We start from the raw sequence: 93,764 nt of genomic DNA, 5'->3' as shown, positions 1-93,764 counted from the left end.
TCCCCACGCTCGGCGAGGAAGTACACGCCCTGGTCCTTGACCAGGACGATGCGGCACTGATTGGCGATGGCTTCGGTCAGCACGGGGCGCAGGTCGGCGCCTTTGAATCGCAGTGACATGGATGAAATCTCCTGTGTAAAAAAAGAGAAAGGCCCTCCACCCGATGGGATGAAGGGCCTGTAGGGCACGCGGCAGGAATGGCTGGAACGCCGTGGCGGGTGCCTCGGGTCAGCCGAGGGGCGTCATGCCGGGACGGCTTGGCGCTTACGGGCCGCCTTCGCGTCGAGGATGCTCACGTCGATCTGGCGCCAACGTCCGTCGTCGATGAGTCGCTCCAGCACTTCGCCGAGCATGTCGAAATACACCTCGTCATGCCGATCGACCAATTCGCCGTCGCGATGCAGCTCCACCACGTAGGTGTCGCCGCCTCGGTCGTACAGCACCGTCACCCGGCCCTCGAACTTCGCGGTCGAGACCGTGAAGCTGATCGCCGGAGGCGTCTCGATGATCTTGGACGGCGTCGGATCGACCCAGGTGAAATCCCGGGCACCCGCATCGACCAGCATGTGGGTGATGCGCCGGAAGCCATCGGGCGCCGGCATTTCCTCCAACTGCTGGATGAGCTGACCCAGCTCCATGCACTGCGGCTCGGGAATGGGCAGCTTGGCCGGCGCGGAGCCGAGGATGTGCGTCTTGACGGTGTAGGGAATGCCGTCGGACGTCATCTCGGTGCGCTCTTCCGGCGTGTCCGCCCGCAGCCCATCGAAACGGCGCCGTGCGTAGGGTTGGACATGCACCTTGGCGCCTTCGTCGGGGACGGTGGTCACCAGCTTGGAATCGAGCACAGCGAACTCGCTCGGCTTGAGCTTGACGACGATGGCATCGTCGGTGATGGCGACTACCTTCCCGTCGAAGGGCTGGGGGTCGACGGCGAAGCCCAATGTCGAAGATTGCGGCTGATCGTCGAACACGCGGTACTTGAACGACCGCACGTTGCGGGGCACGTGGCCTGCGACTAGCGAAGGCATCATGGATTTGATGAGGGAACGGTCCATGGGAATCTCCTTGAGGAAGAAACAAGGGATTCCCCGCCCGCAAGGGAGAGGTCCCTTGTGGGTGGTGTGGATGGACGCGGTACGTCCGTGGAAAACATCGACCAGCACGGCTTCCCGTGCTTGCAGCCTTGAAGGTCTTGGCTGCCTGGGCATGTGTCGGCAACGCCGACGAACATGGGGCAAGAATGGCCCGGGAGTAAGCGGCCCGCTTGCAGGAAACGGCACCCCATCGCACCCGCTTTCCAGCGCTGCGGGCGAGAAAAAGCCCCTCGAAAGGGGCTTGGGGGTCAGGCTTCGTACACGAAGTAGTGTTCTCGCTGACGCGGGAAGAACACGTGCTTCCACGTGTCGCCGCTTGTGTTGCCACCGTCGAATACGACCATTTCGTAGTCGTCAATGTCGGTGTCCACCAGATCGGCGCTGTCGATATGGCGCATGTGCAGCGTACCGCTCATGCGCTCGAACACCAGGATCTGGCCGATGGCGTCGTCCTGGCTCATGGCGTTGACGCAGGCTCCAAGCTGATTCTCGAAGTCGGGCGTGGGCAAGATGAGATCGGGGAACATGAGATTGCTCCTATGGAATTGAACCAGCCCGGCTCCTGGTGGGAGGCGGGCTGGCATATGGGGGATAAAGGGGAAGGCTTGCGCGTCGCGTGTCTGCTAGGTCTCGGCCAGTGGCAAGCCCAGTAGCGCGGGTGCGTCGGCATCGAGGATGAGGATGCGCACATCTGCCTGGCCGGCCAGTTCAAGGATGTTCGCCAGGTCGTCAGGCATGCCCTTGTCGCGGTGCTCCTGTCGAAGCTGCTCAGCACTGATGCCCTCGGCATATTCCAGGTTCTTGTCTGTCCAGGGCGTGGAGATCAGCTTGACGCCAATCGCCGGGCTGTACGGAACCCGAAAGGCGATGAACAGAAAAGCCTCCGGCGTGGCGAGGTCTGCCAGGTTGGCGAGGTACTGGCCGGTTTCCTGGCAGATGTGCGCGCTGCTGACTTCCCAGCACCGGCTGTAATAGCCGGTCTCGAAACTCAACCGCTGCACCACGTCTCGCGCGGCTTCGGCCGAATAGGTATCACCGACATGGACCGGGCGGCCGTCGAGGTCGTCGCCATGGATGGCATAGACCACGGCGCCCACCACGCCTTCGCCGTTGATGCCTTCAACAGCATCACATTCAGCAATCAGCTCGTCGCTGATGGCGTCAGTGCCGCTTTTGATCAACGCGAAGTCGCTGGTGACGATGCAAGGCGATGAGATCAGGTCGTTGTCGGAAAGATGCGCTTGGCTCGTGTGGATGGATCGCCAGACATGCGGGCTTCCGTCCCCGTAGCAGATGCACAGCGTTCGGACGACTCTCAGATTCCAGTAGCCGCGTACAAAGGGATTGGGATTCTGGGTCATGGAATTTCTCCAGATTGAATAATGGAGCCAATTCCCGCCACCGGGAATTGAACCCCGGTGGGTTGAAAGTGGAAAAAGCGTCAGGCGGCACTGATCGAGGGCTTTGGGCCAATCGGCGCAGGCTGACGGAAGAAAAATCGAGGGACATGGCCGCGTGGACGCATGTCCCTCATGGGCAGTGAACAAAAAGACGGTGGTATGCCGCAGACCGGCTCACCAACCGCTGTAGTTCACCAACAGATCGGCGATGACCTTGCGGCGTTGCAGATCGAGACCATCGAAGTCCGACAGTCCTTGGAAGTGGCAGCGCTTGAGCATGGCACCGCCCTCGCGCGCGTTGTAGAAGCTGAACATGGCGGACAGGAACATGCGTTCCCCGCTGCTCAGGACGCCGAGTGCGTCGTTGGCACGCAGCATGTCGGGACGCAGATCCCACTTGCTCTTTGCCTGGTTCAGGCCTTCGCGCGTGCCGTCGCCAAACCATTGCGGGCCTGCGATCTCGACGCCGCGCTTCCAGACCTCGAAGAAGGCTTGGGGCGCGGCGGCGAAATGCTGCTCTTCCCGCATGATCTGATCGACGACTTCCTGGGGCAAAAGCTGGTTCATGACGTGGTTCCTCCAGTTGGATCAGGGTGTGGCGAGCTGGGACCAGCCGCCTCTTTCGAGGGCACGTTGAGCCGCGGCATAGCTGCGGAAGTACTGGCAGGATTCCCGCGAAACGGGACCTTCTGTATCGCGCGTGCCGATGTAGTGGCCGGCGGCGCTATGCAGGATTTCGAGCGGCAGGAACTTGCCGCAATGGATCAAGGCCAACTGGCCGAAAGAGGCTTGCTGGGACATGGACGGGCTCCTTGGAAAAAGCGGGGCCTCGTCCCTCACGGGATGGCAGCTCCCGCACGCGGTTGAGAAAAAAGCATCGGCGTCACGGGTGACGCGCGTCCGCAGACTCGATGCGATGGCGGACTGGCGGGTAGCGCGGAAAGAATCCGCGGCAGCCTGGAAACTCTGGCTGCTGGCATGGTGCTGACGAATCAGCGACACATGCGGGCAGCTTCATGCGCGAGGCGAGCCGCGTCAGCCGGAAATCGGCATTTGCAACAGCCCCGATTGGCGAACGCGGAAAAAAGAAAGCCCCGCAATAAGTGCGGGGCTGTCAGGAGGATGAGGCGAAACTGGGTCAGCGAGGCCTGTCGCCCAGTACATGCTGCTTCCACAGGGCGAATGCCTCGTCCGGTCCCAGCTCTGCGAGGATGACGATGGGCTGGCCCCGACGGGCACGCAGCGATGCGAAATACGCTGGCCGGTCGGCGATGGCGTTGAGCTTGATGCCCTTTAGGAACAGCAACTGGCGGGGGCGAACTTTGGTGGTAACGCAGGCATGATTGCGCTTGTTTGGGGCAAAAGGGCCAGCGAAGCGGGCGGACACGGCCAGAAAACCGCGACGAACTACTTGTACTTGCCAGGCGAGGCGAACGGGTGACATCAGCATATCGCTATGCGGTAAAGAAGACCGTCCTAAAGCTTGCAGGATCCCGGCATAGCTTCATCATCACCTCTCCGTGACGGCTCATTGGAACGAAAAAGGCCAGCATCGCCGTGATGGACTTTCATAATTGCCAGGTCAACTGGCTTGCGTGCTGTTTATTCACAGCAAGGCATTGCGACGTCGTTGCAGCAATCGCCGCCATCGCAACAGGGCGTTGCAGCAAAAGCGGCGGTGGGCGCTAGCATGAGGGCCAAGCCGCGGCCGCTCATGCTGGGGGCCGTTCTCTTCAGATTGGTGTCCTGCACCGTGTGCATTGCGAATTTCCGGATCGTCCCAATGTCACTGGGACTCCTTTGTGGCGGCCGGATTCTCCACGCTCATGAACGACTGGGCCACCAGCGCGATCGCCCCGCCCACGATGGCCATGTCAGCGATGTTGAAGGCGGGCCAGTGCCAGCCGTGCAGGTGAAAGTCGATGTAGTCGATAACGTGCCCGCGCGTGGCGCGGTCGAACGCGTTGCCCAATGCGCCGCCCAGAATGAGGCTGTACGAAAGGCCTTCCGTTTTGCGCAGCGGCCGGGAGAGCAGCCATGCGAGCCATGCCGATATTGCGAACGCGATCGCCAGAAAAAACCACCGCTGCCAGCCGCCCGCGCCAGCAAGGAAGCTGAACGCCGCGCCGGGATTGAGAGCGTGAACTAGGTTGAAGAATGACGCCACCTCGTGCGACCAACCCAAGGGAGTTGTCGCGTCAATGTAGCTCTTAGCTGCCTGATCGCCGGCGAATATAACGATCGCGAGTGAGTACCACTGCGTCTTGCGAAGAGATGGTTCATCCATTGTTCATGCCGCCTTGAACTTCAGGAGGCGCAGCCCATTGACGACAACCAAAAGACTTGCCCCCATGTCAGCGAACACAGCCATCCACATGGTGGCATGCCCTGTGAACGTCAACGCAAGGAACACCGCCTTGATGCCAAGGGCCAGAACGATGTTCTGCGTGAGGATCGCCGCAGTGCTACGCGACAGCCGGATGAAGGCGGGGATCTTGCGCAGGTCGTCGTCCATCAGGGCGACGTCGGCTGTTTCGATCGCGGTGTCGGTGCCGGCCGCGCCCATGGCGAAGCCGATGTCGGCACGGGCGAGCGCGGGCGAATCGTTGATGCCGTCGCCCACCATGCCCACCTGGCCCTCGCCGCCGACCAGGCTTTCGATGGTCTTGAGCTTGTCTTCGGGCAGTTGGTCACCACGGGCTTCAGAGATTCCGACCTGGGCAGCGATGGCCGCGGCCGTGTGCTGGTTGTCCCCCGTCAGCATCAGCGTGCGCACACCCAGCGCCTGCAGGTCGGCCACCGCCTCACGGCTGGTTTCCTTCACGGTGTCGGCCACTGCAAAAATGCCGAGCACGGTCGCATCGTCCATCAGCAGGATCGCTGTCTTGCCTTGGCGCTCCAGGGTCTCCAGCCGAGCCTGGAGCGTCGCTTCGCTCAGGCCCAGCTCCTGGGCGAGCCTGTGGTTGCCCATGTGCAACATGCGCCCGGCGACGCGGCCGCGCACGCCGCGGCCAGGCAGCGCCGCGAAGTCGTCGACCTCGTGCAGCGCGATGCCGTCACGGTTCGCCTTGCGGGCGATGGCCTGAGACACAGGATGGTCCGAGCGTGCCGCGAGGCTTGCGGCCCAGGCGGCAACTTCCTGCGCCTCGCCGATCAGCGGCACGAAGTCGGTCTGCTCGGGCTTGCCATGTGTGAGTGTGCCGGTCTTGTCCAGGGCCAACGCCTTGAGCTTGCGCCCGCCCTCCAGGTAGACGCCACCCTTGATCAGGATGCCGCGTCGGGCGGCAGCGGCCAAGCCGCTGACGATGGTGACCGGCGTGGAGATGACCAGAGCGCAGGGGCAGGCGATCACCAGCAGTACCAGGGCCTTGTAGACCCAGTCAAACCATGCGCCGCCGAAGGCGAGCGGCGGCACGACGGCAACCAGCACGGACACCGCGAACACCGCCGGCGTGTAGACGCGGGCGAACTGGTCGACGAAGCGCTGCGTGGGCGCACGGCTGCCCTGCGCGGACTCCACGGCATGGATGATGCGCGCGAGCGTCGAGTCGCTGGCGCCTGCGGTCACCTTGTATTCGAAAGAGCCGGTCTCATTGATGGTTCCGGCGAAGACCTGGTCACCTTCGGCCTTCTCGACGGGCAGGCTCTCGCCGGTGATGGGCGCCTGGTTGATGGCCGATCGACCCGAGGTGATCAGGCCGTCCAGTGCGATGCGCTCGCCAGGACGCACGCGGACCACCGCGCCCTTTGCGACCTCCTTGGCCGGCAGCTCTGTCCATGAGCCATCGGCCTGCCGCACGGTCGCGGTCTCGGGCGCCAAGTCCATCAGCCCCCGAATGGCGTTGCGGGCGCGGTCCAGCGACTTCGCCTCGATCACTTCCGCCAACGCGAACAGGAACATGACCATGGCGGCCTCCGGCCAGTGGCCGATCGCCATGCCGCCGGTGACCGCGATGGCCATCAGGGCGTTCATGTTCAGGTTGAGGTTCTTCAGCGCGATCCAGCCCTTCTTGTAGGTGCTGAGGCCGCCGGTGAAGATCGAAACCAGTGCCAGCACGATCACGGCCCAATGATTGCCGTCGTTGACCCAGTACACGCCTTCGGCGGCCACCGCCGCAACGCCCGAAACCGCCATCGGCCACCAATTGGTCTTGTGCGCGGCCACCGGGGCATCGCGCGGCTCATCAGTCCTCTGGACCTCGGCTTCCATGCCCAGCGATTCGATGGCTTCGACTGCCGGCTTGATCGCGTCGGGTGTGTGCCGAACCGTGAGCGTGCGCTGCATCAGGTTGAAATCCATTCCCTGCACGCCCGGCATGCCTTGCAGCTTGCCGCGGATCAGACTTTCCTCGGTCGGACAGTCCATCTTCGCGATGCGAAGTACCGTGGTGGCTGTCTGCATGTCCTGCCGCGCAGCCTGCATTCCAATGGAAGCAAGCGCCTTCTCGATCGGCGCTGAGGTCGCCAGCGTGTGCTGGACTCCCAGCACACGCTGCATCAGATTGAAGTCGAGCGCGGTCACACCCGGCAGCTTGCCCAGCCGGTCGCGGATCAGCGCTTCTTCCGTCGGGCAATCCATGTTCTCGATCCGGTACGTCACCCGCTCGCCGATCGGCGGCGCGGAAACGGCAGCGGTTGGTTGCTGCTGCAGGGCCGAGGATGGGATCACAGCCGCGGCTTCGATCGGCCCCGTGTGGCCGAAGGTCTGCTCCTTGGCGCGCATGCCGATCGAGGCCAGGACCTGCTCCATCTGCGCGCGTGCCTGAGCGAGGTGTTTCACCGACAGGGTGCGCTCAGCGAGGTCGAAGTCGAGGTCCTGAATTCCCTCGACTGCCCCGAGGTGCGAGCGGATGAGTTTCTCCTCGCTCGGGCAGTCCATGTTCTCGATGCGGTAGGTGGTCGACACGGCGGCGTCTCGGACAGCCTGAGCCTTCATGCCCACCGAATTCAGCGCTTGCTCCAAGGCATCGGCCGAGACTTCGCGGTGCGAAATGGTCAACAAACGCTGCGGAAGATCGAACAGGAGCCGCTCGACACCGGGCATGCCCTCCAGCGTTCGCCGCACCAGTGCTTCCTCATTGCGGCAATCCATGTTGCTCACGTGGAAAACGGTGGTTTCAGTGCTGGCCTGCTCACTGGCGCACGCCGTCTGTTGGCCATTGCCGCCGGAGCAGGCGCATGGGCTGGAAGGTTCTTTGTTCATAGATCGCTCTTCATTGACAAGGTTTTCCCCGGATGCCATCATTAGAAAACCTCTAGTAGATATAGAGTCAAGTTTTTTATAGGAAGCAACCATGATGCGGATCGGTGAACTGGGCAAGAAGGCAGATTGCTTGGTGCAGACCGTGCGCTTTTACGAGTCAGAAGGCTTGCTGCCCGAGCCTGCACGTAGCGAGGGCAACTTCAGGCTCTATGACGAAGTCCATTTGCAGCGCTTGCTGTTCATCCGCCGCTGCCGGGCGAAGGACATGACGCTGGATGAGATCCGTCAACTGCTGAACTTACGGGATCGGCCAGAGTTGGGCTGCGGCGAGGTGAACGCGCTGGTCGACGCTCATATCGCGCAAGTGCGGACCAAGATGAAGGAATTGCGCGCCTTGGAGCGCGAGTTAATGGATCTGCGACGCTCCTGCGATAGCGCCCGAACCTCGCGCGAGTGCGGCATTCTCAACAGCTTGGCCGAGCCCGCCTGAAGCTCGAGCGTGTCATCGGTGCTGGAAGTGATCGGGTCCAGTTCTGAGAGCCACGTGCCGCGCTCCATCATGCGAAAGCGCGCGGTTCTGACGTTTTGAGACGGCGTGCGACCGAGGGCGTGGCCCACAGGAGCCAGCGCGAGCCGGACGACCTGCGCGCCGCAATCTCCGCCACCTTACGGGTTCTCCAGGCCAGACCGAGCATCGCGGCGTGGCTGCGCAGGTGCAGGTGCAGGCCAAGGTAGCAGTGCGCCACGACGCGGCCCGACTCATGGGCACGCCACGCAACTCGCGATCGCTCCGCAAGAAGCCGCAAGGCCCGACTCGCGCAAGAATGCGACGTGGGCAAGATCGTATAGCCAGCAGCGCAAGCGTTTGCCGCTGCTGGCCGGCTCCGGAAGGGATAGACAAGCTGCGGGCCGTAGTCCATTGGAAAGTCCATCTTTCTTGAGTGTCACTCTTTGGCGCCCAGCGTGTGCTTTTGCGACCGGAAAGCGCTGAACAAGTGGCCCCCGGGCATCCAGAAATCGCCGTAGTTGACTTGGGCGTCTTCGTGCTCACGCTTGTGATGCCAGCGATGGGCTTCAGCCACCCCGATCAACAATCCCAACGGCCCGACCCGGTATCCCAGATTGGAGTGCTGGAAGGCCAGATGCACGACCAAGAAGCCGAGCCATGCGCCGACGGCCAACCACAGCTTGGAACGCCGCTACTGGCTCAACGGGGAGTGGAAAGGCCGCCCGCCCTCTAGCAAGGCGGCACAAGCGAGCGCGACGATCACTGTGAGTAGCTCCGTCGGAAAAGACGGCCGGCCGGTCGCGAGCTCGCCGAAGAGCACAACCGCAGTGGCGCCACGGATCAGTGGATAGCAGCCATACCGGATGACAGTCGCAATGAAGGGGGCGCATTGGTGCTCATCTGTTCTGTCCTAAAGCTCTGACTGGATTGGAAAACCTTCTAGCTACGGTAGAGTCAAGGGCGTCCGGGAAGACCCTGTGGCAAGTTCGTTGCATCTGCGCCTTGACTCTCCAGCCGCTACAGGCTTCAGCATCCATCGATTTGGAAGGAACAATGCATGGCTGAAAACCACAGAAATCACGAAAACGACGAGTTGGGCCGCCTAGATGCGAGCGATGCGAAGGACCGAAAGATTCTTCTGACTGTGTTGCTGATCAACCTGACGCAGTCCGCCGCCGGCATTGCCCTTGGCATCTGGGCTGGCTCTACGGCGCTGATGGGCGCCGGGTTGGACAACCTCGCCGATGCGTCGGTCTATGCGGTTAGCCTGTATGCCGTCGGTCGTGCGGCAACGGTCAAGGTGGGCGCGGCCCGCTTGTCGGGTTTCTTGCTAATCGGCCTGGCCGCGCTGCTGCTGTTGGAAGTCCTACGCCGCTTCGCTGGAGGGGAAGAGCCTGTCGGCCCAGCCATGATGGCCATGGCCGCGCTGAACGCGGCTTTGAACCTAGTGTGCCTCAGACTACTGCGCCGCCATCGCGGGGAAGATGTGAACTTCAAGGCGTCAGCGATCTTTACCAGCAACGACTCCATCGTCAATGGTGCGATTGTGCTGTCCGGGGTGCTGGTGATGGGGTTCGGGTCGAACATCCCGGATCTGGTGCTGGGCGTCATCGTGGCCGCAATCGCAGCGAATGGGGGGCGGGAAATCCTGCGCGAAGCATCGGAAACAGCTCGCCGTAAGGCGGGCACATAAGGCATGTTTTCGCCCAGTTCATCCCGAGGTTTACCTCTGCAAAAGAGGTAGTCCAGCCTTTGGGCTACGGCCTCGGCTGCAGCCGAGCGTACCATTGGCGATGGCCGCGCGATAGGCGGGCATGCCGTTCTCGACCTCCGTCTGCCGTACAGCAGCGGTGCGCAAGGTTGAGGGTGCATGTCGTCTCTCCTGTTCGTGTGGCCCAGGCCAATGGCCGGGCCGGGACGTTGATGGGCAGGAGAATGGCGCCGAAGGCCCAACGGCCTTCGGCTCGGGAGAAAAGAGGAACCACCCGTGGGCTGATTGGCAGGCCCGGTCGTCGCTAGAACCGTCTGCTCATCAAGCAATCACACCCGGCCCATGTCGTGGCTGGGGCCGGCATCGTCTGGCGCACATCCGCGCACAAAGGGAGCCCGTTTTTGCACCGGCGGGCACCGGCACCGATTACCGCTGACCACGAAGGGTCTCCCGGTGGCTCGTGCAGCCTGGCAAGCCACCGGGAGACCCTTCGCAGAGGGCGGAAGAAACGCAGATCAACAGAACGCGCGTGGTGCGGCTCGCAGAGAAGCTACCTTCAGGTCCCGCGGCCGGGGACGGCTGGGCGGGACGCGCACACGGATCAAGAAGGCGTTGCGCGCTGGGCGTCCCGCAGGGCATGCGGCGGAGTGCGGGACAGGGGCCACGCCGCCGAAGGCGGGCACGGCTCACGGGGAACGGGGGCGGTCAGGAGCCTTTGCGGCCGCTACGGCGCGGGCGCGAGGCGCCGCGCTTGGAGCTGCCGGATTCGACTGGCAGCGTGCCTTTGCAGTCCGGGTAGCGGCTGCACGACCAGAACGGGCCGCTCTTGCCGCTGCGCTGGCGCGTGGGTGCGCCGCACTGCGGGCATGCCGGCCCTTGGGGAACCTTGATGGACAGGGAGGCGCTGCCGTACTGCGCAATCAACTGCGAAATCCACGCGGCCTGCTTGCCGATGAACACGTCCAGGGTGAGCTGTCCGGCCTCGATCATGTCGAGCGCCTGTTCCCAGACGGCGGTGGTGCCAGGGTCGGCAATCGCCGCAGGCACGGCATCGATCAAAGTGAAAGCCGCATCCGAGGCGCGGATGGCGCGCCCCTTCTTCACGAGGTAGCCGCGAGCGATCAGGCCGCCGATGATGTTGGCCCGCGTCGCTTCGGTGCCGATGCCAACCGTATCCTTGAGCTTCTGCTTCAGGCGGGGATCGGACACCAGCTTGGCGACGCCTTTCATGGACTTGACCAACTCGCCTTGCGTGTACGGTTTGGGCGGCAGCGTCTTGAGTGCCTTGAGATCGACGTCGGCCACCTGGCATGCCAGGCCCTCATACAGTTTCGGCAGCGCGGGCAGCACCTGGGCGCGGACCGCAGTATCGCCCTCGCCATCACCGTCTTCGGCCTGCGGCTCGGCGAGCACCTGGCGCCAACCCGGGATGACAACCTGCTTGCCCGTGGCCGCCAGGTTCTGCCCCCCGCACGAAAACTTGGCCACAGTGCGGTCGAACTCGTGGTGAGGGAGGAACTGCGCCAGGTAATGCGACCGGATGAGCCTGTACACGGCCAGTTCCTTCTCGCTCATGGCGGAGAGCTTCGCCGGTTCGAGCGTCGGGATGATGCCGTGGTGCGCCGTGACCTTGCCATCGTTCCAGGCGCGCGAGCGCTGCGAGCGGTCGAGCTGGCCCATGATCGAGCGCAGCGAGGGATCGGTCTTGAGCAGGCTGTCGAGAACGGTGGGCACTTCGGCAAACATGCTCTCGGGCAGGTAGCCGGAGTCCGAGCGGGGGTACGTCGTGGCCTTGTGCGTCTCGTACAGGGCTTGGGCAATCTCCAAGGTTTCCTGCACGTCCAGCCCAAGCTGCTTGGAACACACTTCCTGCAAGGTGCCCAGGTCGAACGGCAGCGGCGGGCCTTCGCGGACACGCTCAGTCTCCACCGACACGACGTGGGCACTGCCCGCAGCGCGGATCTGCTGCATGGTCTGCTGTGCGACCGGCTGCCGCAGGCAGCGGCCTGCGTCGTCGGTGCACGCATCGGGTGGAACCCATTGCGCGGCGAAAGTCGAACCGCCTGCGAACAGGGACACGGCGATGGCCCAGTATGGTACGGACACGAAGCGCGCGATCTCGCGGTCGCGGTCCACAACGAGCTTGAGCGTCGGGGTCTGTACGCGGCCGACCGACAGCACGCCACCATAGCCCGCCTGCCGCCCCAGCACCGTGAACAGCCGGCTGAGGTTCATGCCCACGAGCCAGTCCGCACGGGAGCGCGCCAGTGCCGAGTGGTACATCGGCAGCGTCTCGGCGGAAGGCCGCAGCTTGCCGAGGGCGGCGCGGATCGACGCATCGTTGAGCGCCGACAGCCACAGGCGTTCGATGGGGCCGCGGTAGCCGCAAAGCTCCACGATCTCGCGGGCGATCAATTCGCCCTCGCGGTCGGCATCGGTGGCGATAACCAGGTGAGTCGCCTTCGCCAGGAGCGCCTTGACGACCTTGAATTGCGTGGCGGTCTTCGGTTTGACCTCGACCCGCCAATGCTGGGGAATGATGGGCAACTGCTCGATGGACCAGCGCTTGAGCTGCTCGTCGTAGGCTTCGGGCGCTGCCGCCTCTACGAGATGGCCGATGCACCACGTGACCGTGATGCCGGAACCGTTGAGGCAGCCTTCACCGCGTTGCGTGGCGCCGAGAATCCGGCCGATGTCTTTGCCCTGGGAGGGCTTCTCGCACAAGAACAGCCGCATGTCCGTCCATTCCGATTCCCGTGGTTCATGAGTTGCTGGGATCGAGGATGCCGAGCGCCACTGAGGGCAGCAGCAAACAAGCCGCATGCGGTGGCGACCGCTTTACGAGATGAAATGGCGTGTGCAGGGAGGGCGCATGGCCATAAGTGTGCGGGCCGGGAGCCGCGATTTCCGGGAGCGCGTGGAACTCGGTGGACGTTGGTGGAGCTATCCCCTGGGGATAGCTCGCAGCGCATGGAGGGCGGCGAAGCACTGCGGCAGCCGCCCTCCATGTTGGGTCACTTCCTGCGCTTCGCTTCCTTCGGTGCAGCCGGTTCCTGGTTGGCCTGGGGCTTCGGCTCTGCCTCCTGTGGCTTCGGGCTGAGGGCCACGGACTCGATGCGGTACGGCAGGATGCCGACACTGCGCGCGTTGACCTGCCAAGTCTCACGCGGCTGATCTTCGTTGTCCGTCCAGGGGTCGCGCTCCATGCGGCCGACGACCAGCACGCGCATGCCCTTCTGGTAGAGGTTCTGCCAGCGGTCGGCATCGTGGTGCCAGAGTTCCACCGGCGCCCAGAAGCCGCCGCGGTCCTCGAACTCTCCGCCTTTGGTGGGGACGGGGTTGTCGAAGTACACGTTCAGCCGGAGCAACCGGCGAGGATCGTCATTGCCGTTGGGGAATTCGCGGTACTCGGGAGGCGAGCCGATGTTGCCCTCGCCGATGAATTGTGTGCTCATGGTGCAATCTCCGTGGTGGTTGAAATACCCGTGCCTCGTTGGGCACGGGTGCGTGCTCGGATGGCAGGCGCAATCACCGATCGCGCACTGCGGCAGGAACGGACGCGAGCCGGCGCAGGTAGGCGTTGTCCGCCTGCGCGGCCTTGCTGGCGCATTCCTGTGCTTGCCTGCCCAGGGTGTGCAGCAGGCTGATCTGCATGTTCAGCGTGATGCGCTGCAGTTCGATCGCGTGCAGGTCGTGCAGCAGGTTGACCGGCGTGCTGGTGCTCGCCATCAGCGCCTGCCACAGGGCCACGCCCATGGCCGATCGATCGTGCTTGCGCCAGCGAAGAAAGGTCGTGCCTGCGCCAGTGGTCTGCTGGGCCAGCTCGACGGGAAGCAGGTGGAAGGGATGCCCGCACGCCTGTGGCAGCACCTGTCGCTGCGCCAGGGCAATCAACTCGTCGCGCATGGCGAAGCACTGGCTGGCCCAGGCCTCGAAGTCTCCTTTACCTTTAAAAGGCTTTAAAAGGCCTTTTAGAGAGGCCGCGTGTTCCAGCCGCATGAAGGCTGGCTGTTCCAGACGACGGAAGTAGCGCGGTTCGCGGTTCGGGTCGCTCATGCCTGTTCGTCCTCGCCGGCGGCTGTGGACCTGGCCTCGGCCGAATCGGCGGCAGCGCCTTCGTCGCTGGGAGGTGCGGCTGCGGCAGCGCTATCACCGCGCTGTTGCAGCCCGCGGCGTGCGATGGGCGGCGCAAACTTCGAGCGGCGCATGCCTTCGAGCACGTCCTGCGGCAGTTCGCCGAACTTCTCCAATGCTGCCCGAGCTGCGGCGTTCTTGGCCGCGAAGTCGTCGCGGGTGCAGCCCGAGTAGCGGTATTGCTGCGCCAGGCTGAACAGGCTGCGCAGCGCGTGGGCACCTTCATTGAGCCAGCGCTCCAATGTCGAGCGATCGATCAGCGCGGTGTGATGGGCGAGGATCAGCTTGCGGGCGATGTCGTCGTAGTCGGCCAGCAGATAGACGGCGGCAAAGCCGAGCTGCGCGTTCACGAACAAGGGGAGCTTCACCGGCTGCACGTTGAGGTTCTCGCCCAGGCTCAACGCCGCAGGCACGCCGGCCAGTGCCTGGTCAACCTGCCCGCGCAGCGATTGCAACGTGGCCTTGGTCTGGTCGAGCTTCTCCTCGATGCGCAACATCCACCAGTCGCTGTACGGATCGTCCTGCTCCGAGCCGCGCTTCATCTTGTTCATCACGGCGATGTAGCCGTTCAGGCCGACGATGCCGGGTCGCCCCTCGGCGGCGGCGCGGCCATGCCAGATGCGCGAGGCGTGGTGGGTGTGAAGCGTCAGCGACATCGCGCTGCGCAATGAGCCGAGATTGAGTTGCAGAGGTTCGTTGGTTGCCATGGTGTCCGCTCGCTTGGGGAAAGGAGCGGTCAGGATCGGCACGCAGCGGAAGGCAGTCAGTCAACAAACCGAAATGAACCAGTCCCCGGTTGTCGTGGCAGTGGCGGCCCGTATCGCGAGCTATCCCCAGGGGATAGCTCCATCAACCGCCATGGAGCGTTGCTCGCGCAGATGGTGCGGGCTGCTCATGAAACCGACGCCATTACGGCCCCGTGGACGGATGTACCAGGCCGCGCCGGTCGGCGTTACAGCTTGTAGCACATCTATCCCCTGGGGATAGCTCTACTGACGGCCATGGACGTCTGCTTCACGCCCTTGTCGCTCATCGCGCTCAGCTACTGCGCAGAAGGTCGCGCAGCCGGCTGATGTGCTGCCGGGCCACCTCGGGCGGAACCACATTGCGCGGTGGTTCAGGCGGTGCATCTCGTGCAGTGGCAGGTGGCGATGCTGACCCAGTTTGTTTGGCCCATGCGTTGAACTCGCCACGGATGGCGCGCTGGATGATGCCAAACAGGTAGCCTGCCGGGTTGCGGATGGTGCTGCCGCGACAGCGATCCGCCCATTCGTCCAGTACGGCCTGGCGTAGCGGGGCATCGACCTGCTGCAATGCCACCATGGCTCCGGCCTGCTGCTCTTCCTTCAAGCCGAGGAAGCGATCAGGCAGACGAACTCCCGGCATCGCGCGCACCTGCCCACGCTCACGCGCGGTAGTACGTACTTCATTAATACGACTACTACGTACAGTACGGTCCTGCTTCGGATTCCGAAGAGTGCCATCTGACGCGGGTTTCGGCCCTGCTTCGGAATCCGAAGAGGGGTCATCAGAATTCCGAAGAAGGCTCGGCGCCCCTTCTTCGGAATCGTGAACCGTGTCCTCCTGTGGATAACTCTCCTGCGCCCCAATGCCCTGGCTTGCGAGGCGTTCGGCAAGGACCTGCAGCCGCGAGGGCAGCATGCGGCCAGACAGCAACGGGTCTTCGGCGATCTCCTTGAGCGTGTGCAAGCCCACGACCTGAACGGCCCTGGCCGAATGGCCCAGGGCTTGGCTGACGAGCTGCAAGTAGTCCGGGTCGAGCTGCATCGCCTCGAACGGGGTCAGGGGCTCATCATGCAGGACGTAGAGGTTGCCGAGGATGCGCCCGGTCTTGGGGTCGCGCCTGCGACGCACGAGACTCAACCAGCGCGTCAGGCGCAACAGCGTCAGCGCCCGTGCCACGGTCTCGTGGGAGGCTTGTCCGGCGCAAGGCATTGACGCGAGCCACGGGCGAAGTTGCTCATACGTCGGAAACGCCGTGACGCCATCCTCGTTGAGCATCATCCGGAAGACTTGCCAGGCATTGCGTTCCAGCGGCGTCAGGCGTCGGTCCAGGAACAGCCGTCGCGGCACGCTCTCGTGCCGATTGCCACTGAACAGGAAACCGTCGCCGGTTGCAGACACAGGAGCCGTCGCGGATGCGGGAGCCGGCTCGGGCGCGGGCGGGTGAGGTTTCGGTGCAAGGTCTTTCAGCGCGCTGTCGAACAGATCAGCGAGGGCGACCGGGCCTTGGCGTGGTGCTCGTGGTGCAGCGTCGTCCACGGCCATGATTCAACCCAACCCCTGATCGATCCAGTTCTTGATCGCAGCCCAGACCACCGACAGCGGCAGTTCCATGCCTTCGGCGAGATCCATTGCCGCATCAAGAACCGAGGTCTCATCCTCCTGCTCGACAGTCCTGCTGCTGGTCACGGCCTTCCAGCGCCGCCACAGCTCGGTGTCCTGCTCCTCGTCCAGAACCGGATGGCGCCCCTTGCGTTTGGGCAGGCCGAGAACTTCACGCCGTAGCGCGACTTCCTGGTGCGTCAGTCCGTAGAAGCGGCTCACCATTTCGGTGCTGGCGCCCAGGCGCAGCATGCGATCGACGGTGGCGATCTCCTTCTCCACGTCCTGCGCCTGTTTGAGCAATCGCCGGAGCACTTCCCGGTTCACCGAGACAGAGCACCACGAGACGTTGGCATTGGCCAGCACGCTGATCAGCGCCGGATGCTTGAGCGCATCCAGTTCTTCCTCACCGAATCCCATCGCCTTGCAGCGGCGCAGTTGCCCGTTGCGCAGATCGTAGAGCGCCTGCGCGATGACGGCCTGGTTGAGTGGGTTCGGTGCGGACATGCTGGTCTCCCTCGCTCAGGTCCCAGAGCCGACAGCGCCGGCTTCCAGATCCAGCAGGCGCCGGGCCAGCCGCAGCAGCCGAAACAGCTTGACCAGCGTGTTGTCGCTCAATCGCCGGGCCCCGTCGTCATGACGTTGGCCCTGGCCATGCAACAGCGCTGGCAGGTCGGTGACGAAGTGCCCGACGTCCAAGCCGACGTCGGCCGGCTGCTGACCGGCCAGGGAAACCAGCAGCGCGAGCACGGCACGTGCGAGCGGCGACGAAACCTGGGCCGGGGCACGACACGCGAACCCGATGCCGTCAGAACGATCCTCGACACATGCGTCCAGGTCGGCCTCGCCCGCGATCTCGCGCGCGAACTGCGCGATGTGGATGCGCAGGCGGTCGGGTGTGTCGAGGCCAGGGTCGATATGCCAGATGTCCGAGATGGGATAGAGGCCCCCGGCCTGCACGGGAATCGACTGCAATACGTTGGCCGAGAAGTCGGGCGGCAGCACATCGCCCAACTGGTCGGCGACCATGCGCTGGATGGACTGGAGACGTTCCGTCGTGGGTGCCGGAGAGATGATGTGCTCGTCAAGCAGACCGCCAGCCGCTGCCGCAGGGCTGGCCGCGGATGCCTCGCTCGGGGCCGCATCGTCCTCGGGCCTCGTCGGCGCGGCCGCAGGGTGGCCTGCAGAAGGTGCTGCTGTAGCGGGGGATGGTGCTGGTTCGATCGGCGCCCGCGCAATGGCCCCAGGCTCAGGCAATGTCGGCGGCGCCGATGGCGGGGTTGGGTCGCTGACCAGGGCGCGGTGGCGGCTCTCGGATTCGGTCAGGTCCAGGGCGAGCACGTCGTAGTCGATGCCCAGCAGCTCGGACATCTGACCGATCAACTCGTCCTGCACACGCTGCGGCGAAAACTCGTCGGCCTGGATATCGAACTGCGACAGCACTTCTTGGAAGAAACTGTCGAAGTCCAGCGGCAGGGAGCGGCCCTTGGCATACTGCTCCCACGTGCGCTCACTGGCCTTGCGCATGACCGACAGCCGCTCGACCTGGTGGCGACCGAGGCCACCATAGAGCACGGTTGGGATCGCCGGCAGCAGGTAGCGCACCGCATCGGCCATGCGGCTGATGTGCGACTGCTGCACGGGGAAGCCGTCGGCGCCCAAGCGACGGGCCAGCTCGGACTGGCTCAAGGTCGTGCTGCTTTCCGCTTCATAGAACTCGCGCGCCTTCTCGACGCCCAAGGCGCGCTCGATGAACGTGAGGCCGCCGCGCAGTTCGTTCTCGGCGAGATGCCCAGTCAGGGCGACGATCTCCCCGCGCGCAGGCCAGGGCCGGAACAGGCACGATATGCGGAAAAAGCGCTCGTCCTTGGTCTCCGCCCAGAGTTCACGCAGGATCGCCAGCCTGGTGTTGCCGCCGTTGCGGATGATGTAGTGCGCCTCGCCAGGACGGCGTGTGATGGCGGGCGCCGCATCCAGGCCGCGCTCGCGGATGGAGGCCTTGATTTCATCGTAGGCCGAGTTGCGCTTTTTGCGGGGGTCGTGGTCGTAGGGCCGCAACTGGTCCAGCGTCACGACCATCGGTGTGTCGGCGATCGGGTCGCTCAAGGCCGTGGCCGATGGCCCACCGCGCTCGAACCCGGCAGCAAGCAGCTTGCCGGCCATGTCCTGGGAGGTCATCTCAGCCATGGCCGCATCCCTCGGCGTTGGCGGGCCGGGCCATGCGGGCCTCGCGCTCGGCTCGGCGAATCTGCGCACGGGCGTTGAGGTCTGCCCGGTAATCGCTCGCGGTCGAGCTGGTGTAGATGGCGGCGCAGCCGGTCTTGGTGAATTTGAGGTGTCCACCCCGGGTGCGTTTGACGTGCCAGCCTTCGCTCACCGCAAACTCGATCAGAGCGCGCAGCCGCTTGTGGCCACGGGCAAGCTCATGTGCGTTCGCCATGGGGCCTCCCGGTTTCAAAAGAACGTGGAGGACGGCCGGACACGAGGGCGAATCTGTCTTGCCACTGAGGGAACAATTCGCCAGCAAGCGCGCGCATGGTGTCGAGCGCGGCGGGCGCAACTCTGCCTGGTGGCTGTCGATACTCGACGCGATGCACCGGCAGGCCGCGGGTCGCAGCGCGCGGATAGGCTTCGATGGCCGGCACGTCGGTGCCCAGCACGCGGATGCCGGCATGGTCCTGGAACAGGTCGCGCAGCGCCTGCTGGATCATCCGTGCATTCGCGGACACGGGGTGGACGCGATTGATGAGCAGGTCCAGCGGTGGCGGTTCGATGCCGAGGTGCCGGTACGGCGCGATGTCCTCCAGCAATTGCATGGTGCCGCGCCGCAGTTCGCGGGCCGCGAGGATTTCCGGGGTCACGGGCGATAGCGCCAGGCCGGAGGCGAGTACCGCCATCTCCAGCAGCACCGAGCGCGCGCCCTGGGTGTCGATCAGCACCAGGTCATAGAGCGGCGCCAGCGCCGGCAGCAGGTGCCGCAGTCTCAGGCGTCCGTCTGGCGCGTGCAGTAGCAACGTGTTCAGTTCACCCCGGTGATCGTTCGAGAGCACCAGGTCCAGGCCCGCGACGATGGTGCGGGACACGAGCTGGTCGACGGCGCGCTCGTTGAATGCCAGCAGCTCGTAGATGCCGCCGGGCGCACGGTGGGCAAGCTCGTAGTAAGAGGACAAGGTGGGTTGCACGTCGAGATCGAGCAGCAGCACGCGCAGCCCCGCGTCCGCGGCGAGCCCGCCGAGGTTGGCGGCCGTCGTCGTCTTGCCGACGCCACCTTTCGTTGAAATGATGGATACGACCTGCATGGCGCTCTCCGTTTGGCGATGGGAAATCCGAGGGGGAGCGGGTCAGGTGCGGTTGTTGAGGCGTTCGGCGATCCACTGGTCGATCTCGACCGAATCCCAGCCCACGGCGCGCACACCCAGGCGCAGCGCCTGTGGAAACTGGCGCTTCTTCATCAGGTTGTAGATGTGGGCGCGTTTGAAGCCGGACTTCGCTTCAACTTCATCGAGCCGCAGGATGCGGCGCTCGTAAGGGGGCAGTACAGGTGCTTGCGACATGGCGGTCACTCCTGAACGCTCAGTGGCGTTTGTTGGCGTGACCTCTATTCAATAGACATGGCTGCGGAAAGACATTGCAAATGCAATCTCCGCGACTGCACATACAAGATGGAAGAATTCACGCGGCTGCGCTACGCACATTCTTCCTGGCATTGGCGAACTTGCCGTTCAAGGTTCGCTCCGTGATGCCCATGGTGCCGCCATAGTGGGCGAGCAATGCAGTGACGATGGCCTCCTGCGTCTTGAAGCTGGAGTACGGCACGCCCGATGGGGAATGGCCCAGCATCAGCGTCAGCATCCCGCCGATGATGTTCAGGTATGTGGTCTCTGCTCGATCACTGATCGTGCACTGCTGAGACGCCAGCAGGACCGCCGACTGCTTGAGCAAGGCTTCGTGCTGCGCTTGCAGTTCGCGTGTCTCACGCCGGCTATGGTCCAGCGCAGCCTGCAGAGCCAGCCGTTCCAGTAGAAGCGCCTGCCCTGTTTCCAAGGTGATGAAGGGATGCGCCATGCGCTCGCCACGGCTGAACAGGAATCCCGGCCGATGCTCGGGATAGTGGGTGCGCATCCAGCGCTTCAGATCGACATGGCGGACGGTCAGATCGGGTGAACTCACCAGTTCGGGGTCATTGATCGTGATCCCGTCCTTGCCGAATGTCAATGCCGATCTAAAACTGACACGCTTTTCCGGCAGTTGCCGATTTAAAACTGATACACCCCTATCTCATTGACATGTGCGACGGTGCGCCCCGAAGGGAGGGCCGAAGGCCCGACCGCAGGGGCGCACCGTCGCGCGGCTCTCAGCCGGCAGCGGCGAGCGCTTGCACCATCCCGGCCTTGCGCTGGTGTTTCAGCCGATAGCTCTCGCCGCTGATCGGCACGATGTGGGCGTGATGCAGCAATCGATCCAGTAGCGCCGCCGTGAGCGTCGCATCCTGGGCGAAGGTGCTGTCCCACTGCCCGAACGACAGATTGCTGGTCACGATCAGGCTGCCCCGCTCGTAGCGCGCCGCGATCACCTGGAAGAACAGGTTGGCCTGCTCGCGCGTCATCGGCAGGTAGCCGATCTCGTCGACGATCAACAGCCGGTAGGCGTTGATCGCCCGCTGCATTACGTTCTTGAGCTGGTTGCGCTCGTGCGCCAGGACCAGCGTCAGCAGCAGATCGGCGGCGGTGGTGAAGCGCGTCTTGATGCCGGCCTGCGTGGCGCGGTAGCCCAGTGCGATGGCCAAGTGCGTCTTGCCCACCCCGCTGGGGCCCACCAGCACGACGTTCTCGGCACGCTCGACGAAAGCGAGGCTGGCCAACTCCTCGATCTGGCTGCGCTTGAGCCCGCTGGCAAAGCCATAGTCGAAGTCCTCGAGCGTCTTGATCGCCGGGAAGCCCGCCAGGCGCGTGAGCATGCTTTGCTTGCGGCTCTGTCTCCCGGCCGCCTCGGCCCGCAGCAACTGCTCGAGGAAGTCGCTGTAGGCCAGTTGGTCGGTGGCCGCCTGCTGGGCCGCTGCGGCGTAGCCTTGGGCGGTCAGCGGCAGGCTCAGCGTCTGACACAGCGCCTGGATCCGTTCGTATTGCAGATTCATACGCCGACCCCCTGCGCCTGTTGCAGCGTCTGCAGCAACGCGTCATAGACGGCCAGCGGATGCTGGGCGGGTTGTTCCGTTTCGAGGTGCGCACGCACGGCGGGCGGGCGCGCAGGTCCCTCGTCGTGTGCCACTTCAGCCTGCGGCCGGGCGCCCTCGATGTCGCCCCGCCACGGCGGTGCCAGCGCCTGCAGCGCGGCCTGTTCAGCCGCCAACCGGGCCACGGGCGGCTCGCCGGTGGTGCCATGCACGCGCACGTTGGCGACTTCGTCGAGCCAGCGGCGCACCTGCACCGTGGCCGTGGCGGCGTCGAGCACCAGACCGGCCTGCTTGAACTGCGCCACCAACGGCACATAGAACGAGCGCCGCAGATAGCCGTTGAAGCGCTCCACCTTGCCCTTGGTGCGTGCCCGATAGGGGCGGCACAGCTTGATCACAAACCCGGCGTGACGGGCGTAGTCCAGAAAGCCGGCGTGGTAGCGGTGCGCGCCTTCGCCCTCGACATCGCGCTCGAGCACCACGGTCTTCATGTTGTCGTACAGCACCTGGCGCACCACGCCCCCGAACGCCGCGAAGCTGCGCTCGTGGCAGCCGATCAGCGTCGTCACCTTCATGTCGGTGACAAACTCGACGTAGCTCATGCGGCTGTAGCCGAGCGTGGCGCAGAACGCGTACAGCGGCTGCGCGCCCTTGCGAAACTCCACCCAGTCGACCTGCATCTGGTGGCCCGACGCCGTCTCGAAGCGCACCACCGGCTCCGATGGCTGCGCCGACTTGAGCATGTGCATGAACGCGCGCAGCTGGCTGGCGCCACCCTGATAGCCCTGCGCCACGATCTCACGCATCAGGACCGAGGCCGGAATCCAGTGCGGATGCGCCGCCGCCTGGCGTTCGCGCAAGTACGCCTCGAAGGGCGCCAGCTTCGTCACCCGCTGGACCTTGCGCGCGTAGCGCGGCAGCCCCGGCAACGCCAGGTGCGCCCGCACCGTGTTCACCGCGCACCCCACCTCGGCGGCGATCCGCCGAAGGCTCAGCCCGTGACGCCTCAACAGTTCGATTTCCACATACACCTCGTCTGTGATCACCCGGGCTCCAAATGGCCCGATCTTCTCAACTCGGTGTATCAACTTTCAATCGGCAGCCCGTATCAACTTACATCCGGCAGTGACACCGAAGGGCAGCTCCGAGTTGAGGATGCCGTCGTAGATGCGTTCCGAGTACAGCCGACACTCGTTCCATCGAGGGCAGTCCAACATCTGCGGCAGGCACCGCGGTGATGCGATCGACGCGAGAATCGAAGCCTTGTACCGCAGCAACCCAGCCCACCGTATGGCAGCTTCGATGGGACGATAGAACACCTTTGATAATGGTGGCTCCTTGTGCATGTTTTCGTCTCCTTTCGGAAGCGCTACATCACCGGCTCCTTTCTTGCCCTGCCAAGGGCTGTTGTGTCGTTATGCCTGTGGCGGATGCCTGGGACCATGCCCTGGAACGTGGGCGGAAGAAATCATGGCATCCGCACAGGTGGTCCTCTCTTGCTCGATGTGCAAGAATCGACCAGTTGCCGGCCCGTCGAGTAACAAGGAAGAAGCACGCTCGACAATGGCGCTCACGGTGCCAGCGTCATGGGGTGCGTCAAGCCCATCAAGACCGATTGGCTATGGTCTGATATCCCTACGGTTTCACAAGTCGCGCTGCGGTCGCCGTCGTTGCTCAACGTCCAGAGTGACGTAGAGAAAACCACGCGTGTGATGCTTGTTCCGGCATCCTGATATATCGACATAGCATCCAGCGATCATGGGCTGTGGCTAGTTTGAGGCTGTTGCGCGTCGCTCCCACACGGTCGCCAGCCGACCAGGCGATGTGAACATGCGCCCCATCTTTCTTCGCTCGCCGCATGACCTTCATCACGACCAGCCTTGGGCTGTGGTGCGCACTGCATCAACAAACCAAGCGCGGTCTCAACGCTCGATGCTGATGCCATTCCTGACGCAAGAAGACCTGGGCGTGCCAACGGCGTTGCAGCGGCGGGGCTCTGGCAGCGATGTGTTCTGCGTCCGGTGTCAGCGGATGGATGGCAGTCCTTGGACGCTGATGGAAGTTGTTGGATGAACTCTGTTGCCGAGGGCGAAAAACAAGGCTATAATTCAGGCCTTCGCTGCTCACGGCGGCGGAGAAAGTGATTGGGAAACAAGGATTTAGCGCCCTAGTGCCTGTCTCGTTTCCCGCTCCAAATTCGAATATAATCAAACAACTTTAATCATAACTAAGCATAAAGCATTGGGATGAACGTATGTTGTTTGATGTATCTAAAAATACGACCGATATAAAACATTCTCCGGCTCGTAAACCTGTCATTTTTATCTTTCTGTCTGCATTTATCTTCTTTCTGGTATTCAACTCTTATTTCACTGTTGATCAGGGCGAACGAGGGATTGTTTTGCGGTTTGGTGCGTTTCAGCGTATAGCCGAGCCGGGACTTAACTTTAAACTGCCATTTTTTGAATCTACACACACTATTAGTCTGCAAACACAGGTCTCTCATTTCCAGTTACCTGCTTATTCTCGCGATCAGCAACCCGCGAATCTGGCTGTATCTGTGAACTGGCATGCGCAGGAACCTGAGTTACAAAAAATTTACTCTGAATTTGGTTCTCTTGCTGCCTTAGAGGCACGCATTATCCAGCCACGTCTGCCTCAGGCTGTGAAAACGGTGTTTGGCAGTTATGTCGCAGCCAGCTCAATTCAAAATCGGGCAAAACTGAACACCGATATCTTTGATTCTGTATCTAAAGTTCTGCATGGCCCGATTGTGATTGAAAGCGTTCAGTTAGATAACATCGATTTTTCTGATGCTTATGAACAATCAGTTGAACAACGGATGCTGGCCGAAGTCGAAGTCGCCAAGTTACAGCAAAATGCTCTGCGTGAAAAAGTACAGGCTGAAATTACGGTTACCCGGGCAAAGGCTCAGGCTGAAAGTGTAAAAGCCCAGGCGGCTGCAGAAGCGGATGCAACCCGGATGAAAGGGGAGGCCGAAGCTGCGGCAATCAAAGCGAAAGGTGATGCGCTGAAGCAAAATCCTAATTTGGTGGAATTAATTAAAGCGGAACGCTGGAATGGTGAATTACCGCAAACCATGTTGCCAAATAGCGCGGTGCCATTTATTGATGTGAAAAATCAACCTGTACGCGAATAAATCAGGTACAGGTATCGAAGCCTCGTTTAAATCACGAGGCTTTTTCTTGCTTATTTAACTGGCTTTCAGCAAACAATGCAGCGCCGATGATACCAGCCTGATTCAGGCTTTGAGCCGCCAGTACCGGTGCTTTAGTCGTAATGAAGGATTTGAATTCATCCATCTGTTCAGCAATACCGCCACCAATGATGACGCGATCCGGATTAAAGATAAATTCCAGATGGTGCAGGTATTCATTAAAGCGGGTTCCCCATTCCGGCCAACTCAGGTTTCGGGTGACCCTGGTTGATTCTGCACAATAACGTTCGGCAATATCCCCGGCAAATTTCAGATGCCCCAGTTCCGTATTCGGGTGCAGTTCACCATTTACAAATACCGCAGAACCAATACCTGTTCCGATAGTCAGCAAAATCGTTACGCCACGCTGATTCTGACCTGCACCAAAGCACATCTCGGCCATACCGGCTGCATCTGCATCATTGACGACAAAACAGGACTGACCGGTTTTTTCTGAAAACAGGGTTTGAGCGTCGGTGTTGATCCAGCTTGGATCGATGTTACTGGCGCTGTAAGCCACCCCATGGTGAACGGTCGCCGGAAAACCGCAGCCTACTGGCCCGGACCAGGCTAATTTCCTGACCAGTTCGGATAAGCTGGCGGCGATATTTTCTGGTGTTGCCGGCTTAGGTGTCGGGATCCGTTGATGTTCGCTGATAAGTTTGCCCGTTTGTGTGTCTACGACCGCGGCCTTGATGCCGGTACCACCAATATCTACACCTAAAATGTGCATGATTTATCCTTAGGCATGCGCAGGTAATCCTTTGTAGATACAACGAATCAGCCGCGCCTGTTTTTTGTTGTCCGTAATTTGTCTGGTTTGTAACTGCTGTAATGCCCAGTCGATATGTTCCTGTACTAACACACTGGCTTGACCACGTCTTTCCTGTAATGCCTGAATGACGGCCTCGGATGCCGGGCCATTTCCCAAAGCAACGGCAATATTGCGCTGCCATTTCTCAAAACCGATCCGCCGGATGGCACTGCCTTCGGTTGTTTTCAGGAACATGTTTTCGTCCCATGACCAGAGTGTCAGTAAATCCGGGGTGTGTAATGCCTGGCGAGGCAGAAAATCAGTTTCCGAGGAGGAAACCGCATACCGGTTCCAGGGACAAATCAGCTGGCAATCATCACAGCCGTATATCCGGTTGCCTATCAGGGCCCGGAATTCTTCCGGAATGGATCCATTCAATTCAATGGTCAGATAAGAGATACAACGGCGGGCATCTAATTCATAAGGCGCGACAATAGCGCCAGTCGGACAAATTTGGATACAGGCGGTACAGTTACCGCAAGCAGCTTCAACTGGTTTATCTGCAGGTAAAGGCAAGTCGAGCAGCAATTCACCAAGAAAGAAGAACGAACCGGCCTGCTGATTGAGTAGCAGTGTATGCTTTCCTGTCCAGCCGAGGCCGGCTTTATCCGCTAATGGTCGTTCCATGATCGGTGCCGAATCAACAAATGGCCGGAATTGCAATTCGCTGCATGCCTGCTGAATTCGTTCCCCTAACTGTTTAAGGCGATTGCGCAGGAGCTTGTGATAATCCCGTCCTAGCGCATACCGGCTGATGTAACCCCGGGCAGGGTTATCCAGCGTTTCCGCAACTTTTGCCAGCGGCGGCAGATAATTCATGCGTACCGAAATGACGGAACGGGTTCCGGGTTGAAGTTCGGCCGGTCTGGCCCGCATTAGCCCGTAACGGGCCATGTATTCCATATCACCGTGGTAGCCATTAGCTAACCAGCGTTCCAGATGGCTTTCTTCGGTACTTAAATCGCAGTCTGTGATCCCGACCTGATCAAAGCCTAGCTCTAGCCCCCATAGCTTGATATCGTGGGCTAACTTTTGCAGATCGAGTGTGGACGTCATGAATCAGAGCGCACCGGTTATCACTAATATTTGCGATAGTTTACCACAGTACAGCTGGCGTACCGAACAGATCCGCCAGATGGAACAGCAGTTGATTTCTGCGCAAAATATCTCCATGTATCAGTTAATGCTCCGGGCCGGTGAGGCGCTGTTTAAGACGGTACAGCAGTGCTGGCCTCAAGCCCGGCATCTGTGGGTGTTCTGTGGCAAAGGTAATAATGGTGGGGATGGCTATGTTGTGGCCAGACTTGCCAGACAGGCCGGCTACCGGGTTGAAGTGATTGCATTTGATGAACCGGCACCGGATATTCCTGCTGAACAAGCGAAACGGGACTGGCTTAAGGCTGGCGGAACCTGCTGCGGGCTGTCGGCTGTCTATGGCAAACCGGATCTCATTATTGATGCCTTATTAGGTATTGGCCCCTCTACGCCGCTACGCGGGGAGTTGCTAGCCTGGATTCAGTTCATTAACCGGCAAAATGCGCCTGTATTATCTGTTGATATACCAAGTGGCTTGAATGCGGATACAGGTATGCCTCTCGGTGGCGCTGTTCATGCCACAGCGACTTTAACTTTGGTTGGTCTGAAATGCGGTTTACTGACCGGACAAGCGGCGGATTACACCGGTCATCTCTATTTGTCTGATTTAAAAGATGATGCAGCAAATTATTGTGATACTGGTGGCATACAGGTACTGAATTATGCCTGGGTATCATCATGGCTCTCTCCCCGTAAACGTACCGCTCATAAAGGCGATTGCGGAAAAGTGCTGCTTGTTGGCGGCGGCCCGGGGATGCCGGGTGCCATTCGTCTGGCCGGAGAAGCATCCTTGCGTACCGGTGCGGGGCTGGTCAAGGTTTTCTGTCATCCGGAAAACCGGCAACTGGTGCTGAGTGGCCGTCCCGAACTGATGTCATGTCAGGATTTAACGAAGCTGAATTTGCAATGGCCGGACGTATTGGTCGTGGGGCCGGGGCTGGGTATGGAAGAATGGGGCCGGGAACAATGGCAATCAGTTGCTGATTTTTCTGGCTATAGGGTGATCGATGCAGATGGACTGAACTGGCTGGCTTGCCATCCCGGAACACATAAAAACAGCGTGTTAACACCACATCCCGGCGAAGCGGCCCGCTTACTGCAATGTACCGTAGCAGATGTACAAACTGATCGTTTTGCCACCGTTCAGGAATTGCAGCATCGTTATGGTGGCGTGGTATTATTAAAGGGCGCCGGAACACTGATCTACGATGGCAGACAGATGGCTATCTGCACAGAAGGTAACCCCGGCATGGCTAGTGGTGGCATGGGGGATGTACTTTCTGGCATTATAGCGGCCCTTTTAGCTCAGGGCTTATCGCTGTTTGATGCAGCGTGTTGTGGCGCATTGCTTCATGGCAAAGCTGCCAGCGAAGTAGCTAAAGTACATGGTGAACGAGGCATGCTGGCTTCGGATTTATTTTTCTGGTTACAAAAACTGGCTAATCCTCAAAGGTATCAACATGGGAACAACGCTGATACGAACACTGAAAGATAGTGATGCTACGGTCGCGCTCGGGGCTGAGCTGGCTCATGCCTGCCAGCAGTCCACCACTATTTTTTTGCACGGAGATCTCGGCGCCGGTAAGACTACGTTATCACGGGGTTTTGTGGTTGCGCTTGGACATCAGGGAAAAGTGAAAAGTCCGACTTATACACTGGTTGAAGCGTATGAACTTCCGCAATGGCAGGTTTATCATTTTGATCTGTATCGTCTGGCTGATCCGGAAGAGCTGGAATTCATGGGGATCCGGGATTACTTTGCCCCTGATTGTTTATGTCTGATCGAATGGCCGGAAAAAGGCGCCGGATGGTTGCCTGATCCGGATCTGGAAGTCACATTACATTATGAGCATGGTTCCAGACGGGCTGAAATAACTCCTCGTTCTGACATTGGTGAAACGATTGTTGCCAGATTGAATTTATCGTGAAAATCAGATTTCTTCTTATGTTACTTGCTGTCCTGGCTTGGCCGGCAGCAGCCAATCAGATTGAAAAACTGCGCATTGCTCCGGCCGCTGACAAGGTCCGGATGGTTTTTGATCTGAATAGTCAGCCTGATTACAGTTTTACCGTTGATACCAGTACTAAACGCCTGATTATCGAATTTCGGGATGTAACCGGTCAGCTGTTTTCTGTGCCGCGCACTGCTGGCAGCGAAAAATTTCTGAGAAGCATTCATCGCAGTACTCTGCCCAATAATATGGTCAGGGTAGAGTTTCTCTTGGCTGATGGAGTGAAACCTCAGTTATTTTCTCTGGCGCCACAGGCCAATTACCGTCATCACCGTCTGGTCATTGATATCAAGCAGGGATCGTTAGTCGCGAAGAATGGCGCGTCGGGTAATGTGACCGGAAAACAACTGACAGCATCTCGTAATGATGAAGTGCCGGTAACTACCCTCAAAACAGAAACAATCCGAAAATCCGAGTCGGACTTGAATGGGTTGCAGACGGTATCACCAGAGAAAAAAATCGACAGGGCAGTTGCCGGTCGCATTATTCATATGAGCGATTTAATCTCAAAAGAGGAATTGGCCGCGCCGGATACCTCTTCTTCCGCTGATGAGTCTGATGATACACCGGGTATTGGCAAAGCCGTGCTGTCTGGTCATGGCGGACCATTCATCGTGGCTATTGACGCTGGACATGGCGGAAAAGATCCGGGTGCTATTGGTCCGGGTAATACCTATGAAAAAACAGTCACACTGGCGATAGCCCGTCAACTGGCGAGACTGATTAATGCACAGCTGGGGATGCAGGCGGTCATGACGCGTTCCCGGGATCATTTTGTCGAGCTGGATGAACGTTCTGCGATCGCGCGTCGTAAAAATGCGAGATTACTGATTTCCATTCATGCTGACAGTGGCCCCAGTAATACAGTTCAGGGGGCATCAGTCTGGATCCTTTCCGCAAAACGCGTTAACAAAGAGATGAACAAATTGCTGGATCAGCAATCCAAACATACCGAACTACTGGGTGGTGCAGGTAAGGTCATTGCGGAAACGGAGCCTAATCAATATCTGGCTCAGACTATTCTCGATCTTTCCTGGGATAATTCCCGCAGTGAAGGTTATGACATTGGAAAACGGGTATTACGCCGGATTGGTAATGTAGCCAGATTACATAAAAAACGCCCTGAACATGCCAGTCTCGCCGTGCTGAAAGCGCCGGATATTCCATCTTTGCTGATTGAGACCGGATTTATCTCCAATCCCGAAGAGGAGCGTTTACTGGCCTCTGCGCAATATCAGTCGCAATTGGCAAAAGCCATCTTTAACGGTGTTCTTGACTATTATGGGCATAGTCTACCTAAAGCCGGCGGTACGCTCGTAAAATCCACCGGTAAAACTCTTCCTGCAACCGCAAGTATCGATTCTCGTAAACATGTGGTTAAAACGGGTGAAAGTTTATCAGGATTGGCACAACAATATGGTGTGAGTCAAAGAGCTATCCGCGATAAAAACAAACTGAAGTCTGATAATTTACTGATCGGACAAGTGATCGTCATTCCAGCGAGCTGATATGCCTATTCAAATTTTGCCGCCGATCCTGGCTAACCAGATAGCGGCTGGTGAAGTTGTTGAACGGCCAGCTTCCGTGATTAAAGAGCTGGTGGAAAATAGTCTTGATGCCGGTGCCGACAGAATAGAGGTTGAACTGGAGAAAGGCGGCTGTCAGCTGATCCGGGTCAGAGATAATGGCTGTGGTATCCGTGGTGCTGAGCTGGTACTGGCTCTGGCCCGGCATGCAACGTCTAAAGTTGCGACGCTGGATGATCTGGAACATATTTCCAGTCTCGGTTTTCGCGGTGAGGCGTTAGCTTCTATCAGTTCGGTATCCCGACTGACCTTAACTTCCCGCACAGCCGATCAGAATGAAGCATGGCAGGCCTATGCCGAAGGCCGTGAAATGGAAGTCACGGTGAAACCTGCGGCACATCCGGTGGGTACGACAGTTGAAGTGCTGGATCTGTTTTTCAACACTCCGGCCAGACGGCGTTTTCTGCGTAGCGAGAAAACGGAATTCGCACATATCGATGAGTTATTACGGCGGCTGGCGCTGAGCCGTTTTGATGTTGCCATTAATCTCAAGCATAACGGTAAGCTACTGCGTCAATACCGCCCGGCCGGGACAGAAGCACAGCAGGAACAACGAGTCATTCAGGCTTGTAGTGCCGAATTTATGCAAGCTGCAGTGCGGGTGGATAGTGAACACGCCGGCCTGCGATTATATGGCTGGATGGCACCGAAACCACTTACCAACATCGGTGAAGTGCAGTACTGCTATGTCAACGGACGAATGATCCGGGACAAATTACTGACTCATGCAATCCGTCAGGCATACAGTGAATTCACCGGGATGTCTTTTCAGCCCGCCTATATTTTATATCTGGAACTGGATCCGCATCAGGTGGATGTGAATGTGCATCCGTCAAAACATGAAGTTCGTTTTCATGAGTCCCGTCTGGTACATGATTTTATCGTACAGGTGTTGGGGCAGGCACTCGGAACAGCATGCAGTGAACCGATATCTGAGCCTGTCTCCGGAGTAGAAGAGATTATACCTGCTTACCCGGTTACGCCGTTAAAAAGCAGAACCGCAGGCCAGCACCAATACAGCTCTCCGGCAGGTAGTTATTCGTCACCCACCGTGACGCAGCTACGCACCTATAGTCATCTGCTGGCTGCAGAACTGTCACCGGTTTCCACTGCTCACTCAGACGAATGTTCTTCCGAACCTGAACATTCCGACTGGCCGGTGTTACGTCTGTTCCGGCAGCGATATCTGTTATCTGCGCAGGGCGATACGCTATTGCTATCGGATGTTGCAGCTATACAGTATCAGCAATATCTGACGCAATGTGGTACAGCTTTCAGTGAAGGATTGATATCGCAGCCTTTGCTGATTCCTCAGCGTATTGAAGCGCCATACCCTACCGAATGGTTTTCCGGGTATGAGGTATGGTTGCAGAAATTGGGATTGCGATTTAACACGCATAAACATCAGCAATTGATTATTCAGGCTGTTCCGGCAATGTTACGCCAGACGGATATGGCTTCGACCATTCCGGCTATGCTGAATTTACTGGATGGTTATTCCGTTACGCCTTCACAGCAGGAGTGGTGTTCATTTATAGCGGACTGGCTTAAACAGCCTGGGCTTATTGCGCACAATTACTCAATAGAGTCAGCCCGTTCATTATGGCACTGGTTGCTGCATAATATTTCGGACTGGCAGACCAACCCTCATTTGACCCGGGTTGTTGATCTTACCAATATTTTCGAGGTTTTTTCCCGTGACTGATCCGCGTCACCCGCCTGTGATATTTCTTATGGGGCCAACCGCATCCGGCAAGACGGCACTGGCTATTGAATTAGTGAAGCGCTTACCGTGTGACATCATCAGTGTTGACTCTGCATTGATCTATCGTGGAATGGACATCGGTACCGCCAAACCTACTGCCGAAGAACTGGCTCAGGCTCCGCATCGCCTGCTGGATATCCGGGACCCATCCCAGGCTTATTCAGCCGCTGATTTCCGGCAGGACGCATTACGTGAAATAGAGACCATCGTTGCACAAGGTCGTATTCCGTTACTGGTTGGCGGAACCATGCTGTATTACAAAGCGTTGCTGGAGGGGTTATCACCATTGCCGGCGGCTGATCCGGTTATCCGGCAGGTAATCGAAGAAGAAGCCAGCCTGTCAGGTTGGGAGGCGTTGCATGCTCAATTACAACATATTGATCCTGTAGCAGCCGCGCGTATTCATCCTAATGATCCGCAACGCCTTTCCCGGGCGCTGGAGGTGTACCGGATCAGTGGTAAAACCCTAACCGAACTGACGCAAACCAAAGGTGAACAACTGCCTTACCGTACCCTGCAATTTGCCATTGCGCCTAGTGATCGTGAACTCTTACGGCAACGTATTGCAGAGCGCTTTCATCTGATGCTCGCACAGGGCTTTGAACAGGAGGTCAGGGCATTGTATCAGCGCGGTGATCTGAATGCTGATTTACCCTCCATCCGTTGTGTTGGTTACCGGCAAATGTGGGAATATATCGACGGGCAAATTAGCTATGACGAAATGGTTTACCGAGGCATCGTTGCAACCTGTCAGCTGGCGAAGCGTCAGATGACCTGGTTAAGAAGTTGGCAAAACGTGACCTGGCTTGAAACTGGCGCAATCAATAACGCAGATATTGTCTGTCACAGCGTCACAAGCGCATGACGTCCTCAATAATATCTGCTACTTTAATATTTGACGCCTTGCTCAATTAAAACAAAAGTATAAGGACAATAACATGGCTAAGGGGCAATCCTTACAAGATCCATTTTTGAACGCGTTACGTCGTGAACGTATTCCTGTATCTATCTATCTGGTCAATGGTATTAAACTGCAAGGGCAGGTCGAATCGTTCGATCAGTTTGTTATTCTGCTGAAAAACACTGTCAGTCAGATGGTTTATAAACACGCAATCTCTACCGTGGTTCCTGCTCGTCCGGTAGCGCATCATACTGCACCAGCTGCCGGTGAAAGTGATTCACAGTCTGAAGAGTAACCTGCTTTTCCCTGCTGTTCCGGCAGGGATTTCGTTGTTAGTTACTGAGGAGTTATCTCTTGTTTGAACGCTATCAAGGCGGAGAACAGGCTCTTCTGGTGCATGTTGATTTCAGAGACGAAACAGCCAGAGAAGATTTACGTGAGCTGGAAATGCTGGCCACGTCCGCAGGTGCTACCATTCTGGGCACTGTTACAACCCGTCGTGATTCCCCGCAGGCTAAATTTTTTATCGGTACAGGTAAAGCTGATGAAATAGCCCAGGAGGTTCGTCGTCTAGATGCTGATCTGGTGATCTTTAACCATGCCTTGACGCCAGCACAGGAACGTAATCTCGAACGTATTTTCGAATGTCGTGTTCTCGATCGAACGACTCTTATCCTTGATATCTTTGCTCAGCGGGCCCGGACTCATGAAGGTAAACTCCAGGTAGAGTTGGCCCAGTTACGCCATATTTCAAGTCGTCTGGTCCGGGGCTGGACCCACCTTGAGCGTCAGAAAGGGGGGATCGGTCTGAGAGGGCCGGGGGAAACGCAGCTTGAAACTGACCGACGCCTGATCAGAGAAAAAATCGCCAATATTCTGTTGCGGTTAGAAAAGGTCGAAAAACAACGTGAACAGGGACGGCGAGCCCGTGTTCGCAATGCGATACCGGTTGTATCACTGGTTGGATATACCAACGCCGGTAAATCAACGCTGTTTAACCGCATGACACAATCCAAGGTGTATGCGGCTGATCAGCTGTTTGCTACGCTTGACCCCACATTACGCCGTATTGAACTGGCAAAACTGGGGCCAGTTGTTTTAGCTGATACGGTTGGATTTATACGGCACTTACCGCATGATCTGGTTGCTGCATTTAAAGCAACACTTCAGGAAACCCGGGAAGCAGATTTACAGTTACATGTGATCGATTGTTCGGATGAACGAGTAAAAGATAACATGGCTCAGGTGAATGAAGTGCTGCATGAAATTGATGCGGATGAAGTCCCTCAATTGCTTGTATATAACAAAGTTGATCGTCTTCCCGAAGGAATGCCTCGGATTGAGCGAGATGACACAGGTAAGCCTGTTGCTGTATGGTTATCGGCACTGACGGGAGAAGGCACTGACCTGCTTTTAACTGTGCTGGATGAGTTGCTAAGTGTTCAGGTTGTTGAACACCAGCTTAAGCTCCCGGCATCTGCTGCTCGTTTACGCAGCCGGTTGTATGAGCTTAAATCGATACAGCGGGAAAGTTATGCGGAAGATGGTGACTGTATCGTGCAAATCCGTCTTTCTGAAGTGGAATGGCTGCGTCTTGTCAAACAGGAAGGGCCGCATATTCTTAACTTCATCGTTAAGCAATAATGTGTTAATTATTTGTATGTTTAAACACACTATGAGAATCAACGGAGACTCGAATGGCCTGGAATGAGCCTGGAAACAATAATGACAAAGATAAAGATCGAGACCCCTGGAAAAACACAGGAAAGAGTCAGATCCCGCCTGATGTGGATAAATTGCTGAAAAGTGTCCGGGAACGTTTGACCGGTACCTTTGGCGGTCAGAGCTCAGGTGGCAGTACTGGTCTTGTTATTTTTGCGTTACTGGCAGTTGTGATCTGGATTGGTAGTGGTTTTTACACTATCGAGGAAGCTGAACGTGGTGTCGTATTGCGTTTCGGTAAATATCACGAAACCGTTGATCCTGGTTTACGCTGGAAGTGGACTTTCATCGATAAAGTTATCCCGGTTGATGTTGAATCAGTGAAGTCCATACCGTCTTCAGGCTTTATGCTGACACAGGATGAAAACGTAGTTCGGGTTGAAATGGATGTGCAATACCGTGTTGTAAACCCACGGGAATATCTGTTCAGTGTCACTAATGCTGATGATAGTTTGCGGGAAGCAACAGACAGTGCGCTACGTTATGTGGTGGGTCATACCAGCATGGATGACTTGCTTACCCGTGGACGTGAGAAAGTTCGTCAAAATACCTGGCAGGTACTGGAAGGGATTATTAATCCTTACCGGATGGGGCTCGCTATTGTCGATGTGAACTTCCTGCCAGCCCGTCCACCGGAAGAAGTAAAAGATGCGTTTGATGACGCTATTTCTGCGCAAGAAGATGAGCAACGCTTCATCCGTGAAGCGGAAGCCTATGCGCGTGAAACCGAGCCAAAGGCTCGTGGTCAGGTCAAGCGACTGGAAGAGGAATCCCTGGCATATAAAGAACAGGTTGTGTTAAAGGCTACCGGTGAAGTTGCTCGTTTTAATCAACTGTTGCCAGAGTATACTGCAGCGCCGCAATTAACCCGTGAACGTTTGTATCTGGATACCATGGAAGAGTTATATCAGAAGACAAATAAAGTGCTGATTGATGTCCCGAAAGGGAACAACAACGTGATTTATCTGCCTCTGGATAAAATGAACACATCTCAGACAAACACAAATAATAGAAAAGATGGTATTCCAGCGACACTTTCTTCAGCAACCAATAGTAACTCTCAGGCTGGTTCATCAACAGAAAGTGATAGTGGCGTTGATAGCGTAACAGATACTCAGCCACTACGTGATAGCAGCCGTACAAGCGGGAGATACTAATGAAAAATTATATTCTGATTGGGTTGGCTGCAGTTGGTATGCTTGCGTCCTCGTCACTGTTTGTGATTGATGAGAGCCAACGTGGCATTGTCGTGCAATTTGGTAAAGTCATTCGTGAAGGTGATAGTGATATTCCTAAGGTATATGAGCCTGGTTTACACTGGAAATGGCCTTTTATTGATGATGTCCGTAAGCTGGACTCCCGTATTCAGACATTGGATGGACAGGCTGATCGCTTTGTTACCTCTGAGAAAAAAGATCTGATTATCGATTCTTATGTGAAATGGCGAATTGAAGATTTCTCCAAATTTTATCTGGCAACCGGTGGTGGTAGCCGTGTCCAAGCGGAATCTTTGCTGAAGCGTAAAATTAATAACGGATTACGTTCCGAAATTGGTGCCCGTACCATCACTGATATCGTGTCAGGGCAACGGACAGAGGTAATGGAAGATGCGCTGCGCCAGATGGCCCGTTCTTCGGAACTCGGTATCCGGGTTGTTGATGTGCGCATCAAACAGATCAATTTGCCGCTGGAAGTATCTAACTCTATTTATCAGCGTATGCGTGCAGAACGAAATGCGGTAGCGAGAGAACACCGTTCTCAGGGTAGAGAAAAAGCCGAGATTATACGGGCTAATATTGATCGTCGAGTCTCGGTCATGATTGCGGAGGCTGAGCGTAAGGCGCGTGAAGCGCGTGGTCAGGGTGATGCCGAAGCTGCTAAAATTTATGCTGAAACTTATCGCAAAAATCCGGAACTGTTTTCTTTCCTGCGTAGCCTGGACGCTTACAAGAACAGCTTTAAGAGCGGTAAAGATTTCATGGTGCTGAGCACCGAGAATGATTTCTTTAAATATCTTAAAAATGCTCAACCTGTGGCTACAAAATAATCTTTATATCGAATGGGGGCGAAAGCCCCCTTTTTTATGGCAAATTTCTTGGCTAAACTTCGCATAAGAGCGTTTCTGCTCTGCTCAAATTTTGTTAGAATCCTTTTTTAACCACACTTCAGACAGAAAAAAATGGGTCAAAGCGTCGTTATCTTGGGCACCCAATGGGGTGACGAAGGGAAGGGTAAAATTGTCGATCTGCTGACTGACAAAGCCCAATTCGTTGTACGTTATCAGGGAGGACACAACGCTGGCCATACCCTGGTTATCGATGGTAAAAAAACCGTTCTGCATCTGATTCCGTCAGGCATTCTGCGTGATAACTGCAAATGTATTATCGGTAATGGTGTTGTTCTGGCTCCGGATGCTCTGTTAAAAGAGATGGGTGAGCTGGAAAGCAGCGGTTATCCGGTTCGTGAACGCTTATTCTTAAGTGAAGCTTGTCCACTGATCCTGCCTTATCATGTTGCTTTGGACAAAGCGCGTGAACTGGCTCGTGGTAATAAAGCTATTGGTACTACAGGTCGTGGTATCGGTCCGGCCTATGAAGATAAAGTTGCCCGCCGCAGCCTGCGTGTCGGTGATTTATTCAACATGGATACCTTCGCTGAGAAACTGAAAGAGGTTATGGATTATCATAACTTCCAGCTGACACAGTTCTACGGTACAGAAGCTGTATCTTATGATGAAGTACTGACCGCTGTGAAAGGCTATGCCTCTCTGCTGACATCAATGGTTGTTGATGTCACCGAAATGCTGGATCAGGCTCGTAAGCGTGGTGACAAGATCATGTTCGAAGGTGCCCAGGGCACACTGCTGGACATCGATCATGGTACCTATCCTTATGTAACCTCATCAAATACCACCGCGGGTGGTGTTGCGACCGGTTCTGGTTATGGTCCTCGCTTTGTGGAATATGTGCTGGGTATTGCCAAGGCCTATACCACGCGTGTTGGCGCAGGTCCGTTCCCGACAGAGTTGTTCGACGATGTTGGCGAACGTCTGTGTGCGAAAGGTCATGAGTATGGTGCAACGACCGGACGTAAACGTCGTTGTGGCTGGTTTGATGCTGTAGCCATGAAACGTGCAATCCAGATCAACTCTATCTCTGGTTTCTGTCTGACAAAACTGGACGTACTGGATGGTTTGGACGAAGTTAAGGTTTGCGTTGGCTACAAAGGCGCAGACGGCATTGTTCGTGACGTACCGCCGATGGCAGCAGAAGGCTATGATCTGGTAACTCCAGTGTATGAATCAATGCCTGGCTGGCAGGAAAATACATTTGGCGTGAAGAGTCTGGCTGAACTGCCACAAGCAGCGATCAACTATATCAAGCGTATCGAAGCGATTACCGGTGTACCTATTGATATTATTTCAACCGGTCCGGATCGTGATGAAACGATGATTCTGCGTCATCCGTTTGCTGATTAATCAGTGACAGATCGCAATAAAAATGCCGGACATAATGTCCGGCATTTTTTTGTATTGTTTTATTGTTATGCCTGGCGGTGTACCGCTAAATTGGCCAGTGTCTGCAAGGCAGTTTTATATTCTGAGTCTGGCAGTACAGCCAACGCATCGATTGCTTTCTGCGCTTCCAGTTCGGCTCTGTTCACCGTATATTCCAGCGCGTGCGTTTGTTTAAGAATATCCAGTATTTCATCAAGATACTCCATGCCATTACGCTCAGTGATCGCTTGTTCAATTCGTCTTTTCTGCTCAGGCGTTCCCTGCGCAATCGCATGAATCAAGGGTAGTGTTGGTTTGCCCTCTGATAAATCATCACCAACATTTTTTCCCATGGTGTCACTGCTGGATGAATAATCCATGACGTCATCAATCAACTGGAATGCAGTACCCAGGTATTTACCGTAATCACGTAGCGCCTCTTCGATGTGTGCCGGCTGCTTAGCCAGAACCGCAGTGCAATGCGTGGCCGCTTCAAACAGTTTTGCTGTTTTACAGTAAATAACCTGCAGATAATTATCTTCGCTTGTGGTCGGGTCATTGCAATTCATTAATTGCATGACTTCGCCTTCAGCGATCAGATTGGTGGCATCGGAAAGCAGTTTCATGACCCGCATATCACCAATTTCAACCATCATCTGAAATGCTCTGGTATGCAGAAAATCACCAACCAGGACACTGGCGGCATTACCAAACAGCTGATTGGCAGTATCACGACCACGACGTAGTTCTGATTCATCAACAACATCATCGTGTAATAAGGTCGCAGTGTGAATAAATTCGATAACAGTGGCCAGGCTGATGTGTGCATCACCCTGATAACCAATGGCCCGGGCCGAGAGGACGGCCAGTAAAGGGCGAATGCGTTTACCACCACCATTAATGATGTAATAGGCGAGCTGATTAACCAGGGCGACATCCGATTGCAGACGTTGATAAATCAATTGATTCACCGCCTGCATATCATTATCGGCGAGAGTTCGGATAACTTGTTGATCCATGGGCGTTCTAATATGCTCTCGGGCTAGCGTGCGGGCTAAAGATTGTCACTAATTCTACATGAAACAAATCTCAAGTGCAGTGTCTGGCCTATACTCATCGCCAGTATGGCGCGAAATTACACAAGATAGTAATTTGCTTATTGCGTAATGAGCGCAACTTGCGTAGAATCCGCGTCCATTGTCATTAAGTTTAAGTGCATCAGCGTTTATAGAAATACATTACGACGCTGTATGCCGAATTCGGAGTTTTAAACATGTACGCGGTTATCCTAAGTGGTGGAAAACAGCATCGTGTAGCTGAAGGTCAGGTTCTGCGCCTGGAAAAACTGGAAGTAGCTACTGGTGCGGCCGTTGAGTTCGATAAAGTGTTAATGGTTGCTAATGGTGATGACGTTAAAGTCGGCGCGCCATACGTAGCTGGTGGTAAAGTTGTTGCTGAAGTGGTTGCACACGGCCGTGGCGAGAAAGTTCACATTGTGAAATTCCGCCGTCGTAAGCATCACCGCAAACAAGCTGGTCACCGTCAGTGGTTCACTGAAGTGAAAATCACTGGTATCAACGCGTAATTCAGGAGAGTTTTTAAATGGCACATAAGAAAGCTGGCGGTTCCTCCCGTAACGGCCGTGATTCTGAAAGCAAACGCCTGGGTGTAAAACGTTTCGGTGGTGAAAGTGTACTGGCAGGTAACATCATCATCCGTCAACGTGGCACCAAGTTCCACGCTGGTGCGAACGTAGGTTGTGGTAAAGACCACACCCTGTTTGCTACCGCTTCTGGTACTGTTAAGTTTGAAGTTAAAGGTCCTAACAACCGTAAATATGTCAGCATCGTAGCTGAATAATTTCTGAGTTGTCAGACACAAAAGCCCTGCCGTAATGGCGGGGCTTTGTTATTTTTGGCATTTAACACAGCGTAATATCAATTTCTGCATAAGCCTGACCTCTCCTGTTCCCTGCGGATACAATTGTGGAGTGGGGGTTTATTCTTAAGAGAATGACGGTAATCTAGCCAATCATAGTTGGTTATTCTCTATAATGTAGCAGGATACAAACAGGGGAGCCTGACGTCATGAAATTTGTTGATGAAGTCCTGATCCGGGTCGAAGCCGGTGATGGTGGTAATGGGTGCGTTAGCTTCCGTCGTGAAAAATATATCCCTAACGGTGGACCGGACGGTGGTGATGGCGGCGATGGCGGCGATGTCTATCTGCAGGCTGACGAAAACCTGAATACCCTGATTGATTATCGTTTTGAACGCTTCCATATGGCTCAGCGTGGCGAAAATGGCCGCGGTGCAAATTGTACTGGTGCCCGGGGTAAAGATTTAGTTCTGACTGTGCCTGTTGGTACCCGTGCGACGGATGAAGATACCGGTGAAGTGCTGGGTGATCTGACCAAGCACGGTGATCGCATGATGATCGCCAAAGGTGGCTTCCATGGGTTAGGCAACACCCGTTTTAAGAGTTCGGTAAACCGGGCTCCGCGCCAGAAAACGATGGGTACCAAAGGCGAACAGCGTAACCTGAAAATGGAGCTGTTGCTGCTGGCGGATGTCGGCATGCTGGGCTTACCGAATGCCGGCAAATCAACCTTCATTCGCGCTGTTTCTGCAGCAAAACCGAAAGTAGCTGATTATCCATTTACCACACTGGTTCCTAATCTGGGTGTAGTCCGTGTCGGTACCCAGCGCTCTTTCGTGGTGGCTGATATTCCTGGTCTGATTGAAGGTGCTGCTGAAGGTGCTGGTCTGGGGATTCGCTTCCTGAAGCATCTGGAACGTTGCCGGGTTCTGTTACATTTGGTGGATATTTGCCCTGTTGATGGCTCTGACCCTGCTGAAAATGCAAAAGTTATTATCCATGAACTGGAAAAATACAGCCCTAAACTGGCTTCCAAGCCGCGCTGGCTGGTATTTAACAAAATGGATCTGATGCTGGAAGAAGAAGCCGAAGAGGTAATTCAGCATGTCATTTCCGAGCTGAACTGGGAAGGCGAAGTATTCCGTATTTCTGCATTTAATAAAGACGGTACGGATCCTATCTGTTACAAACTGGCTGAATTTATTGAATCGCTGCCTAAAGAAGTCGAGCAGGAAAAAGCTGCACCAGACACAGTTGAGTTTATGTGGGATGATTACCACAAGAAACAGCTTTCTCAGGCTGTCGTTGAAGATGACGATGACTGGGATGATGATTGGGACGACGACGATGATGATGGCGTTGAAATAATCTATACCCGGGAATGATAAAAATCCCTCACATTGTGAGGGATTTTTTTTGGCAAACAGTATCTGTGGTCAGATGAATATCTGCTTAACCGGACCTGATTGCAGATAGCGTACCTTGATAGTTTGATCCGGCGCATTTCTGTGGTGACTGATATGAGAATGTGCAAAAAACTGGTTCGTGGTGATATGTGGAAATGATATAAACTAAGCAAGTATTATTTAGTTACGTAATATAAAAAACAGGAATCAGGGTATGCATAAGCAAGGAGCGCTGTTATCCCGGGAAGAGCAGACCAAAATTACCCGGGTGCTGGTGAAAACGGCACAAATGCTGGCACAATGCGGGGCATAAAGCCGTTTGATTGAGCAAACCACATGCCGGGTGGGTGCTGCCCTGGGGGTAGAAAGTGTTGAGATGGCAATCTCTCCCAGTGCCATTGTTTTAACAACCCTGAACCATGGTTCCTGCATTACGACCACGCGTCGGGTACACGAACTGGGTATTAATATGCATGTCCTGTGCGCTATCCAGCGGGTGTGCATTTTATGTGAAAAACGCCTGTTGACCACGGTGGATGACGTCGATAAGCATTTAAAAGAGATCAAAACGTTCCGTTATAACCGCTGGCTGGTTGTTCTGATGGTTGGGCTCTCTTGTGGCGCGTTCAGTTTATTGTTTGGCGGTGACTGGCCGGTTTTCTTTACTACCTGTGTGGCTTCGGCTGTTGGCATGTTTGTCCGGCAGGAGATAGCGCACCGTCATTTCAGTCCGTTAATCAACTTTGCGGCTACCGCGTTTATAGCGACGTCTATTGCCAGTATGGCCACTGTATATCAATGGGGTGATCAACCTTATTTGGCCATGGCTGCCTGCGTGTTGCTGCTGGTTCCTGGTTTTCCTCTGGTGAATGCCGTCTTTGATATGGTGAAAGGCTATTTCAATATGGGATTGGCCCGCTGGGGAACGGCGACATTATTAACTGTGAGCGCGACAGCGGGTATTGTGCTGGCGATGAAATTAACCGGTGTCTGGGGATGGAACCCATAATGCAATTGTTACAGGCGATCGTATTTGACGCATTCTGGTCAGCAATTCCTGCTGTCGGTTTTGCAATGATATTTGCTGTCCCACCCCGAATGCTGAAATATTGTGCGGCGGGTGGTGCTTTTGCGCATAGTTTCCGTATGTTGCTGATTCATTTTGGTATTCCGATTGAATGGGCAACGTTTATTACAACTACGCTGATCGGTTTGATCTTTGTTTATATCTGCCGGCGCCTGGTGGCTCCCCGCCCGGTATTTACCGTGGCATGTATTATCCCGATGATTCCGGGAAAATTCGCGTTTAATACCATTATTGCGATACTGACTATGAACAGCAGTGGAGTGACTGAGAAACTTCTCCAAGCGGGTATTGAAAATGGTTTAAAAACCTTGTTCATCCTTTTTGCACTGTGTTTCGGACTTGCTGTACCATCTTTGTTTATTTACCGTAACCGACCAATTGTATAACTGTATGTTGATTTCATTGATTGTTGCGATGGCTCAGAACCGGGTCATCGGACGTGGTAACCAGATGCCCTGGCATCTGCCGGCGGATTTGCGTCATTTTAAGAATGTTACATTAGGCAAACCCGTGATCATGGGGCGCAAGACTTTTGAGTCAATTGGGCGTCCGCTACCGGGGCGGCGTAATCTGGTGATTAGCCGTAATCATGAATGGCAGGCTGATGGTGTGGAATCTGTCAGTAGTCTGGATGCTGCGCTGGCATTAGTCAGTCATGAAGCAGAAGTGATGATCATCGGTGGCGGGCAATTATACCGTGAAGCGCTACCACTGGCTCAGCGGTTGTATCTGACGCATATTGCGCTGACCGTTAATGATGCTGATACTTGGTTTCCGGATTATTCTTCATATCAATGGCAGAAAATTGATGAAGAGTTGCACTGCGCCGATGAAAAGAATCCCTATGATTACCGTTTTGAAACGCTGGAGCGTTGTTCATAATCAAATGACCCGGGATCATCCCGGGTCGATTCTTTTTACTCCCCGCCACTGGCATAAGCCGGGCAATTAAGGCTGAACATCGCATTATCCTCCCAGCGCCACAGTGTGAGCTGATTACCCCAGACACAGCCGGTATCGAGCGCTTTTATCGTTGGTAACGGACATTTGCCCATCAAGGCGGCCCAGTGGCCGAAAACCAGATGTGGCTCATCAGGTGCGGCCTGGCGCACTTCAAACCAGGGGGCCAACTGTGCCGGTTTATCCTCCGGCGATTCCTTGCATTTAAACTCCAGGCTGCCATCAGTGCGACAAAACCGCATACGGGTAAAGCTGTTGATGATATAGCGCCAGCGGGGCAGGCCTGTTAATCGGTGATCCCAGTGAGAAGGTTCTTCACCATACATATGCCCCAGCAGCCAGTTACCCTGATCACTGCTGAGTAACATTTCTACTTCCCGGGCACAATGACGGGCTGTCGCCAGATCCCACTGAGGGGATAGGCCGGCATGCGTCATCATGACGGGTAAAACAGGATGTTCAGCCATAATAGGCCGGGTACGTAACCAGCTCATGAGTTCATCACAATCCGGTGCAGTCAGAATATTCTCGGTTTTGTCTTTTTTCTTGGGGTGTGCATGACCGGCTGCAACGGCTAATAAATTCAGATCATGATTACCAAGGACTGTAGTGGCTCTGTCGCCTAATCCATGGACAAAACGCAGTACATCCAGTGATTTCGGTCCGCGGGCAACCAGATCGCCTGTCAGCCAGAGCTCATCATTTAGGGGGTTAAATTGTGCCAGTGCCAGTAGTTGCTGTAATTCATCATTACATCCCTGGACGTCGCCAACAAAATAGGTTGCCATACATCAACGCTCTAAATAGCAGAATAACGCGTGAGATCTCAGTTGATCAGATGGGGGACGGCCAAAGCAAAAGGTGCAATGGTGACCTCAAACAACTGATCGTTATATTTATTCAGGAAGGTATAACTACCCCGCATACAGCCAAACGGTGTTTTCAGTAGTACACCACTTTGATACGTGTAGGACTGGCCGGCCGCGATCACTGGTTGCTGACCGATAACGCCTTGTCCCTGCACCTCGGTGTGCTGCTCGTTGGCATCACTAATCAGCCAGTGACGATCCATCAGTTGTACATCGTCATCTGTCTGATTATGGATAGTTATTTCATAACCAAAGGCATACTGAGCATCGTCGGGTGCAGACTGTTCAGCAATATAGAACGGGCGCGGTGTGATCTGTATGCCTGGCATGGTTCATCCTTTAGCGGTGAGTAGTCAGCCAGTTAGCAATACTGACAAATTGAGCCAGCGTCAAGTTTTCAGGACGCAGATTCGGATCAATATTCAGCTCTTCCAGCTGTTCTGCAGTGATAAAATTGCGGAAACTGTTGCGGATGGTTTTTCTGCGCTGACCAAACCCTTCCTGACAAACCCGGTGTAAATCTGCCACGTTTAACGCTTCGTATGGCCGTGTCTGATAAGGCACCAGCCGTACCACAGCCGAGTCTACTTTCGGTGCCGGCTTGAATGCATGCGGGCCAACTTCCAGCACGGGTACAACCTGGCAGTAATATTGTGTCATTACCGTCAGACGGCCATAGTCTTTACTGTTCGGGCCAGCAGCCAGACGTTCCACAACCTCTTTCTGCAGCATGAAGTACATGTCGGTAATATGCTGCGATTTTTCCAGCAAATGGAAAATCAGGGGGGTTGAGATGTTATATGGCAGATTACCGAAGATACGCAGCGGACGCCCTGGTTGAGCCAGTTCATCAAAATTGAATTTCATCGCATCGGCTTCATGCACGATCAGCTTGTCTTTCAGGCGAGGGTGCTCACGCAAGCGGGCTGCCAGATCGCGGTCGAGCTCAACGACATGCAGTTTATCTATCTGATCACAGACCGGTTCGGTTAGTGCACCGAGTCCGGGACCGATTTCCACCATCACATCACTCTGACGGGGCGCGATGGCGGATACGATAGAATCGATCGTGTATTGATCATGCAGAAAGTTTTGGCCAAAACGTTTACGGGCGTGGTGGCCGAGGTGAACCTTGTCGTTAATCATTGTTTATGAGATACCATTGAAATCGCTTGTTGTAATGCTGTCAGCAGGCTGCCGTTATTGCTCTTGCCGCTGCCAGCCAATTCGAGTGCCGTGCCATGATCCACCGAGGTCCGGATAAACGGTAACCCCAATGTGATATTTACCGCGCGGCCAAATCCTTTGTATTTTAATACAGGTAATCCCTGATCATGATACATCGCCAGAACGGCATCAGCCCGCTGCAGATATTTGTCCTGGAACAGGGTATCGGCGGGCAGAGGGCCTTCTAATGAATAGCCTTGGGTGCGCAATTCATTCAGTACAGGCTCAATGACCTCGATTTCCTCCCTGCCCATATGACCACCTTCACCAGCATGCGGGTTCAGTCCGCAAACCAGAATATGTGGCGTGGCGATACCGAACTGGTGTTGCAGGTCATGTTGCAGAATATCGATAGTCCGGCGAAGGCTTTCCGCGGTAATGGCATCGGCGACATCACGCAGTGGCAGATGGGTGGTGGCCAATGCCACTCGCAGCCCCTCTGTGGCCAGCATCATGACGACCTGATCAACACCGGCCTGCTCGGCAAAAAACTCGGTATGTCCACTAAACGGGACACCAGCGTCATTGATCACGCCTTTATGTACCGGGCCGGTCACCAGGGCTGCAAATTCACCACTGAGACAACCTTCTGCGGCCCGCTGTAATGTTGCCAGTACATATTTGCCGTTGCGTTTGTCCAGCTTGCCGGCAGAGACCGGCACCAGCAAAGGCACTGAACAGACCGTTAAAACACCGGCTTGCTGTGCTTGTGCCGGCTGGCTGGCATCATAAAAGCGGATAGCAATCTCTTTGCCCAGCATGGTTGCCCGTTGCTGCAATAAAGCAGGATCCGCCATGATCACCAGTTCGACCGGCCATGCCTGTTCCGCCAGTGTCAGAATCAGATCCGGGCCGATCCCGGCTGGCTCACCCGGTGTAATTACAATACGGGGGATAGTGGTCATTGTTTGTCACTCTCGTCCATGAACTGGATAAAAGCCTCATCACGCAGTTCGTCAATCCAGGTCTGAGCTTCTTCTGCAAAACGACGATTGTAAATCAGCTGATAGGCGCGGTTTTCCAGAGCTTCCGGTGTGTTGGCCTGATTCCGGCGACCTTCTACCTGGACAATATGCCAGCCATGCATGGTTTTGAATGGCTGACTGAATTCGCCAACCGGTAATTTTTTCACCATGTCCCGGAACTCCGGCACATACATCTCCGGATTCGCCCAGCCGAGCTCTCCGCCTTTGGTGGCCGAACCGGTATCGTCAGAATATTTCTCTGCCAGCTTGGCAAAGGTTGCTTTGCCTGACTGAATGTCCCGCAGGAAACTTTTCAGCATTTGTTCCGCTTTTTCGTCACTGAGGATAACGGATGTTTTCAGCAGGATATGACGAGCATTGACTTCCTGCAGTTCAATCGCCTGTTGTCCCTGGATATCTTTTACATGGATGATATGCAGACCCGCTCCGGAACGTAAGGGTCCGATAAACTGGTTTTTATAGGCCCCGCTGACTGCTTCCGCCATCAGGGAAGGCATTTCCTCCTGCGTCATCCAGCCCCAGTCACCGCCATTCAGCGCCTTATTATCTGCACTTTCAGCGACAGCCATCTGGTGGAAATCAGCACCTTTTTTCAGTTGTTGCAGCAGTTGTTTGGCTTTTTCTGCGACACGCTGCTGTTCTGTCCGATCCGCATCCGCTGGCAGGCTCAGCAAAATATGCTCAATGTGGAAACGCTGCCCTTTACTGCCTTGTTCACTGATCAGTTTTGCTAACTGCTTCACTTCCTGGTCAGTAATATTGATCCGCTGACGCAACTGGTTACGGCGCACTTCAGAGATCAGCATCTCTTTGCGGACTGTTTCCCGGAACTCGGCGGGGCTTAAGCCTTCACGTTCTGCCTTTGCCTGCATGTCTGCCGCGCTCAGCCCTTTTTCTGCGGCGAGGGAGGCCAGCGTCTGATCCAGCTGGCTGTCGCTGATCCGCAAACCCTGGCGTTGAGCCAGTTGCAGAATCAGACTGTCTTCAATCAGACGATCCAGTATTTGTCTATGCAGCTGATGATAGGGCGGCAGGCTCTGATTTTGCGCGGCGGCGTCAGCCTGCACTTTATGCATCAGACGATCGACTTCGCTTTGCAACACAACGTCTTTGTTTACGATGGCAATGACATTATCCAGCGATTGCTGAGCAGCCTGACTGCATAATGGCAACGCGAATAACACGCCAGCCAGTAACCATTTCGGTAAAAAGTGTTTTAACTGCATGAAAAAATACCTTACTTAGTCGTTAAGGTTAAATGGTCGGGAGTAGGGCAGCAACCGGGTATTCAGGTTGTACTTCGGTCCGTTACCAACACTACCCAGTCCCTTGAATTCAAACTGTAAACCATATGAGGTTTCAATTTCTCTGGTTTCTGAGGTTGAGTAGTTATCCCGTTTATTATTGCGTTCAAAGGTAAAATTCACAGCCCAGCAACAGGAATCGTAACGGGCACCCAGCAGGCTATCAACACTTTGTCCGGTCTGGACATCCCGGTAATGCGCCCCGATCAATTGCCAGTCACGTGTAATTGGGAATTTAACGACAGCACCGAGCTGACTGATATCTTCCCGATCGTCATAGGTATCTACGACATAGTTCTCTTTGCTGACAAAGCGGTAGTTTAACTGCGTAATATATTTTTCCTGCTGATATTCGACCGCACCGTTACCGGAAGACACTTTTTTGCTTTCGGTATCATATTCAATACCGGTATGGGTGTACCAGTCATCGGTCGGATGTGTATCCGCCCGCAGTGACAATAATGAGCGGGAATTGGTTTGTACCTCATCATTCGGCAGCAGCGTCACTTTCGGTGCAACCAGGTCATACGCCTGACCAACGGTAAAACGCATCCGCTCGGTGTTTTCACTGTCAAACAGACGGGTGGTGACACCATAACTGACACGGTTGGCATCACTGATACGATCCAGTCCGGCAAAACGGCGATCACTGAACAGATTGTAATAATCGGACTGCATGTTGGTGGTGTCATACAGACCAATATTGTTCTGGTTTTCGTACGGAATATAGAGGTACTGGATTTCCGGTTCCAGAGTCTGGGTAAAGGCTTGATCATTAAACGATGTTTTACGATCGAAACTCATTCCGCCATGAACCCGGGCTTCCGGCAACGTACGGCTTACGCTGGATTCCAGACTGTCCATGCCCAGATAACTGCTGTAAAAGGATGACATATCATCAGGGATATCCTGCTGATAGTAGGTTGCCATCAGTTTACCTTCCACCTCCAGAGAATAGCCCGGTGCCTGTACTATCGGTACCAGCATGGCAGGTTCGGCATGCAGACGCTGGCCGGTATAGGCTTTATATGTTTCTGAACGATTGCCGAAGTTTGCGGCTTCAGAGTTAAAACTGAAACTGTATTTATCGGCGGTGTGATACTGGTTATAGGTGACCTGTGGCAGCAATTGATGCGGTGCCGGTGTATTGGGCAGCAGGATCTGATAATCCCGGACTTCTGTTTTCAGGTTCCAGTCCTGCTGATAGTAACCCACACTGGTGGATTGCAGCAGCTGGTTGTCAACAATCTGGCCGACCGGCGGATGTAAATCGTTAAAATAGTTGTAATCGTTTTCAGCAACCCGGGTGTAATCCAGATTCCAGCGCAGATCACCGTTTTTAAAACCGGAGTTATGATTGATATTGGCCAGCCAGCGCGGGTTTAGTTCCTGATCGCTGATTTTCCGGTCGTTCGCCATATATTCGGTATAAATGGTACCGCTGTGTCCGGCTGCAGGCAGATAGCGGAATTCGATTTGCTCCATGGTGCCGCGGTTTGACATCACCCGGGGGGTCAGGGTCATATCGTAGTTCGGGGCAATGTTCCAGTAATAGGGTGTACTGACATCGAAACCATTCGTACTGTTATAGGTGAAGTTCGGGTAGAGCAGCCCTGACTTGCGTTCATCTTTGACCGGGAAGGTAATATACGGCGTGTAAAATACCGGGATGCTTTTCAGCCATAAGGTGGCATTCCAGGCTTCGCCAAAGACTTCTTCCTGATTCACGTTCACTTCACTGGCACTGAGCCACCAGCTTTCCTGCCCGACCGGACAAGTTGTGAACCGGGCTTTACTCAGCGTCAGTGCTTTTTTCTCGTTATCAAGATGAATTTTTTCAGCTTCGCCACGCGCAGGAGAGCCGTGCAACTGATAGGTTGCATTGTCAATCTGTGATTCTTTGGTATCCAGGTTTGTGGTCAGCTGATCATTACTTTTCAGGGTGACCTGACCATCACGGTAAAAAATATTACCGTGCGCCAGGACATTACGGCTGACCTGATCCAGTTCGGTATAATCTGAGCTGAAATATTTATTACCCTGGCTAACCTCAACACCACCTTCATAAACGGCTTTTCCGTCACGGATGGCATTCAACTGATCGGCGGATACTTCGACAGGCGTTGTCCGGCTATACTCGGTGGCTGTTGCCGGCGGAACATCGCTGTAGCAACGTTCATCAAATGCGCCCGCCCGGAGATTGGGGGGTACTTTTACGCCGTTATCCGCTGCCTGCCCTGTGTGTGGTATGAATGCGAATCCGGCAGAAACAGAGAGAAGCGCCGCAGTAATAGCGTTGATACGAAACACCATTGGTTAATTCATCCCCTGGCAACTGAAGCACATACCCTTTCTGCGGTTGTGCTTTCACGGTCATTCTTTTATGGTAGCAGGCTATGATAAAGCATTATTCCGATAACGGCTAACACCGAGTAAGAGCCTGCCTGCATGATGAGCCAACGTCACGCCCTGTTACAACAATGGGCACAACAAATCGAACAGAATTCTGACTTAACTTTACAACTAATCTCCGGCGATGCCAGCTTTCGCAGGTATTATCGTGCCGCTGGCTGTATCTGGGTGGATGCGCCCCCCGCAACGGAAAAAAACCGTGAGTTCATCGCCAATTCAGCCGCTTTGCTCAATGCGCAGATCAAGGCACCTCAAGTGCTACATGCGGATTTGGACAATGGTTTTCTCTGTGTTTCCGATTTAGGTGACCGATCACTATTATCCTGTCTGTCAGAAGCTTCGGTGACAGTATGGTATGCCAGAGCATTGCAGTTATTGCCGAAATTCACTCAGGTTGATCTAGCGTTGCCAGAATTTGATGCTGAATTCATGGCAAGGGAAAATGCTATTTTCCCGGAATGGTTACTGGAAACGCATTTGCAGCTTGTTTTGTCGGCGGAAGAGAAAGCGCTCCTGGCGGACACGTTTGCATTGCTGACAGAAAATAACCTGTCGCAGCCCCAGGTGGTGATGCACCGTGATTTTCATAGCCGTAACCTAATGGTGACGGATGACGATGCGTTGGCGGTGATTGATTTTCAGGACATGGTGCTGGGGCCTCTGACTTATGATGCGGTTTCTCTGCTGAAGGATTGCTATTGCCGCTGGCCGGATGAAGTCATTGCCCATGGTACTCAGCATGTCTGGCAGTTGTATGCCGATAGCGGGATACTGGATGGCAATACCGATCCGGCGCAATTCAGACAATGGCTGGATTTGACTGGTATGCAGCGTCATCTCAAGGCGGCAGGCATCTTTGCCCGCTTACATCATCGTGATGGTAAATCAGGTTATCTGAACGATATTCCACGTACACTGGGTTATGTCCGTGATGTCGCGGCCAGTTATCCGCAGTTGTCAGTTTTTTCCGACTGGTTACAGCAACGTGTTCTACCGGCATTCAAGATGGATGTCTCTGTATGAAAGCGATGATTTTAGCTGCTGGCCGTGGTGAACGGATGCGGCCATTGACCGATCATTTACCCAAGCCTTTATTGGCGGTGGGTGGTAAACCACTGATCCAGCATCATATCGAAAAATTAAAGACAGCAGGTATCACAGAGCTGGTGATCAATCATGCCTGGCTGGGTCATAAGTTGGTGGCGTATCTGGGCAATGGCTCGGCATTCGGTGTGACGATCAGATGGTCAGCGGAAGGGGACTCAGGGCTGGAAACGGCCGGCGGTATTCGTCAGGCGCTGACGTTGCTGGGACATGAACCTTTTCTGGTCGTGAATGGTGATATCTGGATTGATACGGATTACCGGCAGTTCAGTACCTTCCGGCTGGCAGAGCAGGATCACGCGCATGTCTGGCTGGTGGATAATCCGCCGCAGCATCCGCAAGGTGATTTCAGTTTATCCGGCGATCGGGTTGAAGATCGTCCCGGGCTGACGTTTAGTGGTGTCGGTATCTATCGTCCGCACAGTTTTCTTGTGTTGCAACCGGGCGTACATAAGCTGGCGCCGTTGCTGCGGCAATGGATGCAGGAACAACGGGTTGCCGGTTCACACCTGAAAGCAGACTGGCGGGATATTGGTACGCCGCAGCGGTTACACGAGTTAGATCAGGAATTACAGCGAGGTTAGCATGCCGATGAAAGGCAAGATTATCGGATTTCTGATCGGGTTATGGATCCTCAATATTCCCGGTGCATTACTGGGGCTGTGGATTGGTCATATCTACGATCAGGGGCTGCAGGCCCGGCGCAGCGGATTCGGCCGCTGGCGGACGCCGACCCGGGAAGAGCAGGCGTTGTTCCTGCATACGGCATTTGCGGTGATGGGGAATATCGCCAAAGCGTCCGGACGGGTCAGCGAGCAGCAGATCCAGGTTGCCATGTTGTTCATGGACCGGATGGGGCTGAGCGGTGAGCTGCGCCGGGGTGCTCAGGATTCATTCCGGCAGGGGAAGGAACCGGATTACAACCTGGAAGAAGCCCTGGCTTTGTTTCGTAGTTCCTGCCGGGGTCGTCCGGATTTGTTACGGGTGTTTCTTGATATGCAATTGCAGGCGGCGTTTGCAGACGGATCTTTGCATCCGGCCTCCCGGCAGCGCCTGCTGGAAGTTGCCGAGCTGCTCGGTTTCTCCCGTTGGGAGCTGGAACAGTTACTGGCGATGACCGAAGCCGGGTTTAACTTTTCCCATCAGGGATACCGGCAGCAAAGTTATTCCTCCGGCGGTGCGCAGCAGCAAGCAACCCCCCCCCGGGATCGTTTACGGGATGCCTATGCCATTTTAGGCGTTTCTGCCGAGGCTTCTGACGGTGACGTCAAGAAAGCGTATCGCAAGCAGATGTCGCAGCATCATCCGGACAAATTGGCTGCCAAAGGCCTGCCGCCGGAAATGATGAATATGGCCAAGGAAAAAGCGCAGGAAATTCAGCAGGCATGGGAGCTGATAAAGCAAGCTCGGGGAATGCGCTGACAATGCATGCCGGTAGCGGCAGAGTATCAGCGCATTCGTGACGGACTGTTTAAAGCGGGAATGGCGCCGGGGCTTCAAAACGCATCTGCTCGCCGGTGACCGGATGATAAAAACTGAGCATGGCGGCATGCAGCTGTAAATGCGGCACCAGATCCTGTGCTTCTTTCGGTGCGTACAGGTGATCACCGAGGATTGGGTGTCCCAGTTGCTGCATATGCACGCGCAGCTGATGAGAACGGCCAGTGTAGGGCGTCAGTTTCATCAGTGTGCGATCAGCTTCCACCCGAACACGGTGCCAGTGGGTTTGCGCCGGGCGGCCATGTTCATAATTGACATGCTGCAGCGGACGATTTTCCCAATCCACACATAAAGGCAGGTCAATTGTGCCTTCAGTTCCTTCTACCTGTCCCCAGACCCAGGCGTAATAAAACTTTTCGGTTTTACGTTCCTGAAACTGTTTACCCAGAATACCGGTCGCTTTGGCATATTTCGCCATCAGGATCACACCGGATGTACTCATGTCCAGCCGATGAACACTGCCTGCCTCAGGGCAACGCTGCCGCACCCGCCAGGCAATGCTGTCGGCATGCTCGGCCGCTTTTCCCGGAACACTGAGTAACCCGCTGGGTTTGTTCATCACAATGATGTGCTCATCCTCATACAGGATGTCGAGATAAGGCTCCATTGGTGGATTGTAAACAAAGGTACTCATGTGTTTTCCGCGTATTCAGAGGGTAAAAAGGGTGCCGGGATAAGGCACCCTGAGTTGGGCTATTTTGCCGCAGATCACTGGTTGGTGACTACTACAAAACGGATCGCATCCAGCTTAAGTTGCGTCTGATTCAGTAAATGGTTCAGTTCCTGCTGCAACGATTGCAGGTGTTCCAGTTCACTGTCACGTACCGATGGATTGATCGCTTTCAGTTGTTCCAGACGGCTCAGTTCCGCATTCAGCGTATGTTGCATGGTATGACGGGCTTCAGCGACGATCTGTTCCATGCGCGGATGGGCAATCTGCTCAGCTCTCCCGATCAGCTCGTGGATCACAGATTGAGAGGTTGCTACCAGCTTGCTGGCCAGCTGACGGTTAATTGGCATCAGCTGACGGTGGAACTGTTCAAAACCAACCTGTTCACCGACATTGCTACCGTTTTTATCCAGCAGCAGCCGGATTGGTGTCGGCGGCATGAAACGGTACAACTGAGGATGGCTGGCTGATTCCGCCACATAGATCAGTTCAAGGAAAATGGTGCCGGCAGGCATCTTGCTGTTTTTCAGCAATGACACTGCGGAGGAACCAATTTCTGACGCCAGTACCAGATCGATACCGCCACGGATCATCGGATGATCCCAGGTCAGGAAACTCAGATCTTCACGGCTCAGCGCGACATCTCGCTCAAAGGTCACGGTGACGCCATCTTCCGGCAGCCCAGGGAAACTCGGGATCAGCATATGATCGGTCGGGGTCAGCACTACCGCCTGTTCACCACGATCATCCTGGGCGATACCGATGTCATCAAACAGATGCAGGGCAAAGGCCACCAGGCTGGTGTCGTCATCCTCTTCCGCCAGCTGTTCAACCAGTTGGTGAGCATGAGCACCACCACTGGACTGAATTTCCAGTAGACGATCCCGGCCCTGTTCCAGCTTGGCTTTCAGTTCATGGTGCATCGTCCGGGTTTTTTCCAGCAGAGGAGACATGGCATCATCACTGCTCTGGTTTTCGGCCAGCAGTGTGAACAGCTGTTCCTGCACTTCATCAAACACCACACGGCCGGTCGGGCAGGTGTGTTCAAAAGCATCCAGACCTTCGTGATACCAGCGGATCAGCGTGCGCTGCGGGGTTTCTTCCAGATAAGGCACATGGATCTGCACCACGTTTTTCTGACCGATACGATCCAGACGACCGATACGCTGCTCCAGCAGATCCGGGTTCAGTGGCAGGTCGAACAGTACCAGATGACGGGCAAACTGGAAGTTACGGCCTTCAGAACCGATTTCGGAGCAGAGCATCACCTGAGCGCCACCATCCGGATCAGCAAAGTAGGCGGCGGATTTATCGCGTTCCAGCAGGCTCATGCCTTCGTGGAACACGGTACAACGCACCCCTTCACGGGTACGCAGGGTGTTTTCCAGTGTCAGGGCTGATGCCGCTTCGGAACAGATCACCAGAATCTTTTCATGGCGTTCGGTTTTGATCAGGTTCAGTAACCAGTCAACGCGCGGATCAAACTGTGTCCAGGACGCGTTATCACCTTCAAACTGACCGAAGATTTTTTCCGGATAGAGATAACGTTTGGCTTTCGCCAGCGCATCCCCGGTATTGCCACCCATCATGCCCATTACGCGGATGGCAGTTTTGTACTGCTCCGGCAGTGGCATGGCATATGAATTCAGTTTGCGCACCGGGAAACCGGCACTGGCGGCCCGGGTGTTACGGAACAGGATTCGACCGGTGCCGTGACGATCCAGCAGGTCTTTCAGGACTTCATCGCGATATTCTTCATTCTGCAGCTGAGCGGCATCCAGCTCCGGCAGCAGGTTTTTCAGTATGGCAACCTGATCGGCATTCAGGGCATCGCCACTCAGCAGCGGCTGGGCAGCATCCGCCACCTGACCATAGGCCTGTTCTTCGGCCACGAAAGCGTCGTAGTCATAAAAACGCTCCGGATCGAGCAGGCGCAGACGGGCAAAATGGCTGGCATGACCCAGTTGATCCGGGGTTGCGGTCAGCAGCAATACGCCCGGGATCTGTTCGGCCAGCGATTCCACGATCTGATATTCACGGCTTGGCGCATCTTCGCTCCAGACCAGATGGTGCGCTTCATCGACGACCAGCAGGTCCCACTCGCATTCCTGAACCTGTTCAAAACGGGCTTTTTTCTTGCGCAGCCAGTCAAGACTGCAGATCACCAGCTGTTCGGTATCAAAAGGATTTACCGCATCGTGTTCGGATTCGACGCAACGCTCTTCATCGAACAGCGAGAACATCAGATTGAAGCGGCGCAGCATTTCAACCAGCCACTGATACTGCAGCGATTCCGGCACCAGAATCAGTACCCGGTGTGCCCGGCCGGACAGCAGTTGCTGATGAATGATCATGCCGGCTTCGATGGTTTTACCTAAACCCACTTCGTCAGCCAGCAATACGCGCGGCGCATGCCGATGGCCGACTTCACGGGCAATATGCAACTGATGCGGGATCAGGCTGACACGGCCACTGGCCAGTCCGCGGGTCGGGCTACGGCGACGGGCATGCTGATGGACCAGCGCTTCATAACGCAGGGCAAAACGGGAATGACGATCAATCTGACCGGCAAACAGGCGATCCTGCGGTTTGTTGAATTTGATGAAGTTATTCAGCATCACCTCACGTAGTGATACTTCGGCACCGGTATCAACGCGGGTACCGTGATAAGTTACCAGACCGTCGGCTTCTTCCACCGCGCGAACGTCCATCTGCCACTCTTCGTGACTGGTGATGCGATCGCCTTCGTTAAAACGAACACGGGTCACGGGCGCACTGTCTCGGGCATATAAACGCTGTTCACCGTTAGCAGGAAACAATAGGGTAACCATACGTCCCTCTATTGCTACTACGGTACCTAATCCAAGATCAGTTTCGGTATCACTGATCCAGCGTTGGCCTAGTGCAAACGACATCTATAACTCCACATGTATCAATAAAATAAAAACGAAAGCAACTGTCTGACAGTTTCGGCGACGGGTCGGTATAGCAGCTGGACGCCTGACCCGAAAAGGGGCGCTATATTACCCGAAGCTTATCCAAGGGTCATCCGTAATCAGGTAAAGTTTTTTACTGTGATACAGATGAGTCAGAGATGAAAGGATAGTTCAAAAAACGCTCAACCGCTTGATCATATTAGCAGAATTTGATGTCAGAGGTTGCCAGACAGGGCAGGTTTGGTTAATCTGTCAAGGCACCTCAGTGCGGGCGTCGTATAATGGTAATACCTAAGCTTCCCAAGCTTATGCCGTGGGTTCGATTCCCATCGCCCGCTCCAAATTCATTCGAATCTGATTTATTTATTCCTTCATCCTCCTATTTTGTTTATAGTTCTCAACCAGCTCTCATTGGGCAACTTTTTGCATCTGTTCATCACCCATTAACCTCTGAAAATCAGTGGAGTGGTTATGCCATTATTGCTGGGCAGCCTGCGCGGGAAATTTGTTTTCTGGATGTCCGCAGTTTTTATTATTGCTTTGTTACTGGCCTTCGGCGCGTTTCGCAGTGTCAGTGACACGATCATTGTCGCACTGGGTGATCGCTTTGCCGAAAAGCAGGCGTTATATGATAAATCCCGTATCCGTTCGCCGTTGCAGAAAGAAATCACGCTGGCACGGAAAATGGCGGATTCTGCTGTGTTGCAGGCATGGGCTAAAAATGAAAACAATCCTCAGTTAAAAGCGGATGCATTAAAGGAATTTGATAATTACCGCCAATATTTTTCTGATGGTAGTGTTTCTTTTATTGTTGATAAATCAGGGCATTATTATTTCAATAATCTGAGGAATGATTTTTCCGGGCAGGAACTGCGTTACACGCTGAACCCTGCTGTTGCGGCGGATCACTGGTATTACCAAATCCGGCAACAGGCTTTTCCGTATACCCTGCAGGTCACGCCAGATAATAACCTGCAGATCACGAAGATATGGGTCGATGTCCCGCTCAGGACAGCGTCCGGCGAATTTATCGGCCTGATCAGAGCCGGGATCCCGCTGCAGAACTTTATTCATGATTTTCTCCGGAATAACGAGGAGGCGATCACCAATATCCTGATTGATGAAAATGGCGCGATACAGGCACATCCGGATGCATCACTGATCGAAATGAGTGGTGATAACAGCGCAGAGGCTGCCCGTTTTACTGTTTTCAATCTGCTGGATCTTGAAGATGACCGTATCGAGCTGCAGGCTGCGCTGGATGCGCTGCGCATGGTCCCTACCCAGGTGCAGACACTTTATCTGACGTTTCGGGGCGAACGCAAACTGGTCGGTATCGCCTATATGCCGGATCTGCACTGGTTCAATATTACCGTGATGGATATTGATACTTTGTTGGGTACACATACCTTTACGCCGATGTTTATTGTGCTGATCGCGGCGTTGCTGATGGCCTTGCTGGCCGTGGCCGGTGTGCTGCAATTCTTTGTTTTGCGCCGGATTGCAGTACTGGATAGTGCGGCCCGTAAAGTTGCTGCCGGTCATTATGATGTTCAGCTGTCCAGCCGGGAAAATGATGAGTTAGGGCGGCTGGCCGCCGGATTCAATCATATGGCGGTGATGATCCGGGATAACACTGCCAAACTGGAACTGCGTGTCGCTGAACGAACCGCAGAATTACAGCAGGCCAATGAGCTGCTGGCTCAGAAGAACAAACAGATCCTGGATTCGATTCGTTACGCCAAACTGATTCAGACTGCGATTCTGCCACGTTCCGATCTGCTGTCGCGCTATCTGCGGGATCACTTGGTCATCTGGGTACCGCGGGATGTGGTGGGCGGTGATTTCTACTTCTTACATCCGGCGCAGGACGGATCCTGTTTTCTCGGCCTGGCTGACTGTACCGGGCATGGCATTCCCGGTGCGTTTATGACCATGACGGCACATGCTGTCTTGCGTCAGGTGCTCAGCGAGTCGGATGGATTGCCACTGTCTTCGATTCTGACGCTGATTGATGAACGTCTGCGCCAGACGCTGCAGCATACCGGGGATATGGACGCGCTGAATTACGGGATGGATATCGCCCTGTGCAGACTGGATGCGGGAACGCTGGAATATGCCGGATGCGGAATTGATTTGTGTCTGGTGAATGAAGGTGTGCCGTCGGTCATTAAGGCGACGCACCGCGGATTAGGCTATCGCCTGAATCCGAAAAAAATGAAGCCGATTACCGTCCATCATATTAACTCCGCTGAACAGGCCAGTTTTTATCTGGTCAGTGATGGTTTGCTGGATCAGGATGGGGGTGACGAGGGATTTGGTTTTGGACGTGAGCGTTTCCTGAATCAGATTACCGGCTGGGCTGATTTACCGATGAGTCAGCAGCAAACATTATTAGTTGAATTACTGGAAAGTTACCGGGGACAACGCGCACAACGGGATGATATTACGGTCTTCGGTTTTTCAGTAAATACGCTGTCTCCGGATGAGGGAATCTAAATGCAGAAAATCAGTCTGTTATCGTTACATCAGCAATTTGAAAATGCCAATATTCAGATCTGTTTTAACGGGCCGTTATCGCACAGTATTATTGAAGAGCTGGGGCTGGCTGTCCGCCGTTATCTGGAAAGTGAAACGACGGGCAGTGAAAAAATGATGGATGTCTTTTCGGTTTATATCGAACAAACGCAAAATGTGCGGAATTATGCCCGTTGCCAGCAAGCCGAATCAGAAAGCGATGCGGTTTATAATGCGATTACCTTAATGATCGGACGTGAAGATAATAATTACGTGGTGATGTCCGGTAATGTGGTGAATAAAAATGATCTGACCAAGCTGACCGGGAAAATAGATCATCTGCGGTCGTTGGATATGGCGGGTCTGAAAGTTTTATATAAAGAGCAACGTCGTAAACCTGTTATGGATAATGCCTCCGGTGCCGGATTGGGTTTAATCGATATGGCACGGAAAGCTAGTCAGCCACTGGCCTATGAAGTACAGGAAATAGATAACAACACTGCATTCTTCACATTAAAAGCAGTGGTATAGGGGTAAAAAATGGAATTACTGAGCCGGGTTGCCAGCATATCATCACCAGCCGTTTATTTTGATCCGGATAATGGTCAATTAACCATGTCGGGTGAGAGTTATCCTGAAAATACGTTTGAGTTTTATGCGCCCATCATTAGCTGGTTAAAAACCTTTATTGCCGAAAAGGATCTGGCAATAACGCTGAATCTTGAACTGGCTTATCTCAATACCGGAAGCGTTAAATGTCTGATGGATATTTTTGATCTGCTGGAAGACGCTTTTCAGGAAGGGCGGAAAATATCGGTCATCTGGCGATATCATCAGAAAAATAGTCGTGCGCTGGAAACGGCGGAGGAGTTCAGCGAGGATTTGACGCTGCCTTTCCAGATCGAGGCGTTATAACCATGAATGCGCAGGATGAAACATCACAACCCGTTGTTCCGGCGGAGCGTTATCACCATCTGGAAACACAATACGCCGGACATCCGCTATTAACCGAGCTGACCGCATTGCACCTCCAATATCAGCGGCTGGAACGACGACTGAATAAAATAGCCCGGATTGGTGATCTCATGCAGGCGCAGATCATGGATCTGAATTCCGAACTGAATAAGCGGGCTGAAACGGATCCGTTAACCGGTTTGTATAACCGGGGTGGTCTATATCCGCAGATGTCGGCCTTGATGGAACAGCTGGCGCTTGGACAGTCGCGCTTCGGACTGCTGTTGCTGGATCTGGATTATTTCAAGGAAGTGAATGACCAGTTTGGCCATCTGCATGGTGATCAGTTGCTGATCGCGGTGGCGGATATTCTGCGGGCGGTCTGTCCGGCTTCGCATATCTGTGCCCGTTGGGGCGGGGAAGAGTTTCTGGTGCTGATGCCGGATTGTTGCGACGACTCGCTATTCGCGCTGGCCGGAAATCTTATGCAGGCTATCCGGCGTATCCGTCTGCCGGGTGACGATAACCGGTACCTCACCGCCAGCCTCGGTGCCTATTTATGCCGTGAAACCGAGACGATCGACGAGAGTATCCGCAAAGCCGATCTGGCTATGTATAAGGCAAAAGCGCAAGGTCGGAATCAACTGGTGGTTTATTCGCCGGAATTGGATGAAACAAGGGTTGTTCTTTGATCCTGACTTTGATAGATTAGCCGTCGCCTTATCAACCGGTATGTAACGCTCTGATGTTACTGTATTTTATTTAACCGGTCATGCCTTGCGGGCATCGTATAATGGCTATTACCTCAGCCTTCCAAGCTGATGATGCGGGTTCGATTCCCGCTGCCCGCTCCAATATCTTATTCCCAGCTGTATAGCCCCATAATCTCGCCGTATCAAGATAGTTCTTAACTTCAGTTGAACCTCTTATCATTGAAAAGACGCTTAAAAAAAAGGCATAGCAAAATTGCCATGCCTGAATATATTACGCACGAGGCCACATTGGCGCAGAAACCGGGCCCCAGCCGAGGAAGAATCCAAAGTGAATATTCATCTCGCCAATCGGCTCAATGAAACGGCTGTTGCTTAACGGGCCGGCATCGACTGCATCAAAACCCAGTGATGCCACTAATGCAGAAACCTCTGCTTTGACACTGGCATCATCAGCGGCAACGAAAACCTGTAGCGTTTTGCCTGCGCGTGCTTCGGTTGGCAATAATTGAGCAAAAATCGTATTAAACGCTTTAACGACTTTAGCCTGTGGCGCCAGTTTCTGAATTTCTTCTGCCGCCGAAGTGGTGTGACCCACGGTCAACCCCTGAAAATCAGGCGTGATCGGGTTCGAGATATCAATGATGATTTTCTTTGACAGATCACCAGCGGCTTTCAGTGTTTCTTCTGCGAAAGGGAACGGGATCGCCAGGATCACGACATCCGCCATTTTTACCGCAGCTTCAACATCACCGCCTACTGCACCATGACCAATTTGTGCGGCCAGTGCAGCGGCTTTTGCCATATCGCGGCTGCCGATGATCACTTCATGTTTCGCCTGAGCAAGAACCGATGCCAGACCTGAACCCATATTACCTGTGCCAATCACTGCTACTTGCATTGTTTTTCTCCTCTGTGAATATGCAATTACTATAAAAAGACTGGCAGGGCTGGATAAATGACCGTCTTGATTCAACACTTGTAATGAATCATTTCAAATCTGATTGGAAACATCCTGTTGTTAATGTGTAAACATTTTGGCTATTTATCCCAATAGACAGTTCCGTTATGGTGAGACGATTTTCGTCAGAAATCGCCTGTAAACGGTGCTGTTTCATGAGCTTGCACCCGATGTGACGTGGAGAAAGCAATGGATCGTTTGTTCAGCATGACGGTATTTGTCAAAGCGGTAGAGCTGGGGTCGTTCTCAGCAGCTGCTGATGCCCTGCAGATGTCACCGCAACTCGTTGGTAAAAATGTCCGGATGCTGGAACAACATCTGGGTGTGCGGTTGCTGAACCGGACTACGCGCAGCCAGCATCTGACCGAGATCGGCGCTACTTTTTATGAACGGGCCCGGAATATTCTGGCCGAAATGGAGATTGCAGAGGGGCTGGCTGCAGAGACGCGCGTCGTTCCCAAAGGAAAGCTTCGCATCAATGCATCTGTGACCTTCGGTATTCACGCGCTGACACCCAAAATCGCGGAGTATATGCAGTTATATCCCGAAGTGTCGGTCGAGCTCAGTTTATCGAATCGCTATGTAGATCTCATCGATGGGGGATTCGATGCCATTTTCCGTATCGGTGAACTTTCAGATAGTGGCTTGATCGCGCGACAGCTGCGACCATATCGCCTGATTTTATGTGCATCCCCCCGGTATCTGGAAACTCACGAAGCCATATTATCACCCAGTGATTTACCTCAGCATGAATGCCTTGGCTTTTCACATACGGAACTGCGGACAACCTGGACATTCGATGGCCCTGCCGGGCGCGAATCCGTACAGGTAAAAGGGCGTTTGATGTCGGACAGCGGTGAAGCCATCGTCGGAGCTGGTTTGTGCGGGGCGGGGGTCATGCTGCAACCGGCTGAACTGGTCACGCCTTATTTGCAATCGGGTCAGCTCGTGGAAATTCTGCCTGACTACAAAGCGCCGACTCGTCCCATGCATCTGGTGCATACACCGGATCGACGAATGACCCCGAAATTGCGCAGTTTCGTCGATTTCATCATCGCCAATTTTGGTATCAATTCGTATGAATAGGTATCTGTTCTCATGTTGAGCCGGTGCGGCCTGTCGATTGCGTATTTTTAAATGTTCTTCCTTGCAAATAACCAGGTCAGAAACGTCAGCACCGTGCTGATAAACATGATGAATCCGGTCGATACAAAAGAATCACCAATACCAACCAACGGAGAAACTAACGCTCCCATCAAGAATGGAAAGAACCCTGCAACCGCAGAGGCGCTACCGGCATATTTCCGTTCCATCGCGATGGCAAGACTCGATGCGCCGGGTGCCAGTACACCGTAATTAAAGCCATAAGCGAACAGACAAATTTCTACCAGCCAGAGACTGCCATTGGTCATGACCAGGATATAAAGCGCAACCCCGACAATGACCGAACTGATGATCCCGAACTTAACACCAGCTTTTTGAGAGAGCTTACTCGCGATATATGCACCAAGCGCAAAACCTGCCGCATTGAAAGAAAAGATGAGGCTAAACGCCATTGAGCTTAACTGATAATGTTCCTGAAAAATAAAGGGTGATGCAGCAATATAAGCTACTAATCCGGCAGTCATGAAGCTCAAGACGCCTGTTAACAGCATAAATGGCCCATTTTTCATAATGGCTAAGTAGTTCATATAAGAAGACACTATTTCACCATCATGGCGTTTATTAATGCTCAGTGATTCCTGAAAGCGCAGGCAAGCCATAAACAGCAATATACCCAGCCCAGCCTGAAATACAAAAACACCTCGCCAATCAGTTATTTCGAGCAGCAGAGAACCAATTACAGGCGCGATAATCGGGGCAACACCGTTCACGCTCATTAATAAAGCAAAGAAGCGCGCCATCTCCGGGCCTTCATATAAATCAGCCGCCGCAGCCCGGGCAATCACCACACCACCGGCAGAAGATATGCCTTGTAAAAAGCGGAAAGAAATCAGTGACTGCATATTTTCAGCCATGACAATGCCGATACCGCTCAGGGCAAAAATACCGATACAGATCAGCAGGGGCATTTTACGGCCATATTTGTCGCTCAACGGTCCGATGATCAGTTGGCCCACAGCCAGACCGACCATGCATGAGGTCAGGCTCAACTGAACGGTTGGCATGCTGGTATCAAAGTAAGTCACGACACTAGGCAGGGCTGGCAGGTACAAGTCCATGACAAAAGGACCAATGGCTGCAAGCACACCAAGAAACAAAACCAGAAAAAGACGGCTGTTATTTACCGTGATGTTTGGGGGGGTATCAATGGCTTCACTGGATATGTTCATCTTACTTACTCTTTCAAATTTGCATTTATTACAGCGCACTGTATGTGTCGTTAATTCGTCAATAAAGTGTGTTTTTGTTTCAATATTCCAAACATTTTGTTTCTAATAGTCATGTGAATATTTTTTGTGGCTGAAAAAAGGGTTAACAACTTGAAGTGGTCGGTTTCCGCTGATTTTCCCCTATCTCCCAGCTGTGATGATTCTTCAAATGCTGCCGAAGGTTTTTCTCCGGCAATGCCAGTGTTAGAATGTGATCTGTCCTAAAATCCTGAAAATTATTCCAGTCACAAGGAAGCCCATGAAAGTCAAAACCCGTTTTGCGCCGAGCCCGACTGGCTTGCTGCACATTGGTGGTGCCCGTACTGCACTCTATTCCTGGTTATACGCTAAAAATCAGGGTGGCGAGTTTGTTCTGCGTATCGAAGATACTGACACTGAGCGTTCTACTCAGGCCGCTATTGATGCCATCATGGAAGGGATGACCTGGTTAGGTTTTGACTGGGATGAAGGCCCGTATTATCAGACCAAACGTTTTGACCGTTACAACCAGCTGATCGATCAACTGCTGGCGGAAGGCAAGGCGTATAAATGCTACTGCTCGAAAGAGCGCCTGGAAGCGCTGCGTGAACAGCAGATGGCGAACGGTGAAAAACCGCGTTACGACGGTCGTTGCCGTGACAGCGATGAACAACATGCGGATGATGAGCCGTATGTGGTGCGTTTCCGCAACCCGCAGGAAGGCGTTGTGGCGTTTGATGACCATGTGCGTGGCCGTATCGAATTTGCCAACACTGAGCTGGATGACCTGATCATTCGTCGTTCTGACGGCGTGCCGACTTACAACTTCTGTGTGGTGGTGGATGACTGGGATATGCAGATCACCCACGTGGTGCGTGGTGAAGACCATATCAACAACACGCCGCGTCAGATCAACATCTATAAAGCACTGGGTGCGCCGGAGCCGGAATTTGCTCACGTTTCCATGATTCTGGGCGATGACGGTGCCAAGCTGTCCAAGCGTCACGGTGCAGTTGGTGTGATGCAATACCGCGATGACGGCTATCTGCCGGAAGCAGTGCTGAACTATTTGGTACGTCTGGGCTGGTCTCACGGCGATCAGGAAATCTTCACCCGTGAAGAGATGATCAAGCTGTTCAGCCTCGACAACATCAGCAAATCAGCGTCGGCATTCAACACCGAAAAACTGAAATGGCTGAACAACCATTACATCCGTACCATGGATCCGGCCTATGTCGCTTCACATCTGGAATGGCAGATGAATGACCTGGGTATCGATTATAAGAATGGTCCGGCGCTGACCGAAATCATTACTCTGCTGGCGGAACGCTGCCAGACCCTGCGTGAATTAGCAACGCAGAGCCGTTATTTCTACGAAGAATATGAAGCCATTGATGAAGCGGCGGCGAAGAAACATCTGAAAGCCGCGGCGCGTGAACCGTTGGCCCTGATCCGCACCAAACTGGCGGCGCTGGAAAGCTGGGAAACTGAACCGCTGCACCATGTGATTCAGGATACCGCGACCGAGCTGAATCTGGGCATGGGTAAAGTGGGCATGCCATTGCGTGTTGCTGTTACCGGTCTGGGTCAGTCACCGTCGATTGATGCGGTGATGAAACTGGTAGGTAAAGAGCGCGTACTGGCTCGTCTGGACAAAGTCCTGGCCATGTTGCCGGCGGCAGAATAAATTTTGATAACCAGAAGCGGATAACCCAGAAGGTGTCCGCTTCTTTGTTAATAATAATGGGAGCTCCAACATGAAAAAATACAGTCTAAGTCTGCTGGCAGCGTCTGTACTGGTTGCTGGTGCCGCACAGGCTGCTGATGATTTCAGCATCGGTGCCGGTCTGGACTACATGTATTCCGACATGGATGGTACTGCAGAAGGCAAGGATCGTAATTATTCTTCTAACAGCCTGTGGACGACATATGTTGATTTCCGTCATCCACTGCTGATGGTGCCGAATGTGAACTTTCAGGCAACAGACGTCTCTTCTGATGCATCTGACTTTGATAACAAGCTGAAAACCTACGATTTCGCGCTGTATTACTCTCCACTGGAGCTGGACACGCTGACCCTGAACGCCGGTCTGAACCTGCGCAGCTATGATGGTACGCTGAATCATCACCATGATTATTCCAACGACACCATCATGCTGTACGGTGCTGCAGAAACATTGATCCCAGGTACCGATCTGGGTGCGTTTGCTGATATGCGTGTTTCACATTGGGATGGCGACCATTCTCACGACTGGAAAATGGGTGTGAGCTATGTGGTCTTCCCGGACGATATTCTGAAACTGAAGCTGCGTGCCGGTTACCGGAATATGCGTGTGAATTACACCGAAGACGGCGTGCAACTGGATCAGCATCTGGACAACTGGTTCCTGGGTGCAGAACTGCGTTATTAATTTTTTCGATAAAGAAAAAATATAAAACCGGTAAAAGAAAAGAGGATGTCTATAACGGCATCCTCTTTTTTATTGTTTTTTTTCATAATGTTACTCTGTTTTTACCGGATTTGGGTTGTTAAAGCCCATTTTGACGGGGGAAAACACCTATCTATATCCATAAACTGACTATAGATATGACATTTCTATATTAAGAAATTCGATTAATTCTTTGTGAAGCACCAGTTTTGCTTGTAAGCTAACCTCATTCTTAATGCAGGAATTGGCATATGAGCGAGAAATCTTCTTTAGGTCCATTGAACGGACCGCATCTGACGAAACTGGCAGAAGCCGTTGCAAACTTATCTCAGTCTGAGCTGATCTGGGCCAGTGGTTATCTGTTCGGTCTGGCGCAGGGTCAGGGTGGCGCTGCAGGTGTCACGACTTCGGGCACTGTCGCTGCAACGGCTCCGGCAGCAGCACAGCCGAGTGGCAGCCTGACCATTCTGTTCGGTTCCCAGACCGGCAATGCCAAAGGCGTGGCGGAAAGCGTGAAAGCGCAGGCTGAAGCACGCGGTATTCCGGTTTCGCTGGTGGCGATGAATGATTACAAGCCGAAGCAACTGAAGAAAGAAACCCATGTGCTGATTGTGACCAGTACCTACGGGGAAGGTGAACCGCCGGAAGCGGCTGCTGATCTGCATGCACAACTGAAAGGCGGCAAAATCGGCAAGCTGTTTGGTCTGCAATACGCGGTACTGGGCCTGGGCGATTCCTCGTATGAATTCTTCTGCCAGACTGCGAAAGATTTCGATGCTTTCTTTGAGAAAGCGGAAGCGACCCGTCTGCAGGATGCGGCCATTCTGGATGTTGATTACCGTGATGCCGCTGCTTCCTGGGCAACAGCCTTCCTGGATAAACTGGCTTCTGCGCTGACTGCTGCTCCTGCGGCAGCCGCTGCGGTTGGGGGTAGTGCTGCCGTTGCAGGTCACAGTGCCTACGACAAATTCAATCCGTTCACGGCGACTCTGAGCACCAACCAGAAAATCACTGGTCGTGATTCCACCAAAGACATCCGCCATTTTGAGATCAATCTGGAAGGCTCCGGTATTACCTACCAGCCGGGTGATGCACTGGGTATCTGGTTTGATAATGACGCGGTTGTGGTGGCAGAGATCCTGTCTCTGACTGGCCTGACTGGCGACGAACAGGTCACCGTATCAGGTAAAGCTGCGGCACTGAGTGATGCATTGACCAGTCAGTTTGAACTGACCCGTCTGCATGCTGGTTTTATCACAGGTTTAGCGGAAATCTCAGCTGATGAACAGCTGAAAGCCCTGGCAGCTGACAAAGACGAAACCCGCAAACTGGCGGCAAACGCACAGATTGTCGACGTGCTGAAACGCTTCCCGACCAAACTGACCGCTGAACAGCTGGTGGGTTTACTGCGTGCGCTGAGTCCGCGTCTGTATTCCATCGCTTCTGCACAATCAGAAGTGGAAGAAGAAGTGCATCTGACCGTTGGTGTCGTGCGTTATCCGCAGGAAGACGGTTCTGTTCGCTCTGGTGGCGCGTCTTCTTTCCTGGCCGATCGTGTGCCGGAAGGTGGCGACGTGCGCGTGTTCATCGAGCATAACGACAACTTCCGTCTGCCTGCGAATCCTGAGACCCCGGTGATCATGGTGGGACCAGGTACGGGTATCGCGCCGTTCCGTTCATTCATTCAGGAACGTGACGCGCAGGGCGCAGAAGGCAAAAACTGGTTGTTCTTCGGCAACCCGCATTTCACGCAGGATTTCCTGTATCAGGTGGAATGGCAGAAATACGTGAAGAGCGGCCTGCTGACCAAGATCGATTTGGCATTCAGCCGTGATCAGGACAAGAAAATCTACGTACAAGATAAATTGAAAGCCAAAGGCGCAGAAGTGTGGCAATGGCTGCAAGACGGTGCACATTTCTATGTCTGCGGTGATGCCAACCGTATGGCGAAAGATGTTCACGAAGCACTGGTGAATATCGTGGCGGAACACGGTGGCAAGAGCGCCGAACAAGCCGAAGAATATGTGAATGAACTGCGTCGTGCCAAGCGTTACCAGAGGGATGTCTACTGATGAGCGAACAAAAACTGTCTGACAACGAACGTCTGAAAGCGGAAAGTAACTTCCTGCGTGGGACGATTGCACTGGATCTGCAAAACGATCTGACCGGCGGCTTTACCGGTGACAACTTTCAGCTGATCCGTTTGCATGGCATGTACCAGCAGGACGACCGCGATATTCGTGCTGAACGTGCCCAGCAGAAACTGGAACCGCTGCACAATGTGATGTTACGTGCCCGTATGCCGGGCGGTATCATCACGCCGGAACAGTGGTTAGGGATTGATGCATTCGCGCATGACCATACCATGTATGGCAGTATTCGTCTGACCACGCGCCAGACTTTCCAGTTCCACGGTGTGCTGAAGCCAAAAATCAAACTGATGCATCAGACGCTGAACAAATACGGAATGGACTCCATCGCAACTGCGGGTGACGTGAACCGTAACGTGCTGTGTACCTCGAACCCGGTGGAGTCAGAACTGCATCAGGAAGCCTACGAATGGGCGAAGAAGATCTCTGAGCATCTGCTGCCGAAAACCCGTGCCTATGCCGAAATCTGGCTGGATGGCGAGAAGTTAGGCCCGGATGAAGAGCCAATTCTGGGTTCGACTTATCTGCCGCGTAAGTTCAAAACCACGGTGGTGATCCCGCCGCACAATGACATCGACGTGCACGCCAATGATCTGAACTTCGTGGCGATTGCCGAAGACGGCAAGCTGGTTGGTTTCAACGTGCTGGTCGGTGGTGGTTTGGCCATGACCCACGGCAATAAAGAAACCTTCCCGCGTAAGGCGGACGATTTTGGCTTTATCAAAAAAGAAGACACACTGAAATTTGCCGAAGCTGTTGTCACCACTCAACGTGACTGGGGTAACCGTTCAAATCGTCTGAATGCCAAAACCAAATACACGCTGGAACGTGTCGGTGTCGATGCGTTTAAAGCAGAAGTGGAAAAACGTACTGGTATCAAGTTTGAAGAAAGCCGCCCGTATGTGTTCACCAGCCGTGGCGATCGTTTTGGCTGGGTGGAAGGTATCGATGGTAAATATCATCTGACGCTGTTCATCGAAAACGGCCGTATTCTGGATTTCCCGGGCAAACCGCTGAAAACCGGTCTGGCTGAGATCGCGAAGATCCACAAAGGGGATTTCCGCATGACCGCGAACCAGAACCTGATCATCGCCGGTGTGCCGAAAAAAGAGAAAGCCAAGATCGAGAAGCTGGCGCGTGCGCATGGCCTGATTGATGATGGCATCACCGAACAGCGTAAGAACTCGATGGCGTGTGTGGCGCTGCCAACCTGCCCGCTGGCGATGGCCGAAGCAGAGCGTTTCCTGCCTGCGTTCACCACGCAAATCGAAGAAGTGATGGCGAAACACGGTTTGGCTGATGATCATGTGATCTTCCGTGTCACGGGCTGCCCGAACGGTTGTGGCCGTGCGATGCTGGCGGAAATTGGTCTGGTTGGTAAAGCGCTGGATCGTTACAACTTCTATATCGGCGGTAACCGCGAAGGTACGCGTATCCCTCGTCAGTACCGTGAAAACATCAGCTCTGCCGAGATCCTGAAAGAGATCGATGTGCTGCTGGGTCGTTGGGCGAAAGAGCGTAATGAAAACGAAGGCTTTGGTGATTTCGTCATTCGCACTGGTATCGTGAAACCGGTCGTTAACTCAGCTAAGGATTTCTATGCCGCATAACTTTTTGTCGCTGAGCGCACTGACTGCGCTCTCTAAAGAAGAACAGACAGTTCAGCTGGCTGAAATTAATCAGCAGCTGGAGGCGCTCAGCGCACAAGAGCGTGTGCAATGGGCCTTCGCTAATCTGGAAGGGGAGTTCATTCTCTCCTCCAGCTTCGGTATCCAGGCAGCATTGATGCTGCATCTGGTGACACAGGTGCGACCGGATGTACCGGTGGTGCTGACTGATACCGGTTATCTGTTTCCGGAAACCTATCAGTTTATCGATCAGCTGACGGATCGTCTGAAACTGAATCTGAAAGTGTATCAGGCACCGATCACGCCGGCCTGGCAGGAAGCCCGTTACGGCAAACTGTGGGAGCAGGGTGTTGAGGGGATTGAAAAATACAATCAGATCAACAAAGTGGAACCGATGGCGCGCGCGCTGAAAGAGCTGAACGTCAAGACCTGGTTCTCCGGCCTGCGCCGTGAACAGTCATCGACTCGCGGCAATCTGCCGGTACTGGCGGTACAACGCGGTATCTTCAAATTCCTGCCGGTGATCGACTGGACCAACAAAGACGTGTTCTATTACTTCAAAGAACACGATCTGCCATATCACCCATTGTGGGAGCAAGGCTACCTGTCGGTCGGCGATGTGCAGACCACCGCGAAGTGGGAACCGGGGATGACGGAAGAACAAACCCGTTTCTTTGGCCTGAAGCGCGAGTGCGGATTGCACGAAGAAAAATAAATTAAACACAAGGGCGCATCAAGCGCCCTTTGTTTTATCTTCTGTGACCATTTACGGATTAGGGGGAAGGATAAGGTTCAAGTCTTCTAATGTTACACCCGTGACATTAGTCAATATTGCTATGTCCTGAGCAGATGCCACACCGCCAGCATCAGCATCTACAGAGACAATGGTATTGCCGTTATATTCCCTGATACTAACGTAATCGGCCAATGTCCCGGTACTAACCCCGCTATCACTCAAGACGGAACTGATATCCAGGCTGTCACCACCTGCACCGGTGGTGAAGTCGCTGATGGTATCAACGCTGGCGGCATCGCCTTTCAGGAAGACAAAGCTGTCACTACCGCTGCCACCTTCCAGCGTATCAGCGCCGGCACCACCAATCAGGGTATCGTTGCCAGCACCACCATGGAGCGTGTCATTGCCGGCACCGCCCATCAAAACATCGTTCAGAGAAGAGCCCGTGATCGTGTCATCAAAGTTGGTACCGACCACGCCTTCCATGTTCATGTATCCATCACCGGTGCCTAATCCGCCTGTTCCGTCCGCGATAGAATGATAACCACCACCCGCTGCGGTGCCCTGCTGCAGAGTAAAATTGATGGCGACCGAGCTGTCGGAAAAGTCCAGCAGGTCAGTGCCGGTGCCGCCGTCCATCTTGTCGTCGTTGCCAGGGCCGCCCCGGAGAATGTCGTCGCCGCCAAGTCCGTTCAGTGTATCCGTGCCGTTGCCGCCGATGAGGATGTTATTGAAATCATTACCGGTCAGGGTATTGTTGCCACTGCCGCCTATAACGCCTTCTATGCCTGAGTAGGAGTCTCTTCCCTGAGCTGTTGCGGTACCACTTCCATCAGCGCCAAGTATAAAACTGAAATCACTGGTTACCGCCGAGTAATCCAGCAGATCCATGCCGGCACCACCGTTCAGGACATCGTCGTTTGCTCCACCCCGCAGGATGTCATTGCCGTCTCCGCCGTTCAGAACGTCATCGCCGGCACCGCCAATTAAGACATCTCCCGTAGCCGCGCCTGTCAGTGTGTCCGCGCCACTTGCGCTATCAATATAGGAACCCTGATAACTTTGGTTAGAGAGATCTATCGAGTCAGAACTGGAGTTGGTGACATCCACTATCTTGAGGGTAACTGTACCGGTCGAGGTTAATGCCGGAGTGGCATTGTCAGAAATTGTATAAGTAAATGTTGCGGTACCAGGTGTATCGACGGTCCAGAGAGGGTTACTCGGATTTACTGTGTGATTCGCGATCTCCAAAGTAAGTACTTGTGTTGCGCTATTGAATTCTACAGAGGTGATTTTTGAATCATTCCAGGCCACAGATTGAAACGTGATCGTTTTGCCATCAATGTCAGTGTCATTTCCGAGCAGCACACTGACAGGTAACGTGACGATTGTCGATTCAGATACCCATAGGGTGTCATCCACTGCTATAGGTGCATCGTTGACCGGGTTGACAGTCATGTTGATGATAGCCACCGTTGTTGCTGGTGTGGCTAAACCATCCGTCGAAATGGCAGTTACCGTCAGGGCAAAGTTTCCATAGAAATTTTCTGGCGGCGTGATAGCCAGGCCTTCCAGCTGATCTGGTGTCAAGGTGATGCTGCCGCTACTGATGGTAAGGGTATCGAGGGCAGTATTACTCAGGGTCGCCCCGGTTGGGATGTTACTGATGGTAATGGACAGGGTTTCCGAGCCGTCGGTGTCGGTCAGTGCCGGGGTGATGGACAGGGCGATCGGCATGTCTTCATCACCGGTAGCGGGGGCGACGGTCAGTGTCGGGGCATCTGATACCGGGTCGACGGTCACACTGGCAGTCGCGGTGGCAGAGTCTGCACCATCGTTGTCGGTGACAAAATAATTGAAACTGGCGTCTCCGCTCCAGTTTTCAGTTGGTACAAAGTAAACCGTATCACTGGTAATCTCGTCGCCGGCTACGATCTGGGTAGTCAGTGCCGCATCGCTGTATAGCGTTCCCTGCTCCTGAGAAGGTAGGGACGTGATGGTGTAGGAAACGACAGAGCCATCGCTGTCAGAACCCGACAGAGTAACAGCAATAGCTGGATCATCTTCGGCGCCGCTGGCAGAGACCGCGTTAGCCGTCGGTGCCTGATTGGCTAGAACCTGACTGGTATCAACTTCAGGTTCTGTGTCCACCCATTTGAAGCCATCACTGGTGCCATTAACATTGGTCGAACGGACGCCGAGCACAAAATCATCCGGATTGCTCAGATTAGAGATGAAGCTTTCAAGTTGTATTTGATCATCACCAGACAACGTCATACTGACAGTACTGCCTTCAGTAATAGTCGTTGGATAGACGGGCTTTGCATAGTCGTCCCAGACGATCTTTTCCTGAGTGGCAGAACCGTCATCGGCCCAGACCGTGCTGGTACCGTTCATGTTAAGACTGTTATCGGATTTAGTCAGCGTAGTCAGTGCGGTACCAAAGTCTTTTGTTGTATCGCCGTCTGAAAACCAGAGTGCACCGAGGTCGAATGAACCTTTATCGCAAAAAACGGTGAACGATTTTGTTGCGGAATCATAAGTAACGGTGAAATGAACAACTGCGTCCAGAGAGCCAAATTCCCAGTTATATGTTGTCATGATCAAGTCCCTTTCATTTGAACAAGTTCAATGGAGCTTCCTTCCGGAAGCTCTCGTTTAGCAAATAAAAATGATTAAACTATTTTCAACCAGAACTGGTCATCTGAACTTCGAAGCAGCGCAACCAGTACAAGCTGTGATGTTTCGTTTTCTTGGGCTTTTTTAAATCTAGTTTAAATTGGTATTTCCGGTAGTTCTTTACATCGGCGATGACAGATATGTGATCAGATACAATGTAAGGCAGTCGGACTATGACTGCTTTGCCAGCACCAGTTCAATAAACGCATCCCGGATGGGATTGCTGTAGCGCGGATTCCAGGCCATCCCGATATCCCATTCGGTATATTCCCCGGTCAGATGAATGATGTTCACCTCCGGCGGTGCAATCGACACTGCGCTTTCCGGCACAAAGGCCACCCCGATCCCGGCACCGACCAATCCCAATAATGTTGGACTGTCACCGGCATATTGTGCCACCACCGGGTAGCGGTTATGGAAGGCGAGGAACTGATCGATCTGACGATTCAGCCGTTGCCCTTGAGTCGGCATCAGGCGTAGTACGGGTAACTGGTCGAGTTGTGACAGATAATCCGCCTCGCTGGTACCGGGGAAATGAAGCGGATTGACGGCCAGGACCAGCCGGTCGGAGGAGAGCTTATAAGACATTAAGGGCGGCTCGACCGGCAGACGCAAAAAACCGAGTTGAGTCTGATCGGCCAGCAACTGCGCGATCAGCGGAATGGATGACGTATCGTGCATGGTGATGGTGACACCGGGATAAAGCGTCCGGAACTGCGCGGTAAACGACGAAGCCAGTCGCAGACTAGACAAGCCGATACCGATGGCAAGCTTGCCGGATTCCCCCTGCAGCACCCTACGGGCATGGCGTCTGAACTGATCAGCCTGTAATACCAGCGCCCGGGCCTGTTCATGCAACTCTTTGCCCAATGACGTGAGCTCGGCACCGCGCCGGTTTCTGATAAATAACTCACCACCAAGACTTTCTTCCAGCGACGCGATCTGTTTCGACAGGGCTGGTTGGGTAATAAACAGTTTTTCTGCCGCTTCCGTGAAGTTCAGGCAATCGGCCAGCGTCACAAAGGCGCGTAACTGACGTAGTTCCATTCCGTTTGGTTATCACTGATGGAGAATTATTCATTTTTAAGAATAACAAACCTTTGCTGTAATCACTACATCGGTGCAGCGCAATAAATACCCAGAGCTGACACCCGTTAAGTGACACAGGAGGTTGTATGACAATGAAATACATTTTTCTGATCAAAAACCGGGTTGTCACCCAGATTTGTCAGGATGAGCCTTATAGTGAAGAAATTACACGGCAGTTGCTGAAGCAGGGTTTTTATATTTTCCATCATCATGTCTATGCCGACGATGACAAAAAAGCGATGGCGAAATACCATGAGCTGCAACAGAATTAATCTATTCACTTTATTTCCTGCCGGAGTGCAGGAAACACTAATTAATTGGAATTATCTGAATGAAATGTAAAGGTTTTTTGTTTGATCTGGATGGTACGCTGGTCGATTCCTTACCGGCGGTAGAACGCGCCTGGTCTGACTGGGCGAAAAGCCGCGGCCTAGATTCGGAAGAGGTTCTGGGTTTTATTCACGGCAAACAGGCGATCACTTCATTGCGTCATTTTATGCCGGGGGAGAGCGAAGAAGCGATCCAGGAGCAGTTCCGCCTGCTGGAAAAAACCGAAGCGGAAGATACAGTCGGTATTTCAGCCTTACCTGGTGCGGCGGAACTGCTGCATCGTCTGAACGAATTATCGGTACCGTGGGCGATTGTGACCTCCGGTTCGGTACCGGTTGCTCATGCGCGGCACGCTGCCGGTGAGCTGGCCCGCCCGGAAATCTTCATCACGGCAGAGTTGGTGATGCGTGGCAAACCGAATCCGGATCCATACCTGCTGGGCGCAGAAAAGCTGGGACTGAAACCGGAAGAGTGCGTGGTAGTAGAAGATGCGCCTGCAGGAGTGCTATCCGGACTGGCTGCCGGCTGCAAAGTGATTGCGGTCAATGCGCCGGCGGATACGCCGAAACTGGATCAGGTCGATCTGGTACTGTCGTCACTGGCCGGTTTGCAGATCACCGCTGTATCGGCGCAGGAATTTCAGGTTACTTCGTCCTGACCGTCAGCTTCTCATCATCGCCAGCGTGGTATCCAGCATACGGTTGGCAAAACCCCATTCGTTATCGCACCAGACCAGCGTTTTGATCAGGTGTTTACCACTGACGCGGGTCTGTGTGCCGTCGACGATGGCACTGTGCGGATCATGATTGAAATCGATGGAGACCAGCGGCAGTTCGGTGTAATCGACGATACTGCGGAAGCTGTCTTTGGCTGCGCGTTGCAGCACATTATTGACATCCAGTACGCTGACCGGGTTGGTGACGGTCACGCTCAAATCAATCGCCGTTACGTTGATGGTAGGTACGCGCACGGAAATCGCTTCAAAACGATCACAGAATTTCGGGAAGATACGGGTGATGCCGGCGGCAAGCTTGGTGTCCACCGGAATGATCGATTGACTGGCGGCGCGGGTACGGCGCAGGTCAGGATGATAGGCATCGATCACCTGCTGATCGTTCATTGACGCATGAATGGTAGTCACGGTGCCGGATTCAATCCCGAAGGCATCATCAAGCAGTTTGATGATCGGAATAATGCAGTTGGTGGTACAGGAACCATTAGAGACGATGCGATGTTCCGGTTTTAACACCTGGTGATTTACCCCATAAATGACGGTTGCATCCAGATCACTGCCGCCGGGATGAGAAAACAGCACTTTTTTCGCGCCGGCCGCCAGATGCAATTCGCCATCAGTGCGTTTGCCATAAACCCCGCTGCAATCCAGCACGATATCAATGCCCAGCTCACCCCACGGCAACTGGCCGATCTCTTTCTGATGCAGCAAGCGGATGGCGTCATCCCCGACATACAGCACATCCCGTTCCTGACGGACATCCCAGTCAAACCGGCCATGTGTCGAGTCATATTTCAGTAGGTGCGCCATACCTGCCGCATCCGCCGGTTCGTTAATGGCAACAACCTTGATTTCGGCACGGCGGCCAGATTCATAGAGCGCGCGTAATACATTACGACCAATGCGGCCAAAACCATTGATGGCGATACGGATTGTCATGCTATTTCCTGATTAATCATCTCCGGAAGAGCTGGTGAAGTTCGCATAACCATTGCCGTTTGTCTACCCTGTAGAGAGGACATAACTATCTGATGAGCTAGTGATACATAGCAAAACAGTAAGGATCCAGCATGGGTATTTTTGAACGTTATCTCACCGTATGGGTAGGCTTATGCATCATAGCCGGCGTGGTGCTCGGCAATCTGGTACCGGAGATATTTGGTGTGATTGCCAGTCTGGAGTGGGCTCACGTTAATCTGGTGGTGGCGCTGTTAATCTGGGTCATGATTTACCCGATGATGGTACAGATTGATTTCTCCGCTATCAAAGATGTGGGGAAACGGCCAAGAGGACTGATGCTCACGTTGACGGTCAACTGGCTGATTAAACCTTTTACCATGGCGTTTCTGGCATGGTTGTTTTTCCGGATTATTTTTGCAGATTGGGTGAACCCACAATCGGCTGGTGAGTACATAGCCGGTATGATCCTGCTGGGCGTTGCGCCCTGTACTGCGATGGTGTTTGTGTGGAGCCAGCTGACCCGGGGTGATCCGAATTATACGCTGGTGCAGGTAGCGATAAATGATCTCATCATGGTCTTTGCATTTGCACCGATCGCAGCATTTTTGCTGGGCGTCAGTGATATCGAGGTGCCCTGGGAAACGCTGTTATTTTCTGTGGTGCTGTATGTGTTGCTGCCACTTTTTGCTGGTGTGCTTACTCGTCATCATCTGGAAAGAAAAGGGGGGGACGTTAGCCTGTATGCGTTTCTTGGCCGCATTAAACCCTGGTCGATAGTTGGTTTGCTGGCAACCGTGGTCTTGTTGTTTGGTTTTCAGGCTGAAACCATCATGCTGCAACCGCAAACTATATTGCTGATTGCTATTCCGCTGTTATTACAATCATACGGTATTTATGCCATTTCGTATGCAGGAGCCCGGATCTTACGGCTGCCATTTAACATTGCGGCACCAGCCTGCATGATTGGCACATCAAACTTCTTTGAGCTGGCGGTTGCCGTTGCCATCTCGTTGTTCGGACTTCATTCTGGCGCTGCGTTGGCAACAGTGGTCGGCGTTTTGGTCGAAGTACCGGTCATGCTGTCATTGGTCGCTATTTCCAACAAAACACAGCACCGGTTTGACTGATATCTGCTTTGTGCTGACAGAGGGCGTGATGACAACTGAACTCACGCCTTTATTGTTTGCATTGTTTTCCGGGATTAACCGGCGAAGGCGACTTCCGGTAAGCCGGCAATATCCATCGAAATGGCCAGGACCGCGCCTTCCATCGGATGCGCGGCCAGATGTTCTTCGGTCATTTTCTGACTGGCGCTGGTGACATACAGCGTTTTCAGCGCCGGGCCGCCGAAGCAGGGCATGGTCGGGTTGGTGACCGGCAGCTCGATATTACGCAACAACTCACCTTGCGGGCTGATGCACAATACCCGTCCGCCGGCATACTGGGCTGACCAGTAGTTGCCTTCACTATCGACGGTGGCACCGTCCGGGCGGCCCATGCCTGCCGGCACGACAAAAAATACCTGCTGATTGCTGACATTGCCGGTGGCCACATCATAATCACAGCGGTAAATGGTAAGGTTAGGCGTATCTGACCAATACAGTGTCTTTCCGTCCGGGCTGAAGGCCAGGCCGTTACAGGTCCAGCTTTTGCCAACCAGTTGACGTAAATTCAGTGCAGCATCCAGCTGGTAAAACGTACCGTAGGAATCGTCTTTGCGGCCGTTCATGGTACCGGCGATAAAACGGCCGGCCGGGTCACAGCGGCCATCGTTAAAACGCTGCCAGGGTTTATCCGCTTCCGGATCGGCAATCGGTGTCAGCACCGGATTTTCCACATCATCAATAAAAGCCAGTCCGGATTGCAGACCGACGATCAGGCCACCGGTTTTACGCCAGATAAAACAGCCGATTTCTTCATTCAGCTGAATGACACGATGCGCACCGCTGGCCGGATGATGGCGGTGGATCTGGTGTTTTAGAATATCCACCCACCACAATGTTTGTGTTTCTGCATGCCAGCGGGGACATTCGCCCAGTTGATCGCGTTGTGCTGATAATGCCTGCATGATGACCTCTCCCTGAATACTGCCATCAGACTAGCAGAGTGTTTCCGGTAACATAAACTGAAACCGGTTTTATTGTGATCCATATCAAGGTCATCGTTTGGGTGCGATCATGATGGTTACGCGGGTGGGCCATACCGCAGCAGTTCCAGTTGACAAACTAAAATTATCCGCCTTATGGCGCTTTCAGCTGATCATTCCGGTTTTGTTTATAAATACTCTGCTTTCAGTCTGATTGTGAGCAAAAAGCGCTCACGACATACTGTCCAGCCTTGGTGGTTCAGGGTATTCTAGCGCCGGTTTTTATCATTGCAGGTACACTAGTTCAATTCGCTGACTGAACTGAGAAGTCGGCATTAAATTCGTGACAGAGGTTTTCATGGAAGTTCAAACTGAGGGTGAACTGAAGCGTGGGTTGAAAAACCGGCATATTCAGTTGATCGCATTAGGTGGTGCTATTGGTACCGGGCTGTTTCTAGGTATCGCGCAGACCATCAAGATGGCGGGACCGGCTGTATTGCTCGGTTATGCGCTGGGCGGTCTGATCGCGTTCCTGATCATGCGTCAGCTGGGGGAAATGGTAGCGGAAGAGCCGGTATCCGGTTCATTCAGTCATTTTGCCTATAAATACTGGGGTGATTTTCCGGGCTTCCTGTCTGGCTGGAACTACTGGGTGCTGTATGTGCTGGTCGGCATGGCGGAACTGTCTGCGGTCGGTATTTATGTGCAGTACTGGCTGCCGGATTTGCCAACCTGGGTTTCTGCGCTGGTGTTCTTTGTCATTATTAATGCCGTCAATCTGACCAACGTGAAAATGTTCGGTGAGATGGAATTCTGGTTTGCCATTATCAAGGTTGTCGCGATTGTCGGCATGATCCTGTTTGGTGGCTGGCTGCTGCTGAGCGGTCAGGGCGGGGAACAGGCCAAGGTCAGCAACCTGTGGGCGCTGGGCGGTTTTATGCCGAATGGCTGGCACGGTGTGATCATGTCGCTGGCGATCATCATGTTCTCCTTCGGTGGACTGGAGCTGGTAGGGATCACCGCGGCAGAAGCGGATAATCCGCGCAAGAGCATTCCGCAGGCGGTGAATCAGGTGATCTACCGTATTCTGATTTTCTACATTGGTGCACTGGCGGTACTGCTGTCACTGTTCCCGTGGAGTCAGCTGGCCGAAGGTGGCAGCCCGTTTGTCATGATTTTCTCCGCGCTTGGTGAAAATTCGACTGCCAACATCCTGAACGTGGTGGTATTGACGGCGGCACTGTCGGTTTACAACAGTGGTGTGTACTGCAACAGCCGTATGCTGCATGGTCTGGCACAGCAGGGCAATGCGCCACGCATTCTGGGTAAAGTCGACAAACGCGGGGTGCCGGTACCGGCCATCATGCTGTCCGCGTTAGTGACCTTCCTGTGTGTGGTGATCAACTATCTGCTGCCGGGCAAAGCGTTTGCACTGCTGATGTCGCTGGTAGTGGCGGCGCTGGTGATTAACTGGGGCATGATCAGTCTGGCGCATTTGAAATTCCGTGCGGCCAAAGATCGCGAAGGTGTCACGCCGGTGTTCCGGGCATTCTGGAGTCCGCTGACCAACTACCTGTGTCTGGCGTTCATGGGGCTGTTACTGGTGCTGCTGTACATGAGCGGCGAAACCATTGCCGTGGAGCTGGTGCCGGTCTGGCTGGTGCTGAACTGGGTGGGTTACCGTTATAAATGCCGTGTTTTAGGCAATAGCTCAGGCGATCACGTCGTTATTAATCAGTGATCTGTCACTGTGAAGATGAAGGGATGTCCGGTGACATCCCTTTTTTGTCGCATCTGCAACAATCCCGTCAGTATGTTTCAATATTGACGCGCCATTCCATTAAATATTCTATAAAAATCAATGGTTTGTTTTGGGAACAAGAATTGCTGAATCCTGTTACGCAGGAGGTGCATTATGGCCCGGAAAACCACATTTCAGAAACCCTCGCTGATCATCAATGATACGACGTTACGCGATGGCGAACAGTCAGCCGGTGTGGCATTCACTCAGGATGAGAAAATTGCGATTGCCCGGCAGCTGTGGGAGATCGGTGTTCCTGAGCTGGAAGTGGGTATTCCTGCCATGGGACTGGATGAATGCCGTCGCATTGGTGCGCTGCGGCAGGCGTTACCGGATGCCACGCTGATGGTCTGGTGCCGTATGCATGCCACGGATATCCGGCAGGCGGCGGCACTGGGCATGAACTGGGTAGATGTCTCGATTCCGATCTCTGAACAGATGATGGAGCACAAACTGGCCCGCAGCCGGGAGCAGGTACTGACTGAACTGGCAGAGCATGTCTCGCTGGCAAAATCGCTGGGACTGAAAGTCTGTATCGGCTGTGAGGATGCCTCGCGTGCGGCACTGGCCGATTTGCGGGTGGTGGCTGATCTGGCGTTGCGTACCGGTGCGGAGCGTCTGCGCTATGCCGATACGGTTGGTATTCTCGACCCATTTACCACCTATGACCGTATCCGGGCATTGCGCCAGTACTGGCCGCTGCAACTGGAAATGCACGCGCATGACGATCTGGGACTGGCGACCGCCAATACGCTGGCAGCCTACCGGGCGGGGGCCACACATGCCAATACCACAGTGATTGGACTTGGGGAACGCGCTGGCAATGCGCCGCTGGAAGAAGTAGTCATGGCACTGAAACAGTGTTTTGCGACCGATTTGCAGATCCAGAGCCATCGTTTGCCGGCATTGTGCGATTTTGTGTCCAAAGCCTCCGGCCGCCGTATCGCGCAGCAAAAACCGCTGGTGGGCGAGTATGTGTTTACGCATGAATCCGGTGTGCATGTCGATGGTTTGCTCAAGGATAAGAATAACTATCAGGGCGTGGATCCGGCCAGTTTAGGGCGTGAGCACAAACTGGTGCTGGGCAAACATTCCGGCCGCAATGCCGTCCGTTCCGTTTTTGCTTCGCTCGGCTATCAACTGGCGAACGAACAAATTGATTTGGTATTGGAGCAGATCCGTCATTTTGCGGAGCGTGCGAAACGTAACCCGACTGAATCAGAATTACGCTGGGTGTACCAGCATTTATTTAAATCCCCTCAACGTGTTGCCTTGTAATGCAGGCCAAGGAGTCAGTATGGATTGGTTTACCTCACTGGAAGGTGTTGATGAGTTAGAGACTGCCGAAGCCTTTCTGGATTTTTTCGGTATTCCGTATGAAGCCGCGCAGGTACGCAGTAAACGACTGCATATCATGCACCACTTCAATCAACAGATTAAAAAGGCCCAAGCGGATCGCTGCCTGACCGAGCAGGGTCGCTTTTTACTGGCCAGAACCTTGCTGGCGGACAGCTATCAGGCGTTCCATCATCATGAAGTGAAAGAGCATTCCACGCTGGGAGTCTATAGTCGCTTGACCCCGAGCTTTGTCGGCTTTGCCCAGTTACAGGAGGTGTGCCTGTGAAACCTGAATATGACTATGGTGAAGTAGTGCGGGTGGTCCGCAATATTCGTGATGACGGCACCTTCCCGGGAAAACAGCGCGGTGATCTGATCGTGCGGAAGGGCAGCACCGGTTATGTCCGCGATGTGGGTGTGTTCCTGCAGGATCAGTTGATCTATCAGGTGCATTTTATCGACGAGGATCTGATCGTCGGCTGTCGCAGTCAGGAGCTGATCCCCGCCGATGAACCCTGGATTGAAAGTGAATTCGAATTTGGTGACTGGATCCGTGCGGCCAATCATCTGGCGATTAAAGGGGAAGTCATTGCCGAGGCCGGCAGTGAAGGGCAGGTGATGTCGGTGCGCCGCGACCTGGATCCTATCCTGTATGAAGTCCTGTTTCGTGATCGGATGCTGCTGGTGCCGGCGTCGGCCATCTGCTGGCCACCGGAAACGGAACCGGCTGAGGAGGTGGCATGCTGAACTGGCAGGCGTATCCCCGGTTAAAATTGGCTACCCAGCATTTCGGGAAAGTGCCCTCTGATTTGTCGGCCGATGAGTCAGCCCGGCTGGAAACGATGCTGACGCATCAGTTGGCGATTGAAACCCGTATTTTGGACTATGCCACCCAGGCAGCACTGTCGGTTTCTGCCGCAGATCTGAACGCCGCGCTGGAAGAGGTGAAAAAAGCCTATCCGGACGAGGAGGCCTGGAAAGCGTCGATGGCAACCGTGAAGCTGGATTTACCCAGTCTGAAAGAGGCATTGCGACGCGAACTGCTGGTGTCGCAGGTCATGGATAAGGTGGTGGAAAATATCAAACCCCTGACCGAAGAGGCAGCTAAAGCCTGGTATCTGGATCATCCGCGGCAATTCCTGCAACCGGAACGTCGCATGGCGCGGCATATTCTGATCACCATTGATGAGGCGAATCCGGATAACCATGAGGAAACGGCCTATAGCCGGTTACAGAATATCCGCAGTCAGCTGATCAAGTCGCCGGGCAAATTTGCCGATCTGGCAATACGCTATTCGGAATGTCCGACCGCGGTCAATGAAGGCAAGATCGGTCTGGTGAAACAAGGGCAATTGTATCCGGAGCTGGATACGGCGTTGTTCCAGCTGCCGGAACGGGGCTTCAGCAATATCCTGCGCAGTCCGATGGGGTTCCATCTGTTGTGGTGTGAAAAAATCCATCCGGCTGCCCCCATGCCTCTGGATGAAGCTGTACCGAAAATCATTGCGGCACAGCTGGATCATGCCAGAAAAAAACTGCAGAAACAGTGGCTGAGCTGGTTAATGCAACAGGAGGCGTGATGCCTCCCGTTTTTACTTTTTGGCATGCAGGGTAAACGTGACAATCTCTGTGGGTACCCCCAGACGATAAGGCCAGACATGGCCCATGCCGGTCGAGACATACAGCTGGCTTTGCTGTCGCTGAAACCAGCCTTTGATGTATTTAGACCAGAGTGTGCCGACGGTATAGCCCAGTGGTATGACTTGTCCGCCATGGGTATGACCCGCCAGGCTCAGATTAGTGTTACGGGCCGTGGCCAGATCAAAAAAGTCGGGATGGTGCGTCAGGCACAGGAGCCATTCATCTGGCGTGACATGGCGGAAGGCTTTCTCCGCCGAACGTTGCATGTAATCCATCTGCGCGGTTTCTGCCAGCTTGCGGCGGGAGTCGGGTAAGATCGGGTAATCCACCCCGACAATCTGAAATGCCGTACCGCGATAGCTCAGGTTCATTTTCTCATCCACCAGCAGACGGATTTGACTACTGGCTGCGGCACTTTGATATTTCTGCAGGATGGCCGTTAATCCCTGATATTTCTCATGATTACCAAGGATAGCCACCACACCGAGCGGTGCATTCGCTTGGGCCAGCGCCGCAAAGGCGCTAGTCAGCTGTCGTTCATCATCCAGCAGATCGCCGGTCATCACCAGCAGATCCGGTTTCTCCGCATTCAGTCTGTCTACCGCCGAAGCTAGCTCTGCGCTACTGACAAAATCGCCGACATGACTGTCGGTGATCTGGGCAATCTTCATTCCATCCAGCGCCGAGGGTAACTGATCAGGATAAACATCAAAATGGCGCAGCACCGGCGGGGTCATTGCCTCATAGACACCGGCCACCGACAAGATGCAGACAAGCGGTATCAGCAGGCGGTTTGGTTTTCGCCAGAACAGGCTATGCAATTTGCGGCGGAAGATTTTCAGCAGCAGCGACAGGAGCAGAAAACCCATGCCGGCGGCGGCATACGCCATATTGGCATTCAGCCAGAGCGCGACTATCCAACGCAGTGGGGCAGAGGCAACCAGCCAGTTCTGTGCAGAGAATTGCGACACATACCAGGTTCCCATCACCAGCAGGTTCATCAGCCAGTAAAGCTGCAAGGCTCGCTTGTGTAACCGGAAATGCGGGAGCGCCGTCATTAACAGACCGCTGATCCCGCAGTAAATCATGCCGCGGTAAACAAACCAGAGAGTGGTGCTGATGGTCATAGGCTGTGTGATTGTCTGAAGTTCGGAAAGGCGCTGATTATGCGACAAACGGTGCATGAGCGCAAAAATGACAGAAGATGAAAAAAGGAGCCGCAGGTGCAGGAGTCTGCGGCTCAAAATTGACGAGCCCCTAAGTTAGCGGGAATGGAACAGTAGTATCAAAGCGCAAATTCAGATTTCAGCGATGCCACCCAGGTTTTGACGCGTTCTGGGGTGAGGCTGGCCTGGTTATCCTGATCGATCACCAGACCCACAAAGTCATCACCGTCCAGTGCATTCGAGCTGTTAAATTCGTAACCTTCGTTTGGCCAGAAACCCACCACTGACGCACCCGCTTCAGAAACGATGTCATACAACTCACCCAGTGCATCCACGAACGCATCGCCATAGCTGGCTTGATCACCCAAACCAAACAGGGCGACTTTCTTGCCGGTCAGATCGGCGGCTTCCAGTTCAGGAACGAATTCGGCCCAGCTTTCGGCCTGACAATCACAGTCCAGACCCGGCAAGGCGCCATCGCCCAGCGTTGGTGTACCCAGAATCAGATACTCATAGGCCAGCAGATCATCAATACTGGCTTTATTGATATTTACCGGCGCAGCAACTTCATCACTGGCGAAGGTATCCTGGATCAGTTTTGCGACTTTACGGGTCTTACCGGTGTCACTGCCGAAGAAAATGCCGACTTTAGCCATGGTGTCTCTCCTTGAATACGGTGTTTTTCTTTATAGTGCAGGAACGATGCCGATCTTCTTTTTTGTGTAAGATATTGAAAATTAAGATTTTTATTTTTGATTGACTGAGGCTGGCTTGTGATAAACCTCACAATCTGCGACAAAAGAGCAAAAAAAGACCACCATAACAGGTGGTCTTGGTCGGTGAGGTTGTCCTCAGGCTTTGGACGGAGTCACAACTTTCTGCTGGACAACGTTTTCCTGCATGACCTTGTGCGGTGCATGAGGCGCCCAGCCGGACAGTGCCAGCAGAACAAAGAAGCCGAACACATAGGAAACAGCGACATGCCAGCCGTGACGTAACCAGTTCACGGCCGAACGGGCTTCTGGGTACATGTTGGATAGTGCCACACCGGCAGATGAGCCAAACCACAGCATGGAACCACCGAAACCCACGGCATAAGCCAGAATTCCCCAGTCATAGCCGCCTTGTTCCAGACACAGCTTCGTCAGCGGGATGTTGTCAAAGACGGCAGAAATAAAGCCAAGGAAGAAGGTCGTCACCCATGAAGCTGGTGGCAATTCATCGACCGGCATCAATGATGCGCAGGTGACCAGCCCCATCAGGAAGATAGTGCCGCTGGTCGCGTTTTTAAGTTCATTCCACGGTGTTTTAACAAACAAGGCACCGAGCAGCAACGCGATCCAGACACCGAGTGCCGGGAAATCAAGGGCATAGTTGGTGATAATGGCGCATACCAGAATCAGCGCAACCACGCCCAGTTTCCGCCATTCGACCACTACATCCACCGGCGCGTCTTTGATGATACGCTGATATTTGTCCTGCTGCAGGGAAGCGATGACGCCAAACAAGACCAAGGCGGTACTTGCGGCAATATAGGCATGAATCACGTTCAGTGGACTGACGCCGTCAATCCACATCAGTGTGGTGGTCGTATCACCAACCACAGAGCCTGAGCCACCGGCATTACTGGCTGCGACGATCGCGGCGAGATAGCCGATATGCACACGTTTTCTGAAGACAACAAACGCGATCGCACCACCAATCATGGCGGCGGCGATGTTATCAAGAAACGCGCTGATGACAAAAATCATGACCAGCAGGGTAAATCCGCCTTTCCAGTCGTCCGGCAGATATTTCGGCAGGATTTTCGGCAGCTCGGACTCTTCGAAATGTTTGGCCAGCACAGCGAAACCAAACAGGAGACCGAGCAGATTGAGCAGAATTCGCCATTCGCCTTCGTGACCGTTGCCACCCACTATATGATGAACAAACGAGAAATCACTCAGAAACAGATACTTACTGGCAAGAATCGAAGCAAGACCCGTTAAAGCGACCCACATGGTGTAATGATGGAATAATGCAACACCGAGCAAGGTGGCTGCGAACAGGATGAATTCGAGTCTTATCCCGGCAACTGTGAGCATCGAACCGCTATCGGCGGCCACTGCCAGTGCAGGGCAGAGGAGTACGGTTAGCAAAAATAGCCAGGAGCCGGCATTTTTACCAGTGTTCAATTTTTTCATTTAAAGGTCATCCTTGTATTCTACAACCGGAAAACAAGCAGGCTGCCTGAGCTGCTGATTGCTGATTGCTCATTGCAACAGGCTGTAATCTGCTTATTTATCTGAACACACATTTATATAGCAGCAAATCTCAGAGGACAGCATGATCACCGACAAAACTATGCATCTTCGTCCTCATCTTCATCGGCCTGACGCTGTACCGGCAGATATATTTCAACACGATCCCCTTCTTTCAAAATTGTATCAATCGCACAGAATTTGCCAAAAATACCGATGCGGTGCGTCGCCAGATCCAGATCCGGATAATGCTGAAAGACAGGGGACGCCTGTAGTGCCTCCTGTGCGGTAACAGGCTCAGGCAAGTCAAGCTGGTACCAGTTACCTTTTGCTCCGCGAGCGTGCGCTACACTGATTTTCATGGATGGCAACCTCCGTCTGTCGCTGGTGTCGTTGTCGCTGGAACCGCTTTTCCGGCGAACAGGCGTTTGCTTAGCCGGATGGCACACAATAAAAGTCCCAACATAATGAATCCGCCGGGAGGTAATAACATCAGTAAAAAGCCGTGATAATCCGGTAAGACATGCAACTCCATAAATTTAAAGTGCGGGCCTAACAGCAGCGATGCGCCGGAAAACAGGGTGCCGCTACCGAGAATTTCCCGACAACCACCCATAATAGTCATGGCCAATGTAAAACCCAGGCCGGTACCCAGTCCGTCAAGCATGGCGGGAACGGGTGGATTTTTTGTGGCGAATGCTTCAGCCCTGCCGAGAATGGCACAGTTCACCACAATCAGTGCGATGAACAACCCCAGCACTTTATGCAAATCGTGCATCCAGGCATTCATACCTAAATCAACCAGAGTCACCAGTGCGGCGATCAGCAACGTAAAGATAGGGATGCGGATCTGATTGGGCACAATGGCACGGATCAGTGAAACCAGCAGATTCGAGGCAACCAGCACCAGCGTGGTAACCGCGCCCATTCCTAATCCATTCGTGGCTGTTGTGGTCACGGCCATCAACGGACACAGCGCCAGCAACTGCGTAAAAATGGCGTTGTTCTTCCATAATCCATCGGTAAATATGCTTCTGTTACTCATAACTAACTCCCTTTCCGATCCAGAAATTCATTCTGATGCTGCCGGAACAGCTGCAGGGCCTCATGCACACCTTTCACTACGGCACGCGGAGTGATCGTGGCGCCGGTAAAGGAATCGAACTGGCCGCCATCCTTTTTGACATGCCAGCCTTTTTCGTCAGGCTGCTGCAACGATTTGCCGTTAAAACTTAAGATCCACTCGCTTTTACTGAGATCGATGGCATCACCAAGGCCGGGTGTTTCGGTATGACTCAACACACGGACGCCGGTCAGTGTGCCGTTAGCATCAATACCGAGCAGCAGGCGGATCACACCGGAATAACCACTGGTTTGGGCAAACAGGGCGATCCCGGAACCCATTCCACCCTTGCGTGCCCGGAAAAAATGTACCGGCTGACCATCCAGTGTCAGCGTGATTTCCTCCTGGCTGGGCATGTTGTCATACAGGTTTTGTGGCAACACCTGTACCAGCTGGCGCTGCGTGTCTTCAATCCCCCGGGCGATGATGGATTCTTTCGTTATGGCTGAAAACGCAGCCACTGCACCACAAACAAATAAGGCAAACAGACTGAGCAGAAAGGCCTGGTAATAAGGCTGTTCTTTCATCGGTAAAACAACGGACTGATTCATTATTTTTCCTCCGTTTTCAAGTCATAACCATACATGCGTGGGCGGGTGTACTGGTCAATCAGCGGGGTAAAGGCATTCATGATCAGAATGGAGAAGGCAACCCCTTCCGGGAAATTACCAAAGGTCCGGATCACGAAGATCAGAAAGCCGGTGCCGGCACCGAAAATCAGCTTGCCGCGGTTACTGGTCGGCGTGGTGACCGGATCCGTGGCAATAAAGAAGGCGCACATCAGCAAACCACCACTGGTTAACTGGGCCAGTGGCTCGGGTACGGCGGCAGGATCGGCCAGCCACATGGCTGTTCCCGGCAGCAGACAACCGGCCAACGTGGCGACCGGCACGTGCCAGGTAAATACCTGTTGCTGGATCAGCCATAACCCGCCTGCCAGCATCAGGATGGCAGAGGTTTCACCCAGACTGCCGGTGCTGGTTCCCAGTACATGCGCCAGCCAGTGAAAGCTGGATTCAGTTCCTTCCTTGCTCAGACCGAGTGTGGTTGCGCCAGAGACACCATCTACGCCCATCTTGTACCAGACACCGTCATAAAAGGCGCTTGGGTTGATCCATTTGGTCATTTCAACCGGGAAGGAGATCAGCAGTACAACCCGCGCCAGCATGGCCGGGTTAAACAGATTCTGACCCAGACCACCGTAAACCTGTTTACCGAAGAAAATGGCGAATACTGCACCCAATGCACCCAGCCAGAGCGGGGCATGGGGTGGCAGGCTCATGGCGAGGATCAGGGCGGTCAGGATGGCGGCGCCATCATTGATTTCCCCCTGAGTCTGCGGATTCAGTTTCATCGCGATCACTTCACAGGTCAGAGCACTGATAACCGTGGCGACCACCAGAAACAGCGCCGGCATACCAAACTGCAGGATGCCGAGCAGCAAAGCCGGAGCCAGCGCCATGTTCACTTTGAACATGACCTTTTTAATTGAAATACCCTCGTGGGCATGGGGGGCACGTAAGATCATCATGCGGACTCCTCTGTCACTGATGCACTATTGCGGCGTGACGGCCGGCGGCTGGCTTTTGCGGCTTTCGCCGCTTCTTTCTCTGCGGCTTCACGTTCCAGCCGTTCACGGCGCGCGGCGCTGTTCAGGCAAGTACGGGCTGTTTTTTGTTCCGAAAGCCGAATCTTGCCGATCTCCTGTTTGCCCCAGTCAAAATACTGGGTCAGTGGAATGGCGGCCGGACAGACATAGGCACAGGAGCCACATAACAGACAATCCATTACCCCCATGTCGGCAGCTTTGGCAAAATTATCGACTTTCAGTTCGGCGACCATATCCAGCGGTGTCAGACTCATCGGACAGGCACCGATACAGCGACCGCAGCGGACACAGGCGCTGGCTTTCGGATTCGGCAATTCATCTTCGGTCAGCAGCAGCACACCACTGGTCCCTTTGGTGACCGGCGCATGAATATCATTAATGGCGCGACCCATCATCGGACCACCCAGTACAATGCGGGCCGGCGTCGATTTCAGACCACCGCACTGCGCCACAATTTCGGAGATTGGCATACCGACAGGGGCCATCACGTTACTGGGCACTTCCACCGCATCACCGGAAATCGTGATCACGCGATGTGTCAGCGGCCGACCAAAACGCAGCGCTTCAAAGATGGCAATGCTGGTAGCCACGTTTTGTACCAGTACCCCTACATCGGCAGATAATTTACCGCTGGGCACCTGACGACCGGTAACGGCTTCAATCAGCTGTTTTTCGGAACCCATCGGGTAAAGCGCCGGGAGGCCGACAACTTGCATGTTTTCTTCTGTGGCACACAAGGCTTCCATCGCCGCGATGGCTTCCGGTTTATTCTCTTCAATCCCGATGAAGACCTTGTCGGCGAGGGTAATTTGCTGCAGATAGCGGATCCCGCCCATAATGCGTTCCCCCTGTTCCTGCATCAGACGATCATCACAAGTCAGATAGGGTTCGCATTCACTGCCGTTGATAATGAGGGTATCGATCAGATAACTCATACTGAGGCGCAATTTATCGGCGGTAGGAAACATCGCACCGCCCATACCGACAATGCCGGCTTCCTCAATCAGATGGATCATCTCTTCACGCGACAGAGTGTTATTCGCTCTGGCGATATTGCCTGCACTGCTCCGTGGATTTTGCGTGTCCACTTTGATGGTAATGTTGCCGTGATCCACGGCGCTGATCACTCCTGCCAGCGGGGCGTGGATGGGCATAGAGAACCGGCCATTGCCTTTCGCAATCAGCTGATCGGCTTTGACGGTGTCACCCACGGCAACAACCGGTAACGCTGGGGCACCGGCATGTTGTTTGAGTGGTAACACCAGACGCCATGGTGCCTGCATGGTGATCACCGGGCTGTGGCTGGTCAGTTGTTTATGGCTGTCCGGATGAATACCACCATGCGGACGAATTCTGGCCTTAAGCATTTTTCACCTCCAGCGTAGCGATGGGTATTAGTCCGGGCTTGGCAACCCGGCTCATAAATGCAGGATCGGGATACAAAGAAATACCTTTATGTGGGCAAACGGAAACACAGGCACCACAACCGGTACAGGCATCCGCGATGACGCCATGTAACTGGCGGGTGGCGCCGATAATGGCGTCATAACTGCATTGTTTGATGCAACGGCCGCAGCCATCGCAGCCTTCCATATCAATGGCAGCTACCTGTGGTCCCTTGGCGCCACTGCTGTCCAGTGTCACCCCCAGGACAGCGGCAATTTTCTGGGCTAAGGCATCACCACCGGGAGGACAGGCATCCGGCGCTGCTTCGCCGCAGGCCATTGCCTTGGCCGCCTGAGCACAACCGGGATAACCACATTGTCCGCACTGACCGTTTGGCAATAAGGCACTGATGTCATCCACCAGCGGATCACCTTCCACCTTCAGATGAATCGCCGCATATCCCAGTGCATACCCAATACCCGCCGCGATGAGCGGAATGGCCAATAAATAAAGTAATGTCAGCATCTCGTTCTCCTTAACCGGCCAGTCCGCCGAATCCGGCAAACGCCATGGCCAGAATGCCTGCGGTAATAAAACTGATAGGGGTACCATTGAAGAGATCGGGTAAAACCGATTTTTCCAGACGCTGACGCAAACCGGCAAAAAGAATGATGACAAGCGAGAAGCCTAATGCTGAGCTGAGGCCGTAAACCAGCGCTTGTATGAAGTTCAGGTTTTCCTGAATGGTCAGCAGCGAAACGCCAAGCACGGCACAGTTCGTGGTGATCAGTGGCAGAAAGATGCCCAGCGTACGGTGTAATTCCGGGCTTTGTTTGGCAATAAACAATTCCGTCAGCTGCACCAGAGAAGCAATCACCATAATGAAACTCAGCAGACGCAGATATTCCAGCCCCAGTGGCACCAGCACGGCGTGTTCAATAATCCAGCCGACACCGGTTGCCATGGTCAGCACAAAGGTGGTCGCCATCGCCATACCAATTGCCGACGACACTTTGTTCGAAACCCCCATAAAGGAGCACAGTCCGAGAAACCGGGACAGCACCACATTATTCACCAGCCCGTTGGCCAGTATGATTAGCAGCAGATCACGCATTCCGTTTGCCTCTTTCAAACCCAGATGAGGGTGAAAATGCGAAACCTGTGCCAAAAAGTGTGTGCTACATCACAGTGAACGGCTGCCCCATTAAGGTGCGGATAGTGTTTTCTTCAGATGAAATCCGATTGCAGGAGATCGGACAAGAACGCGCTATTTTTGTCGCAATAAGCCTGCTTTTTGTATGGTTTTGTGCTGGTTATGACAATCGTATCAGACGATTCCCATGAAATTTTCTTTCCGGAACAACTCTTGCTTTTCTTATGTCGGACTGGCGACAAGCCATGCACAGATTCACCAAGATCGACAAATTGTCTGATTGCTCACAGCAGCGGATTTAGCGCATGAAGGAGAGGATATGACTATCCTGCAAAACTACACACCCGAGACTACCGGTGCGGTGTGCATCAACAGTGCCAGTTTGCAGCAAATGGTATCGCTGCTGCCGATGGAGTTGTTTTATGGTGTAGTGGAACAATCATCAGTGGGTATCTCTATTACGGATCCGAAAGCCAACATTCTCTACTGCAATACCGCTTTTTGCCGTCTGACCGGCTACAAACGGGGTGAACTGCAATATCGGAACCACAATATTCTGGCCAGCAAGCAGACGCCGAAATCCCGTTATCAGGCAATGTGGCATCAGCTGACACAACATCAACCATGGACTGGCCGGTTGATCAACAAACGTAAAGACGGCTCCTTATATCTTGCCGAAGTCACGGTGACACCGGTATTGAATACCGACAGCCAGATCACCCATTTCCTGGGAATGCACCGGGATATCAGCGATCAGTTTGCGCTGGAGCAACGGGTGCATAATCAGAAAGCAATGATCGAGGCGGTACTGGATGCCGCGCCAACCGCGATCGCGGTGCTCAATGAATTTAATCAGGTGGTACTGGATAACCTGACGTACAAAACACTTCGAACCGATTTGCGTGGCATTGAGCCGTTTCTGGCACTCGAATTTACGCCTGGCCAGCAACGCCCGGATCGCGACCTGCTATGGCCGCTGACCATTCGTGGACGCCAGCGCTGGTTCAGCATCAACATCCAGCCGCTGTTTGAATTGAATGAAGAGGCCGGGCTTTATTTCGGGGAAGGCAAACGGCCTTGCTCATTGCTGATGATCACTGATCAGACCGAACGCCGTCAGCAGATGGAACAATCCCGTCTGGAACAACTCCGGGTCCAGGTGGAAGAACAGACCCTGTTCTCCGCCATCCGGGAAACGCTGGATGTTGCCATGATCCAGACACAGGCTCCGCTCAATATGCTGCAGGCCGCACTGCGTCTGGAGTCCGACACCGACAGCCGGGCGGCAATAGCGATTAACACCGCACTGCAGGTCGGACGCGAAGCGATGAAACGTCTGGAGCAGTACCGCCCGGCGATGAAAACAGAAGCGCCTTCCCATTTTGGTTTGGTCCGCCTGTTCGGTGATTTGCATGATATGCAGGTTCTGCGACTAGAACATCTGGATGTGCTGATGCAGATCGATATCGCCACCGATT

The 93,764-nt window shown here is 54.1% G+C and carries 92 protein-coding genes and 2 tRNA genes (1 of these 94 cut by a window edge); 43 read left to right on the top strand and 51 right to left on the bottom strand.

Translation table 11 applies throughout. From position 1 onward, the window contains the following. Positions 1-242: 242 nt before the first annotated feature. The 8 genes from HNR75_RS07690 to HNR75_RS07655 all read right to left on the bottom strand — a co-directional run bounded on the left by HNR75_RS07690 (position 243) and on the right by HNR75_RS07655 (position 7,697). A complete protein-coding gene (locus HNR75_RS07690) occupies positions 243-1,055 on the bottom strand; it encodes a GTPase (protein WP_188026388.1) in 813 nt (270 codons plus the stop codon). A gap of 287 nt (positions 1,056-1,342) precedes the next feature. After that, on the bottom strand, positions 1,343-1,621 hold the full coding sequence (locus HNR75_RS07685; RefSeq protein ID WP_003108989.1) for a hypothetical protein: 279 nt from the start codon (positions 1,619-1,621) through the stop codon (positions 1,343-1,345). Between the two features lie 96 nt (positions 1,622-1,717). Next, positions 1,718-2,455 (bottom strand): DUF5983 family protein, encoded by a 738-nt coding sequence (locus HNR75_RS07680; RefSeq protein WP_003098947.1) that lies wholly within the window; start codon positions 2,453-2,455, stop codon positions 1,718-1,720. 213 nt (positions 2,456-2,668) lie between these two features. Continuing rightward, positions 2,669-3,061 (bottom strand): hypothetical protein, encoded by a 393-nt coding sequence (locus HNR75_RS07675; protein WP_003098949.1) that lies wholly within the window; start codon positions 3,059-3,061, stop codon positions 2,669-2,671. Between the two features lie 21 nt (positions 3,062-3,082). Continuing rightward, the gene (locus tag HNR75_RS07670; RefSeq protein WP_003116833.1) at positions 3,083-3,295 is read right to left on the bottom strand and encodes a hypothetical protein; all 213 of its coding nucleotides are present in this window, start codon (positions 3,293-3,295) and stop codon (positions 3,083-3,085) included. Positions 3,296-3,632: 337 nt separating this feature from the next. After that, complete coding sequence (locus HNR75_RS07665) at positions 3,633-3,944, bottom strand: hypothetical protein (protein ID WP_003108988.1); 312 nt, start codon at positions 3,942-3,944, stop codon at positions 3,633-3,635. Between the two features lie 336 nt (positions 3,945-4,280). Then, positions 4,281-4,781 carry a signal peptidase II gene (gene lspA / locus HNR75_RS07660; RefSeq protein WP_003098955.1) on the bottom strand — a complete coding sequence of 167 codons (501 nt, stop codon included), beginning with the start codon at positions 4,779-4,781 and terminating at the stop codon, positions 4,281-4,283. A gap of 3 nt (positions 4,782-4,784) precedes the next feature. Next, positions 4,785-7,697, bottom strand: coding sequence for a heavy metal translocating P-type ATPase (locus tag HNR75_RS07655; RefSeq protein WP_003098961.1), 2,913 nt, complete (start codon positions 7,695-7,697; stop codon positions 4,785-4,787). 91 nt (positions 7,698-7,788) lie between these two features. Here HNR75_RS07655 and cadR point away from each other — a divergent pair, with 91 nt between their 5' ends. After that, complete coding sequence (gene cadR / locus HNR75_RS07650) at positions 7,789-8,187, top strand: Cd(II)/Pb(II)-responsive transcriptional regulator (protein ID WP_003098965.1); 399 nt, start codon at positions 7,789-7,791, stop codon at positions 8,185-8,187. Positions 8,188-8,254: 67 nt separating this feature from the next. Here cadR and HNR75_RS15655 read toward each other — a convergent pair whose 3' ends face one another. Further along, entirely contained in the window at positions 8,255-8,617 is a 363-nt protein-coding gene (locus HNR75_RS15655) for a DUF3703 domain-containing protein (RefSeq protein WP_223157813.1), read from the bottom strand. Positions 8,618-8,641: 24 nt separating this feature from the next. Further along, a complete protein-coding gene (locus tag HNR75_RS15460; RefSeq protein ID WP_003098970.1) occupies positions 8,642-8,878 on the bottom strand; it encodes a sterol desaturase family protein in 237 nt (78 codons plus the stop codon). A 384-nt stretch (positions 8,879-9,262) separates the two neighbouring features. On the opposite strand from HNR75_RS15460, the gene HNR75_RS07640 reads away from it, so the two are divergent. Beyond that, complete coding sequence (locus HNR75_RS07640; RefSeq protein ID WP_003098972.1) at positions 9,263-9,898, top strand: cation efflux transmembrane domain-containing protein; 636 nt, start codon at positions 9,263-9,265, stop codon at positions 9,896-9,898. Between the two features lie 723 nt (positions 9,899-10,621). Here HNR75_RS07640 and HNR75_RS07635 read toward each other — a convergent pair. From HNR75_RS07635 to istA, 14 genes are all read right to left on the bottom strand, one after another. Further along, positions 10,622-12,652 carry a DNA topoisomerase III gene (locus tag HNR75_RS07635; protein ID WP_066699202.1) on the bottom strand — a complete coding sequence of 677 codons (2,031 nt, stop codon included), beginning with the start codon at positions 12,650-12,652 and terminating at the stop codon, positions 10,622-10,624. A 278-nt stretch (positions 12,653-12,930) separates the two neighbouring features. Next, positions 12,931-13,371, bottom strand: coding sequence for a single-stranded DNA-binding protein (locus tag HNR75_RS07630; protein ID WP_066699204.1), 441 nt, complete (start codon positions 13,369-13,371; stop codon positions 12,931-12,933). A gap of 73 nt (positions 13,372-13,444) precedes the next feature. Continuing rightward, positions 13,445-13,972 carry a DUF3158 family protein gene (locus HNR75_RS07625; RefSeq protein ID WP_066699205.1) on the bottom strand — a complete coding sequence of 176 codons (528 nt, stop codon included), beginning with the start codon at positions 13,970-13,972 and terminating at the stop codon, positions 13,445-13,447. Then, the gene (locus HNR75_RS07620; protein WP_013391786.1) at positions 13,969-14,757 is read right to left on the bottom strand and encodes a PFL_4669 family integrating conjugative element protein; all 789 of its coding nucleotides are present in this window, start codon (positions 14,755-14,757) and stop codon (positions 13,969-13,971) included. Before HNR75_RS07620 ends, HNR75_RS07625 begins: the two co-directional genes overlap by 4 nt. Positions 14,758-14,877: 120 nt before the next feature. Beyond that, the gene (locus tag HNR75_RS07615) at positions 14,878-15,018 is read right to left on the bottom strand and encodes a hypothetical protein (protein ID WP_188026387.1); all 141 of its coding nucleotides are present in this window, start codon (positions 15,016-15,018) and stop codon (positions 14,878-14,880) included. A gap of 70 nt (positions 15,019-15,088) precedes the next feature. Then, positions 15,089-16,339: an STY4528 family pathogenicity island replication protein gene (locus tag HNR75_RS07610; RefSeq protein ID WP_013391785.1), complete on the bottom strand. Its 1,251-nt coding sequence runs from the start codon at positions 16,337-16,339 to the stop codon at positions 15,089-15,091. 3 nt (positions 16,340-16,342) lie between these two features. After that, entirely contained in the window at positions 16,343-16,903 is a 561-nt protein-coding gene (locus HNR75_RS07605; RefSeq protein ID WP_013391784.1) for a DUF2857 domain-containing protein, read from the bottom strand. Between the two features lie 15 nt (positions 16,904-16,918). Further along, positions 16,919-18,583, bottom strand: a complete 1,665-nt coding sequence (locus tag HNR75_RS07600) for a ParB family protein (RefSeq protein ID WP_013391783.1) — start codon at positions 18,581-18,583, stop codon at positions 16,919-16,921. Further along, positions 18,576-18,836 carry a hypothetical protein gene (locus HNR75_RS07595; protein ID WP_013391782.1) on the bottom strand — a complete coding sequence of 87 codons (261 nt, stop codon included), beginning with the start codon at positions 18,834-18,836 and terminating at the stop codon, positions 18,576-18,578. The genes HNR75_RS07600 and HNR75_RS07595 overlap by 8 nt, the downstream gene beginning before the upstream one ends. Then, a complete protein-coding gene (locus tag HNR75_RS07590) occupies positions 18,820-19,695 on the bottom strand; it encodes a ParA family protein (protein ID WP_013391781.1) in 876 nt (291 codons plus the stop codon). Before HNR75_RS07590 ends, HNR75_RS07595 begins: the two co-directional genes overlap by 17 nt. A 42-nt stretch (positions 19,696-19,737) precedes the next feature. Then, positions 19,738-19,950 (bottom strand): AlpA family transcriptional regulator, encoded by a 213-nt coding sequence (locus tag HNR75_RS07585; protein WP_013391780.1) that lies wholly within the window; start codon positions 19,948-19,950, stop codon positions 19,738-19,740. A 118-nt stretch (positions 19,951-20,068) separates the two neighbouring features. After that, entirely contained in the window at positions 20,069-20,611 is a 543-nt protein-coding gene (locus tag HNR75_RS07580; protein ID WP_425506768.1) for a hypothetical protein, read from the bottom strand. A 139-nt stretch (positions 20,612-20,750) separates the two neighbouring features. Continuing rightward, positions 20,751-21,530 (bottom strand): IS21-like element ISAzo17 family helper ATPase IstB, encoded by a 780-nt coding sequence (gene istB, locus HNR75_RS07575; protein ID WP_188026386.1) that lies wholly within the window; start codon positions 21,528-21,530, stop codon positions 20,751-20,753. Further along, positions 21,527-22,615, bottom strand: coding sequence for an IS21 family transposase (istA, locus tag HNR75_RS07570; RefSeq protein WP_188026385.1), 1,089 nt, complete (start codon positions 22,613-22,615; stop codon positions 21,527-21,529). The genes istB and istA overlap by 4 nt, the downstream gene beginning before the upstream one ends. Before the next feature lie 1,208 nt (positions 22,616-23,823). Here istA and HNR75_RS07560 point away from each other — a divergent pair. After that, positions 23,824-24,729, top strand: coding sequence for a prohibitin family protein (locus HNR75_RS07560; RefSeq protein ID WP_188026384.1), 906 nt, complete (start codon positions 23,824-23,826; stop codon positions 24,727-24,729). Between the two features lie 31 nt (positions 24,730-24,760). On the opposite strand, the gene ppgK is transcribed toward HNR75_RS07560, so the two are convergent. Together ppgK and queG are read right to left on the bottom strand one after the other, a co-directional pair. After that, positions 24,761-25,519 (bottom strand): polyphosphate--glucose phosphotransferase, encoded by a 759-nt coding sequence (gene ppgK, locus HNR75_RS07555; RefSeq protein ID WP_188026383.1) that lies wholly within the window; start codon positions 25,517-25,519, stop codon positions 24,761-24,763. Positions 25,520-25,528: 9 nt separating this feature from the next. Next, positions 25,529-26,656 carry a tRNA epoxyqueuosine(34) reductase QueG gene (gene queG, locus HNR75_RS07550; protein ID WP_188026382.1) on the bottom strand — a complete coding sequence of 376 codons (1,128 nt, stop codon included), beginning with the start codon at positions 26,654-26,656 and terminating at the stop codon, positions 25,529-25,531. On the opposite strand from queG, the gene HNR75_RS07545 reads away from it, so the two are divergent. The 10 genes from HNR75_RS07545 (at position 26,655) to HNR75_RS07500 (ending at position 38,159) form a co-directional block, all read left to right on the top strand. Further along, entirely contained in the window at positions 26,655-28,190 is a 1,536-nt protein-coding gene (locus HNR75_RS07545) for an NAD(P)H-hydrate dehydratase (RefSeq protein WP_188026381.1), read from the top strand. The genes queG and HNR75_RS07545 overlap by 2 nt on opposite strands. Further along, positions 28,156-28,623, top strand: a complete 468-nt coding sequence (gene tsaE, locus HNR75_RS07540) for a tRNA (adenosine(37)-N6)-threonylcarbamoyltransferase complex ATPase subunit type 1 TsaE (RefSeq protein WP_188026380.1) — start codon at positions 28,156-28,158, stop codon at positions 28,621-28,623. The genes HNR75_RS07545 and tsaE overlap by 35 nt, the downstream gene beginning before the upstream one ends. Positions 28,624-28,640: 17 nt before the next feature. Further along, complete coding sequence (locus HNR75_RS07535; protein ID WP_188026379.1) at positions 28,641-30,215, top strand: N-acetylmuramoyl-L-alanine amidase; 1,575 nt, start codon at positions 28,641-28,643, stop codon at positions 30,213-30,215. Position 30,216: 1 nt separating this feature from the next. Continuing rightward, positions 30,217-31,998: a DNA mismatch repair endonuclease MutL gene (gene mutL, locus HNR75_RS07530; protein ID WP_188026378.1), complete on the top strand. Its 1,782-nt coding sequence runs from the start codon at positions 30,217-30,219 to the stop codon at positions 31,996-31,998. A gap of 28 nt (positions 31,999-32,026) precedes the next feature. Continuing rightward, positions 32,027-32,923, top strand: coding sequence for a tRNA (adenosine(37)-N6)-dimethylallyltransferase MiaA (miaA, locus tag HNR75_RS07525; RefSeq protein WP_223157823.1), 897 nt, complete (start codon positions 32,027-32,029; stop codon positions 32,921-32,923). Between the two features lie 73 nt (positions 32,924-32,996). After that, entirely contained in the window at positions 32,997-33,254 is a 258-nt protein-coding gene (gene hfq / locus HNR75_RS07520) for an RNA chaperone Hfq (RefSeq protein WP_188026376.1), read from the top strand. Positions 33,255-33,313: 59 nt separating this feature from the next. After that, the gene (gene hflX, locus HNR75_RS07515) at positions 33,314-34,603 is read left to right on the top strand and encodes a ribosome rescue GTPase HflX (RefSeq protein ID WP_188026375.1); all 1,290 of its coding nucleotides are present in this window, start codon (positions 33,314-33,316) and stop codon (positions 34,601-34,603) included. Between the two features lie 53 nt (positions 34,604-34,656). Next, positions 34,657-35,838 carry an FtsH protease activity modulator HflK gene (hflK, locus tag HNR75_RS07510; protein ID WP_188026374.1) on the top strand — a complete coding sequence of 394 codons (1,182 nt, stop codon included), beginning with the start codon at positions 34,657-34,659 and terminating at the stop codon, positions 35,836-35,838. Further along, positions 35,838-36,728, top strand: a complete 891-nt coding sequence (gene hflC / locus HNR75_RS07505; RefSeq protein WP_188026373.1) for a protease modulator HflC — start codon at positions 35,838-35,840, stop codon at positions 36,726-36,728. Before hflK ends, hflC begins: the two co-directional genes overlap by 1 nt. Positions 36,729-36,860: 132 nt before the next feature. After that, positions 36,861-38,159 carry an adenylosuccinate synthase gene (locus HNR75_RS07500; protein ID WP_188026372.1) on the top strand — a complete coding sequence of 433 codons (1,299 nt, stop codon included), beginning with the start codon at positions 36,861-36,863 and terminating at the stop codon, positions 38,157-38,159. 65 nt (positions 38,160-38,224) lie between these two features. On the opposite strand, the gene ispB is transcribed toward HNR75_RS07500, so the two are convergent. Beyond that, positions 38,225-39,196 (bottom strand): octaprenyl diphosphate synthase, encoded by a 972-nt coding sequence (gene ispB, locus HNR75_RS07495; protein ID WP_188026371.1) that lies wholly within the window; start codon positions 39,194-39,196, stop codon positions 38,225-38,227. Between the two features lie 254 nt (positions 39,197-39,450). Here ispB and rplU point away from each other — a divergent pair, with 254 nt between their 5' ends. From rplU to folA, 6 genes are all read left to right on the top strand, one after another. Further along, complete coding sequence (rplU, locus tag HNR75_RS07490) at positions 39,451-39,762, top strand: 50S ribosomal protein L21 (protein ID WP_188026370.1); 312 nt, start codon at positions 39,451-39,453, stop codon at positions 39,760-39,762. A gap of 17 nt (positions 39,763-39,779) precedes the next feature. Beyond that, positions 39,780-40,037, top strand: coding sequence for a 50S ribosomal protein L27 (rpmA, locus tag HNR75_RS07485; protein WP_188026369.1), 258 nt, complete (start codon positions 39,780-39,782; stop codon positions 40,035-40,037). A gap of 227 nt (positions 40,038-40,264) precedes the next feature. Continuing rightward, the gene (cgtA, locus tag HNR75_RS07480) at positions 40,265-41,440 is read left to right on the top strand and encodes an Obg family GTPase CgtA (protein ID WP_188026368.1); all 1,176 of its coding nucleotides are present in this window, start codon (positions 40,265-40,267) and stop codon (positions 41,438-41,440) included. A 340-nt stretch (positions 41,441-41,780) separates the two neighbouring features. Beyond that, positions 41,781-42,470: a threonine/serine exporter family protein gene (locus HNR75_RS07475; RefSeq protein WP_281364932.1), complete on the top strand. Its 690-nt coding sequence runs from the start codon at positions 41,781-41,783 to the stop codon at positions 42,468-42,470. Next, positions 42,467-42,934 (top strand): threonine/serine exporter family protein, encoded by a 468-nt coding sequence (locus HNR75_RS07470; protein ID WP_188026401.1) that lies wholly within the window; start codon positions 42,467-42,469, stop codon positions 42,932-42,934. The genes HNR75_RS07475 and HNR75_RS07470 overlap by 4 nt, the downstream gene beginning before the upstream one ends. Positions 42,935-42,938: 4 nt before the next feature. After that, complete coding sequence (gene folA / locus HNR75_RS07465; protein WP_188026367.1) at positions 42,939-43,430, top strand: type 3 dihydrofolate reductase; 492 nt, start codon at positions 42,939-42,941, stop codon at positions 43,428-43,430. Between the two features lie 35 nt (positions 43,431-43,465). Here the strand turns inward: folA and HNR75_RS07460 are convergent, their stop codons facing one another. Genes HNR75_RS07460 through lptD form a run of 6 tightly spaced genes read right to left on the bottom strand, consistent with a single transcriptional unit; the run spans position 43,466 to position 50,207 of the window. Then, positions 43,466-44,296, bottom strand: a complete 831-nt coding sequence (locus tag HNR75_RS07460; protein ID WP_188026366.1) for a symmetrical bis(5'-nucleosyl)-tetraphosphatase — start codon at positions 44,294-44,296, stop codon at positions 43,466-43,468. Positions 44,297-44,334: 38 nt separating this feature from the next. After that, positions 44,335-44,706 (bottom strand): Co2+/Mg2+ efflux protein ApaG, encoded by a 372-nt coding sequence (gene apaG / locus HNR75_RS07455; RefSeq protein ID WP_188026365.1) that lies wholly within the window; start codon positions 44,704-44,706, stop codon positions 44,335-44,337. A gap of 10 nt (positions 44,707-44,716) precedes the next feature. Beyond that, complete coding sequence (gene rsmA / locus HNR75_RS07450) at positions 44,717-45,523, bottom strand: 16S rRNA (adenine(1518)-N(6)/adenine(1519)-N(6))-dimethyltransferase RsmA (RefSeq protein ID WP_188026364.1); 807 nt, start codon at positions 45,521-45,523, stop codon at positions 44,717-44,719. After that, positions 45,520-46,509: a 4-hydroxythreonine-4-phosphate dehydrogenase PdxA gene (pdxA, locus tag HNR75_RS07445; RefSeq protein ID WP_188026363.1), complete on the bottom strand. Its 990-nt coding sequence runs from the start codon at positions 46,507-46,509 to the stop codon at positions 45,520-45,522. Before pdxA ends, rsmA begins: the two co-directional genes overlap by 4 nt. After that, positions 46,506-47,816 carry a peptidylprolyl isomerase SurA gene (gene surA / locus HNR75_RS07440; protein ID WP_188026362.1) on the bottom strand — a complete coding sequence of 437 codons (1,311 nt, stop codon included), beginning with the start codon at positions 47,814-47,816 and terminating at the stop codon, positions 46,506-46,508. The genes pdxA and surA overlap by 4 nt, the downstream gene beginning before the upstream one ends. Positions 47,817-47,831: 15 nt before the next feature. Further along, positions 47,832-50,207: an LPS assembly protein LptD gene (gene lptD / locus HNR75_RS07435; protein ID WP_188026361.1), complete on the bottom strand. Its 2,376-nt coding sequence runs from the start codon at positions 50,205-50,207 to the stop codon at positions 47,832-47,834. Positions 50,208-50,345: 138 nt separating this feature from the next. Here lptD and HNR75_RS07430 point away from each other — a divergent pair, with 138 nt between their 5' ends. From HNR75_RS07430 to djlA, 3 genes are read left to right on the top strand one after another with little or no spacing between them, the layout of a single operon-like run. Further along, a complete protein-coding gene (locus HNR75_RS07430) occupies positions 50,346-51,329 on the top strand; it encodes an aminoglycoside phosphotransferase family protein (protein ID WP_188026400.1) in 984 nt (327 codons plus the stop codon). Beyond that, positions 51,326-51,994 carry an N-acetylmuramate alpha-1-phosphate uridylyltransferase MurU gene (murU, locus tag HNR75_RS07425; protein ID WP_188026360.1) on the top strand — a complete coding sequence of 223 codons (669 nt, stop codon included), beginning with the start codon at positions 51,326-51,328 and terminating at the stop codon, positions 51,992-51,994. The genes HNR75_RS07430 and murU overlap by 4 nt, the downstream gene beginning before the upstream one ends. Position 51,995: 1 nt before the next feature. Beyond that, a complete protein-coding gene (djlA, locus tag HNR75_RS07420) occupies positions 51,996-52,832 on the top strand; it encodes a co-chaperone DjlA (protein ID WP_188026359.1) in 837 nt (278 codons plus the stop codon). Positions 52,833-52,881: 49 nt separating this feature from the next. Here djlA and HNR75_RS07415 read toward each other — a convergent pair whose 3' ends face one another. Further along, entirely contained in the window at positions 52,882-53,544 is a 663-nt protein-coding gene (locus tag HNR75_RS07415) for an RluA family pseudouridine synthase (RefSeq protein WP_188026358.1), read from the bottom strand. A gap of 74 nt (positions 53,545-53,618) precedes the next feature. Beyond that, a complete protein-coding gene (gene rapA / locus HNR75_RS07410; RefSeq protein ID WP_188026357.1) occupies positions 53,619-56,495 on the bottom strand; it encodes an RNA polymerase-associated protein RapA in 2,877 nt (958 codons plus the stop codon). A 288-nt stretch (positions 56,496-56,783) separates the two neighbouring features. On the opposite strand from rapA, the gene HNR75_RS07405 reads away from it, so the two are divergent. The 6 genes from HNR75_RS07405 to HNR75_RS07380 all read left to right on the top strand — a co-directional run bounded on the left by HNR75_RS07405 (position 56,784) and on the right by HNR75_RS07380 (position 60,841). Further along, positions 56,784-56,857: transfer RNA gene (locus HNR75_RS07405), tRNA-Gly, on the top strand. A gap of 130 nt (positions 56,858-56,987) precedes the next feature. Beyond that, the gene (locus HNR75_RS07400; RefSeq protein ID WP_188026356.1) at positions 56,988-59,015 is read left to right on the top strand and encodes a SpoIIE family protein phosphatase; all 2,028 of its coding nucleotides are present in this window, start codon (positions 56,988-56,990) and stop codon (positions 59,013-59,015) included. Continuing rightward, a complete protein-coding gene (locus tag HNR75_RS07395; protein WP_188026355.1) occupies positions 59,016-59,564 on the top strand; it encodes a SiaB family protein kinase in 549 nt (182 codons plus the stop codon). It begins immediately after the preceding gene. Between the two features lie 9 nt (positions 59,565-59,573). Next, positions 59,574-59,948 carry a biofilm regulation phosphoprotein SiaC gene (siaC, locus tag HNR75_RS07390; protein WP_188026354.1) on the top strand — a complete coding sequence of 125 codons (375 nt, stop codon included), beginning with the start codon at positions 59,574-59,576 and terminating at the stop codon, positions 59,946-59,948. Between the two features lie 2 nt (positions 59,949-59,950). Further along, positions 59,951-60,679, top strand: coding sequence for a GGDEF domain-containing protein (locus tag HNR75_RS07385; protein ID WP_188026353.1), 729 nt, complete (start codon positions 59,951-59,953; stop codon positions 60,677-60,679). Between the two features lie 87 nt (positions 60,680-60,766). Then, positions 60,767-60,841, top strand: a tRNA-Gly gene (locus HNR75_RS07380). Between the two features lie 130 nt (positions 60,842-60,971). Here the strand turns inward: HNR75_RS07380 and HNR75_RS07375 are convergent. After that, positions 60,972-61,598 carry an NADPH-dependent F420 reductase gene (locus tag HNR75_RS07375; protein WP_188026352.1) on the bottom strand — a complete coding sequence of 209 codons (627 nt, stop codon included), beginning with the start codon at positions 61,596-61,598 and terminating at the stop codon, positions 60,972-60,974. A 249-nt stretch (positions 61,599-61,847) separates the two neighbouring features. On the opposite strand from HNR75_RS07375, the gene HNR75_RS07370 reads away from it, so the two are divergent. Further along, a complete protein-coding gene (locus HNR75_RS07370; RefSeq protein WP_188026351.1) occupies positions 61,848-62,744 on the top strand; it encodes a LysR family transcriptional regulator in 897 nt (298 codons plus the stop codon). A 47-nt stretch (positions 62,745-62,791) separates the two neighbouring features. On the opposite strand, the gene HNR75_RS07365 is transcribed toward HNR75_RS07370, so the two are convergent. Beyond that, positions 62,792-63,991 (bottom strand): multidrug effflux MFS transporter, encoded by a 1,200-nt coding sequence (locus HNR75_RS07365; RefSeq protein WP_188026350.1) that lies wholly within the window; start codon positions 63,989-63,991, stop codon positions 62,792-62,794. Positions 63,992-64,289: 298 nt separating this feature from the next. Here HNR75_RS07365 and gltX point away from each other — a divergent pair, with 298 nt between their 5' ends. The 5 genes from gltX to HNR75_RS07340 all read left to right on the top strand — a co-directional run bounded on the left by gltX (position 64,290) and on the right by HNR75_RS07340 (position 70,931). Continuing rightward, on the top strand, positions 64,290-65,696 hold the full coding sequence (gene gltX, locus HNR75_RS07360) for a glutamate--tRNA ligase (RefSeq protein WP_188026349.1): 1,407 nt from the start codon (positions 64,290-64,292) through the stop codon (positions 65,694-65,696). A gap of 70 nt (positions 65,697-65,766) precedes the next feature. Beyond that, positions 65,767-66,420 carry a TIGR04219 family outer membrane beta-barrel protein gene (locus tag HNR75_RS07355; RefSeq protein WP_188026348.1) on the top strand — a complete coding sequence of 218 codons (654 nt, stop codon included), beginning with the start codon at positions 65,767-65,769 and terminating at the stop codon, positions 66,418-66,420. A gap of 269 nt (positions 66,421-66,689) precedes the next feature. Beyond that, positions 66,690-68,510, top strand: a complete 1,821-nt coding sequence (locus tag HNR75_RS07350) for an assimilatory sulfite reductase (NADPH) flavoprotein subunit (RefSeq protein WP_188026347.1) — start codon at positions 66,690-66,692, stop codon at positions 68,508-68,510. Beyond that, entirely contained in the window at positions 68,510-70,198 is a 1,689-nt protein-coding gene (gene cysI / locus HNR75_RS07345; RefSeq protein ID WP_188026346.1) for an assimilatory sulfite reductase (NADPH) hemoprotein subunit, read from the top strand. The genes HNR75_RS07350 and cysI overlap by 1 nt, the downstream gene beginning before the upstream one ends. Continuing rightward, positions 70,188-70,931 (top strand): phosphoadenylyl-sulfate reductase, encoded by a 744-nt coding sequence (locus HNR75_RS07340; RefSeq protein ID WP_188026345.1) that lies wholly within the window; start codon positions 70,188-70,190, stop codon positions 70,929-70,931. Before cysI ends, HNR75_RS07340 begins: the two co-directional genes overlap by 11 nt. A gap of 51 nt (positions 70,932-70,982) precedes the next feature. Here HNR75_RS07340 and HNR75_RS07335 read toward each other — a convergent pair whose 3' ends face one another. Together HNR75_RS07335 and HNR75_RS07330 are read right to left on the bottom strand one after the other, a co-directional pair. Beyond that, positions 70,983-73,553 (bottom strand): calcium-binding protein, encoded by a 2,571-nt coding sequence (locus HNR75_RS07335; protein WP_188026344.1) that lies wholly within the window; start codon positions 73,551-73,553, stop codon positions 70,983-70,985. 249 nt (positions 73,554-73,802) lie between these two features. Next, entirely contained in the window at positions 73,803-74,678 is an 876-nt protein-coding gene (locus HNR75_RS07330; RefSeq protein ID WP_188026343.1) for a LysR family transcriptional regulator, read from the bottom strand. A gap of 128 nt (positions 74,679-74,806) precedes the next feature. On the opposite strand from HNR75_RS07330, the gene HNR75_RS07325 reads away from it, so the two are divergent. Continuing rightward, the gene (locus HNR75_RS07325) at positions 74,807-74,992 is read left to right on the top strand and encodes a hypothetical protein (protein WP_188026342.1); all 186 of its coding nucleotides are present in this window, start codon (positions 74,807-74,809) and stop codon (positions 74,990-74,992) included. A gap of 59 nt (positions 74,993-75,051) precedes the next feature. Next, positions 75,052-75,708, top strand: coding sequence for a sugar phosphatase (locus HNR75_RS07320; protein ID WP_188026341.1), 657 nt, complete (start codon positions 75,052-75,054; stop codon positions 75,706-75,708). 3 nt (positions 75,709-75,711) lie between these two features. On the opposite strand, the gene epd is transcribed toward HNR75_RS07320, so the two are convergent. Then, positions 75,712-76,722 (bottom strand): erythrose-4-phosphate dehydrogenase, encoded by a 1,011-nt coding sequence (gene epd, locus HNR75_RS07315; protein ID WP_188026340.1) that lies wholly within the window; start codon positions 76,720-76,722, stop codon positions 75,712-75,714. A gap of 131 nt (positions 76,723-76,853) precedes the next feature. Here epd and arsB point away from each other — a divergent pair, with 131 nt between their 5' ends. Then, positions 76,854-77,870 (top strand): ACR3 family arsenite efflux transporter, encoded by a 1,017-nt coding sequence (arsB, locus tag HNR75_RS07310; RefSeq protein ID WP_188026339.1) that lies wholly within the window; start codon positions 76,854-76,856, stop codon positions 77,868-77,870. 74 nt (positions 77,871-77,944) lie between these two features. Here the strand turns inward: arsB and HNR75_RS07305 are convergent, their stop codons facing one another. Continuing rightward, positions 77,945-78,811: an SMP-30/gluconolactonase/LRE family protein gene (locus HNR75_RS07305; protein WP_188026338.1), complete on the bottom strand. Its 867-nt coding sequence runs from the start codon at positions 78,809-78,811 to the stop codon at positions 77,945-77,947. Between the two features lie 376 nt (positions 78,812-79,187). On the opposite strand from HNR75_RS07305, the gene HNR75_RS07300 reads away from it, so the two are divergent. The 5 genes from HNR75_RS07300 (at position 79,188) to nifM (ending at position 83,548) form a co-directional block, all read left to right on the top strand. Next, positions 79,188-80,570 (top strand): amino acid permease, encoded by a 1,383-nt coding sequence (locus HNR75_RS07300; RefSeq protein ID WP_188026337.1) that lies wholly within the window; start codon positions 79,188-79,190, stop codon positions 80,568-80,570. Positions 80,571-80,744: 174 nt separating this feature from the next. Beyond that, positions 80,745-81,908 (top strand): homocitrate synthase, encoded by a 1,164-nt coding sequence (nifV, locus tag HNR75_RS07295; protein ID WP_188026336.1) that lies wholly within the window; start codon positions 80,745-80,747, stop codon positions 81,906-81,908. A 19-nt stretch (positions 81,909-81,927) separates the two neighbouring features. Next, entirely contained in the window at positions 81,928-82,254 is a 327-nt protein-coding gene (gene nifW / locus HNR75_RS07290) for a nitrogenase-stabilizing/protective protein NifW (RefSeq protein WP_188026335.1), read from the top strand. Next, positions 82,251-82,715 carry a nitrogen fixation protein NifZ gene (locus tag HNR75_RS07285; RefSeq protein ID WP_188026334.1) on the top strand — a complete coding sequence of 155 codons (465 nt, stop codon included), beginning with the start codon at positions 82,251-82,253 and terminating at the stop codon, positions 82,713-82,715. The genes nifW and HNR75_RS07285 overlap by 4 nt, the downstream gene beginning before the upstream one ends. Beyond that, positions 82,709-83,548 carry a nitrogen fixation protein NifM gene (nifM, locus tag HNR75_RS07280; protein ID WP_188026333.1) on the top strand — a complete coding sequence of 280 codons (840 nt, stop codon included), beginning with the start codon at positions 82,709-82,711 and terminating at the stop codon, positions 83,546-83,548. Before HNR75_RS07285 ends, nifM begins: the two co-directional genes overlap by 7 nt. A gap of 12 nt (positions 83,549-83,560) precedes the next feature. Here the strand turns inward: nifM and HNR75_RS07275 are convergent, their stop codons facing one another. From HNR75_RS07275 to rsxA, 10 genes are all read right to left on the bottom strand, one after another. Then, positions 83,561-84,736: a metallophosphoesterase gene (locus HNR75_RS07275; protein ID WP_188026332.1), complete on the bottom strand. Its 1,176-nt coding sequence runs from the start codon at positions 84,734-84,736 to the stop codon at positions 83,561-83,563. Between the two features lie 158 nt (positions 84,737-84,894). Next, positions 84,895-85,431: a flavodoxin gene (locus HNR75_RS07270; RefSeq protein WP_188026331.1), complete on the bottom strand. Its 537-nt coding sequence runs from the start codon at positions 85,429-85,431 to the stop codon at positions 84,895-84,897. Positions 85,432-85,626: 195 nt separating this feature from the next. After that, positions 85,627-86,958 carry a citrate transporter gene (locus HNR75_RS07265; protein ID WP_188026330.1) on the bottom strand — a complete coding sequence of 444 codons (1,332 nt, stop codon included), beginning with the start codon at positions 86,956-86,958 and terminating at the stop codon, positions 85,627-85,629. A 158-nt stretch (positions 86,959-87,116) separates the two neighbouring features. Then, positions 87,117-87,377 (bottom strand): RnfH family protein, encoded by a 261-nt coding sequence (locus HNR75_RS07260; protein WP_188026329.1) that lies wholly within the window; start codon positions 87,375-87,377, stop codon positions 87,117-87,119. Next, the gene (locus HNR75_RS07255) at positions 87,374-88,060 is read right to left on the bottom strand and encodes an electron transport complex subunit E (RefSeq protein ID WP_188026328.1); all 687 of its coding nucleotides are present in this window, start codon (positions 88,058-88,060) and stop codon (positions 87,374-87,376) included. Before HNR75_RS07255 ends, HNR75_RS07260 begins: the two co-directional genes overlap by 4 nt. 2 nt (positions 88,061-88,062) lie before the next feature. Then, positions 88,063-88,689, bottom strand: coding sequence for an electron transport complex subunit RsxG (gene rsxG, locus HNR75_RS07250; RefSeq protein WP_188026327.1), 627 nt, complete (start codon positions 88,687-88,689; stop codon positions 88,063-88,065). Then, complete coding sequence (locus HNR75_RS07245; RefSeq protein WP_188026326.1) at positions 88,689-89,669, bottom strand: RnfABCDGE type electron transport complex subunit D; 981 nt, start codon at positions 89,667-89,669, stop codon at positions 88,689-88,691. Before HNR75_RS07245 ends, rsxG begins: the two co-directional genes overlap by 1 nt. Then, the gene (gene rsxC / locus HNR75_RS07240; RefSeq protein ID WP_188026325.1) at positions 89,666-91,114 is read right to left on the bottom strand and encodes an electron transport complex subunit RsxC; all 1,449 of its coding nucleotides are present in this window, start codon (positions 91,112-91,114) and stop codon (positions 89,666-89,668) included. The genes HNR75_RS07245 and rsxC overlap by 4 nt, the downstream gene beginning before the upstream one ends. Continuing rightward, positions 91,107-91,658: an RnfABCDGE type electron transport complex subunit B gene (locus HNR75_RS07235; RefSeq protein WP_188026324.1), complete on the bottom strand. Its 552-nt coding sequence runs from the start codon at positions 91,656-91,658 to the stop codon at positions 91,107-91,109. Before HNR75_RS07235 ends, rsxC begins: the two co-directional genes overlap by 8 nt. A gap of 10 nt (positions 91,659-91,668) precedes the next feature. After that, a complete protein-coding gene (rsxA, locus tag HNR75_RS07230) occupies positions 91,669-92,247 on the bottom strand; it encodes an electron transport complex subunit RsxA (RefSeq protein WP_188026323.1) in 579 nt (192 codons plus the stop codon). Positions 92,248-92,605: 358 nt separating this feature from the next. On the opposite strand from rsxA, the gene nifL reads away from it, so the two are divergent. Next, on the top strand, positions 92,606-93,764 hold the 5' portion of the coding sequence (gene nifL / locus HNR75_RS07225) for a nitrogen fixation negative regulator NifL (protein ID WP_188026322.1). It continues 371 nt past the right edge of the window; only the first 1,159 of its 1,530 coding nucleotides appear in the window; it begins with the start codon at positions 92,606-92,608; its stop codon lies beyond the right edge, outside the window.

It is taken from the genome of Tolumonas osonensis, assembly GCF_014202415.1.
Classification (GTDB): domain Bacteria; phylum Pseudomonadota; class Gammaproteobacteria; order Enterobacterales; family Aeromonadaceae; genus Tolumonas; species Tolumonas osonensis.
The sequence above is the reverse complement of the archived record's forward strand: the minus strand, read 5'-3'. Positions and strand labels throughout refer to the sequence as shown.

Bases quoted from the DNA above. Each gene is read 5' to 3' on its own strand.
- nifM (WP_188026333.1), top strand. From the start codon at position 82,709: ATGCTGAACTGGCAGGCGTATCCCCGGTTAAAATTGGCTACCCAGCAT.
- HNR75_RS07265 (WP_188026330.1), bottom strand. From the start codon at position 86,958: ATGAAAAAATTGAACACTGGTAAAAATGCCGGCTCCTGGCTATTTTTG.
- rapA (WP_188026357.1), bottom strand. From the start codon at position 56,495: ATGTCGTTTGCACTAGGCCAACGCTGGATCAGTGATACCGAAACTGAT.
- HNR75_RS07395 (WP_188026355.1), top strand. From the start codon at position 59,016: ATGCAGAAAATCAGTCTGTTATCGTTACATCAGCAATTTGAAAATGCC.
- arsB (WP_188026339.1), top strand. From the start codon at position 76,854: ATGGGTATTTTTGAACGTTATCTCACCGTATGGGTAGGCTTATGCATC.
- lspA (WP_003098955.1), bottom strand. From the start codon at position 4,781: ATGGATGAACCATCTCTTCGCAAGACGCAGTGGTACTCACTCGCGATC.
- rpmA (WP_188026369.1), top strand. From the start codon at position 39,780: ATGGCACATAAGAAAGCTGGCGGTTCCTCCCGTAACGGCCGTGATTCT.
- HNR75_RS07350 (WP_188026347.1), top strand. From the start codon at position 66,690: ATGAGCGAGAAATCTTCTTTAGGTCCATTGAACGGACCGCATCTGACG.
- rsxG (WP_188026327.1), bottom strand. From the start codon at position 88,689: ATGAATCAGTCCGTTGTTTTACCGATGAAAGAACAGCCTTATTACCAG.
- HNR75_RS07500 (WP_188026372.1), top strand. From the start codon at position 36,861: ATGGGTCAAAGCGTCGTTATCTTGGGCACCCAATGGGGTGACGAAGGG.
- HNR75_RS07590 (WP_013391781.1), bottom strand. From the start codon at position 19,695: ATGCAGGTCGTATCCATCATTTCAACGAAAGGTGGCGTCGGCAAGACG.
- ppgK (WP_188026383.1), bottom strand. From the start codon at position 25,519: ATGCACATTTTAGGTGTAGATATTGGTGGTACCGGCATCAAGGCCGCG.
- HNR75_RS07675 (WP_003098949.1), bottom strand. From the start codon at position 3,061: ATGAACCAGCTTTTGCCCCAGGAAGTCGTCGATCAGATCATGCGGGAA.
- murU (WP_188026360.1), top strand. From the start codon at position 51,326: ATGAAAGCGATGATTTTAGCTGCTGGCCGTGGTGAACGGATGCGGCCA.
- epd (WP_188026340.1), bottom strand. From the start codon at position 76,722: ATGACAATCCGTATCGCCATCAATGGTTTTGGCCGCATTGGTCGTAAT.
- HNR75_RS07365 (WP_188026350.1), bottom strand. From the start codon at position 63,991: ATGAACATATCCAGTGAAGCCATTGATACCCCCCCAAACATCACGGTA.
- mutL (WP_188026378.1), top strand. From the start codon at position 30,217: ATGCCTATTCAAATTTTGCCGCCGATCCTGGCTAACCAGATAGCGGCT.
- tsaE (WP_188026380.1), top strand. From the start codon at position 28,156: ATGGGAACAACGCTGATACGAACACTGAAAGATAGTGATGCTACGGTC.
- HNR75_RS07335 (WP_188026344.1), bottom strand. From the start codon at position 73,553: ATGACAACATATAACTGGGAATTTGGCTCTCTGGACGCAGTTGTTCAT.
- HNR75_RS07255 (WP_188026328.1), bottom strand. From the start codon at position 88,060: ATGAGTAACAGAAGCATATTTACCGATGGATTATGGAAGAACAACGCC.
- HNR75_RS07415 (WP_188026358.1), bottom strand. From the start codon at position 53,544: ATGAGTACCTTTGTTTACAATCCACCAATGGAGCCTTATCTCGACATC.
- HNR75_RS07665 (WP_003108988.1), bottom strand. From the start codon at position 3,944: ATGCTGATGTCACCCGTTCGCCTCGCCTGGCAAGTACAAGTAGTTCGT.
- HNR75_RS07400 (WP_188026356.1), top strand. From the start codon at position 56,988: ATGCCATTATTGCTGGGCAGCCTGCGCGGGAAATTTGTTTTCTGGATG.
- HNR75_RS07235 (WP_188026324.1), bottom strand. From the start codon at position 91,658: ATGCTGACATTACTTTATTTATTGGCCATTCCGCTCATCGCGGCGGGT.
- cysI (WP_188026346.1), top strand. From the start codon at position 68,510: ATGAGCGAACAAAAACTGTCTGACAACGAACGTCTGAAAGCGGAAAGT.
- HNR75_RS07340 (WP_188026345.1), top strand. From the start codon at position 70,188: ATGCCGCATAACTTTTTGTCGCTGAGCGCACTGACTGCGCTCTCTAAA.
- rplU (WP_188026370.1), top strand. From the start codon at position 39,451: ATGTACGCGGTTATCCTAAGTGGTGGAAAACAGCATCGTGTAGCTGAA.
- hfq (WP_188026376.1), top strand. From the start codon at position 32,997: ATGGCTAAGGGGCAATCCTTACAAGATCCATTTTTGAACGCGTTACGT.
- HNR75_RS07270 (WP_188026331.1), bottom strand. From the start codon at position 85,431: ATGGCTAAAGTCGGCATTTTCTTCGGCAGTGACACCGGTAAGACCCGT.
- HNR75_RS07670 (WP_003116833.1), bottom strand. From the start codon at position 3,295: ATGTCCCAGCAAGCCTCTTTCGGCCAGTTGGCCTTGATCCATTGCGGC.
- surA (WP_188026362.1), bottom strand. From the start codon at position 47,816: ATGCAGTTAAAACACTTTTTACCGAAATGGTTACTGGCTGGCGTGTTA.
- hflK (WP_188026374.1), top strand. From the start codon at position 34,657: ATGGCCTGGAATGAGCCTGGAAACAATAATGACAAAGATAAAGATCGA.
- HNR75_RS07370 (WP_188026351.1), top strand. From the start codon at position 61,848: ATGGATCGTTTGTTCAGCATGACGGTATTTGTCAAAGCGGTAGAGCTG.
- HNR75_RS07655 (WP_003098961.1), bottom strand. From the start codon at position 7,697: ATGAACAAAGAACCTTCCAGCCCATGCGCCTGCTCCGGCGGCAATGGC.
- HNR75_RS07680 (WP_003098947.1), bottom strand. From the start codon at position 2,455: ATGACCCAGAATCCCAATCCCTTTGTACGCGGCTACTGGAATCTGAGA.
- HNR75_RS07245 (WP_188026326.1), bottom strand. From the start codon at position 89,669: ATGATGATCTTACGTGCCCCCCATGCCCACGAGGGTATTTCAATTAAA.
- nifW (WP_188026335.1), top strand. From the start codon at position 81,928: ATGGATTGGTTTACCTCACTGGAAGGTGTTGATGAGTTAGAGACTGCC.
- HNR75_RS07560 (WP_188026384.1), top strand. From the start codon at position 23,824: ATGTTGTTTGATGTATCTAAAAATACGACCGATATAAAACATTCTCCG.
- lptD (WP_188026361.1), bottom strand. From the start codon at position 50,207: ATGGTGTTTCGTATCAACGCTATTACTGCGGCGCTTCTCTCTGTTTCT.
- djlA (WP_188026359.1), top strand. From the start codon at position 51,996: ATGCCGATGAAAGGCAAGATTATCGGATTTCTGATCGGGTTATGGATC.
- HNR75_RS07385 (WP_188026353.1), top strand. From the start codon at position 59,951: ATGAATGCGCAGGATGAAACATCACAACCCGTTGTTCCGGCGGAGCGT.
- HNR75_RS07375 (WP_188026352.1), bottom strand. From the start codon at position 61,598: ATGCAAGTAGCAGTGATTGGCACAGGTAATATGGGTTCAGGTCTGGCA.
- HNR75_RS07535 (WP_188026379.1), top strand. From the start codon at position 28,641: ATGTTACTTGCTGTCCTGGCTTGGCCGGCAGCAGCCAATCAGATTGAA.
- HNR75_RS07320 (WP_188026341.1), top strand. From the start codon at position 75,052: ATGAAATGTAAAGGTTTTTTGTTTGATCTGGATGGTACGCTGGTCGAT.
- pdxA (WP_188026363.1), bottom strand. From the start codon at position 46,509: ATGACCACTATCCCCCGTATTGTAATTACACCGGGTGAGCCAGCCGGG.
- ispB (WP_188026371.1), bottom strand. From the start codon at position 39,196: ATGGATCAACAAGTTATCCGAACTCTCGCCGATAATGATATGCAGGCG.
- apaG (WP_188026365.1), bottom strand. From the start codon at position 44,706: ATGCCAGGCATACAGATCACACCGCGCCCGTTCTATATTGCTGAACAG.
- HNR75_RS07610 (WP_013391785.1), bottom strand. From the start codon at position 16,339: ATGGCCGTGGACGACGCTGCACCACGAGCACCACGCCAAGGCCCGGTC.
- HNR75_RS07630 (WP_066699204.1), bottom strand. From the start codon at position 13,371: ATGAGCACACAATTCATCGGCGAGGGCAACATCGGCTCGCCTCCCGAG.
- istB (WP_188026386.1), bottom strand. From the start codon at position 21,530: ATGAATCTGCAATACGAACGGATCCAGGCGCTGTGTCAGACGCTGAGC.
- HNR75_RS07325 (WP_188026342.1), top strand. From the start codon at position 74,807: ATGACAATGAAATACATTTTTCTGATCAAAAACCGGGTTGTCACCCAG.
- queG (WP_188026382.1), bottom strand. From the start codon at position 26,656: ATGACGTCCACACTCGATCTGCAAAAGTTAGCCCACGATATCAAGCTA.
- HNR75_RS07620 (WP_013391786.1), bottom strand. From the start codon at position 14,757: ATGGCAACCAACGAACCTCTGCAACTCAATCTCGGCTCATTGCGCAGC.
- HNR75_RS07625 (WP_066699205.1), bottom strand. From the start codon at position 13,972: ATGAGCGACCCGAACCGCGAACCGCGCTACTTCCGTCGTCTGGAACAG.
- folA (WP_188026367.1), top strand. From the start codon at position 42,939: ATGTTGATTTCATTGATTGTTGCGATGGCTCAGAACCGGGTCATCGGA.
- rsxC (WP_188026325.1), bottom strand. From the start codon at position 91,114: ATGCTTAAGGCCAGAATTCGTCCGCATGGTGGTATTCATCCGGACAGC.
- HNR75_RS07275 (WP_188026332.1), bottom strand. From the start codon at position 84,736: ATGACCATCAGCACCACTCTCTGGTTTGTTTACCGCGGCATGATTTAC.
- HNR75_RS07300 (WP_188026337.1), top strand. From the start codon at position 79,188: ATGGAAGTTCAAACTGAGGGTGAACTGAAGCGTGGGTTGAAAAACCGG.
- HNR75_RS07545 (WP_188026381.1), top strand. From the start codon at position 26,655: ATGAATCAGAGCGCACCGGTTATCACTAATATTTGCGATAGTTTACCA.
- HNR75_RS07685 (WP_003108989.1), bottom strand. From the start codon at position 1,621: ATGTTCCCCGATCTCATCTTGCCCACGCCCGACTTCGAGAATCAGCTT.
- cgtA (WP_188026368.1), top strand. From the start codon at position 40,265: ATGAAATTTGTTGATGAAGTCCTGATCCGGGTCGAAGCCGGTGATGGT.
- HNR75_RS07430 (WP_188026400.1), top strand. From the start codon at position 50,346: ATGAGCCAACGTCACGCCCTGTTACAACAATGGGCACAACAAATCGAA.
- HNR75_RS07305 (WP_188026338.1), bottom strand. From the start codon at position 78,811: ATGCAGGCATTATCAGCACAACGCGATCAACTGGGCGAATGTCCCCGC.
- HNR75_RS07595 (WP_013391782.1), bottom strand. From the start codon at position 18,836: ATGGCGAACGCACATGAGCTTGCCCGTGGCCACAAGCGGCTGCGCGCT.
- rsmA (WP_188026364.1), bottom strand. From the start codon at position 45,523: ATGATTAACGACAAGGTTCACCTCGGCCACCACGCCCGTAAACGTTTT.
- miaA (WP_223157823.1), top strand. From the start codon at position 32,027: ATGGGGCCAACCGCATCCGGCAAGACGGCACTGGCTATTGAATTAGTG.
- HNR75_RS07330 (WP_188026343.1), bottom strand. From the start codon at position 74,678: ATGGAACTACGTCAGTTACGCGCCTTTGTGACGCTGGCCGATTGCCTG.
- HNR75_RS07690 (WP_188026388.1), bottom strand. From the start codon at position 1,055: ATGGACCGTTCCCTCATCAAATCCATGATGCCTTCGCTAGTCGCAGGC.
- nifV (WP_188026336.1), top strand. From the start codon at position 80,745: ATGGCCCGGAAAACCACATTTCAGAAACCCTCGCTGATCATCAATGAT.
- HNR75_RS07600 (WP_013391783.1), bottom strand. From the start codon at position 18,583: ATGGCTGAGATGACCTCCCAGGACATGGCCGGCAAGCTGCTTGCTGCC.
- HNR75_RS07635 (WP_066699202.1), bottom strand. From the start codon at position 12,652: ATGCGGCTGTTCTTGTGCGAGAAGCCCTCCCAGGGCAAAGACATCGGC.
- hflC (WP_188026373.1), top strand. From the start codon at position 35,838: ATGAAAAATTATATTCTGATTGGGTTGGCTGCAGTTGGTATGCTTGCG.
- siaC (WP_188026354.1), top strand. From the start codon at position 59,574: ATGGAATTACTGAGCCGGGTTGCCAGCATATCATCACCAGCCGTTTAT.
- HNR75_RS07605 (WP_013391784.1), bottom strand. From the start codon at position 16,903: ATGTCCGCACCGAACCCACTCAACCAGGCCGTCATCGCGCAGGCGCTC.
- HNR75_RS07640 (WP_003098972.1), top strand. From the start codon at position 9,263: ATGGCTGAAAACCACAGAAATCACGAAAACGACGAGTTGGGCCGCCTA.
- HNR75_RS07460 (WP_188026366.1), bottom strand. From the start codon at position 44,296: ATGGCAACCTATTTTGTTGGCGACGTCCAGGGATGTAATGATGAATTA.
- cadR (WP_003098965.1), top strand. From the start codon at position 7,789: ATGATGCGGATCGGTGAACTGGGCAAGAAGGCAGATTGCTTGGTGCAG.
- rsxA (WP_188026323.1), bottom strand. From the start codon at position 92,247: ATGCGTGATCTGCTGCTAATCATACTGGCCAACGGGCTGGTGAATAAT.
- HNR75_RS15655 (WP_223157813.1), bottom strand. From the start codon at position 8,617: ATGGACTACGGCCCGCAGCTTGTCTATCCCTTCCGGAGCCGGCCAGCA.
- HNR75_RS07585 (WP_013391780.1), bottom strand. From the start codon at position 19,950: ATGTCGCAAGCACCTGTACTGCCCCCTTACGAGCGCCGCATCCTGCGG.
- HNR75_RS07355 (WP_188026348.1), top strand. From the start codon at position 65,767: ATGAAAAAATACAGTCTAAGTCTGCTGGCAGCGTCTGTACTGGTTGCT.
- HNR75_RS07260 (WP_188026329.1), bottom strand. From the start codon at position 87,377: ATGAAAATCAGTGTAGCGCACGCTCGCGGAGCAAAAGGTAACTGGTAC.
- gltX (WP_188026349.1), top strand. From the start codon at position 64,290: ATGAAAGTCAAAACCCGTTTTGCGCCGAGCCCGACTGGCTTGCTGCAC.